General features: G+C 36.5%; 89 protein-coding genes, 2 pseudogenes and 1 riboswitch (1 of these 92 only partly in view). Of the genes and pseudogenes, 26 read left to right on the top strand and 65 right to left on the bottom strand.

The features are described 5' to 3' along the window. On the bottom strand, positions 1-1,172 hold a 1,172-nt coding region (locus OSO01_RS11355; RefSeq protein ID WP_371863294.1), incomplete at its 3' end, for an adhesive domain-containing protein. Positions 1,173-2,105: 933 nt separating this feature from the next. On the opposite strand from OSO01_RS11355, the gene OSO01_RS11350 reads away from it, so the two are divergent. Further along, the gene (locus OSO01_RS11350) at positions 2,106-2,738 is read left to right on the top strand and encodes a TetR/AcrR family transcriptional regulator (protein WP_147210534.1); all 633 of its coding nucleotides are present in this window, start codon (positions 2,106-2,108) and stop codon (positions 2,736-2,738) included. Beyond that, entirely contained in the window at positions 2,731-2,973 is a 243-nt protein-coding gene (locus OSO01_RS23560) for a hypothetical protein (protein WP_198048716.1), read from the top strand. Before OSO01_RS11350 ends, OSO01_RS23560 begins: the two co-directional genes overlap by 8 nt. Here OSO01_RS23560 and OSO01_RS11340 read toward each other — a convergent pair. The 4 genes from OSO01_RS11340 to OSO01_RS11325 are packed head-to-tail and all read right to left on the bottom strand — an operon-like array spanning position 2,970 to position 6,633. After that, a complete protein-coding gene (locus tag OSO01_RS11340; protein ID WP_147210533.1) occupies positions 2,970-4,037 on the bottom strand; it encodes a sensor histidine kinase in 1,068 nt (355 codons plus the stop codon). The two genes, OSO01_RS23560 and OSO01_RS11340, sit on opposite strands and share 4 nt — an antisense overlap. Further along, positions 4,034-4,750: a response regulator transcription factor gene (locus OSO01_RS11335; protein WP_147210532.1), complete on the bottom strand. Its 717-nt coding sequence runs from the start codon at positions 4,748-4,750 to the stop codon at positions 4,034-4,036. The genes OSO01_RS11340 and OSO01_RS11335 overlap by 4 nt, the downstream gene beginning before the upstream one ends. Before the next feature lie 27 nt (positions 4,751-4,777). Continuing rightward, on the bottom strand, positions 4,778-5,710 hold the full coding sequence (locus OSO01_RS11330; protein WP_147210531.1) for an ABC transporter permease: 933 nt from the start codon (positions 5,708-5,710) through the stop codon (positions 4,778-4,780). After that, positions 5,707-6,633: an ABC transporter ATP-binding protein gene (locus OSO01_RS11325; protein WP_147210530.1), complete on the bottom strand. Its 927-nt coding sequence runs from the start codon at positions 6,631-6,633 to the stop codon at positions 5,707-5,709. The genes OSO01_RS11330 and OSO01_RS11325 overlap by 4 nt, the downstream gene beginning before the upstream one ends. A 221-nt stretch (positions 6,634-6,854) precedes the next feature. Here OSO01_RS11325 and OSO01_RS11320 point away from each other — a divergent pair, with 221 nt between their 5' ends. Both OSO01_RS11320 and OSO01_RS11315 read left to right on the top strand, forming a co-directional pair. After that, positions 6,855-7,253 carry a MerR family transcriptional regulator gene (locus OSO01_RS11320; protein ID WP_147210529.1) on the top strand — a complete coding sequence of 133 codons (399 nt, stop codon included), beginning with the start codon at positions 6,855-6,857 and terminating at the stop codon, positions 7,251-7,253. Continuing rightward, the gene (locus OSO01_RS11315; protein ID WP_186813643.1) at positions 7,237-8,412 is read left to right on the top strand and encodes an MFS transporter; all 1,176 of its coding nucleotides are present in this window, start codon (positions 7,237-7,239) and stop codon (positions 8,410-8,412) included. Before OSO01_RS11320 ends, OSO01_RS11315 begins: the two co-directional genes overlap by 17 nt. A 155-nt stretch (positions 8,413-8,567) precedes the next feature. On the opposite strand, the gene OSO01_RS11310 is transcribed toward OSO01_RS11315, so the two are convergent. Continuing rightward, entirely contained in the window at positions 8,568-8,804 is a 237-nt protein-coding gene (locus OSO01_RS11310; protein WP_339282244.1) for a hypothetical protein, read from the bottom strand. Positions 8,805-8,990: 186 nt separating this feature from the next. Here OSO01_RS11310 and OSO01_RS11305 point away from each other — a divergent pair, with 186 nt between their 5' ends. Then, complete coding sequence (locus OSO01_RS11305) at positions 8,991-10,340, top strand: MFS transporter (protein WP_147210526.1); 1,350 nt, start codon at positions 8,991-8,993, stop codon at positions 10,338-10,340. Positions 10,341-10,367: 27 nt separating this feature from the next. On the opposite strand, the gene OSO01_RS11300 is transcribed toward OSO01_RS11305, so the two are convergent. After that, entirely contained in the window at positions 10,368-11,027 is a 660-nt protein-coding gene (locus OSO01_RS11300) for an NAD(P)-dependent oxidoreductase (RefSeq protein WP_147210525.1), read from the bottom strand. Between the two features lie 90 nt (positions 11,028-11,117). After that, entirely contained in the window at positions 11,118-12,299 is a 1,182-nt protein-coding gene (locus OSO01_RS11295; protein ID WP_147210524.1) for an MFS transporter, read from the bottom strand. A 282-nt stretch (positions 12,300-12,581) separates the two neighbouring features. On the opposite strand from OSO01_RS11295, the gene OSO01_RS11290 reads away from it, so the two are divergent. After that, complete coding sequence (locus OSO01_RS11290; protein WP_147210523.1) at positions 12,582-12,923, top strand: MerR family transcriptional regulator; 342 nt, start codon at positions 12,582-12,584, stop codon at positions 12,921-12,923. 153 nt (positions 12,924-13,076) lie between these two features. On the opposite strand, the gene erm is transcribed toward OSO01_RS11290, so the two are convergent. The 12 genes and pseudogenes from erm to OSO01_RS11230 form a co-directional block, all read right to left on the bottom strand. Further along, a complete protein-coding gene (erm, locus tag OSO01_RS11285; RefSeq protein WP_147210522.1) occupies positions 13,077-13,904 on the bottom strand; it encodes a 23S ribosomal RNA methyltransferase Erm in 828 nt (275 codons plus the stop codon). A gap of 355 nt (positions 13,905-14,259) precedes the next feature. Continuing rightward, the gene (locus tag OSO01_RS24095; protein WP_147210558.1) at positions 14,260-14,304 is read right to left on the bottom strand and encodes an erythromycin resistance leader peptide; all 45 of its coding nucleotides are present in this window, start codon (positions 14,302-14,304) and stop codon (positions 14,260-14,262) included. A gap of 135 nt (positions 14,305-14,439) precedes the next feature. Next, positions 14,440-14,808 carry a YdeH family membrane protein gene (locus OSO01_RS11275; RefSeq protein WP_147210521.1) on the bottom strand — a complete coding sequence of 123 codons (369 nt, stop codon included), beginning with the start codon at positions 14,806-14,808 and terminating at the stop codon, positions 14,440-14,442. Between the two features lie 70 nt (positions 14,809-14,878). Continuing rightward, a complete protein-coding gene (locus tag OSO01_RS11270) occupies positions 14,879-15,400 on the bottom strand; it encodes a hypothetical protein (protein ID WP_147210520.1) in 522 nt (173 codons plus the stop codon). 73 nt (positions 15,401-15,473) lie between these two features. Continuing rightward, on the bottom strand, positions 15,474-16,133 hold the full coding sequence (locus OSO01_RS11265; RefSeq protein WP_186813642.1) for an ABC transporter permease: 660 nt from the start codon (positions 16,131-16,133) through the stop codon (positions 15,474-15,476). 113 nt (positions 16,134-16,246) lie between these two features. Next, a pseudogene (locus tag OSO01_RS11260) lies at positions 16,247-16,870 on the bottom strand (ABC transporter permease); the annotation flags it as partial. Between the two features lie 58 nt (positions 16,871-16,928). After that, the gene (locus OSO01_RS11255) at positions 16,929-17,849 is read right to left on the bottom strand and encodes an ABC transporter ATP-binding protein (protein ID WP_147210517.1); all 921 of its coding nucleotides are present in this window, start codon (positions 17,847-17,849) and stop codon (positions 16,929-16,931) included. A gap of 132 nt (positions 17,850-17,981) precedes the next feature. Beyond that, complete coding sequence (locus OSO01_RS11250; protein ID WP_147210516.1) at positions 17,982-18,914, bottom strand: sensor histidine kinase; 933 nt, start codon at positions 18,912-18,914, stop codon at positions 17,982-17,984. 38 nt (positions 18,915-18,952) lie between these two features. Beyond that, positions 18,953-19,642, bottom strand: a complete 690-nt coding sequence (locus tag OSO01_RS11245; protein ID WP_147210515.1) for a response regulator transcription factor — start codon at positions 19,640-19,642, stop codon at positions 18,953-18,955. A 305-nt stretch (positions 19,643-19,947) separates the two neighbouring features. Further along, a complete protein-coding gene (locus OSO01_RS11240) occupies positions 19,948-20,172 on the bottom strand; it encodes an ArsR/SmtB family transcription factor (RefSeq protein WP_246145131.1) in 225 nt (74 codons plus the stop codon). Between the two features lie 124 nt (positions 20,173-20,296). Continuing rightward, entirely contained in the window at positions 20,297-20,728 is a 432-nt protein-coding gene (locus OSO01_RS11235) for an SRPBCC domain-containing protein (RefSeq protein WP_186813641.1), read from the bottom strand. Positions 20,729-21,123: 395 nt separating this feature from the next. Further along, positions 21,124-22,350, bottom strand: a complete 1,227-nt coding sequence (locus OSO01_RS11230) for a CynX/NimT family MFS transporter (protein WP_147210513.1) — start codon at positions 22,348-22,350, stop codon at positions 21,124-21,126. A gap of 370 nt (positions 22,351-22,720) precedes the next feature. On the opposite strand from OSO01_RS11230, the gene OSO01_RS11225 reads away from it, so the two are divergent. Next, positions 22,721-24,007, top strand: a complete 1,287-nt coding sequence (locus tag OSO01_RS11225) for an N-acetylmuramoyl-L-alanine amidase family protein (RefSeq protein ID WP_186813640.1) — start codon at positions 22,721-22,723, stop codon at positions 24,005-24,007. A 59-nt stretch (positions 24,008-24,066) separates the two neighbouring features. Here the strand turns inward: OSO01_RS11225 and OSO01_RS11220 are convergent, their stop codons facing one another. Together OSO01_RS11220 and OSO01_RS11215 are read right to left on the bottom strand one after the other, a co-directional pair. Next, positions 24,067-24,852 (bottom strand): TatD family hydrolase, encoded by a 786-nt coding sequence (locus OSO01_RS11220; protein ID WP_147210511.1) that lies wholly within the window; start codon positions 24,850-24,852, stop codon positions 24,067-24,069. A 16-nt stretch (positions 24,853-24,868) separates the two neighbouring features. Next, positions 24,869-25,813 (bottom strand): threo-3-hydroxy-L-aspartate ammonia-lyase, encoded by a 945-nt coding sequence (locus OSO01_RS11215; protein WP_147210510.1) that lies wholly within the window; start codon positions 25,811-25,813, stop codon positions 24,869-24,871. A gap of 310 nt (positions 25,814-26,123) precedes the next feature. On the opposite strand from OSO01_RS11215, the gene OSO01_RS23720 reads away from it, so the two are divergent. Beyond that, complete coding sequence (locus OSO01_RS23720; protein WP_246145130.1) at positions 26,124-26,585, top strand: glycine zipper domain-containing protein; 462 nt, start codon at positions 26,124-26,126, stop codon at positions 26,583-26,585. Between the two features lie 95 nt (positions 26,586-26,680). Here OSO01_RS23720 and OSO01_RS11205 read toward each other — a convergent pair whose 3' ends face one another. From OSO01_RS11205 to OSO01_RS11120, 18 genes are all read right to left on the bottom strand, one after another. Continuing rightward, positions 26,681-27,421 (bottom strand): alpha/beta hydrolase, encoded by a 741-nt coding sequence (locus OSO01_RS11205; RefSeq protein WP_147210509.1) that lies wholly within the window; start codon positions 27,419-27,421, stop codon positions 26,681-26,683. 84 nt (positions 27,422-27,505) lie between these two features. Continuing rightward, positions 27,506-28,417: a DNA-3-methyladenine glycosylase 2 gene (locus OSO01_RS11200; protein ID WP_246145135.1), complete on the bottom strand. Its 912-nt coding sequence runs from the start codon at positions 28,415-28,417 to the stop codon at positions 27,506-27,508. A 239-nt stretch (positions 28,418-28,656) separates the two neighbouring features. Next, the gene (locus OSO01_RS11195) at positions 28,657-29,631 is read right to left on the bottom strand and encodes a D-cysteine desulfhydrase family protein (protein ID WP_147210508.1); all 975 of its coding nucleotides are present in this window, start codon (positions 29,629-29,631) and stop codon (positions 28,657-28,659) included. Between the two features lie 203 nt (positions 29,632-29,834). Next, complete coding sequence (locus OSO01_RS11190; protein WP_147210507.1) at positions 29,835-30,023, bottom strand: BshB3 potential contributor to bacillithiol synthesis; 189 nt, start codon at positions 30,021-30,023, stop codon at positions 29,835-29,837. An 84-nt stretch (positions 30,024-30,107) separates the two neighbouring features. Further along, on the bottom strand, positions 30,108-30,530 hold the full coding sequence (locus OSO01_RS11185) for a YfmQ family protein (RefSeq protein WP_147210506.1): 423 nt from the start codon (positions 30,528-30,530) through the stop codon (positions 30,108-30,110). Between the two features lie 152 nt (positions 30,531-30,682). Beyond that, positions 30,683-32,140 carry a MocR-like pyridoxine biosynthesis transcription factor PdxR gene (pdxR, locus tag OSO01_RS11180; protein WP_147210505.1) on the bottom strand — a complete coding sequence of 486 codons (1,458 nt, stop codon included), beginning with the start codon at positions 32,138-32,140 and terminating at the stop codon, positions 30,683-30,685. A gap of 55 nt (positions 32,141-32,195) precedes the next feature. Continuing rightward, a complete protein-coding gene (locus OSO01_RS11175) occupies positions 32,196-33,008 on the bottom strand; it encodes an alpha/beta hydrolase family protein (RefSeq protein WP_147210504.1) in 813 nt (270 codons plus the stop codon). Positions 33,009-33,242: 234 nt separating this feature from the next. Then, complete coding sequence (locus tag OSO01_RS11170) at positions 33,243-33,737, bottom strand: GNAT family N-acetyltransferase (protein WP_147210555.1); 495 nt, start codon at positions 33,735-33,737, stop codon at positions 33,243-33,245. Between the two features lie 12 nt (positions 33,738-33,749). Further along, positions 33,750-34,100, bottom strand: a complete 351-nt coding sequence (locus OSO01_RS11165) for a VOC family protein (protein WP_147210503.1) — start codon at positions 34,098-34,100, stop codon at positions 33,750-33,752. Positions 34,101-34,149: 49 nt separating this feature from the next. Continuing rightward, entirely contained in the window at positions 34,150-35,286 is a 1,137-nt protein-coding gene (locus OSO01_RS23715) for an ArsR/SmtB family transcription factor (protein ID WP_246145129.1), read from the bottom strand. 207 nt (positions 35,287-35,493) lie between these two features. Beyond that, positions 35,494-36,318, bottom strand: coding sequence for an alpha/beta fold hydrolase (locus tag OSO01_RS11155; RefSeq protein ID WP_147210502.1), 825 nt, complete (start codon positions 36,316-36,318; stop codon positions 35,494-35,496). Positions 36,319-36,335: 17 nt separating this feature from the next. Beyond that, entirely contained in the window at positions 36,336-37,229 is an 894-nt protein-coding gene (locus OSO01_RS11150; RefSeq protein WP_147210501.1) for an ABC transporter permease, read from the bottom strand. A 19-nt stretch (positions 37,230-37,248) separates the two neighbouring features. Beyond that, positions 37,249-38,196: an ABC transporter permease gene (locus OSO01_RS11145; protein WP_147210500.1), complete on the bottom strand. Its 948-nt coding sequence runs from the start codon at positions 38,194-38,196 to the stop codon at positions 37,249-37,251. 74 nt (positions 38,197-38,270) lie between these two features. Further along, positions 38,271-39,890 carry an ABC transporter substrate-binding protein gene (locus tag OSO01_RS11140; RefSeq protein ID WP_246145128.1) on the bottom strand — a complete coding sequence of 540 codons (1,620 nt, stop codon included), beginning with the start codon at positions 39,888-39,890 and terminating at the stop codon, positions 38,271-38,273. Positions 39,891-39,917: 27 nt separating this feature from the next. Then, on the bottom strand, positions 39,918-41,138 hold the full coding sequence (locus tag OSO01_RS11135) for a dipeptidase (RefSeq protein WP_147210499.1): 1,221 nt from the start codon (positions 41,136-41,138) through the stop codon (positions 39,918-39,920). Positions 41,139-41,333: 195 nt separating this feature from the next. Further along, the gene (locus tag OSO01_RS11130; RefSeq protein WP_147210498.1) at positions 41,334-42,350 is read right to left on the bottom strand and encodes an ABC transporter ATP-binding protein; all 1,017 of its coding nucleotides are present in this window, start codon (positions 42,348-42,350) and stop codon (positions 41,334-41,336) included. After that, the gene (locus OSO01_RS11125; RefSeq protein WP_147210497.1) at positions 42,347-43,363 is read right to left on the bottom strand and encodes an ABC transporter ATP-binding protein; all 1,017 of its coding nucleotides are present in this window, start codon (positions 43,361-43,363) and stop codon (positions 42,347-42,349) included. The genes OSO01_RS11130 and OSO01_RS11125 overlap by 4 nt, the downstream gene beginning before the upstream one ends. Positions 43,364-43,379: 16 nt before the next feature. After that, positions 43,380-44,150 (bottom strand): IclR family transcriptional regulator, encoded by a 771-nt coding sequence (locus OSO01_RS11120; protein WP_147210496.1) that lies wholly within the window; start codon positions 44,148-44,150, stop codon positions 43,380-43,382. 510 nt (positions 44,151-44,660) lie between these two features. On the opposite strand from OSO01_RS11120, the gene OSO01_RS11115 reads away from it, so the two are divergent. The 3 genes from OSO01_RS11115 to OSO01_RS11105 all read left to right on the top strand — a co-directional run bounded on the left by OSO01_RS11115 (position 44,661) and on the right by OSO01_RS11105 (position 48,080). Further along, the gene (locus OSO01_RS11115) at positions 44,661-46,115 is read left to right on the top strand and encodes a DASS family sodium-coupled anion symporter (protein WP_147210495.1); all 1,455 of its coding nucleotides are present in this window, start codon (positions 44,661-44,663) and stop codon (positions 46,113-46,115) included. A 134-nt stretch (positions 46,116-46,249) separates the two neighbouring features. After that, positions 46,250-47,107: a manganese catalase family protein gene (locus OSO01_RS11110; protein ID WP_147210494.1), complete on the top strand. Its 858-nt coding sequence runs from the start codon at positions 46,250-46,252 to the stop codon at positions 47,105-47,107. Positions 47,108-47,339: 232 nt separating this feature from the next. Then, complete coding sequence (locus OSO01_RS11105) at positions 47,340-48,080, top strand: sulfite exporter TauE/SafE family protein (RefSeq protein WP_222595731.1); 741 nt, start codon at positions 47,340-47,342, stop codon at positions 48,078-48,080. 94 nt (positions 48,081-48,174) lie between these two features. Here OSO01_RS11105 and OSO01_RS11100 read toward each other — a convergent pair whose 3' ends face one another. The 8 genes from OSO01_RS11100 to OSO01_RS11065 all read right to left on the bottom strand — a co-directional run bounded on the left by OSO01_RS11100 (position 48,175) and on the right by OSO01_RS11065 (position 55,106). Then, positions 48,175-48,999, bottom strand: coding sequence for a DUF1835 domain-containing protein (locus tag OSO01_RS11100; RefSeq protein WP_147210492.1), 825 nt, complete (start codon positions 48,997-48,999; stop codon positions 48,175-48,177). A 951-nt stretch (positions 49,000-49,950) separates the two neighbouring features. Further along, the gene (gene queE / locus OSO01_RS11095; protein WP_186813639.1) at positions 49,951-50,679 is read right to left on the bottom strand and encodes a 7-carboxy-7-deazaguanine synthase QueE; all 729 of its coding nucleotides are present in this window, start codon (positions 50,677-50,679) and stop codon (positions 49,951-49,953) included. After that, positions 50,672-51,139: a 6-carboxytetrahydropterin synthase QueD gene (gene queD / locus OSO01_RS11090; protein WP_147210491.1), complete on the bottom strand. Its 468-nt coding sequence runs from the start codon at positions 51,137-51,139 to the stop codon at positions 50,672-50,674. The genes queE and queD overlap by 8 nt, the downstream gene beginning before the upstream one ends. Further along, on the bottom strand, positions 51,139-51,813 hold the full coding sequence (gene queC, locus OSO01_RS11085; RefSeq protein ID WP_147210490.1) for a 7-cyano-7-deazaguanine synthase QueC: 675 nt from the start codon (positions 51,811-51,813) through the stop codon (positions 51,139-51,141). The genes queD and queC overlap by 1 nt, the downstream gene beginning before the upstream one ends. 82 nt (positions 51,814-51,895) lie before the next feature. Beyond that, positions 51,896-51,941: riboswitch (PreQ1 riboswitch) on the bottom strand. Between the two features lie 260 nt (positions 51,942-52,201). Next, entirely contained in the window at positions 52,202-52,675 is a 474-nt protein-coding gene (locus tag OSO01_RS11080; protein WP_147210489.1) for a thioesterase family protein, read from the bottom strand. After that, on the bottom strand, positions 52,662-53,630 hold the full coding sequence (locus OSO01_RS11075; RefSeq protein ID WP_147210488.1) for a 3-hydroxyacyl-CoA dehydrogenase NAD-binding domain-containing protein: 969 nt from the start codon (positions 53,628-53,630) through the stop codon (positions 52,662-52,664). Before OSO01_RS11075 ends, OSO01_RS11080 begins: the two co-directional genes overlap by 14 nt. 10 nt (positions 53,631-53,640) lie before the next feature. After that, positions 53,641-54,525, bottom strand: a complete 885-nt coding sequence (locus OSO01_RS11070) for a beta-keto acid cleavage family enzyme (RefSeq protein ID WP_147210487.1) — start codon at positions 54,523-54,525, stop codon at positions 53,641-53,643. Further along, positions 54,522-55,106 (bottom strand): GbsR/MarR family transcriptional regulator, encoded by a 585-nt coding sequence (locus OSO01_RS11065; protein WP_186813638.1) that lies wholly within the window; start codon positions 55,104-55,106, stop codon positions 54,522-54,524. The genes OSO01_RS11070 and OSO01_RS11065 overlap by 4 nt, the downstream gene beginning before the upstream one ends. A gap of 260 nt (positions 55,107-55,366) precedes the next feature. Between OSO01_RS11065 and OSO01_RS11060 the strand changes: the two genes are divergently transcribed. The 5 genes from OSO01_RS11060 (at position 55,367) to OSO01_RS11040 (ending at position 60,638) form a co-directional block, all read left to right on the top strand. Next, entirely contained in the window at positions 55,367-56,515 is a 1,149-nt protein-coding gene (locus OSO01_RS11060) for a betaine/proline/choline family ABC transporter ATP-binding protein (RefSeq protein WP_147210486.1), read from the top strand. Positions 56,516-56,533: 18 nt separating this feature from the next. Then, entirely contained in the window at positions 56,534-57,175 is a 642-nt protein-coding gene (locus OSO01_RS11055; RefSeq protein WP_156987526.1) for an ABC transporter permease, read from the top strand. A 238-nt stretch (positions 57,176-57,413) separates the two neighbouring features. After that, the gene (locus OSO01_RS11050) at positions 57,414-58,322 is read left to right on the top strand and encodes an osmoprotectant ABC transporter substrate-binding protein (protein WP_147210485.1); all 909 of its coding nucleotides are present in this window, start codon (positions 57,414-57,416) and stop codon (positions 58,320-58,322) included. Continuing rightward, the gene (locus tag OSO01_RS11045; RefSeq protein ID WP_077601435.1) at positions 58,322-58,966 is read left to right on the top strand and encodes an ABC transporter permease; all 645 of its coding nucleotides are present in this window, start codon (positions 58,322-58,324) and stop codon (positions 58,964-58,966) included. The genes OSO01_RS11050 and OSO01_RS11045 overlap by 1 nt, the downstream gene beginning before the upstream one ends. A 286-nt stretch (positions 58,967-59,252) precedes the next feature. Continuing rightward, entirely contained in the window at positions 59,253-60,638 is a 1,386-nt protein-coding gene (locus tag OSO01_RS11040; protein WP_147210484.1) for an FAD-binding oxidoreductase, read from the top strand. 415 nt (positions 60,639-61,053) lie between these two features. Here the strand turns inward: OSO01_RS11040 and OSO01_RS11035 are convergent. The 4 genes and pseudogenes from OSO01_RS11035 to OSO01_RS11020 form a co-directional block, all read right to left on the bottom strand. Then, a pseudogene (locus OSO01_RS11035) lies at positions 61,054-61,284 on the bottom strand (DUF6930 domain-containing protein); the annotation flags it as partial. A gap of 45 nt (positions 61,285-61,329) precedes the next feature. Next, positions 61,330-61,674, bottom strand: coding sequence for a DUF7309 domain-containing protein (locus OSO01_RS11030; protein WP_147210482.1), 345 nt, complete (start codon positions 61,672-61,674; stop codon positions 61,330-61,332). A 184-nt stretch (positions 61,675-61,858) separates the two neighbouring features. Then, on the bottom strand, positions 61,859-63,733 hold the full coding sequence (locus tag OSO01_RS11025) for a serine hydrolase domain-containing protein (RefSeq protein WP_186813636.1): 1,875 nt from the start codon (positions 63,731-63,733) through the stop codon (positions 61,859-61,861). Positions 63,734-64,055: 322 nt separating this feature from the next. Further along, positions 64,056-64,472 (bottom strand): c-type cytochrome, encoded by a 417-nt coding sequence (locus tag OSO01_RS11020; protein WP_307725846.1) that lies wholly within the window; start codon positions 64,470-64,472, stop codon positions 64,056-64,058. Between the two features lie 833 nt (positions 64,473-65,305). Between OSO01_RS11020 and OSO01_RS11015 the strand changes: the two genes are divergently transcribed. Then, the gene (locus OSO01_RS11015) at positions 65,306-66,205 is read left to right on the top strand and encodes an alpha/beta hydrolase fold domain-containing protein (protein ID WP_147210480.1); all 900 of its coding nucleotides are present in this window, start codon (positions 65,306-65,308) and stop codon (positions 66,203-66,205) included. A gap of 102 nt (positions 66,206-66,307) precedes the next feature. Here OSO01_RS11015 and OSO01_RS11010 read toward each other — a convergent pair whose 3' ends face one another. From OSO01_RS11010 to OSO01_RS10990, 4 genes are all read right to left on the bottom strand, one after another. Further along, a complete protein-coding gene (locus OSO01_RS11010) occupies positions 66,308-66,952 on the bottom strand; it encodes a hypothetical protein (RefSeq protein WP_147210479.1) in 645 nt (214 codons plus the stop codon). Between the two features lie 225 nt (positions 66,953-67,177). Further along, positions 67,178-67,834 carry a hypothetical protein gene (locus OSO01_RS11000; RefSeq protein WP_147210478.1) on the bottom strand — a complete coding sequence of 219 codons (657 nt, stop codon included), beginning with the start codon at positions 67,832-67,834 and terminating at the stop codon, positions 67,178-67,180. Between the two features lie 13 nt (positions 67,835-67,847). Next, on the bottom strand, positions 67,848-68,264 hold the full coding sequence (locus OSO01_RS10995; protein WP_147210477.1) for a permease prefix domain 1-containing protein: 417 nt from the start codon (positions 68,262-68,264) through the stop codon (positions 67,848-67,850). Further along, entirely contained in the window at positions 68,261-68,590 is a 330-nt protein-coding gene (locus OSO01_RS10990; RefSeq protein WP_147210476.1) for a PadR family transcriptional regulator, read from the bottom strand. The genes OSO01_RS10995 and OSO01_RS10990 overlap by 4 nt, the downstream gene beginning before the upstream one ends. Positions 68,591-69,323: 733 nt before the next feature. On the opposite strand from OSO01_RS10990, the gene OSO01_RS10985 reads away from it, so the two are divergent. After that, a complete protein-coding gene (locus tag OSO01_RS10985) occupies positions 69,324-69,992 on the top strand; it encodes a YvcA-related protein (RefSeq protein ID WP_147210475.1) in 669 nt (222 codons plus the stop codon). Positions 69,993-70,383: 391 nt separating this feature from the next. Here the strand turns inward: OSO01_RS10985 and OSO01_RS10975 are convergent, their stop codons facing one another. The 3 genes from OSO01_RS10975 to OSO01_RS10965 all read right to left on the bottom strand — a co-directional run bounded on the left by OSO01_RS10975 (position 70,384) and on the right by OSO01_RS10965 (position 73,542). Continuing rightward, the gene (locus OSO01_RS10975; RefSeq protein WP_147210474.1) at positions 70,384-71,184 is read right to left on the bottom strand and encodes an HAD family hydrolase; all 801 of its coding nucleotides are present in this window, start codon (positions 71,182-71,184) and stop codon (positions 70,384-70,386) included. A 67-nt stretch (positions 71,185-71,251) separates the two neighbouring features. Continuing rightward, positions 71,252-72,466, bottom strand: coding sequence for an MFS transporter (locus OSO01_RS10970; RefSeq protein ID WP_147210473.1), 1,215 nt, complete (start codon positions 72,464-72,466; stop codon positions 71,252-71,254). Between the two features lie 62 nt (positions 72,467-72,528). Further along, on the bottom strand, positions 72,529-73,542 hold the full coding sequence (locus OSO01_RS10965) for an ROK family protein (protein ID WP_147210472.1): 1,014 nt from the start codon (positions 73,540-73,542) through the stop codon (positions 72,529-72,531). A gap of 348 nt (positions 73,543-73,890) precedes the next feature. On the opposite strand from OSO01_RS10965, the gene OSO01_RS10960 reads away from it, so the two are divergent. Next, positions 73,891-74,358 (top strand): DUF6323 family protein, encoded by a 468-nt coding sequence (locus OSO01_RS10960; protein ID WP_147210471.1) that lies wholly within the window; start codon positions 73,891-73,893, stop codon positions 74,356-74,358. A 3-nt stretch (positions 74,359-74,361) separates the two neighbouring features. Continuing rightward, positions 74,362-75,798: a DUF6179 domain-containing protein gene (locus tag OSO01_RS10955; protein WP_147210470.1), complete on the top strand. Its 1,437-nt coding sequence runs from the start codon at positions 74,362-74,364 to the stop codon at positions 75,796-75,798. A 604-nt stretch (positions 75,799-76,402) separates the two neighbouring features. Here the strand turns inward: OSO01_RS10955 and OSO01_RS10950 are convergent. From OSO01_RS10950 to OSO01_RS10940, 3 genes are all read right to left on the bottom strand, one after another. Then, entirely contained in the window at positions 76,403-77,632 is a 1,230-nt protein-coding gene (locus tag OSO01_RS10950; protein WP_246145127.1) for an MFS transporter, read from the bottom strand. A 247-nt stretch (positions 77,633-77,879) separates the two neighbouring features. Then, positions 77,880-78,422, bottom strand: coding sequence for a PadR family transcriptional regulator (locus tag OSO01_RS10945; protein ID WP_147210469.1), 543 nt, complete (start codon positions 78,420-78,422; stop codon positions 77,880-77,882). 266 nt (positions 78,423-78,688) lie between these two features. Then, positions 78,689-79,576: an RpnC/YadD family protein gene (locus OSO01_RS10940; protein ID WP_186813635.1), complete on the bottom strand. Its 888-nt coding sequence runs from the start codon at positions 79,574-79,576 to the stop codon at positions 78,689-78,691. A 460-nt stretch (positions 79,577-80,036) separates the two neighbouring features. Between OSO01_RS10940 and OSO01_RS10935 the strand changes: the two genes are divergently transcribed. Then, positions 80,037-80,570: a P-loop NTPase family protein gene (locus OSO01_RS10935; protein WP_147210467.1), complete on the top strand. Its 534-nt coding sequence runs from the start codon at positions 80,037-80,039 to the stop codon at positions 80,568-80,570. Positions 80,571-80,685: 115 nt separating this feature from the next. On the opposite strand, the gene OSO01_RS10930 is transcribed toward OSO01_RS10935, so the two are convergent. Further along, on the bottom strand, positions 80,686-80,973 hold the full coding sequence (locus OSO01_RS10930) for a CD3324 family protein (protein ID WP_147210466.1): 288 nt from the start codon (positions 80,971-80,973) through the stop codon (positions 80,686-80,688). A 567-nt stretch (positions 80,974-81,540) separates the two neighbouring features. Between OSO01_RS10930 and OSO01_RS10925 the strand changes: the two genes are divergently transcribed. Beyond that, a complete protein-coding gene (locus OSO01_RS10925) occupies positions 81,541-83,307 on the top strand; it encodes a DUF2207 domain-containing protein (protein ID WP_222595728.1) in 1,767 nt (588 codons plus the stop codon). A 106-nt stretch (positions 83,308-83,413) separates the two neighbouring features. On the opposite strand, the gene OSO01_RS10920 is transcribed toward OSO01_RS10925, so the two are convergent. Next, positions 83,414-83,779 (bottom strand): hypothetical protein, encoded by a 366-nt coding sequence (locus OSO01_RS10920; protein ID WP_147210465.1) that lies wholly within the window; start codon positions 83,777-83,779, stop codon positions 83,414-83,416. Positions 83,780-83,839: 60 nt separating this feature from the next. Beyond that, on the bottom strand, positions 83,840-84,760 hold the full coding sequence (locus OSO01_RS10915) for a helix-turn-helix transcriptional regulator (protein ID WP_147210464.1): 921 nt from the start codon (positions 84,758-84,760) through the stop codon (positions 83,840-83,842). A gap of 241 nt (positions 84,761-85,001) precedes the next feature. Here OSO01_RS10915 and OSO01_RS10910 point away from each other — a divergent pair, with 241 nt between their 5' ends. The 4 genes in view from OSO01_RS10910 to OSO01_RS10895 are tightly spaced (at most 12 nt apart) and all read left to right on the top strand, a layout consistent with a single transcriptional unit that may run on beyond the window. Further along, entirely contained in the window at positions 85,002-85,748 is a 747-nt protein-coding gene (locus OSO01_RS10910; RefSeq protein WP_147210463.1) for an ABC transporter ATP-binding protein, read from the top strand. Continuing rightward, positions 85,748-86,527, top strand: coding sequence for a DUF2705 family protein (locus tag OSO01_RS10905; protein ID WP_186813634.1), 780 nt, complete (start codon positions 85,748-85,750; stop codon positions 86,525-86,527). Before OSO01_RS10910 ends, OSO01_RS10905 begins: the two co-directional genes overlap by 1 nt. 12 nt (positions 86,528-86,539) lie before the next feature. Beyond that, complete coding sequence (locus OSO01_RS10900) at positions 86,540-87,253, top strand: ABC transporter permease (protein WP_147210461.1); 714 nt, start codon at positions 86,540-86,542, stop codon at positions 87,251-87,253. A 9-nt stretch (positions 87,254-87,262) separates the two neighbouring features. Beyond that, positions 87,263-87,835, top strand: partial view of a response regulator gene (locus tag OSO01_RS10895; RefSeq protein ID WP_186813633.1) — the 5' portion only. 117 nt of this gene lie beyond the right edge of the window; only the first 573 of its 690 coding nucleotides appear in the window; the start codon lies at positions 87,263-87,265; the stop codon falls past the right edge of the window.

The following is an 87,835-nucleotide window of genomic DNA, read 5'->3' as shown; positions in this document are numbered from 1 at the left end:
GAATCGGAATCACTGTCTGAGTCAGAATCACTTTCATCATCTTCATCAAACGTAACAGTAGTAGAATCTTCCAGGCTTTCTAATAAAGCTGCATCAATGACTGAATCCTGTACACCTGCACCTTCAATAACAACTTCTCCATTCACACCTGCTGGTTTATTTACCAGTACATCTAAGTTTACAGAAGTATTGCCTATTACCTGAGCGCTTGCTAAATCATTTGAAAGATCAATAGTTCCATCAGTAAGTTCCGTTGCTAGATTTGTTACTTCTTCTGTTACATTTCCTACTAGAGGTAAAAGAAGGTCATTCGTAAGTGAGTTAAGTAAATCACCAACTATAGGCAGATCACTTAAAATATTTATTTCCAGATTATTTACTGCGTTGGATACATCATCTAAAGCGGATTGAACAACATCGACTACCGCAGTTTCTAAGTGGTTACCTAGACCATCAGAGAATGTGACAGCAATTGTGCCATTTTCATTATCTACTGTATATTCAACATCATCACTATATGCAAGTACATCTGCTAAAGCATCATTTAAATTATTTAGGTTATCAATTGCTGCATTTAATTCATCTAAACCGTTGATTTCTACCAAGGATGGTGGAATTAACGCAGGTAATGCATCATTAATTCCGCTGATTAGACCCGTAACTAAACCGGTAAGAGTACCTTGCAGCCCCTCAAGCGCTCCATCCAAAGCTGGTAGATCTCCCATAGTAATTGGCAGAATATCAACGCTTACAGATGCTGTCCCGCCACTATGTTCCAGTTGGCCAGCTAAATCTGGAGCATAAAATACTACTGTTCTATCAGGACTGATTAATTCAACATCAGCTAATCCAGTACCTGTTAAACCTAGGTTAAGATTATAATAATTAGGATCTTCTGAATCAGTTAAATTTGCATCAATATTAATATCAGTTAATAATCGCACTTCTGCCAGACTCGCATATGGAGCAATATTTAAAATAGCAGATGAACTGGCAATTTTAGGATTAGTCAAAGCTTCCCCAGCTGTTGAAGCACCTGCAACAGCTGGCAATGTATTAAAAGCTAATAGAGAAGCCGCTGCTGAAGAAGCAAATACCTTCCTCATTTTACTCGATCGGCTTACTTTTTTTGCTTGCATCTTACGTTTATAATCAAAATTCTTTTTACTCACAATTCCATCCTCCCTTTGCTTAGCACTTCTCCAAAATATTCACTCGTCAACAACTTAAATTAGAATATGTATTAGTTATTCTTATCAAATGCCCCCTTGTCGTTTAGCTAATTTCTAAAGATGACTGAACCAAATTAATATGTATGTAAATTAGCTAAAAAATAAAGTTTTGGATGATTATCATTGGCAGAATTAAAAGATTCTCTTAAAAACTAAATCTCTCAAAAATTGTGATAATTAGTTAAATACCAAATCTACCAACATAATATTTTTCCTGCAATACCTGCCAAAATGTGACTTTTTTGGCTACACCGCCTAATTTTAGAGTGCTTTATTTAATCTTGTAAATCCTAGACTTTTCACCCTGATTTTATTAAATTATTGTTACCAAATAGAAATTTCTATTCAAAAACTATACATCATGCGATTCAAAAGGTTTTATTGGATTATTATTATTATTATTAAGAGACTTATAACCTACCCGTATAACCTCTATATATGGAAATTTTTAGCATATAACTAACAATAAGACTCAATGGTTATTTTGTTTTCTTTTTTATTAGTTCTATCACCTCTTATAAAATGTAAATTTTCCGTATTTTCTAACTATATTATATATATTAATAAAATATGTATTAAACCAATGGTTACCTAATTATCTATTAAAAGATTATCGTATCTTTCAATTTTTTTAATTTAATAAAATTTTTTATCCAAATAGTTAAAACAGTTAAAATGACCTGTTATGTATTTATATAAATTAGCCACTCAGGTTAAAAAATTGGTATTATTTTCCATTAACTAAATACTCTTAATTATGGAAGTTTATCAAATGATTCATTCGTTAACCTACCTGGTAAATACAGCTATAATAATTTTATTAACCTATTAGGTAAAAATGATTATAATTTAAATCAGAATGGAACAATTGAGATGAATATATCTAAACTTGACGAAGAACGAAAAATCGCAATACTAAATTCAGCACTAAAGGAGTTTTGTATTAGAGGTTATGATAATGCTTCAACAAATGTAATTGCTAAAGAAGCTGGTATTTCAAAAGCGTTAATGTTTCATTATGTAAATAATAAACAAGACCTCTTTCTCTATGTATATGATTACTTCACACAATTACTTGAGAAAGAATATTATTCAAAACTTGACTTTTCTGATAAAGATATTTTCAATCGTTTACGTCAATCATATTTGCTTCAAATCGATTTACTTAAGCAATATCCCTGGATTATTAATGTAGATAAATTGACGAATGAAGTAAGTTCAGATGAAATCAATAAAGCCCTTTCCAAAAGAAATGATAATAATCGCTCATCATATGAGCATAAAATTTTCAATAAGATAGATAACTCTATGTTTCGACCAAAATTGAATATTGAAATATGCAAACAGTTTATTCTCTGGTCTAACATTGGATTTACCAGTCAAATATTAGATAATATCGGAAATTCTGAAATCGTAGATTATGAAGAAATTATTGCAACACTTGATGGGTACTTTGATGAACTGCGAAAAGTTTTTTACCAATCTGAGGAGATAAGAAATGGATAATAAACCGAAACCAGTAGTTATTGAATTTCCATTAAGAGGCGAATGGAACGCTCCTACTACTCCTGCAAAGAAGGTTCCCAGCCACGGAACAAATAGAATGGGATTGCAATATGCCTTTGATTTCTTACAGCTGAATTGGAAACATTCTCTTAAGCTTTATTCATGTGGTTACCAAGAATCAATTGAAACAGAGGAACTTCAATCCCTAAGTGATCCGCTTTTGGATGCATTTTAATCACAAGATAATCTTACAGTAATTGCAGTCCCACACCCCAGCTCACTACTCACTTCAATCGATCCTCCATAAGCTGCAATTATTTGCTGGACAATTGCCATCCCCAGTCCAGTTCCTCCAGTCGGAGTATCTGTAGGAGTCCCTCGATAATAACGGTCAAATAAATGATTGACTGCGTCCTCGTCCATCCCTTTGCCGTTATCTTCTATCACGACTTCCACCTGATCTTTTTTCTTAATCGTAACTTTAACAACAGTTCCTGCCGGGTTATGCTCCACTGCATTCACTATTAAATTGGTAAATGCCCTTTTGAGCAGCTTGATGTCCCCTTTTATATAAACAGGATAATTACTGTCGGTGAATTCAAACGAAATCTCTTTATCGACAGGCATATTAGCTGATTCAGCTACCACCCTTCGCAGCAGCTCTGTTAATTCTATTTTTTCGGAATTCCTTTTGGTATCCAGCGATTGATCCATCCGAAAAGCGATACCAAGATCGGAAATCAATTCTTCCATATGCTTGGATTTCTCTTTAATCAGCTGTAAAAATTCTATTCTTTCTGCTTCACTCCATGTATGCTCCTCTGATAAAAGCATATCTGTGTAACCGGAGATATATGACAATGGCGTTTTCAAATCATGTGTCACTCCGGCTGCCCATTCCTGTCTCAGTTTGTTAAATTTTTTCCGTTTTTTCTCATTCTCCTGAAGTATAGTGGAAAGAGATTCCAGGTTGGTATCGACTTCCCTGTATATACGGCTAGAGAGAAATTGTTTTTTCTGTTTTGGAACCAAATATTCCCCATTGGATAAAACTTCTATCCGATTCAGCACACCATACATAGGTCTCGCGAAATAGTAACCATAAAACAGACAATATAAAAAATAAAATGCAACGGCAACCCAGGACAGGACCTTTATCATTGTCAGGTTATCGGGCTCCTGCAGGATATAAATATATAATACTCCAGGAATCGCTAAGACGAGCATCAGTAAAAATTGATGTAAAATAAAACTTAAAGTAAAACGGACAACCAGACTTCCAGTCAGCCATTGTCTCATGGCGAATCCTCTGTATCTGGCGGCACTAATTTATAGCCGATCCCTCTTAATGTAACAATCAGTGAAGGATTTTTCGGGTCCTTCTCGATTTTTTTACGAAGCCGCATAATATGGATGGAGACGGTTTTCTCATCTCCAAGACTATCGTAACCCCACACAATTTCATATAACTGTCCTGCCGTAAATACTTGTTTTGGATGCTCTGCTAAGAAAAGCAATAGTTCAAACTCTTTGGCAGGACAGGCTACAGCTTTGCCGTCAATCAGTAATTGAGCTGCTTTTTTATCAAGGCAAACTGTTCCGAAATGATATACTTCTTCGGGTTCCGTGATTTGCTGATACTGCTCCTGCCGCCGGAATTGTGCATGAATGCGTGCGGCAACCTCCAGCGGATTAAAAGGCTTTGTAATATAATCATCTCCCCCAATTCCAAATCCAGTCAGCATATCTAAATCACTTGAACGGGCAGTAAGAAATAAGATGGGGGCATTCGTCTTTTGACGGATTTCCTGACACAGCTGAAATCCATCTGTGTCAGGCAGCATTACATCCAACACAATTAAATCATACGCTGACTGTGCTATTTTTTCCCTGACTTCTTTTCCTGAGTATGCACTGTGGATAAACGTATAGCCTTCCTTACGCAAAAGTTTTTCAAGCATTTGAATAATACCCGGTTCATCATCAACCAGCAATATTTTTTGTGAACGCATTTTTTTACCCCTTTTTACATTTCATTATCAAGCTGTATCCCGTTTTTTGAATACCATCCAGCTTAATCCTGCAAAAACTGCTATATAAACAGCTAATACAGTGAGAGAAAAGCTTAAAGTCATTTCCGGTCTTGCCGGCAAATGGAATATATACAGGCTTATATCGCTATTGGCAAAAGGCAGATATTTTAACCAGGATATACGGGAAGTTGCTTCTATGATGGAATTACCTACAATCATGATAAACAAAGAAATCCCGACTGCCAATGCACTATTACGTAAAATCGTTGAAATGGCGAAAGATAATGTAACATAACTAAGTATCGGAAGAAAACTCAAGCCATACATTTTAACGGTCTGCAGAAATACATTCATCTCTGTAACCTCTCCTCCCGCATTTAAGAACAAGTCCTTTGTGCCAAGATTTCCAAATCCATAGAACATAGCACTCACCCCGTATCCGGTAACAAATACTATGGCCAGCATACATAAAGCAAATACGGCTACAGAAATGTACTTGGAAAATAAGATTTTCGCACGGCTATGAGGGCGGATCAGCAACAGTTTGATTGTCCCGCTTGTATATTCCCTTGATACTACATCAGCAGCAATGACAATGGCAAATATAATCACCATTTCAATTAATCCGGAAAAACGCAGTAAAGCAGACCATGGATTTTCACTGACTGGTGCAATATCCTTTTCCAGACGGTAGTTGGCAATTTGAAGTTTATTCTCTGTATCTGCATACATTTGAGGAGAAAGCTCATCAATTTCTAATTGTCCCTGGTACCGCTCTATTAGCTCCGATTGTTCAGCACGCCAATCTGACACAGGCTCTTCAGTTAGCTTGTTCATCACAAAGCTGCCTGCTGTGATCGCAATCAACAGGAATAAAATAATCCATGTCAGCTTCCGATTAACAATCTTCATCATTTCATTTGAGATCAATCCAATCATTTTTCTTCCCCCATCATTTCCAAAAATTTATCCTCCAGGGTCCGTTCCTGCACATGAATACTCAAGACACGAATTCCATTATCTAACAACAGCTTATTTAATTCCGGAACCTCATCTTTATTCATCTGGATCCACAACTCGTTTGGTCCGTTACCGGCTATCGCAGTCTTGTTCAAATCCGCAATAAGCATTTTGGTCAATTCTGTTTGCGATGCTTCTACCTCCAGATAAACTCGTGAAATACTATCTTTAGATATAAATGCTTGTACATTTTCGATACTGACCAGCTTTCCCTTCTGCAAAACAGCAATTTTATCGCACATCAATTGCATTTCTGAAAGCAAATGACTGGAAACAAATACGGCTACTCCCTCCTGGTGAGCAAGTTCTTTTAAATTATTGCGGAGCTTCCGTATTCCGGCAGGATCCAGTCCGTTTGTAGGTTCATCCAATATTAACAGAGACGGTCGATGCAGCAGTGCCTGGGCAATTCCCAGACGCTGGCGCATCCCCAGCGAATAAGAGCTTACTTTGTTATGAATACTCTCCTTCAATCCAACATGCTCAACGATCTCATTGATCCGTTTCTTAGAAATACCCGAATCCATCCGCGCATAATGCTTTAAATTCTGATAGCCCGTTAAATATTTATATAAATCCGGGTTTTCTACAATTCCTCCTACATGCCGGATTGCTTGTTCAAACTGGCTGGCAATACTGTGCCCATTAATCAGGATATCTCCCCGGCTTATTTTTATCAGTCCGACCATCATCCGGATTGTTGTCGTTTTACCCGCGCCATTTGGCCCCAGAAATCCAAATACCTCTCCTGCTAAGACATCAAAATTTAAATCATTAACGATTGTCTTTCTTCCAATTATTTTAGTAGTGTGCTTAAATTGAACAATTGGCTGTTGATTCATATACCTGTTCCCCTTCTGTTTCATAATATGGAGCGCTTATCCGACGCTTCCACTAAATTATAGAAAGCGAAAGTAAACAGAGGGTAAACGGAAATTAAATACTGTGCAAATTCACGGATTTTATTTACTTTATTTTTCATGTAAAACAAAGAAGAATTTTATTCATTGACCTTCACATAATGTCAAGGTTTATACTGCTATTATCGAAAGGAGGTTATCCAATGAAAATCAGTGAGCTGTCTCAGGAGACCGGAGTTAGCATGCGCTCTCTCCGTTATTACGAGGAAAAGGGCTTGATTCATCCAAAGCGGCTGGAGAATGGCTACCGTGATTACGATGAATCTATGTTAGAACAGATAAAAACAATTCAGTTATATTTTAATTTGGGTCTAAGTACGGTTGAAATTAAAGAAATTGTGGACTGTGATCCATTTGTTTTTCCTTACGAACAATTAATATGTGATGAGGTAATGGAGCTCTATCAAAATAAATTACTGGATGTAGAGCGTCAAATCAACACATTAAAAGAAGTAAAATCACGCTTGCAAAACAGAATTGAAAAAGTAGAGGAATTAAGAGTTTCAACGAATGGGAGTAAAGCACATGACAAAACCGAATAATATATGGATATTAACAGCGCTGTTTATCAGCGTATTTACAATTGGCACATCAGAATATGTAATTATGGGGATTCTGCCAGTTATTGCAACAGATTTAAGTATTACCATTCCAACAGCAGGACTGCTGGTAACTGGCTATGCCCTCGGAGTAGCTCTTGGCAGTCCATTAATAACAGCAATGACCAGCCAAAGCTCCAGAAAAAAGCTGCTGGTCGGCTTAATGATATTTTTTATTCTAAGTAATGTACTGGCTGCAGTATCCTTCAATTTTGAATTGTTGATGATTGCCAGAATTTTATCCTCTCTGATTCACGGAACCTTTTTTGCAGTTGCAACTGTTGTGGCCAGCAAGACAGCACCACAGGACAAACAGGGTTCTGCGATTGCAGCTGTTGCTGCCGGCTTAACCCTTTCCACTGTTCTAGGTGTGCCATTTGGTACGTTTGTGGGTCATACATGGGGATGGCAGACAACTTTTTGGATAGTGACTTTCCTTGGTATTGCGGCAGTAATAATGCTGATTCTACATATTCCAAGCCGAATTAAATTTCAGTATCAATCTTTGAAATATGAATTAGGAGCTTTTAAAAATCCGCAAATTATTCTTGTTCTATTAATTACTGTCTTTGGATATGGCGGTATCTTCGCTTCCTACACGTATATTGCGCCACAGTTGGAAACATTTGCAGGTTTTTCCGCAGAAGCCATTACAATACTTCTGTTTCTATTCGGTATAGGGTCATTTCTGGGAACGGTTGTAGCAGGAAAATTTGCTAATCGATTGTTAATGCCGACACTAAGTATCACCTTAGTACTGTTAACTGTCATTCTAGCGCTTTTCACTTGGACAGTTCATGATAAAATACTTTCTTCAATTACTGTTTTTCTATTTGGATTTACAGCTTTTGCGACCGTGCCATTACTGCAGACAAAAATTGTCCAAACTGCTAAAGAAGCCCCTACCCTGGCAGCAGCGGCCAATATTTCTGCTTTTAATCTAGCTAATGCTGTCGGTGCTTATCTGGGCGGAGAAACAATCCGTACAGGCTTTGGAATGCCTATTGTTAATCTGACAGGTGCAGTCATTACAGCTGCAGGGGTTATCTTTTCTATTATTTTAATAGTGTACGGAAGAAAGCACAGAGTGAAACAGAAATAATCTAAAGGTTTCATGTAAAGAATACAACGTCAATTCCGATTAAAATTAGTGGATTAGATGGATAAGGAGTGCTGCTTTTTCACGGAAGCACTCCTTTCTTTTTCATATAAAACTAATATTTTATTACTGCCTTATGGTAATTATTCTAAATAAGCTTAATTCTGCTGGATAGAACGGACCCAATCTATCATATCATTTAACGTATCATGGTTAACAGAATAAAAATAACGTTTCCCCTCTCTCTCCAAATTTAGTATATTTGCATTTCGCATTTCTTTTAAATGATAAGAAAGCTTTGTGTTTGAAATAGCTGCTTCTTCATTATTTAATATTCTTAATATATCCTGTGGACAGAAGCTGTTTTCCGCCAAATTTGTAGCGGGCAGATACATTCTTTCCTCCTTTCTCTTCTGTATGATTTCAATTATTTTAATCCTTGTCTCATCCTGTAATACTTTAAAAATGTCATTGATTCGATATGTTTTCATATTTTTATTATAACAGTTTAACTTGACATTTCAAATATTTTTGAATTAAAATCAATATTGTTTCAAAAATATTTGAAATGAGGGATTGTAATGAAATATTATTCGTTTACCAAAAGAGAAGCAGTGAGTTTAATCAGCATATGTTTGGGAAGTTTTCTAATCATTTTAGATACAAATATTTTGAACGTTGTTATGCCCGTAATCAAAAATAAACTACATATCGATTACACAGCTATGGCTTGGGTTTCTAACAGCTATATCCTTACATTTGCAGGATTGCTACTCTTGTTATCAACATTCGCAAAAAGGATAGGCAGTAAAAATGCCTTTTTATTAGGAATTTCTGTCTTTTTAGCTGGCTCTATTTTTGCCGGGTTTGCTAACAACTATTTCTGGCTAATTGCTGGAAGGATTGTACAAGGGGTTGGGGCTGCACTCTTTTCCCCTGTTGCTACTTTATTATTAAATCAGCTCTTTCCGGACGTGAAGAAAAAGGCAGCTGCTTTTGCTATATGGTCAGGAACATCCGGCATCGCCTTTGCTTTTTCTCCGATTATCGGGGGATTATTGAGTTATACTTTCGGTTACCGCAGTGTCTTTTTTATTAATATTCCTTTTGTTATCATCATTATTTTATTTGGAATCTACACTTTACCGAATAATGCTAAAGAACAGACTCAATTTCATTTCAAGGAACAAATCTATTTTATAATTGGTCTTCTGGCTTTTGTTCTGTTTTTAAGTTTTATAGATATTTTTTCAGTTGCCTACACAATTTTGATTAGTCTATTATTTATTGCTATTGTTTTTAGGTTTATTCATCAAATCAGAAAAGATAAACTGCATATTCTGCCTGCTGATTTATTTAATATCCAATCGATTTCGTCTCTTTTAAGTGTTTTCAGCTACAATCTGTGCTGTTATGGATTTATACTGGCATTATCTATTTTATATCAAAATCAATTAGGCTATAACTCAACACTTACAGGAGTTTTATTCTTGCCTTTTACATTGTCAGCCATGTTACTGACCACTTTTTTATCACCTAAAATCAGTGAGAAGTTCGGATTGTATAAGGGGCAAAGATATTCTTTAATTTCAATGATTATTGGCCTGATTTTAGTTTGTATATCCATGCTGTATCGTGACTATTATTATTTATTAAGTATCGGCTATGTCTTTTTAGGCTTCAGCGGAATGGTAGCTCCTTTGGTTACCAATGCTATCTATCAGGATACAAATCCTGAATATCATAATGAAATATCTTCTTTTCTTAACATCTTCAGGCAATTTGGCAGTATGATCGGGATTATTTTAGCAACAATTTCTATTAATTATTTTGGGATTATAAACGGCATCTATGTTGTCAGTTTCTTGATGGTTATTCTTTTAGTAATTGCCATTACTCTTTCGAAAACAAAGCACCGGGCTCAATATTGAACCTGGTGTTTTGCAGATTTTTAATTTTTACTCGTCATCGGCAATAAGGTATATCCCTTCCCACCTCTCTTTTACCGCATCACATACAGCAGTTGCAAAATCCTCATAGCTGATACTTTTCTTTAAAAAATCCATCTTATTGTTCTGAACTTCCCACCTTTTATAAGCTCCAGTACGCAATCCATCAGGAAGATAAGCAGGCGGCGGAATTAAGTAAGCCCATGATTCAAATGAAGGCAGTTCCGTTAAATAATCATATAACTTTGCATGAGCTCTTCCTCTGGGTAAGGTGCGTCCCGGAAAAGCAATATCCTGCCAAAATCGTTTTCCATTCCCCATTTTCAGACTCCCTGCCCCTCCTACCGTAACAATCATTGGATTCTTTCTGCCGGCAGCTGCTTTTCTAATTCGTTTGTCAAGGTCAACCAATGCAGTTGCCTGAATATCTCCACGCATACGAATCGCATTAATAATTACATCTGCTTCATTTGCAGCGCGGCTTAAACTGGAGATAACATTTATATCCACAACCTTAGTTTGAAAAGGATATGTTGTTTTCGGAAGCCTTGAAATATCCTCAGCCTGTCGTAATGCTGCAATAACCTGAATATGCTCATATTCTGATAATTGCTGTAAGACAGAGACACCTGTACGTCCGGTGGCACCTAAAATAAGTACATTTGTCATCAACGCTTCACTCCTCAATAGAATTTTTATGGTTTAAAACACTTTAAATTACATGATAAATAGAATTAACTCACCCTTTTCAAATTAAGATTAATCATTTTTTATACAAAACGATATGATCAAGCTGATTCCAAGCAGTATCGCCAGGCATACAAAAGCCATCCCGTAATTTGCAACCTGTAATAATAGCACTGCAATCATCGGACCGAGACTTGCGCCGACAAATAAAATAAACGTGTAAAGTGAAACCGCTGCTCCATGATTTTTCCCGCCAAGCTGGCCGATTAAAGAGATAAGCGTTGGAACAGTCAATGCAATTCCAGCCACAAAGATAATACTCATGAATACTAAAAATACTGAGTTGGAGTTAATTCCAATGATTAATGAGCCTAGAACTGCAATAATAAGTGCTGCCCGTAAAACGGCCATTAATCCAAATTGGCTGGTCAGCTTTCCTGCAAATGGAGCAAATAACATGCCAATGATGCCGATTATCCTGATATAAAGAATACCGTCAGCACTCATTCCAAATTCATTCGTCAAGTACTCGCCGAGAATAGTATAGAATGCCACGAAAGTAAGTAACAAAGTCACAGCGATACTATATACCTGAACCAAACGCTTATCCGTTAATAATCGAAAAAACTGGGTAAACATGAACTTCAGGTTAGTATTTTCTTGCCTGGCAGCTGTCTTTGGAAGCAAAATCAGAACCAATACAGCCGTTAGGAAATAAATCCCTCCAAAGTAATAAAAAACACTTTGCCATTTAAATTGCTCGCTAATATAACTGCTGAATATTTGACCAACAATGGCAGAGATTAAAAAGCTGGAGCTGATAAAACCAATGGCAGTCACTCTTTTTTCCAGAGGAAATTTATCTACTACATAAGCAATAGCCACCGGCGCAAAACTCGCTGCAGCAAACCCTTGAAAAGAACGCCAGGCAATGACCCATGCTAAAGAACTGAAAATCGGCAGTATAAAAGTCACCATCGTCAGTATAACTAAGCCTGTTAACATAACCTGCTTTCTGCCATAACGATCAGATAAGGGGCCGGTAAATAAACACCCTATCGCATAGCATAGAGAAAAGGCGCTGCCCGTCCAGGCTGTATTTGCCATACTAGTGTGAAAATCCTCACTGAATATCGACATTAACGGAATGGTTAAATAATTACTTGCTACTATCACTAACCCGCACCAGAACAAAATAGCTGTTAATAAGGAATACTTCGGCTGTGAGTTACTATTTTCATTACTAAAATCCATGACTAATCCCCTTCACGAAACTTATTTTCTTTATTTGTAACTTATTTATACAAATTGTAATTTAGTTACAATGGTAAGTCAAGAGATAATTTGTAGACTACCTACTTTTATTGTAAAATAGTTACAAGCATGAAATTATATAAAATGAAACCTTAAATAGTATATTTACCCCCTGCAAAGATAGCTGCATAGTAATATATCTTTTAATTAAAAAAGCCTGTTGTTTTATTAGCGGGATATGCAGCGCTAGCAAAAATCTAAGTGGAGTTAGGAGAATAAGAAATGAATGAGGACGCACAAAAGTTGAATGCTCTATTGGACTTTGATTTATTAAAAAAATTAGTAGTTGGAATTGGCGAAGTATCCGAAATCACAGGTATTCCAACTCGTAAAATTCGCTATTGGGAAGAAAAAGGAGCCATACAATCTGAAACCAATACAGAGGGGTCAACACGAAGGTACAATTATTTAAATGTGAAAAAAATGCTGCTTATTCAGGAAATGATTGAAGAGGGATTTACATTAGATGCAGCGATTAAAAAGGTAGAAAAACGTATGGTTACCTTAAATGAAGCATTTCGTAAATTGGCGGATACAGTGCCGGATACAGAAGATAATGAATAAGAGCTTTTTCAGTAGCTATATCAGAAGTTATTTCTTAAATTATCGAAGCTGCAATATAAAAATAAGAAAGGACGCAAGATTTATCCATACTTGCGTCCTTCCTTAAGATAAAAAAATATTGGTTAGATATATTTTTTATACTTTTGGACTTTACTATTTCTTTACTCTGGGCCATAACGGTCGCTGCACATATTTAATCATCGTATTGAAAACCATCCCCCATTGAACCTCTGTCAATAATCCAATTGGAGTGTCATTCGTAACTCCCAGATTTCTTCTTACATATTTTAATTGTGCAGGTGTAAAAATCCTTTTAAACGCCTTACCAATAGCTGCTTCAGGTTGTTTTAGACTATACTGTACCAATCCAAGAAAAATGAAATAATCCTTCTTCGGTATAATAGGCTCTTTTTTTCTGGTTATTGTAATCATTGCGGAATCAACTTTTGGAGGCGGTGAAAAGTTATTTCTGGATATTTTCCTGATGTAACATATATCAAACCACATTCTCCACGCCAGCACATAATCATCTTTGACAAACTGTGAAGTAAAACGTTTAGCTGCTCCCATCTCCATAATAATAACTCCTTTTTGAAAACCGTTTGCAGGCTTATTTAAAAGCATTTTCATAATGGGTGTTGTAATAGCATAAGGAATATTTGAAACGACAACAAATTTTTCTTTTGGTAAATGTATTTTCATAATATCCTGATGAATAATTTTAGTAACTGGATTTTCTGCTGTTTTTCGTTTTAAAATATCTATAAAATTGGTATCATATTCTACTGCTAGGACTTTGCCCGCCTGTTGATTTAATACAGTTGTTAAAGCTCCCTTTCCAGCTCCTAATTCTAAAACAGTGTCCTTCTTACTTATATTTGCTCTGTCAACAATTTCATGAAGCAGTTTTTTATTATGAATTAAATGCTGCCCGGAAAAATTGGGAGATTTCGTATTATATTTATGAAATTTTTTAGCCATATCTTCTCTTCCTTTCTAAAATAAAAAATCACGGACAATCTGCCTGTGATTTAAAGTAAAGGGAGAAGACCCATCCTCATGTAATTATGAGCTATTAGAAATAACCTTTCATTTTTATAACATTAGAGGGTAATTTAGACATAAATAAAGAAAGGCAGAACAATCCGCCTTTCCAGACATTACATATTATTTACTACCCTGTCCATTGTCCAAAGATAGTACGGAAGAAACCACATATAATTTGCCATTCAAAGCAAATTATATGTGATTCTAATATGAAATGAAGATTATTAAAAAAGAACAGACTTATCCCGTTTACTCTGCATATACAGGCAGAGCCTTTGAATGTATTTAATTACTGATTCAAAGTTGGGAAACGAAGTCTGATCGAATGTGGCATTTTTTAATAATCCTCCTTTAATTAATTTATCAATACACTCACATTGTATTCAGTATTTCATTAAAAGTCAAACGGCTTTCCAATCTCTTATTCCCCTAACTTATGGAAGCTTCTTATCACTTACATCTAATCCAGCTAACTTTCCTTAAAAAAACTTTCCGGCAAAGTAATAAAAATACTCCAAATACTGATTACTGCACCGACTAATGAAACGATACTTATAAACACAGCATTGAAACTAAATACGCCTGTCGGTACAAGAATGATAAACCCTAAGAAAAACATGGATTGATATATGGCTGACAGAAATCTCCAGAATTTATGATTAAAAAAAGATAATAAAACTGGAGGAATAAACAAAATAACCATAACGATGATACTTGCCTGAATGACTTGTGGATCATTTAATGAAAGTGTATTCATGTCTCTTTGATAATAAGCAGTGACAAATAATGTTACGATAGAGACAATCAGCATTAAAAATAATAAACCTAATCTTTTCAAACATATTCCTCCTTGCACATAAAACATCTGTAATTGAGATTTTTATTGTATAATATGTTTAGTAATCCAGTTAAACAGCATCTTGTATTTTTCCTCGGTAAACAGAAATTAATCCGGGTATCTGCTGAATATCCTGGGGTGTTATTAGCTCTGGCGGTTTATTAAAAGAAGTAATCTCAGCTTCCATTAAAAGAGAAGCCACAAATTGAGAGCAGAAGTAGGCATTTGATCTTTGAATAGGCTTGTTCAGAATCACTCCAAACAGCCCTAAGAAGTTATAGTGATAGGAGTTTTGTCTGCTCTTAAAAAATGCTAGTGCTCTCTTCAATTTCTTACTTTGTTTTGGATCAATAGCATAAGCATAAATCAAGCAGTCCGCATTCTGAAAAAGTCCCTCTTCTGTTCTTTCCTTCACAAATCCGCCCCAAAATGGATTACGAAAATGCTTCCTGCCAAAGCTGTATACTTCATTTAATTCCAAATCCAGAGCTAATGAAACATGATTGTATTCTGCTTTTGTGTATAATCTAATAGCTTTTGTAAGCAATGTACCCGTATTTGTGAATAAAAGATAAATATGTTCTTGTCTCATCACTACAAACTCCTATTTTTTGATTTTTCTGTTTTTTTCAGCGAGTATCTTCTTTCAAATTTTCATCTTATCTTTAAAATACATCCTTGTGTTCGATATTTCTTATCGAGAAGTACGAAGCAACCACACCAATGATGGTAAGTGTCAATGGTATTACGATAAAGGAACCTATCGACAGGTCTTCATTGCTTGCACCGAAAAAAGCAGCAATTATAATCGATGTAATAATCGTCGTTCTAACCGACTTTTTAAGCATCCCCAAAAATAGAGGGAATAAGCTGATACCACTGGCAGAAAAGTCATAGAGAATTGTATTTCTAAAATGTTCTATAATCATTTGAAATGTTATGTCTCCCTCGATGAAATTCAAGCTGTTATCTAGCATCGTTAAAACAACTGTTGCAAAAATTCGTGACAGGAGAATCGAGAAAAAGGTAAAGCATATAATAATCAATAGCTTTGAGCTAATTAATTTTTTTCTACTGATTGGATACGTAAACATCAAAGTGATTGTTTTATCATTGTATTCTTCAATAACTAATCTTGAAATTAACACACCTGAAAATACAATAAAAACCATTCTTGTAATACTATCAACCAGGAAGAAGAAATCTGTACTGCTGGCAGTATACAAATCTCTGTCGACATATAACATGAAAAATAGAAATCCGGTGACTGCAAAGCAAGCTGCCATAGAGCTATTTATATATCGGCCAAAATTAACTTTTCTCATCTCCAAACTCATTAACTTAAGCATTTCTCTCACCTCTCTTTATATTGATTGGTATTAAAAATGATATTGCTTCATTCTTATGGATTTTGGTTTTCCCGTTTTTTTAATTAGAATTAAAGGACATCTTTCTGCACAATATTTCTTATCGGAAAATACGAAGCAGCTACGCCAATAACAGCAAATATCAACGATCTGACGATGAAAGAACTCATTGATACGTCCGACAGTTCCTCATTACTTATTCCGAAAAAAACTGCAATAATAATAGACGTGATGATAGTCGTTCTAACAGATTTTTTGATCATCCCAAAAAATAAAGGAACTAAGCTGATACCGCTGAATGACAAATCATAGATAATTGTATTTCTAAAATACTCCATTATCATATGAATTGTTACGCCTCCATCAATAAAATGCAAGCTGTTATTTAACATGTATAGGACAGCTGCTACAATGATTCTTGATACATGTATGAAGAAAAAGGTAGAGCATATAATAATCAATAATTTAGAGATAATAATCTTTTTTCTGCTGATTGGATACGTAAACATCAAAGAGATTGTTTTATCATTGTATTCTTCAATAACCAGCCTCGAAATTAATACTCCTGCAAATACAATAAAAATCATTCTTGGGCTGTCAACCACGAAGAAAAAATCTGAAATGGTGTTGGCAATCTCATTTCTATCCGCATAGACCGCATAGAATAACATTCCGGCAAGGACGAAACAGGCTGCTAAAGCGCCAAGGACATAACGTCAGAAATTTATTTTTCTAATTTCTAAATGGATTAATTTAAGCATTTTTCCCGCCTCCGATTAAGGACAAGAAATAGTCCTCCAATGAAGCCGATTTTGTATTGATCGATGTAATAGAAATATCATTTTCCATTAACTTTTTATATATTTGGTTTTGCGACATTCCTGTTTCGTATATTCTTATTTTGTTCGCATCAAGCACTTTGAAATTTTTTATATTTAACTCTGAGTCAATAATATATACTACTTTCTGAGCATCAGCGGTTTCTATTTCAATATACTCCGCATTATTTTCTCTAATCGAATCCATGGAAACCTCTTCTACTAAGTGTCCATTATTCATGACGCCTATTGTGTCAGCGATTTGCTCTATTTCCGCTAAAATATGACTTGAAATCAGGATGGTTATCCCATATTCTTTGTTTAGCATTTCAAGTAAATTTCTAATTTCTATTATTCCGACTGGATCCAGTCCATTAACGGGCTCATCCAATATTAGCAGCTCTGGCTTCGTAATAATTGCCCTGGCAATCCCAAGCCGCTGTTTCATACCCAGTGAGAAATTTTTAACTGCTTTGTTCGTAATGTTCTTCAAATTTACAAGTTCTAACGCTGCTTTGATATCCTGCTTATTGTGATAACCCATATACTCACAATGCATATCCAGATTATCCTCTGCAGTAAGCTCCTCATAAAAAATGGGATATTCGATAATTGCATTCATTCTTTTAAATAATTCATAAGAAGTATCTGTCATCGTTTCATTAAAAATTTCGATGGCGCCCTGGCTTGGTTTTAATAGATTCAAAATCATCTTCATGACTGTGCTTTTTCCGGCACCATTCGGGCCCAATAACCCATAGATTTCTCCCTTCTCGACGTTCATATTGATACCGGAAACAACATTGTCTCCATTGAAAGATTTTCCTAAATCATGTGTTCTTAAAATATATTCCACAATATGTCCTCCTCTGCTTTGCAAAATTTCTATACTACTAATGGTAAACGTTAAAATTATCTTTTTTCTTAACGAAGTCTTACGAATTTCTTAAGTTTGCAAAGCGTAGGGCAGGAGCGGCTTTTAGCCCGTTTAGGAAGCCAATTTCTTTAATTTCACGGTAAAGACTGTTTTCTCATAGGGTTTGCTGGATAATGATATATCGCCTTCCATACTTTCTACTAATCTTTTCGTGATAGTAAGACCCAGTCCACTTCCCTGATACAGTTTATTTCGCGAGTCCTCAAGCGTATAGAGCCTTTCAAAAACGCTTTCTTTATTCATCTCGTCAATGCCCTTCCCTTTATCCCAGACCTCGATATAAACGAATGAGTCGTCCTGCTTTAAGGTTAAGCCGACAACACCACCGTCATTTCCATATGTGATGGCATTAGATATCAGGTTCCTGAGTACCCTGTCTAGAGCCTCTTGATTTCCTGCTGCATAGATATTTTCATCTGGAATTTCAATGGAAACATCTAAGCCTTGATTAGTTAATATTTCATAGAATTCTAAAATACTCTTCCTGCATGCCTCGTTAATATTTGTCTTTTCAAGCGGCATCTCCTTATCACCGGATTCCAATTTTGCCAGATCAAAAAAAGTATTGATTAATGTTAGCAACTCTACTGACTTTTCATGCGCCTTATTAACTTCTTTTTCCAGCTCATTTTGAATGGATTTATTCGATTGAATGATTTCTAAATAGCCTACAATAACCGTCAGCGGGGTTTTCAAATCATGTGATATATTTGAAATCATTTTCCGGATAGATTCTTCTTTTTTCGTATAATCAGCCAATATTTTCTGGTTATGGTTTAATAAATTATTAATACCCATCAATAGATGAATAAGCTCCTTATCATCGGTAAAAACGAGAAGGTTCTCACTTGTTCTTTCAGTAATAATCCTATCTAATTTTTCATACATATATTTTATTTGTTTATCTCTTGCTGCCTTTAATCTATATTGAAAAATGATTATGCCTGTTAAAATCAAGATGATCACAATGAAGGAATAAATCATACTTATCTGTCCCCTTTAATTATTTTCAACTGGGGCAATTATTCACCCAGCTTATAGCCAATCCCCCAAATAGTTCTAATATAATCAGGCTCTGCCGGGTTGTCCTCTATTTTCTCTCTCAACCTTCTAATATGAACATTGATCACATTCTCATCACCAAAGTAATCGTTATTCCAGACTGTTGTATATATTTGGGCCTTTGTAAAAACGTTATTGGGATACTTGAGAAATAATTTTAAGATATCAAATTCCTTTGATGTCAGTTTAATTTCCTTTCCATTTTTTTGCACAGAATAATTATTAATATCAACTGTTAAAGCTTTATAATGAATCACATTCACTTCTTTTTTCGCTTCCGAATAACTGGTTGCACGCCGCAGCGCTGATTTCACCCTGGCGGAAAGTTCTATCATGGCAAATGGCTTTGCTATGTAATCATCTGCACCAAGCTCAAGGCCTAAAACCTTCTCTACATCAGTGTCCTTAGCAGAAACAATAAGTATTGGCACAGAGCTGTCTCTTCTAATTTGCTTCATTACTTCGATACCATTTAATTTAGGCATCATAATATCGAGAATGATTAAATCAAATGCATCGTTTTGAAATTTTTGCATTCCCTCTTCCCCTTCAAAGGCAGCTGTTACCTCATAGCCCTCTTTTTCTAAGTAATCTTTAATCATTTCGCTTACGGATAGATCATCTTCTACGATTAAGATTTTATTGTTCATAACGTGTATCCTCCTATGCAATTTCTCTGATTACCAGCTATGCATGACTGTTTGCTATTTAATTTTATTACAGAAATTTTTTACAAGTATTTCATAAAGTTTAACACATTATTTTGATGTTAAAATAATGTGTTGTTGAATCAGCTATATTCCTGAGATGAATAATAAAAATAAAAAAAGGGATATTGCTGTTACACATTATCCCTTAACCTATTAAAATCTGCATCTTTATTATCAAATTTTCTGCAAACCATTCAACTAGAGACCATTCATTGTCTTCCATATCCTTAAATTACAATACTGAATTAAGTTAAACCAGATTTATCAGTGGATTCCGCTGACTCCTTAATCCATTGTAATCGTTTATTCCAATCAGCTGCCAGATCTGCTATCCACTCTGCCGCTGATGAAAGTTGATCGGGACATACGGTATATCGTGCCTCTCTCCCGACACGATTGGATGTAACAAGCTCAGCTTCACTAAGAATACTAAGATGTTTCACTACCGCCTGACGAGATACAATCACCATCTTTGATAATGCAGTCGCACTTGCTTGTCCTTTTTCAGCAATGAGATGAAGCAATCAACGCCGAGTAGGGTCTGCTAATGCAATCAAAATATTTTCGTAATTGTCCTGAGATGTTGACTCCATATTAATTCTCTGCACGCTTTCGTAATACTTCCATCTGTTGCTCCCATCCATTTACGTTTCCATCCAAGAACTTCGACTGTTCTTCCTCCGATACTTCAAGGCTGGAGAAACCACTTTCCACTACACGGAGCAAAGTTCCCTCTTCCTTTTCAGTCAATGTAAATGCAACTAGCGTAGAATTTCCTTCTTGCGGTTCCTCACCTGGAAAAGAACTTGCCCATTGACATGTAAGGTAGTTTGGTGGATCTATTTCTTTAATTAATACAGGGAATGTACCAAATCTTGTCTCCGCTACTATTCTTGTACCTTCGACCTTTACGCTGTCAGGACCAGGTTTATCACCTACCCACCATGCTGGGCGGCTAACCAATTCCCAAACGGTATGAACTGAAGCTTTAATAAAAATTTCCCGTTCGATTCGATCGTTATTCATACTGTCCCTCCTTATAAACTTATATGTGCAACCAAATGGTAGCACGTTATTGTTTGACATACAACATTTCGGTTGCACTACATCATCTCACTGAACGAATTACAACTAAAAGCAAAAAAATCTGTTTTAAAATTTCAAGGTCTACTCTTTCTTTCTCATCTGTAAATTCAATGTTTTTTAATTAGATACTTCAAATCCAGTCTTCATATTCCATTTTTCAGGGATTTAATATATAAGCTATAAAGTAAAAACACCTCCATTTGTTTTGAAATAAAACAAATGGAGGTGTTATATAAGTTAAGTATTTTTCATCATTTTTGATTCATTATAGTAATAACAAACTCATTCTATATTTGAAAATAGCTTTCGGCATATCCCGAGAAGTAACAAGTCAATCACACATACTTATTCCTTCCAGCACCCAGCCCTGCTATCGTCATCAATAAACAAACTGCAATAATAGCCATAATCGGCGCGCTCCAGGCATGCGTAATATCAAATAACAAACCGATAAATAACGGTCCGATGGCAGCAAAAATATATCCGACAGATTGTGCCATTCCAGACAGAGCACCTGCCTGCTGTCCATTACGTGCACGCATACCAAGCATAGCCAGAGACAGACTGATGGCACCACCAAAAGTAACCCCAATCAGTGTTACCCAGACGAAAATTAACGGCAGCGGCCCGCCGATTAAAAGACCGATAAATCCAATTGTTGCTCCACCGCCAATTGCAAGCACGATTCCCTGCTGATTGGAGAATTTTTCTGCCAACACCGGTGCCAAGAAGGTTGATGGCAATCCGACAAACTGTACATAAGCGATTATCCATCCGGCAGCTGAAACAGAAAATCCAAAGCTTTGCATTATTTCCGGCAGCCACGACACCATTACATAGAATATAAATGATTGCAGACCCATAAATAAGGTGACCTGCCAGGCTAATGGAGATTTCCATAGGCTGCTGTCATCAAAGGGTTTACTGCTTAACTGTACTTGTTCCTCTTTAGGCACAGGATTTTGTCTGACAACAAAAACCCAGATAACTATTCCTACTACAGCCAGCAGTGCCCAAGATAGTAAGGCTAATTCCCAGCCCAGGCCTGCATCTTTTGCAAGCGGGACAGAAAGCCCTGAAGCAGTAGCTGCAAATATTGCCATAGATGTAGAATACACACTGGTCATCCGGCCGACTTTATTCGGGAATTTTTCCTTAATAACTGCCGGCAGCAGGACGTTCATCACTGCGATGCCAACTCCAATAATGGCTGTGCCAATAAATAACGTTGGCGTATACGGGATCGACCTGACCCCGATTCCGGCAAACAGGAGTATCAGACCCAGCAAGACAGCTTTTTCATTTTCCAGCCGTCTGCCAAGTTTCGGAGCAAGCGGTGATACAATGGCAAATGCTATCAGCGGTAAACTGGTAATCGTTCCTGCGCTCCAATTTTCCAGACCAATCTGATCCCGGATCGTTCCTAATAGCGGTCCAACGGAAGTAATTGCCGGTCTCAAATTAAATCCGATAACAATAATAGCAATTAAATATAGCATTCTCTTATTGGAGACTACTTCCTTGCCCCCGATGTTTTTTACTTTACCTCTATTTTCCTCCATCCAATACCTTCTTTTCCACTAACCGTATCCCTTATCATAGAAAAGGGTACGGAAAATTTTTAAACAATACAATATATGTTATGGTATTGTATATCCCATTGTCAAGATGCGAATTTTATATCATTAATAGAGTCTATTCTCTTCATTAGTATATTTATTTAACCCTCCTTCATATATTCTTCTCTTTTCGTACCCCCTGCTGTTCTTCATTATGAACAATATACTATTTTCTTGAAATCTCCTCGCCAGTACAATTAAAGTTCCCAACTCTAAAACTAAAATTCTAACAAATTTGCATGAAATGTATATTAATAGAATTTATTGGCAAGCCTGTCAATATAACAAACTATTAATTGGAGGTATATCCAATATGAAGTACAACATAACGATAGGCATTGCTTTTCTTATCTGCCTATTTGTTCTTTTACCAACAGTTCATGCAGACAATGGAAAAACGTATAAGGTAGATTCTGAGAAAATAGAGTTAATGAATGAGCCTGCTAAAGACGCAGCTGTTCTTGGTGAATTAGAAAAAGACTATAAGGTCACTATTTTTGAAGATTCATATGGCTGGGGTAAAACATTTTATAACGGAGAACCAGCTTGGGTTGCTCTAAATCAGCTTACAGAAGTAAATAATGACATAAATAATATGGAAGAAAATCAAGAAGTAGAACAGCAGGATACAGACGAACAAAATAATGAAGCTGCAACCGCTTCAGAAACAAGCACTGAAACAAATAAAGCTATAGAAAATGGAAAATTGTACCGCATTAACGCATCTGCTGTAAATTTACGCAGTGCTCCTGATAAAAATGCAACGATTATTACTGCATTAAGTAATGGCAGCCAGATTACTATCTTTCAAGAATCTTACGGCTGGGGTCAGACTTATTATAATGATGAAGAAGTATGGATTGCATTATATTTACTTGATGAAGTGAACGACTCAACAGATGTTGAGGTATCAGAGGAAACGGAAAAGACTGATTCACAGCAAAAACCAGAAGAAAGCGAAATAGAAGAGGCAGAACCAGAATCTGACCAAAAAGATGAGGAAACAGCTACTGATGCTGCCGAATCTCAGGAAGAAAAACAAGTGGTTCAAGCAGAGCAAAGCAGTGAAGCTCCTTTAGCCGGTTACCATTTTGTTATTGACCCGGGACACGGTGGAAAAGACCCAGGTGCGATTGGATCAGAAATATATGAAAAAACGTTAACACTAATCTCAGCGAAAAGATTAGAACAAAAATTGCATAATAAAGGGGCTTCTGTAACGTTTACCCGGACAGATGATACGTATATTTCCTTAGGACAACGAGCTGTGATTAGTAATTCTACAGATGCAGACGCGTTTATCAGCCTGCACTATAATTCATCAAAAGATCAGTCTGCACGTGGAATCGAAACCTTTTACAACGAAGCTAGCAGTCTTGCCAATTTCGTTCAATCATCGCTAATGAATCATGTTAATCTCATTGACCGCGGGGCAAAACAGGCAGGTTTTCAAGTGTTGAAAGAAAATAAACACCCTGCTATATTAATTGAGCTTGGCTTCATCAGCAATCCAGACGAACAGAAGCTTGTTCAAACGGATAGTTATCAGGAAAATGCGACCAATGGTATTGTGGAAGGATTGGAAGCGTATTTCAATTAAATATGAAAGCATGCTGAAGAAAAGTGCAGGAAAAGCGCACTTTTCTTCAGCATGCAATTTTACCCTTGCATATTTAGATTATTAAATCGTTTTAAGCGATAGAAATTAGTCGTATTAGCGCTAATCTGTTGTCGAACTTTATCAAAAGACAGCTGCTTTATTTCAGCTATTTTCTTTATAACTTCCATAATCATATTTGGATGTGTCATCTGATTTTGAAAAGGTCCTTCAAATCGCCAAGGTCCGTCTGTTTCTGCCATGACAAGCTCTAACGGATATTGTTTAATGATTGACTGGGTCTCTTCTTCATACCAGCAATCAGGTGTTATAGAAATCATATACTGATTGTTTATCATACGTTCAATGGTAGCTTTATCACCTTTAAACCAATGGAAATGAGCTTTTTTAACCTCATATTTTTCAAGGAGATCACAGACAACAGCTGCATCTTCATACACAGCATGTAATACGATTGGCAAATCATATTTTTTGGCAGCTTGTACGAATCGTTCCAGTATCGCGTGATAAGGAGTAACATCCAGTGATGCTTCTTTACGCTTTTTATAATATGGAAGTCCCACTTCCCCAATAGCAGCAATATCTTGAAATCTTTGATCAATCGTTTGTATAATATTGTCGATTTCCCGCACAGATGGCAGATTCTGTTCTGGATGCCATCCAAAAGCTGGATAAACAAACGGGTATATTTGTACTAATTGCCACACCCTTTGACAGCTCTCAAAATCACTGGAAACAGCTATCATTCCATCTACTTTAAGCGTATCCATTAACAGCTGCTGCTCATCCGTCTGATACCAATCCAAATGAATATGTGCATCAATCATCCAGCACACCTCGCAATCAAATATCTTTGAATAAATCTCCGGCCTTCATGACATCAACATTTCCTCCGCTTAAAACAACACCCACTCTTTTCCCTTTAACAGGAAGCTTCTTATATGCTGCTAAAGCGACAGCTCCAGATGGTTCAACAACAATTTTTAACCGGGTCCAAAGAAAGTACATCGCAGCTTTTATCTCCTCTTCGGAAACGGTTATAAAATCATCAACATTTTCCTTAATGAAAGGAAAGGTTATTTTTCCTAATGAAGGTGAGTTTAATCCGTCAGCTATGGAGTTTGGATTCGCAATGGATCGTAATTCTCCTGCCCTGAATGACCTTGTGGCATCATCTGATACCACAGGTTCAACCCCGATCACCTTACTTTCAGGTAACAGATATTTTGTGGTAATTGCGCAACCGCTTAACAGTCCACCGCCACCGCAAGGAACCAGCAGATAATCCAGTTCGCCCACCTCTTCTATGAGCTCTTTAGCAACTGTCCCCTGTCCAGCTATAATGGATTCTGCATCAAATGGCCGGATTAACGTATAGCCAAATTCATCTATCATTCCTTGAGCTATTTCCTCCCGTGATTCTGTCCGGCGATTATATGTTACGATAGTCGCACCGTAGTCTCTGACAGCTGCCGTTTTTACCTGTGGAGCATCCTCTGGCATGACGACAGTAGCAGGTATATCAAGTATTTTACAGGTCAAAGCAGTGGCCATTGCATGATTCCCTGAAGAATAGGCAATGACACCCTTACTCTTCTCTTCTTCAGAAAGGGAGCTGATCGTATTATAAGCACCACGGAATTTAAATGCACCCATCCGCTGGAAATTTTCACATTTAAGAAAAATTTGATTTTCGGTTAATTCATTCAGGAGTGCGGAAGTTAGAACCGGCGTTTTATGCGCAATACCTTCTATCCGTTTGGCTGCTTCTACTATTTTTTCATACATTATTGATTTCTCTCCTTTTTAACTTATATTTATCAAAAGCTCTAAATCATTTCCCCAGCTTTCCACATGCTTTATTTTATCTCTCTTTCAAAAAATAATTTCTCTAGATGAAATCTATTCTATCACTTGTTTCTTGTATTAAAAAATTATAATTCATATATAATCAAAATTTTAAAACAAATTTGCATCATTTACTTCCTTTGAATATAATTATATAAAATAATGTACTTCTGTAATCGAAAGGCCAGCTTAAAATATCTGAGGATTTCTTATTTAAAATTTATGCAAAATAAGAAGGAGGTTACCTATTATGGTAAGTCCACGGGATGATAAGCTTACCACTAAGATTGAGGATTTAAGAAACAGCCTAGGAGAGAAGACTTCCAGAAAACTTGAATTGGATAAATGTAACCGGCTGGTAAAAAGACTAAATATACTTTCGTCCGAATGTGAAAAATGTTACCAGGATTTTATCGATTTAGAAAAACATATAACAGAACTGGCAGATAAAACTGATCAACTTACCAAAACGGATTTTAAGCAGCACAGTCAGAAGCTTGAATCTATTAGTTCTCATCTTCTGAAAGAGCATAAGTTAGTCTCAAAGGATTATTATTTGAGCATTTATATGTCTTTGGGGTTAAGCATAGGTCTTATTTTTGGACTATTATTCGATAATCTTTCATTAGGATTGCCGATTGGCTTAGGTATTGGAGTAGCGATTGGAGCAGGTCTGGATGCAGATGTTAAGAAAAAAGGAAAAATAATATAATCTTTACCAGGAAAATTAGCTCATCTGTTCTTGATAGATTTATTTCCACTTTCTATTTAGAAAGGAGAATTCCACTAATAGTTTTCTATCATAAATCACCATTGTAAATTATTCAAAAACGATAAAATATCAGCTTGAATTTGTTCCTGATCCTTATCTGCCAGCATTATATGTCTGGAATTGGAATATCTTTTCAAAATTTTATTTTTAGAAGACACATTTCGATAGATATAATCTGCACTTTCTTTATACAAAGGCTCATCCAGTTCCCCATAATAAATACTTATTGGTTTATCAATTTTTGATAGCTCTTCCATGGTTAAATCAATATGTTTCTCAAATTTTATTAAACTGTTTAATGAATTCTCTTCTAAGTTATTTAATTCATAAGAAATCTGCTGTTCTGATTTTCCTTCCAGTTGTTTATACGTTCGCGCATACCTTTGGACACGGCGTTTTAATGCATTTACCTCTCTTTGATATGGAGCTGACATTGTAACAATACCGTTAACGTTCCATTTTTGTCCTGTATTTAAAGCTAAAATTCCGCCTAACGATATTCCAATGACAGCGATATTCTGATAGCCTTCATTCTTTAAAAAATGATACCCTGCTTCGACGCTTCCACACCAATCATCAGGACCCGTAAGAATTAATTGTTCTGCAGATAATCCGTGGCCTTTATATAATGGTGCAAAGCAAGTGTAATTTTCCTGATTCAGAAATCTGCCCAGTTTCTTCATATCGACTGTACTGCTGGTAAATGAATGTAATAACAAAACAGCTCTTTCGCCGCCTTTTAAGAAGAAAGGTTTAGGTCGAACTATTTTCCCCATCTAAATTTACCCCTTCATGATTTAATTTACGCATCTAAATTATTCCTGCTCTACGGATCGATGAACTTATACTGTTTAATACAATTAATACAACATTCTCCATAAATAAAATGTAGCATAGGACTCCCAGTTCTTCCATTCTGATGTCAATTCTCTAATCTCTTCTTTTGTTGGTTTCCGCTCCATTTCCGTGACCAGTTTAATAGCATTGATCAACCCTGCATCATCAATAGGAAAAGCATCCGGATAGCGCAGACAGCGCATTAACACATAATTAGCAGTCCATGGACCGATCCCCCTAATTTGGGTCAACTCTCTTTCGGCTTGCTTCAACTCATCTAAATACAGCAATTTTTCTTTTGTCAAATCTCCCTTTGCCATCAGCTCAGCGATACCGATAATATATTCCCTTTTCTTTTTTGTCATTTTAATGTCAGACATATCTTCAGGACTTAATCCAGAAATTTTATCAAATGAAGGGAAAATCCAATAAATTTTCCCTTCATATTCCAAGGTCTCACCAAATTTTTCAACAAATTGACGTTTTAACGTATACGCAAATGTCAGATTAATCTGTTGCCCCAAAATTCCCCAGCACAGGGCTTCAAATAAATCGTGTAATCCTATAATTCTGAGGCCATAAAATCTTTCAATAGCCTGCTCAAGCAATGGATCCTTGCTTCCCATTTTATAAAAGGGTATAAGATCGGTTTCAAAATCAAACCACTCTTCAACATAGCGTACTATTGCTTTCTTGTCTTCCATTGATTCCAGCTTCCCCCCGGCTAAAAACTCCACAGCCAAATATTCACTGTCTGCTTCACTTATACGTACCAACGTACGCAGATGATTTATTTCAATCACACGTGTAATTCTATCTTCTTCTATCTCATACATGCATTCATTGGGGTCTCTCCGTAAATAATTTAAATTTGTCTTAAAATCAAATAGTTCAGGTGTTTTGATTAAAATGCAATGTTTATTTTCTTTCCAAATTCTCAATTTATTTCCCCCCATCTTTAAGACCTGCAAAATATTCTGTCTGTTCGTTTCAACATCCTTTTCTCTATTGTACACCAAGTGATATAACCTCTGTAATTCACCGAATCTTCCAGGTAACAATGTCTTCATCACATTTATGTAAAAAGACAAAGAAATACTGTTTTCACAATATCCCCTTGTCTTTTTAAGTGGAAGCTTATACGTGCACTATCATAGCTTTCTGCAAATAAAAATTACGCCCTGTCATTCTTTCTTAAAACATCCTTCATTCTCTCTCTCATCTCTTTTGTATATCCTTGCTGTCCTCCGGTATGAATGAATAGAATATTTTCTTGATCATCATAATTCCCATTTTTTATTTCGGTTACTAATCCTTTAAAAGCTTTTCCTGTATAAACTGGGTCAAGAATAATTCCCTCGCTTTTAGCAACGTCCATATAAAATGCCAGTTCTTCATCTGTTGCTTGACCGTAGCCAAGTCCAATATAGCTGTCATTAATGGAAATAGAATCAAAATGATGGTCAGTGTCTTCCAGATCAATTACAATTTTCATCACATCTTCTTTGAACACTTCTGCTATCTGGTCAACAGAATAGCCAATGATTTTCTTTCTGGTATCGGCTTCTTCATTTGCATACCAGAGTCCTGCATATGTTCCGCCAGATCCGATTGCAAGGTTGATAGAATCAAAATGAATACCCATCTCTACTTCCTGCTTTATAATTTCGTTGTAGCAATTAATATAACCGTAAGACCCGATTGCATTTGATGCACCAACCGGAATAATCAATACTTTTTTCTTTTGAGATTCCAGCTTTTGCTTCAGCTCCTCCATCGCATCTTCCCTTGATGCACTGGGAGGAATAATATTTACATTTGCTCCAAGCATATCATCCTGGAATAAATTTCCTTCATATTCTTTTACTTCACCTCTAAGTACCAGGTGGCACTCTAAATTCATCATCGCACAGACAGCAGCAGTCGCCCGGGCATGATTTGATTGAATAGCACCTGTTGTAATAATGGTATCGTAGCCATTATCCAGCGCATAGGCAATAATATACTCCAGCTTTCTTACTTTGTTGCCTGAGACTTCAATACCCGTAAAATCATCGCGCTTCATAAAGATATTTTTCCCCAGCTTATCGCTCAGTTTTTCCAGTTTTTTAATTGGTGTATCCAGGTTAGCAATATTTAGTTTACGCATTTTTTATTCCTCTCACTTTCATTCTGTTTATTCCTTTATGATAGCGAATAATCACTTACATAAGCAACTGTTAGATAGATTGATTTTATTATTTCAGCACCGGGATAATTTTATTTAAAAATCAAAAAACAGCAATAGAACTTCCTATATAATAGAAGTTCTATTGCTGCGTATACATCCAATCTAAAACTTTAAGTAAGATACTAGATAAAAACCCATATAAGAACCGAAGCTAAAATAATCGCAGGCAAACCAAGAAAATAAATATAAGAGAGACTTGAGAAGCTTTTCTTACGTTCGTAATTGTCATCAAGCATTCTTGTGATAAGAAGCGTTCCAATCAATGCAAGAATACATACAACAATAACCACTATGATAAGGATGTTCATCATGCTTCCTTCCCCACCTTTCAAAAAATTAAATAGTTCATACAGCTTCATTCACACAGCCTCAGGCATTGCGCGGCTTGCTGTCTGTCAAAGCTTCCTTTGCAGATACTCAGAATCAAGGGTGTAGGAAGCCATTTTTTTCTTCCATTGTTTCACTACATCAACATGATTTTCATAGTTGAAAACATGGAATGTCATTTCTTTATTCTTCTTTTTAAAATGAACAATATATGGTGTAATATTTGTTTCAGGATGGAGAAATAACTCTTCCTTGCCAGGAAAGATATGATTCTTGTTTAAAAATTGAGCTTTATTAAAAGAATCTATAAATCTGCTTTTTTCGTCTTCATCCAAGTATTCTCCATCGAATAGTACAGTACTGTTTGATACATCAATTTTTGGATGTAACTCAAATTTATTTAAGAACCATCCGACCAAAGCACTCGGTGGGCTGGTTAAAAATTTCACTATAATTCCTGCTATCGTGATTAATACAAAGGTCCATGTCATTTCTAAATTCCAACTCCCTAATAAGCTGCATTTCCTGCTTTAATAGAAGACAGCGTTACTTGCTAATAAATTTCAATTTTATCCTAACTTTCATTGTAGCGTATATTTGAATAATGATACCATCCAATTCGCATAAAAATAACCCATCCACTTTAGTTATTAATAGATGGGTTACTTTTATGCAAATGCTGAAGAGCTTCAGAAAGTCTAGATATCCCCTTCCAAATATCTGAAGGATTACTTCTGCCATAAGTGAAACGAACGAACCCTTTGCTCTCACCAAAAATAGATCCGGGAACAAAAGCAAGTCCTCTTTTCATAGATTCATTCAGCAATTGAAATTCATCGACAGGTTCTTTCAGTTTACACCATAAATGAATCCCGCCATTTGGTTCGATAAACTCCACCTTATCTCCCAAAAAATGAATAAGCGCTTTTGATAATTGTTTTCTGCGTACTTCCAGCTGCTGTCTAACCTTATGAATATGCTCATCAAATTGCGGAGAACCAATAAATTCATTTGCCACCCACTGCGGAAAAATACTGTGTCCGAAATCAATCTGCTGTTTGGCATCAGCTAAACGCTGGATTACTTTTTCCGGACCAACAATCCAGCCGATCCGTAATCCAGAGGCGACAATTTTGGATAAGGAACTGATATATAATACATTTCCGTTATTATCCATCCGCTTTAAAGAAGATGCTACATTCCCATTAAACGCCGTAATACTGTACGGGTCATCCTCTACAATAGGAATACCATAATCAGATGAAATCTCTAATATTCTTTTTCTTCTGCTTAACGGCATCTGCACACCAGTCGGATTTTGAAAATCAGGATTGATAAATACCATCCGTATACGGTGCTTTTTATGCAATTCAATTATATCCTCCGGGTTGATTCCGTGTTCATCGCTTTTTAATAAATAGGTACGTAAACCTGCTGATTTAAATAAAGGCAATGAATAAGCATAAGACGGGTCCTCTATCGCTACTGCATCTCCCGGCTTCAGTAAACATTGTACGATTAAGTGAAGTGCCTGCTGCGCACCGGATGTGATCAGAATAGATTCTGCATCGTTAGAGATTCTTTTATATGCATAGAGATGATTGGAAATGGTTTCCCTCAAATTAATATTTCCTTGAGGGTGATCATAGCCCAGATGCTCTGTAAATGGCTTCTCTTTAAAAATAGAATGGAACTGCTCTGCAGGGAACAAGTCAGCTGCTAATTCCCCGCTTGCCATATTTATCATGTCATTATTTTGGGTTTCTGTCCGTATTTTTTGAACTAATGGCAAATTAGGAAGAAACGAACCATCCTCCACATACCTTCCCCAGTTAGGGATTCTTTTATCGGAAATCCCCCAAATATCTGTACTGATATGTGTTCCGCTGCCTTTTCTTCTTTCAACAATTCCTATCGATTGCAGCTCATCATAAGCGGCAACTACTGTGCTACGATTAACCTGTAGTTCTTTCGCCAGCTGACGTTCTGAAGGCAACGCAGTGTCCGGAGAAAACTCACCTGTAGAAATTCCGTTTTCGATATATGCTGCTATTTGTTGATATAATGGAGATTTTGCTGAACGGTCCAATTTAAAGTTCATATGAATTCCTCGATTGTGTTGTAGATTTAAATTTGCTTGTATCCTCAATCAAATACTAACCAAGATATTTTTTAAACCAATTGCTTGCTTTTAGTTTCATATTATAATCAAATTGGTGGTTAATAAAAGGCATACTAAGCTGGAGTTTATCTGGATGTTCAGAGTAAAGTGGCAATAGCTTCTTATAGAGCTCCAACGAGTAGATAAAAATAGAATCCATGTCTTGATCACCATTAATAATTAATAAGGGCTTGGGGGAAAAATTACTGAATTTTTCAAATGGATCTATCTTCCGGAAAAATTCCGTACGTTCTTTTATTTCGCTTTTTACGTCTTGAAGCGGTATCTTCCATTGTTCATAAGTAGCAGTTGATGCAATGCTATCTTCCCATGCCTTCTCAAAAGCGGGTTTACCGGCCACTGGCACTGCAGCCTTAATAGCGGGATTATTTGCAGCTACATAAAATGAAGCGTATCCTCCCATGGAGAACCCTGATACTCCGATTCTATCAGCATCAATTTGTTCCTTATTTTTAAAATAATCAATTAAATATTGTATATCAATACCTGCCTGCTCAATAATTTCATGCATATGGACATATGTATCCAACCCAGTATCCAGAGGGAACACGGAAGAAAACTTACTGTTTTTATTGGCTTTTTTTCTCTTACCATGGTCTTTACAATCTATACTCACATAATAAAAACTTTTTTTAGCAAGCATATATCCATAGTCTAATGCTTGTTCTCTATCAGCACCATAACCATGAATATAAAAAACTAATGGGGCTTTGACTATTTTTTCTGGATATATACTTAATACAGGTATTTCATTTATTATACTATCGTCTATAATTATTTTTGTCATAATTTAAGCCTCCTATTAACTAAAACTACTTTTTTTATTCAATTCTTATAATAAAGTATTCACCCATTCAAGTTTATCACAGCCACATTGCATCATAACTACATCTCACTTTATTCTACTTCCAATATTCAATCATTTCGCTTTTCTATATTACAAAAGATTCAATTTTTACATATTAATTTCGAAGCATAAAGGAAGAAAAATACTACTTGGATCGGAAAGTTAAGAATAAAACTAAATGCTCCTTGAATACTGCAAATTCACAAAAGCTTCGCCAGTATCCGTCATCCCGTTTCTTTTTTCACGCAACATAAATCCTCTTGCCTCATAGAATGGAATCCCCCTTTGATTATCGTCCTGCACAGACACCCACTGCTCTGTTGCGCCTTGCTCTTTGTGTTCCTTTGTAAATATTTCTAATAATTGTTTCCCTATTCCCTGATACCGATATTTTTCATCAACATATAATACGAAAAGCCTGCTTACACCAGAGTCCATGACCTTACCGCCAATGACGCCTGCCACCTTTGAATCAATAATGGCAGTATGGGTATAGGAGCCTATTTCTATATCCTGCTTAATGCGTTCCGGAGTATACCATTTTGTGACATTCTTATCCTGATAATCCTGACTGAACTTCCCTGCTACTGTCTGTCTCCATCCAGAGGAACAAATTGCAGCAATTTCCTTTGCATGCTCTGTAGCTGCTTTTTCAATTTTCACTTCCATCATCACTCCTCGCTATTTTACATGGGTTAAATTTTCTACAATCCAAATTCTGTATCCATCAGGATCAGAAATGACTGCTTCTTTCACACCCCAAGGTCTATTAACAGGTTCTTGAATGACTTCTGTATGTTTCCTTTTCATCGATGAAATAGCTGAAGTAACATCATTGACCAGAAATTCAATAACAACTCCTTTTTCCACCGGTTCAGGCTCATCAATTAAATGTAATAGTATAGTCGTTTTTTCTTCAGACGCTCTAACCAAAAAGAAAGCCATACTTTCGTCGGTAAATGTCTGCTCTAAATGTAATACATTCTTATAAAAGTCGATCGATCTATTTAAATCCTTTACTGGTACAACAATTGTATTTAACTATTCGATTTGAAATGCTGTCATCCTTCTCCCTCTCTTTCTAAACCTTTAAAAATGAATTTAAGGTCGCTGCTACTTTTTTCAGTTCATCTTCATTTATAGAAAAATACTTTGTATTTCCTTCCTGATGTACCGTCACTAGATTTGCTTGCTGCAGCTGGTTTAAATGGCGTGAAACGGTGCTTTGCTTCAAATTCAGTTGTTGGATAATCTGTTGAGCGAACATTTCTTTATTCTCAGCTAATAAATCAATGATTTGCAGCCTTGTTATATCCCCTAACCCTTCAAAAGCAGAAGAATAACCTGACAGCTTTTCTTTATTTCTACCAGCTTCTACTTTTGGATCAAACATAAGATAAATATGCTTATCGAACCGGGTAAAAGTCAGTAATCTCTCCAGATTGGAGGAAGGTATAAAGGTTAGGTATTCCGCTCTGTTTATTTTCTCTAATTCACGGGTGTCTGGATATAGGCCGGTTATTTCAAAAATTGCTGCTCCGTTTGTAGGGTAGGATTTTTTCAACAAAGTTTCGTGCTGCCTAACCCATGTTACCAGAGCTCTTTGGTTACTTTGCCACTGTTGGTTTACTCCTGAATTCCAAAATGTTCTGAGCAATCTGATAATACTTTCTTTAATAAAAGATAGATTATCGTAATGCTCTGCTATTTTATTTATTTTTTCGATAGGAACAGACCAGCTAAGTAATACTGCTTTCACAGCTTGTCTGCGCATATCAGAGTCTTGAAATAATGACTCTTCTTCCAGACGAACCTCCTGCATCACTTCTTCTACAGCCAGCATACGGGGTATGTATTTATGGTAATAGTCCATTGTTTCTCTAATTCCATAGATAACAAGCGCCAGTATATCGGCCTCATCAAGCTGCTCCCACCACTGGATAAATAAATCCCAATTCCCGGTTAAATCAGAATTCTTTTTAATATAAAAATCTCTTAAAATCACGCTATGGGCAAACACCGTTCTTAGTAATTTCAAGTCTTTTTTAGAAGTTTCCGATAAATCAGCTGAAAAATTTCTTATCCAATCATTTTGCTTAGAAGAGCCATTTAAATAGTAATCAACCAGCTGAATATTTGTAAAAAGATTTATTGCTAAGGAATTGACTGCATTTAGCTCTGTCTTAGGAAAAGCTGGTATAAGTAAATGTCTTTCCAAATCATTACCTCCCTCACCTTATATTCGTATATTGAATATATTAATATAAGGTTTTCATATCGTCAACAGATATACGGTTAGATACTATTCTCTATAGCATTCTTATACACGCTTCTTTAATGTTTTGTGTTTTCCAAACATGTAAAAAGTACATACTAATAGCGCATGTACTTTTGGGAGTCTCTATATAATCTAACATTTATATATCTAAACAAGGAAATCTCTTATAAGCTGAATGAATTTTTTATTCTCTTCCTGTTGTGGAGAATGACCGCTGTTTTCAAAAATAACCAGCTGCGCATTCGGGATATTCTTCGCAATTAATTCTGAGCTTTCAACAGGAGTAATCCAATCGTGCCTGCCAACAGTTACTAATGTAGGTACTTTAATATTTTGAAGACTGGGAACAAGATTAAATTTTGGTTTATTATATTTAAAAGCAAAATTATGTGTCTCATAACGATAGTAAATAGAATTTAGCCTTTGTTGAACTGCTTGTTCATCATATTTTACTGTATATAACGGCTGGATAGCAGCAAACATCTCCTTTAATTCTTCGTTTGATCCTACTTCACCCTTAAATAACCTGTTTATACCGTCTTCTGTAATTCCCGGTAAATTGCTCTCTAAGGCTTTATCAATTGATAAATGATCAAATTCATTATTTGCTGAGGTGTCTCTAAGTAATACATGTGTAACATTTTCTGGGTATCTTAATACATACTCAAGAGTGAGAAAACCGCCATAGGAACCACCTAATATAATTATTGGTCCACCAACTAAATGCTTTCTTAATTCTTCTATATCAGCAGTCCATTGTTCATGCGTAAAAGGCGGATTATTTTCAGAACGTCCAGACCCTCTCATATCCAGAAAAACTAAACGATACTTGTCACCCAAAGCAGAAAAAGATTTTATATCGCCCCGGCAGTCACTCAGCCCTGGTGCCCCATGTATAAAAAATATTGTTTCCCCTTCTTCATTTCCATGAACCTCATAATATAATTGATTATCATTAATGGTTATATACATATCTATTCACTCCGTTTTTATTTTTTCACAAATCTTGGATCTAGTGCATCCCTAAGCCCATCACCTAAAAAGTTATATGCTAACACTACTATTGTTATAGCTGCTCCGGGTAAAACACCTAAAATAGGTGCAGTCCAAATATATTGTTGTGAATCCTGAAGCATATTTCCCCAGGTTGGTGTAGGTGGCTGTATTCCCATTCCCAGATAACTTATTGCACTTTCAGTTAAAATGGCCGCTGCAATGGTTAAAGTTCCTGAAACGATAATAGAAGGTATAATTTGTGGAATAATGTACTTCGTAAGAATCCTGATAGAAGTAGCTCCTGAAGCATTTGCAGCTTCTACAAATTCATATTCCTTCCATTTTAATGTCTCTCCATAAACTACCCGCGCTATCTCCATCCAGCCTGATAATGCAATAACAATAACTACCATAACAGGGCTGGTTCCTAGTACTGTTAATGCTACCAGTACAAAAAAGAAATTCGGAATAGCCATCATTGCCTCTGTAAATCTCATCAGGACTGTTTCAACGTATCCTCTGAAAAAGCCCGCGCAGGCTCCTATTATAGTACCAATCAGTAAAGCAAATAGCATAGCAGCTAATCCTACTATTAAAGTAATTCTGCCACCATATAGCATCCTTGAGAACACATCTCGTCCTAAATCATCGGTTCCCATTGGGTGCTGTAGTGACCAATTTGCCAAAGCACCTGCATCCTGTAATCCTGTTGGACTTACTTTCCATACAAGAGGACCAATAAAAACAATAATATGAACTAAAATCAAAAAACAAAGAGATACATAAGCTATTTTATTTCTACTTAATCTTTGAAGCAGAATATTTTTCCTGCTTCTTTTTTTAAGAATATCTTTTTTCTTAACATTTATATTAGTAGATGCATTCATCTTGCTGCCTCCTGCCTGTTTATACATTTTTCACCCTTGGATCAACACGTGAATAAACAATATCTACTATTAGATTACATAAGATAACAACAATAGTAATTACAATTGTAATGCCCATGACCAGCGGATAATCTCTTCCTCTGGCAGCTTCTAGAATCAGTGTACCAATACCCGTCCAGCCAAATATAGCTTCTGTAATTACAGCACCACTTAAAAGTCTTGGAATTAACACACCGATAATCGTAATAATTGGAATTAAAGCATTTCTTAGAGCGTGAATATAGATTACAATCGATTCCTTGGCTCCCTTAGCACGAATTGTCCGGATATAGTTTTGGGAAATAACCTCCAGCATAGAGGAGCGGGTAAATCTGACTATATTCGGTAAAATGGTAGTTGTCAGGATGAGAACCGGCATAATTAAATGTGAAATCCATCCCCATAAATCAAAGTCTGTTCCTCTTGCACCTACTCCTGAAGAGGGCAGCCAGCCCAAATTGATTGAAAATAATAGAATCAACATTAACCCTAACCAGAAAGCTGGAACAGAGAGACCGACTACGCTAAAAAAGTTAATAATATGGTCTGGTACACTTCCTCTTTTTATTGCAGATAGTATACCAACTGGAATACCAATAATAATAGATATAATAATAGTAAAAAATGTCAGCTCAATAGTATATGGCAGTCTTTCTGCGATTCTTTGAACAACAGGTTCATTAGAAGTGAATGAAGTGCCTAAATCGCCAGAAAATGCTCCTTTCAACCAACTTGCATACCTGACAATAACAGGCTGGTCCAATCCTAACTTCTCTACCATAGCCTGTCTTTCCTCTGGAGAAGCATCCATTCTCATCGTACTTGATGGGCCACCAGGAGCTAGATTAATAAGAAAAAATGTAATAACAGTAACAATTAATAATAAAATAATACTTTGTCCGAATCTATTTATTAGAAATTTCAGCAATAAAACTCCCTCCTGACATTGGGACGTTATGAATATATAGAAGTGCGCCCTACAGCGCACTTCTATATATAATTTTATTCTTCTAAATACCATTCATTAATATAATGAAGAGCATCTCCAAAAGATAAGTCTGGAACTCCTTTTAATTTGTCAATGCGTACCTGAGCCTCTTGTGGATACCATAAAAATAAATACGGTAACTCTTCAGCCATTAATTGCTGTGCTTCAATATATATATCTTGCCGTTCTTCTATATCACTGGTTTGTGCGCCTGCATCCAGCAGTTTATCTAACTCCTCATTTTTATATCCAGGTATATTATTCCCGTTTACATTTTTGGAGTGCATATAAGCAGATAAATCAGGATCAGCAGGGTATCTCCACCAGTTTAAAGTCATCTCATAATCTCTCTCAACTACAACCTGCTGAATCATTGTATTCCATTCCATTGCATTTAAATTCACTTTTATTCCTATTTCCTCCAAATATTGCTGTACCATTTGAGAGACTGCTTCCAAATCGCCCTGAATTCCTATTTCGAAATCAATTGTAAATGGTTCTCCATCTTTATCTAAGATTCCATCTCCATCAGAATCCTCCCATCCGGCTTCCTTTAATAGTTCTTTAGCTAGATCTGGATCATACTCGATTCTGGTAACATCTTCTGTATAATATTGCTGCAATGCTGGCGCAATGCCGGAATCAGCTATTGTTGCATAGCCTTTTAAAACGGTATCAATAATAGTTTGCCGGTCAATCGCATGGAGTATTGCTTGTCTAACTTCCTTATTCTGATATTTCTCTATTTCCTGATTTAAAATTAGCCAAAAAAATCTTGTCGTATCCCGGGCATAAACATCTACTCCATCGGCATTTTCTATTTTTTCAATAGCCGCTAAATCATCTAAAGCAAAAATCGATAATTCTCCAGTCAAAATCTGGGCAACATGCGTATTAGCATCTCCAAGTACTTTATATTCCACTTCATCCAGCAGTGCAGTTTCTCCGTAGTAATCCTCATTTCTTTCCAAAACGACACTTTGCCCGGAATTATAATTTTTTAATTTGAAAGCACCCGTTCCTATAGGATTTTCTTTATTAAAAGAGGTCAAATCCCAAGGGTCTTCTCCTTCAAATATATGTTTTGGAAGGATTTCCGTATTAAAACCTAAATATGCAGGAAGAGCAGCGACAGGACTTTCTAATACAAATTTCACAGTATACTCATCTACGATCTCTACCTCATTCAGTTGTCCGAAATAAGAAGAGTTATTCGCTCCTAACTCTTCATTCAGAACAATTTCATTAAAAGTATATGCTACATCATCTGCTGTAAACTTCTCTCCATCGTGCCACAATACATCATCCCGTAAGAAAAAAGTCCACTCTAATTCATCATCTGAGACTTCCCACTCTTCAGCTAAATCTGGAGAAGGAGCAAGATCTTTACCAGGCTTAGTCAAGCTTGAAAATAATACTCTATTTACTACATTTGACTCAGCGTATGCATTAGGATGCCAAGGATTAAAAGTTGGATCCGCAACTATAGGTATCGATACTTTTCCGCCCTTTTGTACATCTTCTTCCTTATCGTTGTTAGCAGTTGAAGTATTATCAGCTCCGTAAGAACAGGCATTCATAAATAACATTCCGATTATTCCAATAATTGTAATAACAATAATCTTTTTATTCACTTTGTTATTCTCCCCTTGACTATAAAATTATTTAGCCCATGTTGCCTCTAATACTCTCAGTACATTTCCACCTGCTACTTTACGGATGTCTTCACGACTATAACCTTTTTTAACTAACCACCTTATAATATTTGGCATACATTCGGCAGGGTTTTCTAATCCTTTTACATATTCTACTTTCTTCAAACCAGGCATTTGCGCACTTTTGATTGATAATTGTCCAGCTAAAAGGTCATGTGTACCTACATGGTCACCGAATAATGTATCTGGACCAAAAGCTACGTGATCAATACCAACTAAATTAGCAACATACTCAAAGTGTTCCATGAATGATTCTATATTGTGTTCAGGGTGGGCTTTAGTGATTGTAGAATGGGGTGCTGCTTCAATACCAATCACGCCTCCTTTTTCGGCACATGCTTTAATAACACTGTCTGGCTTCAAACGCTTCGTATCCCACAATGCTCTTGCTCCAGCATGGTTAATGGTAACTGGCTTTTCACTTTCCTCAATGGTGTCCAGAGAGGTTTGATCTCCCGCATGTGATACATCAATGGTAATACCTAACTTATTCATTCTTCGGACCGCTTGTTTACCAAAAACAGTCAAGCCAGCATCATTTGGTTCTCTCAGTCCGGCTCCTAATTGGTTGGCTTCAGAATACACTATCCCCATTGTCCGAATTCCAAATCCATAAAGTATGTCTAGCCTATCCAACTCATTTTCTATCATTGTCGAAGACTCTAAAGCACCGACAAATGCAATTTTACCTTCTTTTTTCGCCCGATATAAGTCAGAAATTCTCTCTGCTTTAATCAGCAAATCTTGATGAGCTATATCACTATATCGAATTCCAATATCATGAATAACATCTGACCACTTCCATCCTGCCATAGATGTTACCATTGCTGTTCCATCCATAAAATTTTCAAACACGACATCCAGCCCTGATTCACTTAAAGCTTTATAACCTGTCCAATCTCTTCCTTGTCGTCTGAATTCAAAAAAATCTAATAAGTTTTCCGGCATAATAAATGTATGCTCATGCATAGAAACAATATAATCTTCTTCTAATATTTGTTGTACTTGTTCCTCTTCATCTTCTGACAAAGAATATACATATGGAGTAACACGATCATTTTGTTTAGAAAGCTTGTACTCTTTATAATCGACTCCGGCTTCTAAATACTGAAAAGATGTATAACCATCATATACCTTCTTTTTTCCTTGCCCTAACTTTGTTGACATTTTAACCTCTCCTTATTGAAATATTTTTATAGAAGTGTTCAAATCCTGATGGAACTTATTGTCATTAAGATGGGAATTTTCTGATAAATAAAGCTGTTTTTAGCCTATATATTTTTACCTTGTAATGCTTTTTCCCCTGCTTAACATTTGACAGTACTGTCTATCACTTTTTGAACACATAACTATCCTTTTTATTTATAAGTTTGACACAACATCTTTTAATAACTGGTCAGCCCCAAGCGGAAAATGGCATGAAACATAATGTCCATTTCGAACTTCTTGCATTTTTGGAACTTCTAATTGACATTTTTCTGTAGCTAAGGGACATCTTGTCCGAAAATGACAGCCTGATGGTGGATTTGCAGGAGATGGAACCTCTCCTTTAAAAACAATTCTCTCTTTCCGTAAGCTAACATCAACATCAGGTACTGTTGATAATAAAGCAGCTGTATAGGGATGTGCAGGTGTATCAAATATATTATCTGTTTCCGAAATTTCTACAATTCTTCCTAAATACATTACACCTACACGATCAGAGATATGCCGCACAACATTTAATCCATGCGCAATAAATAGCATAGTCAGACCGAGATCTTTTTTTAAATCCATTAGTAAATTGATGATTTGTGATTGAACGGATACATCCAAAGCAGATACTGGTTCATCTGCAACAACAAAATCCGGATTTAAAGCTAAGGCTCTTGCAATACCTACACGCTGCCTTTGCCCGCCTGACAATTCATGTGGATAGCTGTTATATTTTTCTGAGTCAAGACCTACCAGCTCCAACATTTTTTTTATTTCACTCAATTTGTCTATTTCCCTATCCGTTTTGTGTATTTCATACATCTCCCCAATAATCTCTCCGATAGTAAATCTGGGGTTCAAGGAACCAAAAGGGTCTTGGTATATAATCTGCATTTCCTTACGAAGTCTTCTTAATTCACGATTGTTATATTTCAATATATCCTTATCTTTGAAAAACACTTGTCCTTCAGTTGGCTCTTGTAAACGCAGAATATTTTTTCCCAGTGTTGATTTCCCACAGCCTGATTCTCCAACTAAACCTAATGTTTCCCCTTGAAAGATTTCCAGTGAAACATCATCAATTGCTTTCACAACTTTTTTATTATTAGCAGCAACGAAGCTGTTGCCATTTTTAATGACAAAGTATTTTTTTAAATTTTCGATTTTTAGCAGAGGGGGATTCATTGAAACACCTCCGTATCTTTTTGATTCTTTACGTGATCGTGGAGTACATTATCTATATTCCAGCAAGCAACCTGGCGATCTTTAAAATTCTCTAATACTGGCTCCTGGTTCATGCACTGCTCCGTAGCGAATGGGCATCTTGGTGAAAAACGACATCCAGATGGAACATTTGATAAACTAGGTATTGATCCTGAAATGGAATTAAGTTTCACTCCCCTTTCACCTGTCATTTTAGGGACAGATTCTAACAAACCTCTTGAGTAAGGATGAATCGGATTTTCAAAAAAATCTTCAGCACTTGAAACTTCCATTATTTTACCTGCATACATAATAATTACTTTGTCAGCCATTTCAGCAGCTACTCCAATATCATGTGTAATAAGCATGATAGACATTTTTTTCTCTTTTTTTAACTTACGCAGTAAGTCTAAAATTTGGGCTTCTATTGTAACATCGAGTGCTGTAGTAGGCTCATCAGCAATTAATAGTTGGGGATTTGAAGCTAAAGCTATAGCAATCATTACCCTCTGTCTCATACCACCCGATAATTCGTAAGGATATTGCTTTAATCTTGTCCTTGGATCTGAAATTCCTACTAATTGAATCAATTCTTCTGCCTGCTTATATGCATCTTTTTTCTTTACAGATTGATGAAAACGTATAGCTTCAACAATTTGTCTGCCTATTGTAAATACTGGATTTAAAGCTGTTAAAGGTTCTTGAAATATCATTGATATTTTTGAACCCCTTATTTTTCTCATTTCATAATTATTTTTTTCTACAATATTCTCACCATTAAATAAAATATCTCCATCAATAATCTTGCCGTTTTCATATTCTATTAATCTCATAATGCTCATCGATGTAACACTCTTCCCACTGCCTGATTCTCCAACAATACAGACTGTTTCTCCTCTGTCAATATCAAAAGAAACTCCATCAACCGCTTTCACAAATGTATTTTTTCCTTGGTAACCTGTTACTAAATTCTTAACCTCCAATATTTTGTCCAAATTACCCCTCCTCACTTTATTCGTTTCGTTTTGAAGGTAAATAGATTTTATCTAATATTAAGTTTATTTCCTGTTGATACTTTTTTGGAATCTCTACAATCTCTTCAGATTTAATTTTTGTTAATCTATAGCTTGGTCCAGCAACAGAAAGTGAACCGATAACATTCTTCTTCATATCAAATAATGGAATCGCCACAGCCGATACTTCATCAAATGTTTCATTAGCAGTAAATAACCAGCCTTGTAATTTGATTTTGTCTATATTATTAATAAATTTCTCTATAGCACCATTTTGTTTCTTCTTGGTTGTTTTCCATTGATTAAATATCTTCTTTTGTACAGATACAGGTAAATAAGCTAAAATAATTTTATGTGATGCGCCTATATATAAAGGGCTTCTTCTTCCGACTGTTTCAGAAAACCTTACATTCTGATTCGACTCAATAATTTTGGTATACACCCCCTCTTCATTATCGAGAATGGTTAAAACAACACTTTCCCCGGTTTCTTCAGAAATCTTTTTCATAATTGGCTCTAATACATTAGAAATGTTTAAATTTTCTTCTACCACTTGGCTTAGCTCTATAAATTTAATTCCTAATTGATATTTTTTTGTTTCCTCATCGTAAATTAAATATCCATTTTGTTCGAATGTAACTAAGAGTCGATAAATAATTGTATGACTTATTCCCAAATGTCTCGCAAGCTCTCTAAGCCCCCATGTCGGTTTTTCAATTGTAAATGCGTTAAGTACTGATAAAGCTTTATTTAACGTTTTTGAAGTCATTTTATCCCGCCTTCACTACGGTTCTATTTTAGAACCACTGTATCTATATTTGTTTAAATGAAATAGTATCACTTAAATAAAGTAAAGTAAATATATTTTTTAAAAAATTCTAATTTTATCAATTAATTATGGCTTAACAAAAAAAGTTATTAAACCATTGTTGAATACAATGATCTAATAACCTTGAAATAAATTGCTTCTTATACTATTTCTTTATGAATTTCATCTTATTGGTAAGACAAAATTAAAACATATTCTTTTCTAATATGTCTTTTAAATAAATTATGGAAACGCTTATAAAAGTTCTTATAACCAGCCGGATCGTGATGAAGTAATATTGATAATATTAATTATAATGTAAAGCAAAATTTAACTGAAGGAATTCTTTCCCTTCTATTTATTGAATATTTTGCGAACTGTTTCACAAGTTCATTATTCTGTAACATGTGAAACAAATCACAAACAAGGTATTATATATTATAATAAAGGTAAATAAAGGGAGGGGTTTTCATGAAAAAGAAAGATGCTATTGCACTCATTGCAGCTTTTTTAGTTCTTATTATTATTTTAATCTTACCTAATCCTGATTCATTGCCTTTGGTGGGACACAGAGCGCTTGCTGTCTTAGCTTTTGCTGTTGTTTTATGGGTTACAGAAGCGGTTTCTTATCCTGTCAGTGCGGTAATGATAGTCAGTTTATTGGCTGTCCTGATCGGAATATCCCCCACTCTCGAAGACCCGGGATTAATTTATGGAACGAGTCAGGGGCTTGGGATGGCAGTAGAAGGATTTAGTTCTTCTGCCGTATTGCTTGTCGGGGGAGCACTTGTTTTGGCAACGGCTATGGAAATTACCGGGCTTCATAAAAGAATAGCGCTGTATATTATGTCGAAGGTCGGAACAAAGCCTGATGCGCTCGTTTTAGGAACGATTATTGTCAGTTTTGTACTTGCATTGTTCGTGCCAAGTGCCACCGCCCGTGCAGGTACACTTGTACCTATCTTGTTAGGAATTGTTGCTGCATTTGGATTAGCAAAGCAAAGTAAACTGGCAGCATTATTAATGATTACTGCTGTACAATCTATTTCCATTTGGAATATTGGTATAAAAACAGCAGCCGCACAAAATATGGTTGCTCTGGGATTTATGGAATCTGCATTTGGAATTAATGTGACATGGGGAGAATGGTTTCTCTATGCTGCTCCCTGGGCTTTTATTATGTCTATTGTGCTTTATGTTGTTATGGTCAACCTGATAAAGCCGAATATGTCGGAAATGCCAAAAGGAATAAGTATCGGCAAGCAACTGAATGAGCTTGGAAAAATGAGCAGTAAAGAATGGCGTTTGGTTATTATTGCCGGATTATTATTATTATTCTGGTCTACTGAAGGCATTTTGCATCCTTTAGATTCTACTACGGTTACCATTGTTGCGGTTGCAATTATGCTGACACCAGTTATTGGCATCTTTGCCTGGAAAGAAGTACAGACCAAGGTTCCTTGGGGTACATTGATTGTATTTGCAACGGGAATTTCATTAGGGATTGTTCTGTTAGCAACGGAGGGAGCTACCTGGCTTTCTTCTAATTCATTTGAAATACTTGGTGTGTCTTCCCTGCCTCTGGTTGGTATGATCGCAGTACTTGCTTTATTTAATATTCTGATTCACTTGGGCTTTGCCAGTGCCACCAGCCTAGCATCAGCCTTTATCCCGATTGTTATTGCTTTAGTCGGATCTATGGAGCCGGCAGCCTTTAATGGTCCGGGGCTTGTCCTGATTATGCAGTTTGTTATCAGCTTCGGCTTCTTGTTACCGGTCAGCGCTCCGCAAAATATGCTGGCATATGGTACCGGAACATTTACTTTAAAACAATTTATTAAATCCGGCGTGCCGCTTACTGTGATCGGCTACCTGCTTGTTATCCTGTTTAGTGCAACCTATTGGCAGTGGGTTGAATTGTTATAATTAGTGTAAAAGCGATATAAAAGAGATTAAAACTGCTCTTTTACATCTTTTTTCATTTTTTATTTGAATAATTTAAATTTGCATAGGAAAGATAAGTAAGAATATATCAACAGATAAAAGGAGACCAACCATTTATGTATTTCTATAAAGAAGATTTAATCAACATGATTGTTCCAGATAAACCCGACCCGCATGCAGCAAGAGTACTTCAAGAAGCGTTAGGCGGACAATTTGGAGAAATGAGAACTCTGATGCAATTCTCTTTTCAAAGTGCTAACTTCAGAGGGAAAGCCAAGCCTTATCGTGATCTTATCAGAGGGATATTTATAGAAGAATTAAGTCATGTGGAGCTTGTCCAATCCACCATTAACCAGTTATTAAATGATTCTGGAGAGAATATGCCAGGTAATCAGGCATCTGATGGTGCTCCACTGGATGATGTCATTCAGACCGGGGTGAATCCGCATCACTATATTATGGGAGCAAAGGCATCCCTGCCTGTAGATGCTGCTGGTAATCCGTGGAACGGAAGCTGGGTTTACGATCACGGGAACCTGGTTGCGAATTTATTAAATAATGTTGTATTAGAATCAACTGGCGTCCTGCAAAAATCAAGAATTTACGAAATGAGCAGCAACAAGGCTTTAAGAGAGACCATTGCTTTTCTGATTGTTCGTGATAACGCCCATCAAAATGCGTTTGCAAAAGCATTGGAAACATTAGGAGTAGATTGGGGCAAGATATTCCCAGTTCCAAATTATGATTTAAATAAGTACCCGGAATGCCGTAAATATGTTGAAATGGGCTTCCATAATGCTCAATTTAATTTTAGACTGGATGATACACAAATAGGAGAAATATTCCAGGGAACGACCCCAAGCAGAAATGGCGGCGAATTACATGTTACAGAGCCGCCTAAGGGATATCCAGTACCTACTATGCCAGATATGCCAAATGAACATGCGCCGGGCATACATGATTTAAATAATTAATGGTCAGTTACTTATTACATTCACAAAAAGAAAAATGCCTTTATCGGTGTTTTTCTTTTTTTATATTCTTCACAAGTTATATTAACTGCATAAACTCATCACTCAATCAATATGCTGTCTGATACGAACTCTTCACAAGACCTGCCGCCCAATATTTTTCCGCTAATATGCTATAATACTTCATGTAGTTTTAGAAAAGAAAGGGATTTTAATTTTGATTGTTTTATTAACGATGCTTGTTATCGGAATGCTACTTGGGTTTATCGGGGCCGGGGGCGCCGGTTTTATTATTGCCATGCTGAGTGAAGTCTTTGATGTTCCGATACATACAGCACTCGGGACATCCCTGGCAGCAATGGTTTTCACATCGTTATCCGGCACAATCAGCCATCTGAGAGAAAGAAATACGATGTTAAAAATAGGACTGGCAACGGGATTGTTTGGCGGAATTGGTGCCTTTTTTGGATCAAGGCTGGCAGTTTTCATTCCTGAAAGTGATTTAAAATGGTTTACAGCCGGAATGCTTTTTTTATCCGCAATTTTGCTTTGGATTCGTGTCACAGTCGGCTTCGGCAGTTTTGCTACGCAAGCATTTGCAGAGAAAAATCGCTCTTCAAGAAGCAGATTTTGGATGACGGCTGGCGGTATTGGGATTGTGACTGGTTTATTATCTGGTGTCTTCGGTATCGGGTCTACCCCATTTATTCAAATCGGTTTGCTTGTTTTCTTCGGTTTATCGCTTCAACTATCCGCAGGTACAACGATGCTCGTTATTATACCAATCGCATTAGTTGGCGGTATCGGTTATTATACTGTAGGATTTCTCGATTTAAAATTATTTGCAGAGGTCGTTGCAGGAACGATTGTTGGTTCTTATATCGGCGCTAAATTTACAACTCGGTTACATCCGATGGCATTAAAAATCGCCATGGTTGCTGTACCAATGCTCGGCGGGATTATTTTATTGCTTTAGTCTGCCAATACAGAAAAATAAAAAGGATATACCATTCCCCTATCAAAAGGCAGTGGTATACGTCGTCTTTTGACAGGGGCATAGCTATGTAATTCTAAACTGATTTCAAGCCGTTTGTTTTTACCCTGTACATCCACATGGCTTGCAGACTTCCTTCATATATCAGATAACCAGCCTGGATAAGCGAACGGATCCGGTACTCAATCCATAAATCTGAAAAGAATTGATCAGACTTCGTTAATACGCCTCCAACTACTCTTGCTGCATTGATAAAGGTCGCTTCCTCTCCTTCTTGCTCCACACTTTTTATATATTCTATAATCAAGGTATCATCTCTTGTTTCTAATTCATCTATGATTTCCCCTTGCTTCCAGGAACGTACCAAACTGCCACGCTGAAGCAATTCTTCTCCCTCCTGCTCGAAAGTTTGCCGCATTTCTTTTGTTATGTATGAATATGAATGATTATAAAAATGGATTAGCTGTTTCGCATTACAATCACCCGTGGAAAGAATAGCAACTTCTATTTCTTTACCCCTCATATATTCCTGCATTGCGTCAGCGGTATTTACTACCCTCAGCTCCACATCTTTACCATTTAATAAATAGCAGCTGATTCGAAGGCCAATTTGCTCCGAGGTATTTTCACAGATCCAAATGGTCAGTTTATCGCCATCTTTTATTTCTCCTAATTGCTCCAGCGCTTCTTGATAATCAGATTGATCTGCATGAAAGTTCTGCACCTCCTGAAAACAAGAAGCTTTCCAGGCAAAATGATCCTTGATGCCACAAGGCTGATGAATATTAGTAATTGGCCCTACTGAAAAATCAATTGGAAAGCTGATAATTTGATGATTTTTCTTACGGAATGCGTGCTTTAAAATGCCGGCTGCTGCACTTCCAAATATAAAGTGTTTCATATAATCAATCCTCCGCTAATATCATTTTATCACAATGCACCATGCTTGATGGATAAGCAACTACATCTTCCCTATTGAATAAAAATTCATAGTATAAGCAACCTTAATAACACATTTTACATAATAACAGCTTTTCTTTCTTTATTTCTATCATTTCAGCTAAGCGGACTCCTTCCTCAAAAATTTCGTCGGATTTTAGGTGGGAGGTTTTAATACTTCATCCATGCAGATGTAAATGGCGCTGCAAATATTATGCGAAAAGTTTTCAAAGATGCGTCTCATCACAGCTTTTCCAATATCGGGGCTTTACGAAACCCGGTAACTTTGGTTGTAAGATAAAAGTAGTCTTAGGAGGCAAAGACCAATAGGATAGCGGGGTTGGGTGTTTTCAGCACACCGATGTGTCCACTCCACTGGAGGTTAATCGTCATCTTGAAAGTCGACACCCCAGAAACCCCCACTTCCAATTTCAATAGAAATGAAGTGGCGGGAGTATTCATGAGGACGATTATTTTATTACTGAAGCATATTTAGTTTTATCAGAAGCCAATATGCAAGACATCATTGAAATTGACGCAGCCGTTTCTTAGGTAGACGATTTAAAAACGGAAAATTATATTAAACACTTAGAGGGACTTGGACTGGAAATGGAATAGTTATGTTACTCATGTAGAAGTTTCTAATTTCTCTCTGCCTATAGGATTTTTTAAAAATGAATACTTGAGAAGTCAGACTGACTTCTCAAGTATTATCAGAGTCTTACCATTGACCTGGATCAACTTTCTATTTTGTTAAAAGTAAAAATAACAGATTCTCTACAGAAATTTAACTTATGATAATGAACATGATTTTATAAATATGCCCGTAAAGATTTTTATACTTTCTCTCATAACAATAAAGGTGCTTTACCGTAACAAATTATATTATTATCCGTGAAATTCCCTTTTTTTACTACACCCCACGTTTATTTCCCCAAACTAACGCATGCACCTGCGGCAGAACACGAACCCGATTCAACACTGTAGATGCCACTACTTCATTAATTAGCCATTCATACTTATTTAATAAATGCCGGGATAATTGCTGCGGCTCTGCTTCCTCTAAATCATCATTTCCTACCTGCATGAAAAAAGCAAGCTCCGGATAGCGCTGATGTACTTTTTCAGCATAATGAAGATCTTCTTTATCAAAAATTACAACCTTTAAGCTGGTATGTTTTAATCGTTCATTTGCTTTAAGTTGATGGATGATATCATCAAGCTTCTCCCAGTTTGTTTTCATATTAGAGCTTGGCGGTTTTGGAGAAATGGTCAGATCATCAATTCTTACAAACCAATCCTGATAACTACTCCCCTGTGTTTCCAGGGCGACCTCGATATTATTTTTCTGTAGCAAATCGATCAGGTTATCAATAGCAGATAACAAAGCTGGATTCCCGCCTGAAATCGTCACATGATCAAATTGATTGCCGCCTATTTCTTTCAGCCGCTGCCAAATCTCTTCACTCGTCATCTGAACAATATCTTCTTTGGCGCTTCCATCCCATGTAAATGAGGAATCGCACCATGCACATCGATAATCACATCCAGCTGTCCTTACAAACATCGTCTTACGTCCCACTACCATTCCTTCCCCTTGAATCGTAGGTCCGAATATCTCTAAAACAGGTATTTTACGCATGATAAATCCACTCCCGTCTGGCCTCAGCATAACTCGTCGGCGTTTCAAACAGCCGGACAAGTTCTACTTTACAATCGTTAGGCAGGTCACGGATTGCTTCTTCCATTTGTTCAAAAATCCAGACGACCATATTTTCTGCAGTTGTATTCATTTTTGGTAATGTTTCATTTAAATAACGATGATCTAAAAATACTTCAATCTTGTCCTTCCAAATCTTTTTTATATCGGAGAAATCAATAACTAAGCCGTTTTCATCAACAAAACCGCTGATACCGAATATAACTTTATAGGTATGCCCGTGAAGATTTTTACACTTTCCCTCATAACAATGAAGATGGTGTGCCGCATCGAATGTAAATTCTTTACTTACCATTACTCGTTTTTGATGGTAGGCTAAATGCTCTCTTTGAATATCTTCATCCAGTTTTTGCAGTTCTTCAACAATACGAAACCCGAACATTATTGATTCACCTCCTGCCTTCTTGCCAGATATTGATCTAACCCTCGCTGGCGCAATTGGCATGCCGGACACTCTCCGCACCCGGCCCCTCTTATTCCGTTATAGCAGGTTAGTGTTCTCTCTCTGATATAATCGAAGACTTGCAGCCCGTCCGCCATTTCCCATGTTTCTGCTTTGTCCAGCCACATTAATGGAGTGTGAATAACAAAATCTTCGTCCATTGACAAATTTAATGTGACATTTAAAGACTTAGTAAAGATATCACGGCAATCCGGATATCCGCTAAAATCTGTCTCACATACACCGGTAATAATATGCTTTGCATTGATTTGCTTAGCTAAAATTGCTGCAAATGAAAGAAACAGTAAATTTCTTCCCGGGACAAATGTATTTGGTAATTTTCCTTCCTCTTCGGCATTTTCCACTTCTATATCCGCCCTTGTCAGAGCATTAGGAGCTAATTGATTCAGTAATGACATATCCAGGATATGATGTCTCAACCCTTGCTCTTCAGCAATTTCCCTGGCGACTTCAATCTCCAGGCTATGACGTTGATTGTAATCAAAGGTCACTAATTCCACATGCTCAAACTTTTCTAATGCCCAAAATAAGCAGGTAGTGCTATCCTGGCCACCGCTAAATACAACTACTGCGCGCTTATTATTTTTTCCCATAAAAAAATCCCCTTTCCAATCTGAAAAAGAGAATCCTATACACCCAGAAAATATAAAAAACCATACCTAAGGCTCGGTATGGTTATCCTTAGTTTTTTATAGAGGGTGTTAGCTAGAACCTCTTCTACTTCGTTTCGTAGATTTTATTAATGTTGATTACAAATGGCAGTATAACATATTTTTCCTGATGATGTTACCATTTTTACAAATGTTGAATTATTTTTCAACAGCTAATACAGTCTTACAGCGAATGATATCTGTTCTTTCGGGTATAGCAAATGCTCCCTTTATCATCTGAGAGAATTTTAATTATTTCTCTGTTCACAATAAAGGGAGTATATATTACCTATGACAATACAAATATTTTTGTTTCAATCAAAAGTATATGTTATTTTTTCTCACGAATACCCATAAGTGTATTCGCTCCAGTAGGCCAATTCTCTTTTGGCAATCTAGGAAATTGATTAATCCGCACATCAACTGTATCTGGAAACGGCGCAGGGCGCCCTGATATCTGGTCCATTCCCATTACCATCTGTTCACTGGTTGCCACAGTCGTATTTTCTTCATTTTTCATTTCAAACCAAAGATGCATACGCTTTTCATCCTTGTTCAAAACAGTAACATTTGTATGCAGTTCTTCATTTTCATGTGCTTCTTTTAAATATTTAATATGCGCTTCCAGGGTAAATATAGTATAAGCGTTTGCTTTTCTTCCTTCTTCATCGAGTCCAATTTCATCCATCAAGGCATCCAGGCTGCGGCTGAAAATCAAAGCATAATATGCATCATTCAAATGGCCATTATAATCTACCCATTCGGGCAATACACGGCCATTCCATATTTGCTTACTTTCTATCATAGGAAAGCAGCCTTTCTGCCGGCCAGAAACCTTCTTCCTCTAAAAGCCCCATCAGTTTAATCAAGAAGCGGTCACGACGATGCTCCAGATCTTCAATTGGTACATCTCCGCTTTGCTCTGCAGTTCCTGAAATAACTTTTTCACTTAATTCTTCGGTCAATTCTGGGGCTACCAAGCGAGTCCACGGAAGCTTCAAAGCAGGACCAAACTGTTCAAGCATGTGCTTCATACCATCTTTACCACCAGCTAAATGAAGTGTCAAAAATGGTCCCATCAAAGCCCAGCGCAGACCAGGTCCATACACAATCGCCTTATCCACTTCTTCAGTTGTGGCAACGCCATCGTTGACAATATGAAGACCTTCACGCCAAATTGCTTCCATAAGCCGGTCACCAATATGACCATCAATTTCGCCTTTCATCACAAGCGGCTTCATATTCATGCTTTCATACATTTTTTCTGCTTTTTCCATGTAACTTCTTTCTGTTTGTTTGCCTCCAGCTATTTCTACCAGCGGTATTAAGTAAACTGGATTAAATGGATGTGCAACAATAACGCGTTCTGGATGGTGAGCACAGTCCTCCTGCAGTACTGAAGGCATATAACCGGAGGTACTGGATGCAATAATCGCTGTTGGTTTAGCTGCGGCATCGACTTGTGCCAATACCTTTTTCTTCAACGCTTCCTGTTCTGGGACGTTTTCTTGTATCAAATCAGCTTCTTTTACAGCTTCTTCTAAGGTGTCATAAAAGCTGAGATTTTCCTTCGCTGCTTCATCACTTATTCCAAATTCTTCTAATGTTGTCCAAATTTCATCTATCATTTTTTCTGTTTTTTCTTTCGCGCCAGGAGCCGGATCAAAAGCATTGACTTTATGACCACTTGCTAAAAAGCGGGCAATCCAGCCATTGCCGATAACTCCAGTTCCTAAAACTGCCATTGTTTTTTGTGCCATAGTTCACCTCTTAAGAATTAAATGTTTTCAGATTCAAATGCTCTCTCGCTTCTGCCGCTGTCATCGGCTCAAGTTTCACACTGTTTAAAATATTGACAGCTTGATCTACCAGCTGTTCATTTGTACCAAGTACACCTTTTTCTAAATATAGATTGTCTTCTAATCCAACACGGACATTCCCGCCAAGCAAAGCAGCCTGTGCAACAATCGGCAGCTGCATGCGGCCAATACCGAACGCCGACCAGTGGGATCCCCCGACAATACGTCTTTTCATATATTCGATTGTTTCTGAATCAGCATCAGCGCCCCATGGAATCCCAAGACAAAACTGATACATTGGTGTTCCTTCCACCAGCCCTTCAGAAATTAGTTGGTTGGCAAGGCGGATATGACCTGTATCAAATACTTCCATTTCGGCTTTTACACCACTCTCTTTAATCAGCTCGGCATGCTCGCGAAGCCAGTCTTCCGGTCCTAAATAAACCTGGTTACCAAAGTTCAGGCTGCCGCAATCCAATGTTGTGAGCTCCGGAAGCAATTTACCGACAGGCTCATGCCGCTCCTTCGGGGTCTGGATATCTGTCCCTGGCCCTCCTTGTGTCGGATTTTGAAGGTCAGGAACAAAATCTCCGCCCCCGCCAGCAGTAATATTAATAATCACATCTGTATCGGATTCACGAATTCGTTCTACAGTCTCTTTAAAAAGCTCTACATCGTGACTGAGCTTACCAGTCTTTGGGTCACGAACATGAATATGTGCAATTGCAGCACCTGCTTTTGCTGATTCAATAGCAGATTCCGCAATTTCTTTTGGTGTAACCGGGACATGTCTGCTTTTTTTTGTTGTATCTCCTGCACCAGTCAGTGCCGCAGTGATGATTCGTTTATTTTTCATTTTGTGCTTCCTCCTTCTTGTTCTGAGGAGACGATGGGTACATGGTTAAAAATCTCGCCACTTTCAAAAAATGCAACAAGATTATCAATCCAATTATAATAAGCATTCCATTCATCCAATTCCTGCTGTAATCTCTCCATTCGAACCTTTACATCTTCAGAAGAATCCTCCGTCAAGAAAGTTTCTAAATGACGAATTTGTTCTCTGAGACGGCGTTCTAAACTAGTATTACGTTTTACAACCTCTGACCAGTTACTTGTAAATAAGGAAATAAACGTCTGGGCATAGTCCCGTTCCACATTGTAATGATCCTTACGGCTGCCTTTAACGTATTCTTTCTCAGCGATATTAAGTGAAATCATCTGTCTCATGACTTGGCTCATTCTTGTTTTACTCATACCTGTTTCATCAGCCAATGAATCTAATGTCATCGCCTCTCGGTTCATATAAATAATGCCAAGCAAACGGCCGACTGTTGAAGATACGCCGAAAGTTTCCATATTATCCGCAATTCGATCTGTGAGAAGATCCTCGCAGGATTTAATTTCTTGAAGCAATTGATCGTTTGAAAATGATGCCATCGTCAAGCCCCCTTTTTCCTGTATATGTGCCACTTTAACATGAATCAAACAAAAATGAAAAAAGCAGATACTGTAGAAAACAGTCGTAAAATAAAGAAATTCTAAGATAAACCCTTCTGTATACTTTGTAAAGTTTAAATTGCACAGATTTTACGGTTTAAATCGCTATTTTCGGATTTTCATTTTTACCTGACTGTTTATTATACTGAGTAAGTCTGAAAGTTAGTTTTTTAACGGAATAAGCAATGGAGGTGCTTTGGATGCTAGAGTTTAAAGAAGTAACAAAACAGTTCGAAGGGAACGACTATCCTTCTGTTCATAAACTGAACCTAAAAATAGAACGTGGAGAGTTTGTCGTTTTTATTGGACCAAGCGGCTGTGGAAAAACAACAACAATGAAAATGATTAATAGGTTAATTGAGCCTTCCAGCGGAGAAATTCTTGTGGACGGAGTAAATGTTCTCAAGCAGAATGCTGTCCAGCTGCGACGATCCATTGGATATGTTATTCAGCAAATCGGATTAATGCCCCATATGACTGTAGGAGAAAATATATCTCTTGTAGGATCCCTTTTAAAATGGAATAAGGAAAAACAACAGAAACGGGCAAAAGAACTTATTTCTTTAGTTGACCTTCCAGAGGAATATTTAAATCGTTATCCTCATGAACTAAGCGGTGGACAGCAGCAGCGAATTGGTGTGCTGAGAGCTTTGGCTGTGAATCCTCCATTAATTTTAATGGACGAACCTTTTGGGGCACTAGACCCAATTACCCGTGACAGTTTACAGGAAGAGTTTAAAAAGCTTCAAAGGGAAATGGATAAAACAATCGTTTTTGTAACGCATGATATGGATGAAGCAATAAAACTCGCTGATAAGATCGTTATTATGAATAAGGGGGAAATCGTTCAAGCCGGTACCCCAGATGATATTCTGCGTCATCCAGCTAACGAATTTGTAGAAGACTTTATTGGAAAAGACCGGTTATTAGAAAGTCGCCCGGAGGTAACACGGGTCGAACAGATTATGAATCCGAATCCAATTACGATAGAAGAAGAAAGCAGTCTGAAAGAAGCGATTCAGAAAATGCATGCAAAGCGTGTGGACTCTCTGCTTGTAGTTGATGAGTCAGGAATTTTAAAAGGCTACGTCGATATCGAAATGATCGATTCAAATTATAAAAAGAAAAACCAGGTCTATGAAGTAATGGATACTGCAAAATATGCCGTTGATAAAAACAGCCTGCTCCGGGATACGATGTATCGTATGCTTCGCAGTGGCAGCAGTTACGTACCAGTTGTGACAGATAATAATAAGCTGGCGGGAATTGTAACAAGAGCAACACTTGCAGATATGGTATACAACACCATCTGGGGTGATGAAACGGCAGAAGGCAGTGCAATTGAATAATAAAGGAGGCAGCAGAGCATGCAGACAATGATGGATACACTCTCATCATATGGATGGGATTTGTTAGATAAAACGGGAGAGCATTTATACATCTCTATCGCCGCTATTGTTTTAGGCGTACTGGTTGCTGTTCCGCTGGGGATTTTACTGACACGGATACCAAGTAAAGCAGCAGACCGGTTTATATCTTTCGTAGGAATTTTGCAAACCGTCCCGAGTTTAGCTATTTTAGCTTTTTTAATGCCTTTTCTGGGCGTAGGCGTTGTACCTGCGATTATTGCTTTGTTTATTTATTCTGTACTCCCCATACTTAGAAATACGTACACCGGTGTTATGGAAGTAAATACAAGTTTAAAAGAAGCAGGAAAAGGCATGGGAATGAGTACCTTTGAGATTATTCGAAAAGTTGAACTGCCGCTGGCTTTACCTGTCATTATGTCCGGCATACGATTTGCAACAGTTTACCTGATTGGTTGGGCCACACTGGCAGCATTTATCGGCGGCGGCGGTTTAGGTGATCTCATTTTCGATGGTCTGAATCTGTATAAACCTGAACTTATTGTTCTCGGTACGGTTCCGGCAACGATTTTAGCTTTAATTGCTAATGGGTTATTATCACTCCTTGAAAAAGGATTAACGCCTAAAGCCTTGATAAAGTGAAACTTTATTCAGTGAGGTTTTTCTTAGCATTTCCCACTGACGTAAGGAACAAAGGCTAAGTTCGCGACATCGTGTCGCAACGCCTTTGTGACCTACATCCTGTAGCCCCGAACCAATCGGGCCGTTACTGGCTGTTTGATCTCCCACCTAGAAATTTCGAGTTTTCTCTATGTTAGGAGTGGGAGTCTTACAGCCAGCTACACTGTGAGAAAAACTGTATAAAAAGGAAGGATAATATATGAAGAAATTATTGCTGGTTCCCCTTCTTTCGGCACTTCTCCTTTCAGGATGCGCACTGCCTGGTCTCAGCGGTCCTTCAGAAAGTACCGTTCGAATTGCAACCTTAGATACGGTAGAATCCGAAATATGGGGCAATATTCTATCTCAGATGATCGAGCACTATACTGATTTAGATACGGAGTTAGTAACAAATTTAGGATCAACTATGGTCCTGCACCAAGCAATGATGCAGGATGAAGTAGATATTACCGCTACCAGATATACCGGCACAGATATTGCAGGTGTCTTAAATTATGAAGATATTACAGACCCTGAGGAAGCAATGGAAATTGTCCAGCGGGAATTTGACGAAAAATTTAACCAGACATGGGGCGACTCCTACGGTTTTGAAAACAGTTATACCATTTCCGTTACACAGGAATTTGCAGATGAAAATGGAATTACACACGTAGATGATCTAAAGCCCTTCGCTGATGATATGAATTTTGGAGTGGATAACGCATGGGTAAATCGTTCAGGTGACGGCTATGAAGCTTTTACAGAGACACACTTTGCTTTTGGTAATGTTTATCCAATGGCAATTGGTCTAGTGTATGAAGCTGCGGCATCTGGGAATATGGATGCGGTACTTGGCTATTCCTCAGACGGAAGAATTGCCGCTTACGATTTAAAAGTACTGGACGATGACTTCTTCCCTCCTTATGATGCTTCTCCTGTAGCAAGAAATGAAATCCTGGAGAAAAATCCAGAGATTAAAGAAGTAATGGACAAGCTGAGCGACACAGTAACAACAGAAAATATGCAGGAAATGAACTACCAAGGTGACGTGGAATTAGTCAGCCCGGCAGCCATTGCCCGCGACTTCCTGGAAGAAAACAACTACTTCGAAGATAAGGAGGGCAAATAATGAGCATCTGGGAACAATTTACAACATACGTATCTCAAAATGGTTTTTACATTTGGACAGAATTTTACCGTCACTTTTTAATGGCTGCCTACGGTGTTCTTTTCGCTTCCATTGTTTCCATCCCAATTGGTGTTTTGATTGCCAGATATGGTAAGCTGAGCGGATGGGTGCTGACACTTGGAAGCATCATTCAAACCATTCCTGTATTAGGATTTATGGCTATTACCATGGTTGCGATGGGACTTGGAACAACAACCGTCATTACAACCGTTTTTTTCTATTCCCTATTGCCCATCATTCAAAATACCTATGTTGGAATAACCGGGGTCGACCAAACAGTGAAGGAAGCTGCTTATGCTTCTGGAATGACACGATTCCAACTGTTGTTCAAAGTAGAATTACCTCTAGCAGTCAGCGTTATGATGGCAGGAATCCGTACAGCACTTGTTGTCGGCATCGGTGTTGTAGCAATCGGAACGTTTGTTGGCGCAGGAGGTCTCGGCTCCATCATTGTACGAGGTACAAATGCAACGGATGGAACAGCTATTATTTTAGCTGGTGCTGTCCCTACAGCCTTGATGGCAATTGCAGCAGATTTAATTATGGGTAAAATCGAAAGAATGTTAAATCCGGTAAAGAATTAAGATAAGTAAAATGATAGGACCCTTTTAGTTAATATATAATTAGTTTTATTAATTATTAGACAGATACGAAAAATACCACCTGCTTAGTAAAATAAGCAAGTGGTATTTTGTTGTTTTAAATTATTCACTCCCCCTCTACGAGAAATTATCTTGTCAAAACTTAAAATTCTTTTACAATTATTGAATTAATTTGAAAAGCAATTATAATGAATATAATATATTAAAGTATATATTTACTTTATATTCAAAATAATTTTCCATTCTAACGAAGGAAAGGAGCAAAAATATGGAACAAGTTATACAAGCATTAAGCACAAAATTATCAAGTGATCAAATATCCTCAAATGACACAGTGAAAGAACTACATAGTAAAGATGAAACCTATCATCAGACAAGCCTGCCTGATGTCGTCGTGTTTCCAAAATCAACAGAGGAAGTTTCGTTTATCATGGAGGTCGCCCAGAAATTTCAAACTCCGGTAACCCCTTTTGGAGTTGGTACCAGTTTAGAAGGACATGTTATCCCTTACCAAAACGGGCTTACGATTGATTTTTCATTAATGAATCAGATTCTGGAAATAAAAGAAAGTGATTTGCTTGTAAAAGTTCAGCCGGGAGTGACAAGAGAACAGCTGAATAAAGAGTTAAAAAAGTACGGTCTTTTTTTCACTGTAGACCCTGGTGCAAATGCAACTCTTGGTGGAATGGCAGCAACAAATGCAAGCGGTACCACAACTGTGAAATATGGGGTTATGCGTGATCAGGTTCGTGATATGGAAGTTGTGCTTGCAGATGGAAGTGTTATTCATACAGGAAACCTGGCAGCAAAATCCTCTTCTGGCTATCATTTAAACGGGCTTTTTATTGGTTCTGAAGGCACACTTGGCTGTTTTACCGAACTTACACTTCAGGTTTATGGAATACCGGAGCATATTGTTGCTGCCCGTGCTACTTTTCCAAGTCTTACTAACGCAATTGAAGCCGTAACCTCTATTTTACATGCAGGAATTCCAATCGCGAGAGTTGAGTTTGTTGATGAAGCTTCTGTAACACAAATTAATAAATTCAATGAGACAAATTATCCTATAAAGCCCACACTTTTCTTAGAATTTCACGGAAATGCATCTGGGTTGCAAGAAGATCTCGCATTTTCACAGGAGATTATGCAGGATCACGGCTGTGATAATTTCAGCTCGGAAACAGATAACGCTGCCCGCAACCATTTATGGGATGCCCGGCACAATCTAGCATATGCTTATATTCATGGTCATGTTGGTAAAAAAATGATGCTGACAGATGTTGCTGTTCCAATTTCTGAACTGGCAAATTCCGTGATTTATGCGGGTGAAGAATTAGAAAAGCTGAATATTCCTGGAGGCATTTTAGGACATGTCGGGGACGGAAATTTCCATTCATTAATTATGATCGATATGGAAAATGAAGAAGAAGTAAAAAAAGCAAAGCAATTTAATGAAAAAATTGTACGCTACGCATTAGAGCGCGGCGGAACCTGTACTGGTGAACACGGTGTAGGTATCGGAAAAAAACCTTATCAACGCCTGGAGCACGGTGCAGCACTTGATGTTATGGTAAATATTAAAAAAGCTTTAGATCCAAATAACATCCTAAATCCTGCTAAAATCGTAGATGTTGATAATAGAGTTAATCAATAAAAACATTTAAATCCGTTGAACTAGCACTCATAAAAACAGCTGAACGATCGTTCCAGCTGTTTTTTTATAGATACCCGGCGCACGCATTAAAGTATTCATCCGGTTGGAGGTTTACGTACAAGCCCCAATATACCTGCGGTGATACAAAAGAAAGCTCCGATAATCGTTAAGGATATTTCTATGGATCTTTTTATATGAGCTAAAAATTAAAAGCTGTAGAAAAACATCCCTTCATTATTTTCATGTTACACGTCAATGAAAAGGAGGCTTCTTTATTTCTATAATTAACAGCTGTTATTCTTTATCTAAAATGGACCTTCCTCAGACACCATCATCTCAACAAACTGTTCCACATCTTCCAGCTCCTCTATTTTTATTAAAGGAATAGATAGTCTGTCAAAGAGTGGTTCTCCATTTACCGCAAAAAATCATCGAACATATAAACAGCTTTCGGTAAAACTTTTATTTTATCAAGAAGTTGGTAGATTGCCTGCTGAACACCTTCTGTATCGTAAACAGATTCTATTAAATCATAATGTAATACTTCCTCCGTTCCCCTATCAATAAGAACAAGAATATACGGGATAAAAGGTCTTGATTCAGGAGTTTTCTGAACTGGTTCGTTCATTTGAATAAAGGCCAGCTCTACTTCATTCCCATTTGCAGGCTATATTTTTTTCTTTGTCCGCCGTCACTCCAGTTCAGATATATCCAGCTTCAAAACAGGGTTCTGCAGAGCTTTTTCAATCAGCTCATCCATTGATAAAAGAGTTAATTCCCCATTTTCCTGAATAACAAGCAGGTTCTCTCCAAAGCTCGGAACCTTTTCAGACAGGTTTTCCGTATCAGAAAGAAAAGTATTCAACTTTAATTGAATATCCTTTAAAAGAAGGCTTTCTTCCTGGTTAATCATCCACGGCAATTGATCCGGTATCATGCTGACAAAAGGAGGCCATTGATATTTTCCGCGGTATTTTCTTCCGAGACATTTTATTAATTCATATTCTTCTCTATCCAAATCCTCCTGATTATCCAAAACTCAATTCTAACATTATTTTTCTTTGGACAAGATGCAAATATTTGATAGTATCTATCTCTTTCATAACGGGCATCAATTTTATTTTTGCAGATTGGAATTTCTTACCAGACAAATAAAAATAAGAGAATAAGCATGAACATAAATGCCTCTTCTCTTATTTACAGAAAACCGTTTAATGGGTTTATGAATACATCTGCCAAATAAACAGCCAGGCAATAAACAGTATGCTGCTGATACAGGTCAACAGATATCCGCCCTTCTGCCATTTCGATAACGGAGCTTTTTTCCAATATATAATTACCATAACAAGAGAAATCAAACTGGTTATAGTGAAACAATAAGTCCCTATAAAATGAAGAAACAACTCTGAATATGCCCGCATTGGATTAGCCAGCATCCGTACTATCAATAGTGCTATATTAACTGTCAAGGCTGTCCCTGAAAGCATCACCGCCCAGTTCCATTTCGCAGCAGCTGTTGTTTTATTCTTTCTTCTCCTTCGAAAAAATGCCAGCACTATTAAAACAAAAGGAGAAATCAGGAAGTACACTACAGACCAAATAAATAATACTAAGCTTACAAGCAGAAACGATTTACTTTTATCCATAGACACATAATCAGCATACACCGTTGAAATTTGCTCTGCTTCTCCATCATTCACATGAAAATACATAACATTGTTTTGTATAAAGATATCATTTCCGCTTTTCAACTTATATACATAAGGACTCGTTTGCATATAAGTTGCTTTAAAACCCGCCAGATCCAATTCAATCTCATTATCATTTATTGGCTCAACATGTAATGGAGCAAGATATGCATAAAGATTCATGAAACCATCATAAGTTCGGCGTGCAGTAAGGTAAGACCCTTCTACGTCAGAGGCTGGAGGAAGGTTTTCCTGTACTGCCTGATCTCCCCTCCCTACTAATTCATCTATCAGCCCAATTGAAAGATCTGTTTCATCAGCCTGATTAGTTAAAACAATAATAGCAAACTGATCCTCCGGAACTATCTGCATATTGCTGGAATAAGCAACTGTATTTCCACCATGCATCAGCCCTCTATACTCCCCGTCATATTCCCAAAAACCGTGAGCAAGTCCCGGGACGCCCTCCTTTGGAGAATAGCTTGTTGAAAATAGTTCAAAAAGTGTCCCCTTTTCCTGAAATAAAGAAGTATTTTCCGATTCAGGCGGCATCAAAGCCTGTACAAATTCCGCTAAATCTATCGCTGTTCCATTAATCCCTCCGCTTGGATACATGGAAATATAAAAAGGCTGTGATTCTGTAAAATTAGCACTATCCCCAGTTAAGTAACCCTTTCCTTTATGAAGCGCAATGTCTTGATTATCCTCAACAGGCAAATGCATAGTGGAATGATTCATTCCCAATTCTTCAAAAATATGCTCATCTACATATTCATAAAAAGGCTGTCCGGTAATTCCTTCGATAATATAAGCTGCTAAAGAAGTAGAATAATTAGAATAAGCAACAACCTTCCCAGGCTTATAGACCTGCTTCGGCTCTGCTAATTTCAAAGATTCCTCCAAAGACACCAGATGTTCTGGAGAGTCAAATAATAAATCAAAAATATACTCTTCAAAGCCCGCATTATGATGCATTAAGTTTAACATGGTAATGGGCTGCTCATCAAAATTTAATTTAGTCAGAAAATCTTCCGGCAAATAGCTGCGGATGTCCTCCTCCAAATCCAATTCTCCTTGTTCAGCAAGCTGCATGGCTGAGACCCAGACAAATAATTTGGCAATAGATCCCCACTCCAAAACTGTTATCTCTGGATCCATCGGGATTTGATTTTCTATATCTGAAAAACCATAACCTTTGGACAGGACAATCTGATTATCTTTAATAGCTATAATTACTGCACCTGCCACAGTATTTCCTATGTATTCCTCTGCATAATCGTCTACAAACTCTTCCAGTTCTTCAATCGGGATACCAGATGGTGTTGTATTTTCTGCTGCTGAAAAAGTATTCGGAAAACATAAGCTTAATAAAAGTATATGGAGAAAAAAACAGCTTCTTTTTATCATTCTGTTACCCTTCTCTCTTCTTTTCATATACAATTTCTGTATTCATCATACCATTAAAGAGATATTTTTACAGATATTATTTAAAAATTCTAATAACTTTTAAATATTTTGATATTCTCACTCTCTGTTTTTAGGGAGGAGTTTTTAATGGTTCTCCATTTAACATCCATCAAAAGGCAGATGCTTCATTATTCAATTTCATTCTTTTATGTAATTATTAATCAGCAAACAAAGTGCTCCCTTTATGCCACTAGAGAGTTTTTATTATTTCTCCGTCTGCTTAAAGGGAGCATCATAATGTATACTTATTTTTTATTACCTATTACTTATGTTCACTCAGCCACTTAGTAAGTTCATCCAGGTCATCACCCTCTAAATTCCCGAAGGCTGGCATTCCTCCATCTGTTCCATTTTCAACAATATCAGCAATTTCATTCTGAGAATATTTGCTGCCGATTTCTGTTAAATCCGGACCTCCTCCAGTCAGATCTTGGCCATGGCAGCCGGCACAATTGTTTTGAAATACTTCTTCTCCAGCTTCAACGCTGGCAAACTCAGAATCTTCATCTTCCTTATTTTCTTCCACACCTGCAGACTCTGTCTCTCCCTCACCACCTGCGTTATCAGCGCTTTCATTATTGTCATCTCCTCCACAAGCTGCTAATACACACGCTAAACATAAGACCAATAATATGAGATAGAACATAAGTTTTCCCTTTTTAAATAATTTTATTTTCAATTTTCATACTACTCCTTTTATCTTTAAAAAACTATATATTTGCTTATATAGAATGATTCAAAAGACCTGAAAAAATATCTTTTAATAACAGCTTCTATGTGTTGTATTCTCGTAAGATTGATATATACTATTCCCTCCCTATCAGGAAAAGAATATATTTTTATTTATTTCACAAATAACAACAAGGTAAAATTAACTGTATATCTGCCAATTGAATAGAGCTTTCACTGTAAAAATTTTTAATCCCGATGATTTTAAGCCGATAAATTGATTATAATTACTGTAAACATAATTCTATTTAAAGATGATAAATAATGAAGAAGCGTATATACTTGTAAGGTATTTAGATTTTACATCTTAACTAATACAATAAACACAAATATTTATGTAAAGATTGCAGAATAAATATTGGTATTACAGAAGTTTTGGAATGCAGTCATCTTCTTTTGTTTTATACTGAAAGGATGGCTTTTTAGTTTGTTTAAATAAAATTACATCAGATATTATTTGATCCATGCTAAGTCATCTGCTGGATATATAGGAATAATCAATACGTATGCGACGGCTTCCGTATGCTCAAAACATACTTTAACAATAAGATTGTCACAAGTAATGTTCAAAATGGGTTAAACATTATACATAAAATGAAACTTCAATCAAAACTTGACTAAAAAGCAGTCTTCATAAAGAATCTTGAACCAATCAGAGCATCCTGGACTGCCCTGCTCCCACTTAGAATTTTCAATTTTCCTTTCTTATTGAAGCGGAAGCCTTACACACAAGTTAAACTGCGATAAAATCGAACGATTAATGATATACAGGGGGAAGCAAATATGAGAAGTATTCAGAGCTGGTTTGCAGAACGTTTACTCACACGGTTGAGTAACAAAAATAATTTTACCAATCATAATTTATACGCTAAATTTTTAAAAGAAAAACAAATCAAAAATGAGAAGCCTTATGTCTTGCCAAAATTTATTCAAAGAAAGTTTGACATAAAAAAACAAAAGTTTGATGGAATGGACTATTATATCTTTAATCAAGAAAAAAATACTTCTGAAAAAGCTATACTCTATTTGCATGGAGGAGGATATATCGAACAGCCATCTGTATTCCACTGGATTTTTCTTGGAAAAATAGCAAAAGAAACGAAAGCTACAATTTTCGTTCCAATCTACCCTAAAGCTCCCAACCATCAATATAATGAATCTTTTGATAAAGTTCTTCCGATATACGAATGGATTTTAAGAACATTTGGTAAGGATAATATTACCTTGATGGGCGACTCAGCCGGCGGAGGATTTGCATTAGCGTTAGCACAATTGCTCCTGGAAAAAAAGTTATCACAGCCCCGGCATATCATCTTAATTTCACCTTGGCTTGATATTACGATGAAAAATCCAGATGCTTCTGCGCTGGAACGCAAAGATCCAATGCTGGGTATTTATGGTTTAATCGAAATGGGGAAAGCATATGCAGGAGACACAAACCCAAATGATTATTTACTCAGCCCAATAAATGGAGAGATAAATGGATTGGGAGAAATTACTTTATTTGTCGGAACACATGAAGTTTTTTTACCTGACGCCAGAAAGTTCAGAGACAGACTGAAAGCGGGAGAAGTGAAAATAAATTATTTTGAATATCCAAAGATGAATCACATCTTTGTACTTTATCCTATACCCGAAGCAAAAAAAGCGACCAGAGAAATAGTGGAAATTATCAATAATTAACCATAACAATATATACATTCTTGCAGTTAAAACCAGCTGAAGCAGCGCCTCCGCTTGAAACAGACGTAGATTTACGGTATTTTGATTCAAGACAAACACGTACTAAAAAACAACAATAAAGTAAAACGATAAGTGCAGAACTAAAATAATATGAAGTGTTTTCAGTTTCGCACGTAAAAATGCCACTACGATGCCGAGACCTAGGATACTAAATGCAGATGAAACATGCGCGGGTGCAAAACTATCGGGAATAAATACCACATGGCCAATATAGAAAATGATTGCAACTGCCAGAATAACTGTCCACATTGGCAGGTGTTCCTCTAAGTAACTCTGCAATAATCCAAATGTAAGGTAATCCTGCCAGAATACAGAAACAGTCATCCAAAAAATATAAAGATGTGCTGGAAGCGGAAGATTGTAATAAAAAGGAAGCACCAAAGCCAGAACAACGGGAGAAATATAGAGATAAATCCATTTGGATTGATGAAATAATAATTGATTACAGCGTTTATGCGTTACAATCAGTATGATTACAATAATTAATGCAATGATTGTTTCTAGAAAAATAGAGGATTCGTCATTATTCGTAAATAGGTTCCCAATACCATTGCCATGCAGCCCTGGCGTCAAATACCAGAGTATAAGCCACCCTCCACAAATAACAAGAAAGGAACTCCAAGGCAATATTCTATTATTGGATGCAGAGGTATCATCTGGCGGTATAAAAAATAGAAAGTCTAACATGTTTTGGTCCTTCTTTTTCACATTCACCAAATCCTTTTAAGAAAAATTCACTGATAATGGTTTCATTATTTTTACACTTATCAAACTTCTATTCACGCAAAGCGAGATTTTTATCGTCTTTGTTTTGATGTCCACAATTCGAACATAGCTAACTGGAGGGGGAGTTTTTAACAACGATAACAATTTGCTTTCTGTACCAGGCTGCTTTGTATTCCAGCATTGTTCCTATATTTGCCGGATTATTTTATTGCGACTATTTCTTTTATTAGAACCATAAAAATACATACTCAAAGGCCACCACAGAATTAGAAAAATCGGATACACTTCCCAAATAACATTTGGTGTGGAAACCGCGCTGACAACAATCAAAAAAACGACTGTTAAGAAGGTTCCGAAAATAGATAGTCCAAAATATCTTTTTGAACTGATAAAATATAAAAGTGTTGGCCACCATAACACTGCATATGCCGGATAAACCGCCCACGGGTACCCTGGCGAAAGATAATAATTCAAGAAAGAATAATACAGTATGGCAGCCAGGCTTCCGATTATTGCAACAGACAGTTTTATACTTGATTTACCTAAGAAAGTTAAGACTACCAATAAAATAATTGGATAAACAGCGTATAAAACCCATGGATGCCCCGGTGAATTGAAATAATTATTTAACGATAAGAAAAGGATGATTATTAATCCTACAAAAAGAACACCAAATTTATATTGCTTTTCACTTAAAAAATAAAGGCTGACAGGCCACAGAACAAGTATATGAGAAGGATATAAAAACCAAAGATGCTCAGGACTGGTGAGAAGGTTAACTATCATCAAAAATACAATCGTCATAATACTTCCAATCGTTGCAAAAACAATTTCCTGCTTCATGTTGACACCTCTTTTATTTTAATTTTCTCCATCGATAAAACATACTGAGCGGCCACCATAAAATAGCAAAGGTCGGATAGACAAACCAAATTGTTGATGGCGAGTAGTATAGATTAATAAAAACCATCAAGGCAATAATTAAAATACTTCCCCAGATAGAGAAATTCAAATCGATTTTTGCTCTTTCAATTCTTTTTCCATCTCCATCTCTGTTTACGTTATAAACACCTAGTTCACTTTTTATTTCATCAATATTCCCAAATTCCACGATGGCTTTGTTAACAGCATCCTCTTCTTCTTTTCCTTGAGCCACCAAATCATACACTTTTTCTTCCAGATTCTGAAAAATCTCTTGTTTAATAATTTCCTTTTCTTCACTCTTTGGAATATCTTTAAATAATTCATTTACATGATTTTTTATCTTATTCAATCTAATCCCTCCATAAACAAATCAATAATTTCCTTTGTAACTTTCCATTCTCTGGCTGTCTCTTTTAAATATGCTTTTCCTAACATCGTGATCCTATAATATTTTCGCTTTCCGCCATGAGATACTTTGCCATAATATGACTCAATTAATTCTTTCTTTTCAAGGCGTTGGAAAACGGCATATAATGTTGCTTCTTTAATCTGAAAACGATTTTCTGTCCGCAAGCTGATTTGTTTTGATATTTCATAACCATATTGATCATTTTCATAAATCAACCGCAGTATAATCGATTCCAGATGTCCCCGGATAATATCACTTCTAATCATAATAATCCTTCCTTATCATATAACTCTATCTAATAGAGTTATATTAACACTTATTACTCTATGTGTCAAAGTAATTATAATTAAAGAAAATTGATACTCCTAATTATTTGAAAGGTCTATTAAATAAATCATTTTCAATTTAATAAGCATTTATATGATTTATTACCATTTACTTATTATTATATCGGAAGAGTAATTATATCATTTATTACTCTTTCTGTTATAGCAAAATCACAAGCTGTATTGAGGTTTATAAATCCACGGAAATCAACCATGTAATATGAAGATTTTTTCTGCAAAAATCAATCGCATTCTCCCCCCCTTCGCTTCATTAGAATGATTGAAATAGTTAATACCCTGATGAACGATAGCGCCAGCATTGCCCCTCGGTCAGGTTATTCGAACTATATGACGGTCCTGGCGGTACCATAGCTCTTTCGGATTCTTGTAATAAAAAATTACGAGCGACACTGATTGGAGTCAATACATCGTTCCAAGTAGATTGTTTGCAAGAATTTGAGTAAGTGTAATACCAAGAAATACATCCAGAACAAGAATTCGACATTTTCCAAGTAATGCAGCAACCAAATCGAGACACTGCTTCATCCTTGGAGAGTACCTTTTCACTCTAGTTTTTACAGCATTAGAAAGATCAGCCATCCCTAAAATTTTACCTGTTCTTTGGAAACAGGCTTCATATCTCTTTATAAAACCATTATTTTTTAGAGGAATATTGAAAAAATATATCGTCATGTTTGTATGTATACTAATCATCGCAGGTGGCTGCGATATGCGTATACAAGAAGAAAATAGAAAGCCTTCAGAAATGAAGCTTGATGAATTACCAGAAGCACCAGCATTTAAAGATAACTTTACAAGAGGGTTTTTACAGTCCGCAGAGCCAATACGAGAAGGGTATTACCCTTTTTTATCGGAATCAGAAAGCTTTACCATGGACTTTCCTGAAGAGATGAAAGTGGAGTATCGGAGTCATTTCGCAAGTTCTGATAACGAGAGGGAAACAATTGAAATAAGGAATGTAGAAAAGAACAGAAATGTTCATGTCCATTTTTTTATGCAATATTATCGCTCTATGGGCACTGCAGAAGATAGTATGAGAATGATGTCAGCAAGTGCTGATAAGGATTTAAATTTCAAAAAAATAGAAACAACTTATGAAAATCAATATTTAGATGTTGCAGAATTTCAATATGATGAGAATAACCACACTATCTTAGCGATAGTATGGAATGAAGCGGGTCAACAGATTCAAATTTCTTTGATGGCAAGATGCCTGGATTCTGAAGAGATGGACCGATGTGAACCTTTAACAAAAGAGGATAGAGAAAAAACAATGGAACAATTTAAATCCATAGAATTGATTCTCCCCGAAAACGATTAATCATATCAGAAAGAAAAAACAGAATTTATAATTGGCAGTGTTTTCAATTGATAATAAAAAGTTTTCTAAAACACCCAACACGTTAGAATAAAATCGGAATGTATTTATAGCTATCTAAAAGCAATATTTTTATAGTTTCTTATACAAAATAAATACTGACTGCACAGACAGCCAGTATTAAAAACCGCACGGAAGAAGACCATTGAATATTAATTACAAACTTTTCTTGCAGATAGCTAACCCGAGTTCCGCACTGCCAAAATGCCGGGATCGGGATTTCTCTGCGTGATAAAACCAGTTAAACACAAACGGTAATTCTTCTTTTTCAACGTACCTCTTACCATTATAACAATTGTAAAAAGTTTATATAGCTCATTTTCTAATCATACCATTATCCTTGTAAAGATAACGTTTGAATGATCGTCTTCATTACAGCATCCTCTTCATTGGAACGAGCGATGTAATTCGCGGCATCTTTTAATTCCTGTACTGCATTACGGACCGCAAAACTATATTTCGCACGGACCATAAGCTCTAAATCATTATAACCGTCACCAAACGCCATCGTTTCTTCCGGGGTCGTATTTAATAAATGCTGTAAATGTTCAACAGTAGTCCCCTTATGAACATTAGCATTTGCAATATCAATCCAGGCTGCTTCAGAGGCAACAATGTAAGCTGACTCAAAAAATGGAGATAATTTCTCTTTTGTCTCAAAACAATTTAAGGATGGATCATGAACTGTTATCTTAATAAAATCATCCGTTATTTCATTAAAATCAGCAACCTGCCTTATCTGCGTATATGATCCTTTGACAACATTCATTTCATCCGGTGAAAGGTTTTGTTTAACAATCGCTGCCTCTTTCGTACATGCGATAATCGTATGTTTCGAACTTATTTCCTCAAGTAAGTGAATAATTTTCAGTCCTAATTTATTGCTTAACAATGATTCATAAACAAATTTACCTTGATGCTTGATTCGGGTTGCGCTGTCTCCCAGAATCCATAAATCATCTGCATCGTCTCCAAATAATGTCTCCACACGTTCACATTGTTTCCCTGTAACAGGTGCAAATACAACATCTTTTTCCTTCATTATCTTTTTAACATCTTTATACAATTCCCGATTAAAATCACCACTGTTATTCAAAAATGTACCATCCATATCTGTTAATATCAATTTAATCATATAATATCCTCCCGCTCTGTAAATAAATTCATCCATTTAAGAACTCTATTTAAGACGATCTGTATTTCTACCTCTCCTGCTTTAATAATTGAGATGTTTTCAGTAAGCTGTTTAATTTCTCTGAGCATAGAATCATTACTGCAATAAAAATAACAATACAAATCGTAAAGACTCCCATCGTTGTGTGAGATACAATGAAACCGATAACAGGTGGCATAAATGTAGTACCTGTATAAGCGGCAGCCATTTGATAACCCATTATTGTTTGAGAATGTTTTCTTCCAAATCGCGACGGTGTTTCATGTAACATACACGGAAATATTGGAGCTAGACCAAGCCCAATAATGATAAAGCCAGCAAGTGAAAAAAAGGCGGACAGTGGCAGCAACAGAATAACGGCACCTGTTAATGCTGTGATTTGGCCAGATCTAATCAGTGTGCGATTCGTTATTTTAAAGGTAATAAAACCAGTTATTAACCTTCCTGCTGTTATCCCCACAAAATACATAGAAACCCAACTGGCTGCTGTTGCTGCATTTAATCCTTTGATGTTTACTAAGAAACTGCTTCCCCAAAGGTTTACCGTTGCTTCAACACCACAATATAATAAGAAAGAAACAAGCGCCAGTTTAACTCCCTTTATTTGCGTTGGCTTTATTTTTTTTATAGGTTCATCCTTCATTAGATAGATTTCATCTTCATTCTGATCAGGTATGCTATGCGTACTATTGTGGATTACTTTGTTCCATAAAGGCAAAGAGAAAAAGAGAATCAAAATCAATACAAATTGAATACCAGCAATAACGAGATACCCGTTTCTCCAAGAATTATCCCCAGAAATAAAATACGCCATTATAATCGGTCCGAGGGATGCTCCTATCCCCCAAAAACAATGCAGCCAGCTCATATGATGCGCCTTGTAGTGGGTAGCTACATAATTGTTTAACCCCGCATCAACAGCTCCAGCTCCCAAACCAAGAGGAATGGCACAAATGATTAACCAAATTACCGATGGAGCAAAATAAAACCCTAATAAAGCAATGGCAGTCATTAAGACACTGACAAAGGTTACTTTGCCAGTACCGAACAATTTAAGTATCCTCCCGCTAACTAAGCTGGAAATAATCGTACCAAATGCAATCATCATAAAAAGGATTCCGCCTGTTTCAATCGGAGCGCTAAGATCTGATTGCATTACCGGCCATGCTGCTCCTAATAATGAATCTGGTAGTCCTAAACTGATAAAAGCTAAATAAATAATTAGTAAAAGATATACTGCCATGTTTTATCTCCTTTTAATATTTATCTTTCCATGAAGATTTAAAATGAAAGTTATAGTTACAGTCACCTCTCCTGAAAGTTAATTTTATAAATCGTGTCTTTCGTAACTAACCATCTTAAACCAACTGTTATGCTTTGCTGGAAATTCCGGTCAAAATAGATGACAGGTTTGTTTGGCTGCCTGGAAAGATGCGTATTACCCCCAATTTGTCGCTTCATCATTTCTTCGTCTATATTTTCAGAGGAAATCACAAAAATACTTGGAGCTATAACAGCATTATAAATAGCTACAATTTCTGAAAGATTATGGACTAATTCTTCATCCGTACCTGGAGCAGCTTTATCCATAAGCATCGGAAGATATTTTATTTCACCGGCCAACCCTTTCTGTCCTTCTATAAGCACACCTTTAGATAGTATGGTTATTCCCGGCATACTTTTTTCTGGATAATAGATTCCAACAACACTTTCATTCGTAAGATTATTTTCAACACAATATCCCATCGTCATGATATGTGCATCATTCTGTATTTTTATAGGAATATCCGTTATTTTTTTCAGTTCTTTTTCAATATTCCAGGAATCAAACATATTTTCCCAACTGGATGTAATAACACCTTCAAAAATTTTCCCGGGCAGTGTCAGCCCTATTCTTTCAATTTCATATTCTCTATGAATATATTTATCAATGATTTGCAAAAGGTCATCTGTATCATTCGGAAAATCGACTATATCAGAAACTTTCTCATCTCCATCCAAATTTACAATTTTAATGATTGTTTCCAAGTTCCTTTTCCGTTTAGCACTCTTTTTTTCTTGAATTGAAACGAGAAGATAAAATGATTTGTCATAATTAAAAATATAATCGGCTGCCGGCCGCCCTGTCTTTTGCTGTACGAAAGAATTCTCCAAAAATATGTTTTCCTTCACTAATTCTTTAACTAATGAATTAATAGTAACTACACTAAGGCCGGTGTCTTTAACCATCTCTGCTTTAATAGCTTTTCTCTTTTTAAACAGCAACGCTTTCAATTCCCTCAGGTTTTTTTGTCTAATAGGATTGTTTTCTTCTCTCAATCAAACCACCTCCCACATTCATTAAACTACTTTATTAAGTACCTTTAATAAATATAAATGATAAACAAATTATTGTAAAGAGAATTTGCAGGATATTGCCATAAAGTGAAACTTCATTGAGCAGGGTTTTCTTCCATGGGATTGGAACTGGAATAAATAATTTACCGGGGTTAAAAAGCGCTGCGCGTTGACAGTTCATAAATATTTAAACTCGATCTAAAAAGTTGACAAAAAAATTATTTTATGCTATAATTTACATTTATTATTTTTAGTTATATAATAGGGTTCCCTTGGCCAGGGGACCCTTTTTTTGCGTTCTAAATATCCTTACAGGAAAGGTGATATCCTATGAATTTATCCGCTATGTTGAATTCCATCCAACAATCACATCATTCCAATACAATAATGGATCTGGTTAGTTTAAACGATAAAACAAAAGAGCGGGGTTTAGCGCTAACGCCAGATGATGCAAAGTCACTCGTGGCATCCAGAAATAAAGTGCTGCGTGATCATGCGAGAATTGAATTGAGCAACGGTGTGTTAAAGGAGTTAATTGAGGTATTTTCCACCTCCCCTTATATAAACCAGGAGCACTATGTTGATACACTGAATGAACTTCAGGAGATTTTTTATTATCTTAGAAATGAAACGGAAGATAAGGTTGCAGATGCAAAGCTTATTCAACTGATGAATGATTATTATAACAGATCCTGTGCAGGCTCTATCGAACTGTTAAGAAGTAAAATGGAAGAATTCACGGAGAATTTCAGAAGAGATATAACGCTTCCTGATTCTATTTTTAAAGGGGATGAATAATATATGGAATTCGATAACCACTCAGGTCATTCCCGGCAGATTTCTAATATAAGAATTGATCGGTCGCGGTTAAAACAAAACCAATATACCCTCTCTCTCCTGCAGGAAGGTCAGCGGTCAGGAGTTATCCCAAGTCAAAAAGTTTATCAGATACAAGTAGAAGTGGTGCAGGTTCTTCAGCGATTAATCCTGCGGTATACTCAAGGAGCAAGTACCTCAGTGACAACGGAAACAGCGGAAGGAATCATGACATCCCTGCTTTATGCTATTGATGCTTATGCTCTTCAATATGAGAATCCTGAGGAAGCACTTACTCGTTTAAATTTGGAAAGTATAAAAGATATACATTCTAAAGGGGTTGAATTACTCCGCTGTTATTTTGAAGAAACAAAACAACTGTATCAAGAAGTTAAAAAGATCAAATTAGATGTGCCGGTCGATGCTTATCATTTGACTATTGATGAATCGTTACCTGTATTTATAAAACATTATGATATTATTTTCGAAGCCCAAAATACTATGGCAAGCATTGATTATCCTTTAGCTGTTGATGATATGCGGCTTCAGGGCGTTTTTTATATACGGCAGTATTTAGAGCGATTACGAATAGAGACAGAATTCTGCCGCTTTTTTAGTCTTCAGGATGTAATGTTTGTCTTAATAAATTTCGGAAAAATAAGTCGCTTTAATTACCAAATCGAGCTGTTTAATATGTTTGAGCTAATGATAAATAATGCTGTTTTTTCACTGCTGTCCGGAGGAAAACCTGATAATGTCCGGATTTCGGGAATTCAATTTGAGCAGCTGAATCGAATGTTAACAGCTGCCCCTGCTGATCAAAGGACGAAGTTGATTCATCAAGCTCTTGATCAGCTGCAGAAAATCCTGCAAACAAATCAGGCTCTCATTGATTACATCGATTTGTACCGCGGTGAATTCGTTCAAAGGGTGAATAGTGCTGCAAAAATCGGCAGCTTCGAAACGCTTATTATCCGAGAAATAAAAGAACATGAAAAAACAATGGTATTCAAGTTAGATGAGAATGATCGAATGAGTGATATACAAATGCGCAGCTTAGTAGACCGTATCTTAGAAATCAGCAATTCTGAAGAAAAAGCACTGCTCATCCGGAGACATTTTGTTTCACTGCATGATTATCTGGATCTACTCCATGCAGGATGCCTGTTTAACGGGGATTATGAAGCTCTTTTTAGAACTTTTGGAGATATTGAACTAGCTATTTTAGCCAAAATCATATTTTATGAGAAATTACGGGATGCTACGCACGATTTTTCAGATATTATTGAGGATGGTATCGAAGCGGAGAATGAGTGGGAGATACATTATATTGAATTTATACAGCAGTTGGAAGATGAGCGCATTAAAGCTATAGGGAATTTTATTTATGAAATCAATTATGAGGATATATCCTTTCATTAGGCAGAAATTATTGAAAGGAAAATGATTACTTCATCTCCCTTAAGTTTTCCTGTCTACAAAGGAATAGAACTGCGCGAAATAAGAAGTGAATTGTATCAGCTATGTTTGTGGATTATACTGGCAGGCAGGCTCCTCTTCTTGCGGTTTAATAAGCTTCGAATTATTGAGATGGAGACTTACTGCCAGTTTAAAATAAATTTAACCTGATTTAAGACAGTGAATATACTCGATCATAACTTTAGAATCTAATGACTATTCGCGCATCTTAAGGCATCGGTTTTTCCAATAATAATGAATAAGTCTTAAATAAACTATTGGACTCTGGTCTGATTTTCTGTATATAAAATGAAGTTCCGCTCTTATTGTGTTAAATAACGTTTAATTATTTAACACGAAGTCCAGAAAAAATTGCAAACAGTTGGGTTCATTCATTAATACACTGAATTATTTTTTTATTTCCGGTATCTAATGAGTACTGTATGAAATCATGCTTATAGTAATATCAAATTCTTCTGAAAACCAGTATGCGGTAAAATGAATCCTGTCCTTCCATTTCACCGCATACGTATAAATCTGGTCTGCTACTTGAGAAGCGTTTATTTTATCATCCCGTATTTCTCTTCGAAGGTGTCATCACAGTAAAAATGAGCATATATACCAAAACAACAAGCCCTATTGCAAAATAACTTAGCTGTAAACCGAAAAAATCAGAGGCAGCTCCACTAATCATTGGTCCGATCATCATCCCTGCAGAATAAGCCGTATTATAAATGGCAAAGGTAACACCATACGCTTGGGTTTGACTTTCCTGTGCAATATCAGCAAGTTCAGGAAGTGTCGGTGCGAGTACCGTTCCCATACTGATACCGATACAAGCTAATGCAGCAATTTGCAGCCATATATTGGTCGGTAAAACAACGAGTACCAGAGAAACAGCAGTAATGGCTAAACCAATAGTAATTGTTTTAGGATGACCGATTTTGGTGGAAAGACCTCCAATAATGGGAGCTGTAAACGCATAAGCAAGTGAAGGTACACCAAATAATAAACCGATAGCTCCTGGTGATGCATCAAACACATTTCTTAAATAGGTTGGAAATGTTGGTTCCAGCACACTGGGAATAGCAGCACCGATAACAACTGCCCCGCCAATCATGAACAAAGAACGATTTTTCAATAAACGGAACGCACCTGATGGTTCCTCTTCCTTTCTGTGAGGCTCTTCTTTCAATAGAAACACTCGTAACAGCCCATCAATTAAGGCAATTCCTGCCGCTATAAAAAACGGAAGCATATAGCCCCCTAATTGGTAGAGCCAGCCTCCGAAAGCTGGGCCCAACAAGGTCCCCAAAGCTTGCCCCGATAGAGCAATTCCCATGACTTTTCCCCTTTCTTTCGATGGATAAAAGTCTGCAAGCAATGCAAGACCGGATGTCCAGGTGGCAGCTGCAGCAATTCCTTGTAAAACGCGGCAAAGTAGTAGTAGCCAAAAAGTATTCGCAAACGCAAATAACAGTGTAGCGACACCGAGTCCTAAAATTCCCCACAGCATTGGACTACGTCTTCCAAATTTGTCTGAAACAACACCAAATATTGGTGTGGCAATTAATAAAGCAGCTGCATAGCTGCCAAATAAAATACCGATTGCAGTTTGTGATATACCTAAGTTTTCAGCATAGTCCGGTAAAATAGGAACAATCATTCCATAAAGCAGCATATCAGTGAAGATTGCTAAAGTTACAACTAACAAGACGCTTTTTTGAGCTTTTTTAATATTTCGTTCCTGATTCATTTTCTTTCCTTCTTTCTTCAGATATTTTGTTGTTAATATCAACAACAGCTACTCCCCTTTGTCAGAAGCTGAATGACCTCCTTTCTTCTTTTACTCCTTAAGAGGAAAAGGAATAATTGTTTTTACCGCCTCGTTAGCTCGCCGCCTCCACCGATAACCGCAGTAATTTATTATCTTACTTATGTCACTGCTATTATCCATCCCGAATAAAATATAACTTACCCTCCATTGATTACTCAACGTTGACTATAAATATATTTTTTTTCTCCCTCTCAATAAAGAGGGAGAATTACTGATCATTTTTTTCTAAGTATATCAATGCTTTCTCAACGAAATCCTGCTGCTGTCTGATAGTAGCAAACATATTATCAAAAACCAACTGCACCATGGGGGGAATATCGCCTTCTATCGCTGCTTCTTTTTCCTTCCAACCTGCCTGGACACTGCGATATTCATTTCCCAACGTCATTTGCTGCTGTTCTAAAGCTTGACGTGCTTCTTCTACAGACAGCTTATCAAAAAAAGAAATGCCGGTATATAAAGAGGAAGGATATTGAACGGATGAACTGGTTAATGCCTCTCGAACCAAATCTTTCAGGTGTTTTTTTCCTTCTTCTGTGATTCGATAGGTAAACTTTTGCCGATGACCCGTTTGTTCCACTTTGTCAATTGCAATATATCCATCCTTTTCTAATTTTTTGAGCGCATGATAAATCGAACCGATTAATACGCCGCCCCATCTTTCTGCATCTGTCATGCGCAGCGCCTGCTGAATATCATAACCAGACATCGGTTTCGTATCTAACATACCCAGTACAAGTAATCTTGTCAAAAAAGTCACACCCTTTACTTAACGTTGAGTATTGTATAATGAATATATAAGAATGTCAATTATTCAGAATATAAATGCACAAAACGTTTATCCAACTTTGTTGCAGATTATTTACTTTACCGTTTTCGATATCCCCCATTTGAAAGATAAAAATATGCCTCAATATCATTTATAATTAAAGATCTTGTACTCAATAGCAGTAAAGAACCTATTATTGCTAGTGTGAAATAATTAACAGAAATAGGTTCCCTCGCAGTTGTATTATATTAATTTTCAAATGATTTTCGAAGTATAATTATTTCCTCAAGCTCTAGGCTGGTTAATTCAGATATTTCTTCATCCGTATAATCCCTGTCTAAAAGCTTTTTCACAAAATTTCGTTCTGCTTCTTTCATTCCTTGTTCTATTCCTTGTTCGATACCTTTTTCTATACCTTCAGCCACACCTCTTGCCATTCCCTTTTCCATGCCTCTTCTTGTCGCTTCTTCCTCAATTTCTCTAAACAATCTTCCAAACGTCGGGGTGTCTCTTAGCTTTTCCATTCCCATTATTTTTCCTTCCTCCTTTTCATTTTGTGCGATTGGTAATGATTCGTACAGTTTTTCCTGAAATTCCGGTGGTATCTGCAGGGTATAATCGATAAAGTACAACAGGGCTGCAAGATAGGCTTCGCGATGTGAATATTTTTCGAATGCCAAGCTGATGAGCTTCTGCTTAAATTGGAACTTTTTTCCATTATCTTTATCTGTCCTGCCAGTGTTTTTACTGATATAGATTCCCGCGAGAACAGCTAAAGCGAATGGATTACCAGATTTTTTCAGCTCCCCCTCATCTTTCCCATAAAATCGATAGGTGTTATAGGCATAGGTCAGTTCTGTTCCATAAAAAGAATAATGGAACCTATCTTCATGGTGCTGATGGCTGGCATCAGTCAAAAGGGCAATAGAATAAATCAGGTGATTGTATTTATCGTATATCCGGTAAAAATATTTAAACATGCGTTCTGCAAAGTCCTGTTTCCCAATGGTCTGCACTTCGATATGGATAAGAACATATTTTTCTTCCCCGTTTTTCAGCAGCACTTTGACTAATTTATCCGTATAATTTTTTCCTTTTCTTGAATCGATAACAAACTGAAAAAGTTCCAGATTCAAGAAGTCTGCTCCTTTTTCAAAATCAATTTCCGGATATAAATCCTGTGCAAAATATTCCATAAATTCTTGAAATAATTCTTCAATTAAATTTTTCCAAAGCCCATCGTAATCCGTATTTTTTCACGATAAGTTTTTTTATTTTCTTTTACGGTTGTCAGCATTATTTTACCACATCCCCAAGTAATAATAAATTTGTTTTAATCGTATAGACTTTGTGCAAGGAAAGCAAAAGCGCAAAACAGGATTTCTTCTGTACATACTGACTATATATATGGGTTTTTAGTACAGTATTTTACGTTTTCGACCATGAAATGACATTCATATTGAGTTTTTAGTAATATTTTTTTCAGTAGAAAAATTGCTTGTCCTTTTTTAAGCCAATTGTGATACCATGGTATAAGCTATTGTGTATTTTAATAGAGAGGTTTACATGCTTTTTAAAAGATTTGGAGGGATTTTGATGGAAGTAACCAGATCAACCGCCAATCGAATAGTAATCATTGGATGTCCCGGTTCAGGTAAGTCAACATTAGCTACACAAATTGCTCAAATTGGAAACATTCCTTTGGTACACTTAGACAGCATTCAATGGATCGATAATGAAACGAATACTTCTCAGGCAGTTTTTGATGCAAAATTGAAAGAAGAAATACAGAAAGACCAATGGGTTATTGATGGTAATTATGGCAGAACGATGGAATTGCGTATGAAGCGGGCAGAAATGGTTATTTGGTTTGATTTTCCCCGCAGTGTCTGTCTATATCGTATACTCAAGCGCTACGTAAAAAATAAAGGAAAGAAAAATCCGCACGGTAATCCGGATAGATTATACTTTTCTTTTCTTCGTTTTGTTTGGAATTATAAGAAAGAGAATGATTCCCGTATAGAGGCATTAAGAGGCAGATTCCAAGACCAGCTTCTATTCATCCATATTCATTCTGGAAAAGAGCTCAGGAAATTTATAAATAATTTTGAAACTCGATGTGAGCTGTAACATATGTGTCAGCTTAGTAATTACTTTCTGTCGCCAAAAAATATCCTGCATAAAAAGAGCAGTACTCATTAACATGTTAGTGAGTACTGCTCTTTCAGATTAAAAACGCTTATCATTATTTTATTTCACTATTCATCTCACGTGTTTTATAGATAATTTTACGGATACTGTCCATCGATAGATTATAGATTTGTTCCAATTCCTCAAAAGACTGGCCTTCATTATATAATCGATAGATTTCTTCGTTTCTTTTGGCTAAGGCGATACGTGATCCGTTAGCTTCTCCCCATCCTGCACGCTGGCTGGTTTGTTTCGGAATATAGATAAGCTCTCCTTGAATATATTTCTGGAGCTCCTTCAACAAATGAGGCGGAAGCACCTCTTTTCCATTTTTGTATGACAAGCAAGAACATCCTTTCTATGAAGATGTATGTGTCGATCATGCTTTGTTTTCTCATTCATCATTAAAACTCCTCTCATTTTAATTTATTTTACGTAAGCCTTTTCATTATTAGTATACATTAAAGCAGAAAAGAAAAGGAGACCGCAATTTTAATGCGGCCCCGTGTTTTATGATTTCCGCTAAGCGGAAATCACCTCATATTTTGTGATCAATTTAAATCAGCCTCCTTTCCGAAATATTATCGGTCCGACACCCTTATTAACTCATATATTCCCTGCCTGAACAAGGGGAAGAACGATTATAATTATTTTTTACCACTTTTTATATTTATTACAAATAAATACTCCAAATAAAATCAAGGCTGGTATATTCCAGCCTTAAATGAATATCTACTACACTATAAATTCCCACCTGCTCATTAGCCAACATTTTGCACATTCCTTGAGGTCAAGAGTCCTCTCGCCTGTAGGATAGATTTACGATTAGCAGCTCTTAAAAAGGGGTATATAATGTATAATACATTATGAAAAATAACATTATAATGACGAAAGCGAGTGATAGACACAAATGAATAAGTGGACAAAAATACTTGTTGCCTTAACGATGATAATCACAATTAACATGGGACTTACACTCACGGCATTTGCGGAAAATCAGATGAACGATTTACATATTGAAATAGAACTGCTGGAAGATGGTTCAGGAGTTGTTACTGAACATCGTCAAATGAATATAGATAATGGTACGGAGTTTTTCATTAATATGACCAATCTTGAGGGATCAGAAGTATTGGATTTTTCAGTTGAAGGATTTACAGAGGAGCCTGATTGGGATTCCGATGCTTCCCGGGAAGAAAAGACTGGAAAATATGGAACAATATCTACCAATGATGGGGTTGAATTAGTTTGGGGGACTGGAGAGTACGGTGAAAATTCGTATACCATAACCTACACGCTTTCTAACCTTGTTCGTAATTTAGAGGATGGGCAGGGAATGCTTTGGAACTTTGACACCTTTTCAGATGTTCCTGCTCAAAATTTGACAGTTGAAATTTCAGGTTTTCAGCCGTTTACATCTGAAACGGTAAATTTCTGGGGCTTCGGTTTTGCCAATGACATGCAGCTTGAAGATGGTCGAATTGTATGGAAGTCAAATGATGAAGTCGATGGAGATGTGATTGTTTTGACACAATTTCCAGCTGATTTCTTTCAAGCACAGCAAACAGAGGACATGACGTTATCCGAACAGCAAGAAGAAGCAATGGACGGGTCTGCCTATAATACAAGTGACAATTCCAGGGCAGCTATTATCATCATTAGCGTGGTCGTTGGTTTTATACTATTAATCGGTATTGGAACCCTTCTAATTATCCTTAAAACCAACAAAGCAAAAAGAGAAGCCGGTGCAATGAAGCCACTGCATAAACGAATGGCAGAAAATAAAGGAAAAACGTATGCAGCCATACCTTTCGATGGAGAAGACTATGCAGGTTTAAGTGCCCTTCTAACTCAGATGCGACTGGGTTATTTTGAAGATATTTTCCAGGCTTATCTATTAAAATGGTCAGTGAATAAGAAAATCTCTATTGAAGCAGAAGAAAAAAGTAAGGTTTTCGGGAAAAAATATCGCTCGACCATTGCTATCAATGATTTTAAAAATGAACGTGATAAACATCCAACAACCTTTGGAGAACTAACGGATCAAATTGAGGGCGAAACATATGACGAATCATATGAAACTGGTCTATGGACGATGCTCTTAGATGTTGCTGACAGGAATGGTGTCGTTACAGAAAAAGCCATCCAAAAATGGAGTAAACAGTATGCAAAGGAAGTCAGTACGTTTGCTGATTATCTCAAGGACTATTCCGAAGCTTATTTAGAGCAGCAAGGGCTGTTTTCTTTTAAAGAAATTAAAGCAGCTGGATTTTTACAATCTATTATGGTACCAAGTGATGAGGGAGACAAACTGGCGGATCGTTTGATACAATTTAATAACTATTTAAGCGAAGCAGATATAAATCAATTTACGAACGTTTCCAATCCAATTTCATTAAAAGATATGATGCTATGGAGCGTTTTGCTCGGTAAAAGTGATAAAGCATCTAAAAAATTAGAGGCTTTAGTACCTGAAAACAGCTATGAAGAGGACTTGGTATACCTTAATTACTGGTATGGGACTGTCCACGCCCGTACAATCATGACTACAGGCTTAGCCAGCGGCGGCTTTCATTCCAGTACTTCATCTATTAGTGGGTCCAGCGGAAACGGCGGGATTACAAGCGTCAGCGGCGGTGGCGGAGCTGGTGGAGGCGGCGGCGGTGGGATCCGCTAGATAAAACCTCTTTAGTTCCCAGCTTTAAAAAATACTATATCAATTATCTAACATAAGAAAAGCTCAAAACTAATTTGAGCTTCTCTTATGTTGATTTTCTTTTAAGTTATGATTGCCCAATAAATTCCTTAAAAGACTGCGCATCAAAGAAAATAGAGGAAGCTGTCAGTTTACCAGCTTCATTAAAAGACAGGAATTCTCCAACATCTAACTGCTTTTCCGCTCCAGATGGAGACTGAAGTGTATAACGGTTTATAGCAGCAGCCTCATTTCCCTGAATAATCAACTGCTTTGTTTCCAATGCTGTACTTAACGAGAAAAATTGTCCTGCTCCTTTTAAATAGAAACCCTTCCCCTTCATAGCATCGGCAGTATCCAACACAACATAGGTTATGTCGTCAGAAACATAGCTTTCCCATCCCCCGTCATGAATCGATTGAAAATACGCTTTGACTAAATTCCCTGTAACCATAAAATTACCTCCTAAGATGATTGTGTTCATTACACAATCATCTTAGCAAAGGCAATATGACTACATATTGTCATATTGCCTGAGATTTTTTTGCAAAATCATTATTATTTTTGTCTTTAAAGAAGATGGACCGAGAATCTTTAAATGATTCCCAAAACTGAGAAGAAGGTCAACCAGCTCCTGATCAATTATTCTTTCTGCTGTTACCAGCAAATTGTTTTCCTGCTCTGTGATTTCCTCTGCTTTAAAATAATCATATACCTTTGCAGAAACATCCAGTGAAAACATTAACCGGACAATTTCTTTTTCAACTGATTTTTTCGGATTAATCATTTGCTCCAGCTCTTGATAGTTCAGCTTTTTATGTAATGTCTCATCAAAATTCACTGCTGTCATTTCCAAATCCCGGATTCTGGATAGTTTAAAAAAACGCAGCGCTTCTTTTTCCAAACAAAAACCTAATAAGTACCAGGCATTCATTTTAAAGATCAAATGGTATGGAACCACTGTACGTTTGACTTGTTCCTTCTTTTTCGAAGTATAGTCAAATTCGACGATTCGTTGTTGGTGTAAAGCTGCGTCAATCCTGTCCAAATTATTTGTATCCAAATTCCAGGAATTAAAGTCAAAAAAGTAATCACTGCTGACCGGGTTGTCTGATTTATAAGAATCCATCTTTTTTTCAAGCATATCAACACTAGGATAATGAATCATTTGATTAATATTTCTGCTTATATTTTTAATAAATTTCTGCTCTTCTTCCGTAAATAAAGAAGCATTCATTTTGTATTTCTCCGCCAGAAAAAATCCGCCATTATTTCCCCTTTCCGAATAAATCGGAATACCGGCTAAAGTTAATGTATCGATATCTCTGTAAATAGTACGAACAGAAACTTGAAACTTCTCAGCTGTTTCTTTTGCTATGATTCTTTTTTGAGACAACAAAGCAATTAGAATATACATCAGTCTTTCTAATTTCATATAAGAGTTTCCTTTCTAATATATTTTGTTTTACTGTTTCTATTAAACAGTTTATATCATTTAAATATAGTTATAGCACATAGAACACCCTATCAAGTAATGCTGTCATTATACCATTATAATTTGAAAACTCCCTGCCTCTTTCCAAAAATCATACTTTATCAAAACTTTATGTAAACTATATTCTCAGCTTATTTTACTTTGCTACTATTTACAGTATCAAAAAGGAGATGAGCAAATAATGCAAGCAAATAAAAAAGAGTCCATTTTAGAAATTAGAAATCTAAACAAAAAAATTGACGGGCAAACCGTAATTGATGATATTCATTTTTCAATTCAAAAAGGTGATATCTATGGCTTTCTCGGACCAAATGGTGCAGGAAAAACAACAACATTAAGAATGATTACCCGTTTGATTTTCCCTCATTCCGGTGACATATTAATTGATGGACATTCCATCAGGAATAATTCCGTTTTAGCCCTTTCCAGAGTAGGAAGTATTATAGAAAACCCTGCTTTTTACCTCCATCTTACAGCAAGGCAAAATTTAACTCTGAGTGCTAAATTAGCTGCTGTCAAAGTGCCGAAAACAAGGATCAATGAAGTTCTATCCATTGTAGACCTGAAGGAAGCAAAAGATAACAAGGTGAAGACATTTTCTTTAGGGATGAAGCAGCGTCTTGGAATTGCTAATGCCCTATTGTGCTATCCCAGCTTAATTATATTGGATGAGCCAACGAATGGTGTTGATCCAATGGGTCTTCGGGAAATGAAAGCATTAATTAAACGACTGGCAGAAAAAGAGAAGATTACATTTCTTATCTCCAGTCATATGCTTCGGGAAATGGAGGATTTATGTCATAAAGCAGCCTTTATTCAGAGCGGCAAGATTGTTGAAGAAGGAGATATTGCCGAATTATTAAACGTCTATCAAGTTACCAATTTAGAGGATTTATTTTTTGCATGTATAAAGGAGAATTTAACATAATGAAGAATATATGGGCACTGACCTCATTCGAGTTTAAACGTACACTGACTTCCAAAATGCTGCTTGTCTATACACTTATTTATGCTGCGATGTATGTTTTAACAGGTGTTATTTTTAAGGTTTACGGTGCAGGAAAAACAGTAGTTGCCGGTTATGGTCAATCATTTCCTGTGGAAATGCTCCAAGCTGGTATTACATTTACAGCTGTTTTTATTGCCATTTATGTTGGAGAGATATTAATACAGGAACGAAATAACGGGACAATCAAATTTGTTCTTTTACGTTCTGTTTCAAGATTTCAATATTATATTTCGAGAATTATATCTATCTTTTTATTTTCACTTCTATTAACAACTATCATCATTTTAATAGGTTATGTCGTTGGCCTCCTGTTCTTTGACTGGGGAGATACGTTTGTCTTTTATTCTGTAACTACGAGTGGCTGGCAGGGTATAAGAGTTACGGTTTTAGCCGGGTTAGCCTTTGCTTTTGCTTATTTTATTTTTGGTTTAATCGCTTTATTGGTTTCGCAGTTTATTCAGCGAATTGCTACTTTAGCTATGCTGATGGGATTGTCTACACTGGTCGGACAATATATCGTTATTTATGATCAAATAAAACAATATGTGATTTATGAACATTTATTATTTTTCCATATTAATCTATTTGAAAAGTCTATTTCCTACAGTGTCACAAGCTTTGGTGTACTCGTTGGTTATCTTATCGTACTTGGAACAGCAGGCTACTTTCTATTTAAAAAACAGGATTTATATGTATAAAGGAGGGTGTATATGATTCAACAATTAAAACATGACATATTTTATTTGTTTTATAATCGTAAATATCGGTTATTGATATTACTTACTATTTTATTAACAGCAGGTTTAAGCCTTTACACAGCGGTAAATGCGAATGCAGGAGAAGATATTCTCATTCAGGTGTTTGGAAGCTTCAGGCAAATGTATTGGATAATCTGTGCTTATTTAATTGCTGATTTGCTATCAACAGACTATCACTCGCAGACAATTAAAAACATTATCCCTAAATTATCCAACCGTAATCATTATTATTTATCAAAAATAATCGTTGCGACATTATTAGGAATAGTTATCTTATTAATACACGTTGTAACGAGCTGGCTCACAATTGGTTCTCTTGCAGCAGGAATCGAATTAAATTATTTTAACATCTCCTATTTTTTATGTGGAGCTATCCTTTCTCTTCTTTTCTATTCCTCCATGTTGGCTTTTGTTATAGCTATTTCTAGAAAAGAAACCGTCACTATTGGCGTGGCATTAGGACTTATACTCTTGCAGGCGTTGATGGAAGGTCTTGATCCTGTGGTTTCAGCTCATTTTCCAACCATGTACGTCAGCACTTTACATGATCTTGTTTCAGCGAATCTATTAACAGGTATTATTTCGATTAGCTGTTATCTTATTTTCACTTTCTTATTGTTTATTGGTACGATAAAGATATTTAGTAAACAAGATTTATTTACTTAGGAGGTACCAATGGAGCTGAAAAAAATACTTGTAATAGAAGATGATGTAGATTTAGCTAAAATGATGGAAAATTATTTAAATAGAGAAAACTACGATGTGTTGATTTGCCAGCAAGGGGATCGAGCCCTGCATGTTGTCAAACAGTATCAACCTCATATGGTTTTACTAGATTTAATGTTACCAGGATTGGACGGGCTGGAGATATTAAAGCAAGTAAGAGCATTCTCTGTAGTACCTGTCATTATTATCAGTGCAAAAGAAACAGAGGTGGATCGAGTACTTGGGTTAAAAATTGGATCTGACGATTATATTACGAAGCCATTCTCGATTAAAGAACTCGTTGCAAGGGTGGAAGCATTATTCAGACGTTTTGAATATGCTTCTCTCCCCTCTGCTTCCAGTGAAATCATTGCATTTGATGATATTATTATTGACCTGTCTTCGAGAAATGTAACAAAGGGCGGAGCGCTTGTTAACCTGACTATGAAAGAATTTGATTTGCTCGTATTCTTAGCACAATCTCCTAATCAGGCTTTCCGCAAAGAACAACTCTATGACAACGTTTGGGGAATACATGAATAT

This window comes from Oceanobacillus sojae, from assembly GCF_007991515.1.
GTDB lineage: Bacteria > Bacillota > Bacilli > Bacillales > Amphibacillaceae > Oceanobacillus > Oceanobacillus sojae.
Note: the sequence above shows the minus strand (reverse complement) of the source record. Positions and strands in the feature narration are given on the sequence as shown.

Excerpts from the sequence above, each read along its gene's own strand:
- OSO01_RS11350 (WP_147210534.1), top strand. The coding sequence starts at position 2,106 with ATGAATATATCTAAACTTGACGAAGAACGAAAAATCGCAATACTAAAT.
- OSO01_RS23560 (WP_198048716.1), top strand. The coding sequence starts at position 2,731 with ATGGATAATAAACCGAAACCAGTAGTTATTGAATTTCCATTAAGAGGC.
- OSO01_RS11340 (WP_147210533.1), bottom strand. The coding sequence starts at position 4,037 with ATGAGACAATGGCTGACTGGAAGTCTGGTTGTCCGTTTTACTTTAAGT.
- OSO01_RS11335 (WP_147210532.1), bottom strand. The coding sequence starts at position 4,750 with ATGCGTTCACAAAAAATATTGCTGGTTGATGATGAACCGGGTATTATT.
- OSO01_RS11330 (WP_147210531.1), bottom strand. The coding sequence starts at position 5,710 with ATGATTGGATTGATCTCAAATGAAATGATGAAGATTGTTAATCGGAAG.
- OSO01_RS11325 (WP_147210530.1), bottom strand. The coding sequence starts at position 6,633 with ATGAATCAACAGCCAATTGTTCAATTTAAGCACACTACTAAAATAATT.
- OSO01_RS11320 (WP_147210529.1), top strand. The coding sequence starts at position 6,855 with ATGAAAATCAGTGAGCTGTCTCAGGAGACCGGAGTTAGCATGCGCTCT.
- OSO01_RS11315 (WP_186813643.1), top strand. The coding sequence starts at position 7,237 with ATGACAAAACCGAATAATATATGGATATTAACAGCGCTGTTTATCAGC.
- OSO01_RS11310 (WP_339282244.1), bottom strand. The coding sequence starts at position 8,804 with ATGTATCTGCCCGCTACAAATTTGGCGGAAAACAGCTTCTGTCCACAG.
- OSO01_RS11305 (WP_147210526.1), top strand. The coding sequence starts at position 8,991 with ATGAAATATTATTCGTTTACCAAAAGAGAAGCAGTGAGTTTAATCAGC.
- OSO01_RS11300 (WP_147210525.1), bottom strand. The coding sequence starts at position 11,027 with ATGACAAATGTACTTATTTTAGGTGCCACCGGACGTACAGGTGTCTCT.
- OSO01_RS11295 (WP_147210524.1), bottom strand. The coding sequence starts at position 12,299 with ATGGATTTTAGTAATGAAAATAGTAACTCACAGCCGAAGTATTCCTTA.
- OSO01_RS11290 (WP_147210523.1), top strand. The coding sequence starts at position 12,582 with ATGAATGAGGACGCACAAAAGTTGAATGCTCTATTGGACTTTGATTTA.
- erm (WP_147210522.1), bottom strand. The coding sequence starts at position 13,904 with ATGGCTAAAAAATTTCATAAATATAATACGAAATCTCCCAATTTTTCC.
- OSO01_RS11270 (WP_147210520.1), bottom strand. The coding sequence starts at position 15,400 with ATGAGACAAGAACATATTTATCTTTTATTCACAAATACGGGTACATTG.
- OSO01_RS11265 (WP_186813642.1), bottom strand. The coding sequence starts at position 16,133 with ATGAGAAAAGTTAATTTTGGCCGATATATAAATAGCTCTATGGCAGCT.
- OSO01_RS11250 (WP_147210516.1), bottom strand. The coding sequence starts at position 18,914 with ATGATTTATTCCTTCATTGTGATCATCTTGATTTTAACAGGCATAATC.
- OSO01_RS11245 (WP_147210515.1), bottom strand. The coding sequence starts at position 19,642 with ATGAACAATAAAATCTTAATCGTAGAAGATGATCTATCCGTAAGCGAA.
- OSO01_RS11240 (WP_246145131.1), bottom strand. The coding sequence starts at position 20,172 with ATGGTGATTGTATCTCGTCAGGCGGTAGTGAAACATCTTAGTATTCTT.
- OSO01_RS11235 (WP_186813641.1), bottom strand. The coding sequence starts at position 20,728 with ATGAATAACGATCGAATCGAACGGGAAATTTTTATTAAAGCTTCAGTT.
- OSO01_RS11230 (WP_147210513.1), bottom strand. The coding sequence starts at position 22,350 with ATGGAGGAAAATAGAGGTAAAGTAAAAAACATCGGGGGCAAGGAAGTA.
- OSO01_RS11225 (WP_186813640.1), top strand. The coding sequence starts at position 22,721 with ATGAAGTACAACATAACGATAGGCATTGCTTTTCTTATCTGCCTATTT.
- OSO01_RS11220 (WP_147210511.1), bottom strand. The coding sequence starts at position 24,852 with ATGATTGATGCACATATTCATTTGGATTGGTATCAGACGGATGAGCAG.
- OSO01_RS11215 (WP_147210510.1), bottom strand. The coding sequence starts at position 25,813 with ATGTATGAAAAAATAGTAGAAGCAGCCAAACGGATAGAAGGTATTGCG.
- OSO01_RS23720 (WP_246145130.1), top strand. The coding sequence starts at position 26,124 with ATGGTAAGTCCACGGGATGATAAGCTTACCACTAAGATTGAGGATTTA.
- OSO01_RS11205 (WP_147210509.1), bottom strand. The coding sequence starts at position 27,421 with ATGGGGAAAATAGTTCGACCTAAACCTTTCTTCTTAAAAGGCGGCGAA.
- OSO01_RS11195 (WP_147210508.1), bottom strand. The coding sequence starts at position 29,631 with ATGCGTAAACTAAATATTGCTAACCTGGATACACCAATTAAAAAACTG.
- OSO01_RS11190 (WP_147210507.1), bottom strand. The coding sequence starts at position 30,023 with ATGATGAACATCCTTATCATAGTGGTTATTGTTGTATGTATTCTTGCA.
- OSO01_RS11185 (WP_147210506.1), bottom strand. The coding sequence starts at position 30,530 with ATGACATGGACCTTTGTATTAATCACGATAGCAGGAATTATAGTGAAA.
- pdxR (WP_147210505.1), bottom strand. The coding sequence starts at position 32,140 with ATGAACTTTAAATTGGACCGTTCAGCAAAATCTCCATTATATCAACAA.
- OSO01_RS11175 (WP_147210504.1), bottom strand. The coding sequence starts at position 33,008 with ATGACAAAAATAATTATAGACGATAGTATAATAAATGAAATACCTGTA.
- OSO01_RS11170 (WP_147210555.1), bottom strand. The coding sequence starts at position 33,737 with ATGGAAGTGAAAATTGAAAAAGCAGCTACAGAGCATGCAAAGGAAATT.
- OSO01_RS11155 (WP_147210502.1), bottom strand. The coding sequence starts at position 36,318 with ATGTATATAACCATTAATGATAATCAATTATATTATGAGGTTCATGGA.
- OSO01_RS11150 (WP_147210501.1), bottom strand. The coding sequence starts at position 37,229 with ATGAATGCATCTACTAATATAAATGTTAAGAAAAAAGATATTCTTAAA.
- OSO01_RS11135 (WP_147210499.1), bottom strand. The coding sequence starts at position 41,138 with ATGTCAACAAAGTTAGGGCAAGGAAAAAAGAAGGTATATGATGGTTAT.
- OSO01_RS11130 (WP_147210498.1), bottom strand. The coding sequence starts at position 42,350 with ATGAATCCCCCTCTGCTAAAAATCGAAAATTTAAAAAAATACTTTGTC.
- OSO01_RS11120 (WP_147210496.1), bottom strand. The coding sequence starts at position 44,150 with ATGACTTCAAAAACGTTAAATAAAGCTTTATCAGTACTTAACGCATTT.
- OSO01_RS11115 (WP_147210495.1), top strand. The coding sequence starts at position 44,661 with ATGAAAAAGAAAGATGCTATTGCACTCATTGCAGCTTTTTTAGTTCTT.
- OSO01_RS11110 (WP_147210494.1), top strand. The coding sequence starts at position 46,250 with ATGTATTTCTATAAAGAAGATTTAATCAACATGATTGTTCCAGATAAA.
- OSO01_RS11105 (WP_222595731.1), top strand. The coding sequence starts at position 47,340 with ATGCTTGTTATCGGAATGCTACTTGGGTTTATCGGGGCCGGGGGCGCC.
- OSO01_RS11100 (WP_147210492.1), bottom strand. The coding sequence starts at position 48,999 with ATGAAACACTTTATATTTGGAAGTGCAGCAGCCGGCATTTTAAAGCAC.
- queE (WP_186813639.1), bottom strand. The coding sequence starts at position 50,679 with ATGCGTAAAATACCTGTTTTAGAGATATTCGGACCTACGATTCAAGGG.
- queD (WP_147210491.1), bottom strand. The coding sequence starts at position 51,139 with ATGTTCGGGTTTCGTATTGTTGAAGAACTGCAAAAACTGGATGAAGAT.
- queC (WP_147210490.1), bottom strand. The coding sequence starts at position 51,813 with ATGGGAAAAAATAATAAGCGCGCAGTAGTTGTATTTAGCGGTGGCCAG.
- OSO01_RS11080 (WP_147210489.1), bottom strand. The coding sequence starts at position 52,675 with ATGATAGAAAGTAAGCAAATATGGAATGGCCGTGTATTGCCCGAATGG.
- OSO01_RS11075 (WP_147210488.1), bottom strand. The coding sequence starts at position 53,630 with ATGGCACAAAAAACAATGGCAGTTTTAGGAACTGGAGTTATCGGCAAT.
- OSO01_RS11070 (WP_147210487.1), bottom strand. The coding sequence starts at position 54,525 with ATGAAAAATAAACGAATCATCACTGCGGCACTGACTGGTGCAGGAGAT.
- OSO01_RS11065 (WP_186813638.1), bottom strand. The coding sequence starts at position 55,106 with ATGGCATCATTTTCAAACGATCAATTGCTTCAAGAAATTAAATCCTGC.
- OSO01_RS11060 (WP_147210486.1), top strand. The coding sequence starts at position 55,367 with ATGCTAGAGTTTAAAGAAGTAACAAAACAGTTCGAAGGGAACGACTAT.
- OSO01_RS11055 (WP_156987526.1), top strand. The coding sequence starts at position 56,534 with ATGCAGACAATGATGGATACACTCTCATCATATGGATGGGATTTGTTA.
- OSO01_RS11050 (WP_147210485.1), top strand. The coding sequence starts at position 57,414 with ATGAAGAAATTATTGCTGGTTCCCCTTCTTTCGGCACTTCTCCTTTCA.
- OSO01_RS11045 (WP_077601435.1), top strand. The coding sequence starts at position 58,322 with ATGAGCATCTGGGAACAATTTACAACATACGTATCTCAAAATGGTTTT.
- OSO01_RS11040 (WP_147210484.1), top strand. The coding sequence starts at position 59,253 with ATGGAACAAGTTATACAAGCATTAAGCACAAAATTATCAAGTGATCAA.
- OSO01_RS11025 (WP_186813636.1), bottom strand. The coding sequence starts at position 63,733 with ATGATAAAAAGAAGCTGTTTTTTTCTCCATATACTTTTATTAAGCTTA.
- OSO01_RS11015 (WP_147210480.1), top strand. The coding sequence starts at position 65,306 with ATGAGAAGTATTCAGAGCTGGTTTGCAGAACGTTTACTCACACGGTTG.
- OSO01_RS11010 (WP_147210479.1), bottom strand. The coding sequence starts at position 66,952 with ATGTTAGACTTTCTATTTTTTATACCGCCAGATGATACCTCTGCATCC.
- OSO01_RS11000 (WP_147210478.1), bottom strand. The coding sequence starts at position 67,834 with ATGAAGCAGGAAATTGTTTTTGCAACGATTGGAAGTATTATGACGATT.
- OSO01_RS10990 (WP_147210476.1), bottom strand. The coding sequence starts at position 68,590 with ATGATTAGAAGTGATATTATCCGGGGACATCTGGAATCGATTATACTG.
- OSO01_RS10975 (WP_147210474.1), bottom strand. The coding sequence starts at position 71,184 with ATGATTAAATTGATATTAACAGATATGGATGGTACATTTTTGAATAAC.
- OSO01_RS10970 (WP_147210473.1), bottom strand. The coding sequence starts at position 72,466 with ATGGCAGTATATCTTTTACTAATTATTTATTTAGCTTTTATCAGTTTA.
- OSO01_RS10960 (WP_147210471.1), top strand. The coding sequence starts at position 73,891 with ATGAATTTATCCGCTATGTTGAATTCCATCCAACAATCACATCATTCC.
- OSO01_RS10955 (WP_147210470.1), top strand. The coding sequence starts at position 74,362 with ATGGAATTCGATAACCACTCAGGTCATTCCCGGCAGATTTCTAATATA.
- OSO01_RS10935 (WP_147210467.1), top strand. The coding sequence starts at position 80,037 with ATGGAAGTAACCAGATCAACCGCCAATCGAATAGTAATCATTGGATGT.
- OSO01_RS10925 (WP_222595728.1), top strand. The coding sequence starts at position 81,541 with ATGAATAAGTGGACAAAAATACTTGTTGCCTTAACGATGATAATCACA.
- OSO01_RS10920 (WP_147210465.1), bottom strand. The coding sequence starts at position 83,779 with ATGGTTACAGGGAATTTAGTCAAAGCGTATTTTCAATCGATTCATGAC.
- OSO01_RS10915 (WP_147210464.1), bottom strand. The coding sequence starts at position 84,760 with ATGAAATTAGAAAGACTGATGTATATTCTAATTGCTTTGTTGTCTCAA.
- OSO01_RS10910 (WP_147210463.1), top strand. The coding sequence starts at position 85,002 with ATGCAAGCAAATAAAAAAGAGTCCATTTTAGAAATTAGAAATCTAAAC.
- OSO01_RS10905 (WP_186813634.1), top strand. The coding sequence starts at position 85,748 with ATGAAGAATATATGGGCACTGACCTCATTCGAGTTTAAACGTACACTG.
- OSO01_RS10900 (WP_147210461.1), top strand. The coding sequence starts at position 86,540 with ATGATTCAACAATTAAAACATGACATATTTTATTTGTTTTATAATCGT.